This is a genomic window from Chryseotalea sanaruensis (assembly GCF_003990915.1).
Lineage (GTDB): Bacteria > Bacteroidota > Bacteroidia > Cytophagales > Cyclobacteriaceae > Chryseotalea > Chryseotalea sanaruensis.
Map to the genome: position 1 here is coordinate 1 of NZ_BHXQ01000001.1, position 115,343 is coordinate 115,343.

Sequence of the window (115,343 nt, forward strand, 5' to 3'; positions counted from 1 at the left end):
TGCGGGCAGTGGCACCGGAAACATTGCCTCTTTCACTGCGGTGAATAATGGCACGAGCGTACAGACCGCCACGATCACAGTCACGCCAATTTATAATGGATGCACAGGAGCAACACAAGATGTAGTGCTTACGGTTAACCCTACACCGGTACTGACTAGCACTTTAACACCAGCCGCGATTTGCAGTGGTGATACATTTAGTTATACACCCACGAGTGCGACAGTAGGAGCCACCTTCGCCTGGAGCAGAGCCTTAGTAGCAGGCATCAGTCAGGGAGTAAGTAGTGGATCAGGCAACATCAGTGAAGTATTGACCAATACAACAGCCACACCGATCAATGTTACCTATATCATCACCAGTACGATAGGTACTTGTAGCAATGCAGGTCAGAGTGTAGTGGTAAGGGTTAACCCTACGCCAGCGTTGAGCAGCAGTTTAACCCCGGCAGCGATTTGCAGTGGTGATACATTTAGTTATACACCTACAAGTGTCACAGTTGGAGCAACCTTCAGCTGGAGCAGAGCAGTAGTGGTTGGCATCACCGAGGCAGCTGGTACAGGCACGAATGATCCTAATGAAACACTGACTAATACAACAAGCTTACCGATTAATGTTACCTATGAGTATACGATATCGGCCAATGGTTGCAGTCAGGTGCAGAATGTAGTGGTGAGTGTTAACCCTACTCCTGTAGTTGCTAATCCTGCAGACGAGACTGTTTGTGCAGGCTCAGCAGTGACAGCCATTAACTTTACAGGTACAGCTACCAGCTACAGCTGGACCAATACGAATACGAGCATAGGCCTTGCGGGCAGTGGCACCGGAAACATTGCCTCTTTCACTGCGGTGAATAATGGCACGAGCGTACAGACCGCCACGATCACAGTCACGCCAATTTATAATGGATGCACAGGAGCAACACAAGATGTAGTGATCACGGTTAACCCTACACCGGTACTGACTAGCACTTTAACACCAGCCGCGATTTGCAGTGGTGATACATTTAGTTATACACCCACGAGTGCGACAGTAGGAGCCACCTTCGCCTGGAGCAGAGCCTTAGTGGCAGGTATTTCTCAAGCAGCTTCCTCTTCTACAGGGGCGATCTCAGAAGTGCTCACCAATACGACAGCCACACCAATCAATGTTACCTATATCATCACCAGCACGATAGGTACTTGTAGCAATGCAGGTCAGAGTGTAGTGGTAAGGGTTAACCCTACGCCAGCGTTGAGCAGCAGTTTAACCCCGGCAGCGATTTGCAGTGGTGATACATTTAGTTATACACCTGCAAGTGTCACAGTTGGAGCAACCTTCAGCTGGAGCAGAGCAGTAGTGGTTGGCATCACCGAGGCAGCTGGTACAGGCACGAATGATCCTAATGAAACACTGACTAATACAACAAGCTTACCGATTAATGTTACCTATGAGTATACGATATCGGCCAATGGTTGCAGTCAGGTGCAGAATGTAGTGGTGAGTGTTAACCCTACTCCTGTAGTTGCTAATCCTGCAGACGAGACTGTGTGTGCAGGCTCAGCAGTGACAGCCATTAACTTTACAGGTACAGCTACCAGCTACAGCTGGACCAATAGTAATACGAGCATAGGCCTTGCGGGCATTGGCACCGGAAACATTGCCTCTTTCACTGCGGTGAATAATGGCACGAGCGTACAGACCGCCACGATCACAGTCACGCCAATTTATAATGGATGCACAGGAGCAACACAAGATGTAGTGCTTACGGTTAACCCTACACCGGTATTGACTAGCACTTTAACACCAGCAGCGATTTGCAGTGGTGATACATTTAGTTATACACCCACGAGTGCGACAGTAGGAGCCACCTTCGCCTGGAGCAGAGCCTTAGTAGCAGGTATTTCTCAAGCAGCTTCCTCTTCTACAGGGGCGATCTCAGAAGTGCTCACCAATACAACAGCCACACCGATCAATGTTACCTATATCATCACCAGCACGATAGGTACTTGTAGCAATGCAGGTCAGAGTGTAGTGGTAAGGGTTAACCCTACGCCAGCGTTGAGCAGCAGTTTAACCCCGGCAGCGATTTGCAGTGGTGATACATTTAGTTATACACCTACAAGTGTCACAGTTGGAGCAACCTTCAGCTGGAGCAGAGCAGTAGTGGTTGGCATTACCGAGGCAGCTGGTACAGGCACGAATGATCCTAATGAAACACTGACTAATACAACAAGCTTACCGATTAATGTTACCTATGAGTATACGATAGCAGCCAATGGTTGCAGTCAGGTGCAGAATGTAGTGGTGAGTGTTAACCCTACTCCTGTAGTTGCTAATCCTGCAGACGAGACTGTTTGTGCAGGCTCAGCAGTGACAGCCATTAACTTTACAGGTACAGCTACCAGCTACAGCTGGACCAATACGAATACGAGCATAGGCCTTGCGGGCAGTGGCACCGGAAACATTGCCTCTTTCACTGCGGTGAATAATGGCACGAGCGTACAGACCGCCACGATCACAGTCACGCCAATTTATAATGGATGCACAGGAGCAACACAAGATGTAGTGATCACGGTTAACCCTACACCGGTACTGACTAGCACTTTAACACCAGCCGCGATTTGCAGTGGTGATACATTTAGTTATACACCCACGAGTGCGACAGTAGGCGCTACCTTCGCCTGGAGCAGAGCCTTAGTAGCAGGCATCAGTCAGGGAGTAAGTAGTGGATCAGGCAACATCAGTGAAGTATTGACCAATACAACAGCCACACCGATCAATGTTACCTATATCATCACCAGCACGATAGGTACTTGTAGCAATGCAGGTCAGAGTGTAGTGGTAAGGGTTAACCCTACGCCAGCGTTGAGCAGCAGTTTAACCCCGGCAGCGATTTGCAGTGGTGATACATTTAGTTATACACCTACAAGTGTCACAGTTGGAGCAACCTTCAGCTGGAGCAGAGCAGTAGTGGTTGGCATTACCGAGGCAGCTGGTACAGGCACGAATGATCCTAATGAAACACTGACTAATACAACAAGCTTACCGATTAATGTTACCTATGAGTATACGATATCGGCCAATGGTTGCAGTCAGGTGCAGAATGTAGTGGTGAGTGTTAACCCTACTCCTGTAGTTGCTAATCCTGCAGACGAGACTGTTTGTGCAGGCTCAGCAGTGACAGCCATTAACTTTACAGGTACAGCTACCAGCTACAGCTGGACCAATAGTAATACGAGCATAGGCCTTGCGGGCATTGGCACAGGAAACATTGCCTCTTTCACTGCGGTGAATAATGGCACGAGCGTACAGACCGCCACGATCACAGTCACGCCAATTTATAATGGATGCACAGGAGCAACACAAGATGTAGTGATCACGGTTAACCCTACACCGGTACTGACTAGCAGTTTAACACCAGCAGCGATTTGCAGTGGTGATACATTTAGTTATACACCTGCGAGTGCCACAGTAGGCGCCACCTTCGCCTGGAGCAGAGCCTTAGTAGCAGGCATCAGTCAGGGAGTAAGTAGTGGATCAGGCAACATCAGTGAAGTATTGACCAATACAACAGCCACACCGATCAATGTTACCTATATCATCACCAGCACGATAGGTACTTGTAGCAATGCAGGTCAGAGTGTAGTGGTGAGGGTTAACCCTACGCCAGCGTTGAGCAGCAGTTTAACCCCGGCAGCGATTTGCAGTGGTGATACATTTAGTTATACACCTGCGAGTGCCACAGTTGGAGCAACCTTCAGCTGGAGCAGAGCAGTAGTGGTTGGCATCACCGAGGCAGCTGGTACAGGCACGAATGATCCTAATGAAACACTGACTAATACAACAAGCTTACCGATTAATGTTACCTATGAGTATACGATATCGGCCAATGGTTGCAGTCAGGTGCAGAATGTAGTGGTGAGTGTTAACCCTACTCCTGTAGTTGCTAATCCTGCAGACGAGACTGTTTGTGCAGGCTCAGCAGTGACAGCCATTAACTTTACAGGTACAGCTACCAGCTACAGCTGGACCAATAGTAATACGAGCATAGGCCTTGCGGGCAGTGGCACAGGAAACATTGCCTCTTTCACTGCGGTGAATAATGGCACGAGCGTACAGACCGCCACGATCACAGTCACGCCAATTTATAATGGATGCACAGGAGCAACACAAGATGTAGTGCTTACGGTTAACCCTACACCGGTACTGACTAGCACTTTAACACCAGCAGCGATTTGCAGTGGTGATACATTTAGTTATACACCCACGAGTGCGACAGTAGGCGCTACCTTCGCCTGGAGCAGAGCCTTAGTGGCAGGTATTTCTCAAGCAGCTTCCTCTTCTACAGGGGCGATCTCAGAAGTGCTCACCAATACAACAGCCACACCGATCAATGTTACCTATATCATCACCAGCACGATAGGTACTTGTAGCAATGCAGGTCAGAGTGTAGTGGTAAGGGTTAACCCTACGCCAGCGTTGAGCAGCAGTTTAACCCCGGCAGCGATTTGCAGTGGTGATACATTTAGTTATACACCTACAAGTGTCACAGTTGGAGCAACCTTCAGCTGGAGCAGAGCAGTAGTGGTTGGCATTACCGAGGCAGCTGGTACAGGCACGAATGATCCTAATGAAACACTGACTAATACAACAAGCTTACCGATTAATGTTACCTATGAGTATACGATATCGGCCAATGGTTGCAGTCAGGTGCAGAATGTAGTGGTGAGTGTTAACCCTACTCCTGTAGTTGCTAATCCTGCAGACGAGACTGTTTGTGCAGGCTCAGCAGTGACAGCCATTAACTTTACAGGTACAGCTACCAGCTACAGCTGGACCAATACAAATACGAGCATAGGCCTTGCGGGCAGTGGCACAGGAAACATTGCCTCTTTCACTGCGGTGAATAATGGCACGAGCGTACAGACCGCCACGATCACAGTCACGCCAATTTATAATGGATGCACAGGAGCAACACAAGATGTAGTGCTTACGGTTAACCCTATTCCGAATGTGAGTGCGCCCAATGCAGTGATTTGTAGTGGCAGCACAACAAGTATAGCGCTAAGCAATCCAAATGCAGTTACAGGTACGCTTTATCGCTGGACAGTTGTACAGAGTGGTGTAAGTGGAGCAAGTAATCAAGCTACTTCAGTAGCTGGTCCGATTGCCCATACCCTGAGTACAACAAGTTCAAATCCGGGAACAGCTACCTACACGATTACCCCGATAGCGAATGGCTGTTTGGGCACATCAACTACAGTAGTTGTTACTGTTAATCCTATTCCAAATGCGCTGGCAACTCCATCTGCACAAACTATTTGTAGTGGTGAGACAACGAACATAGCCTTAACAAATCCTAATGTTGTTACCGGTACTACGTATAGCTGGACAGTTTCAGCAACAAACGTTACAGGGGCGAGTTCGGGTAGTGGTAATACAATTAGTCAGCTACTGAGCAGTACAACAGGTAATACGACTGGTACGGTTATCTACACCATTACACCAAGGGCAAATGGTTGCAACGGAGCTGCGATTACGGCTACGATAACAGTTAATCCAAATCCGACTCTAGCGATTAACAACACAACGTTTACAGTGTGTAACGGACAAACACCTACAATTATATTAACTAACCCCAATAATGTAGCTGGGGCAGGGTATGTATGGACGGTTTCCAGCACAAATATTAACGGATTAGTAAATCAGAATACACCTGTTGCGGCAAGTGCAATTAACACAGCATTAATTCTTACAACAGCCAATACTTCGGGTCAGGCAGTATATAATGTAAGGTCTGTATTAAACGGATGCTACAGTGCAGTTCAATCAATAACAGTTAATGTTAACCCTATACCTACGGTCTTGGCCAGCAATGCAAGTATTTGTAGCGGCTCTACAACAAACATAAATATCACTAATCCAAATGCGGTAACTGGAACAACCTATACCTGGACACGTGTAAGTACAAATGTTAGTGGTGCAAATGCTGGTTCAGGAAATGTAATTAGCCAGCTTTTGACGTCCACTGATGGTATAAATTCTGGTAATGTTGTGTATACGATAACACCAAGTGCAAATGGTTGTGCGGGAACACCTTCAAGCATAACGGTAACTGTAAATCCAAGCCCTACATTCAATGTCGTTAATTCAACAACTGAGATTTGTAGTGGAACCGCGACTAACCTTGTATTTACCAGCCCAACCAATGGACATAGGATAAATGTGATAAGTGTAAATTATGGTGCAGTCTCTGGAGGTACTGTTATTGCAGGGACAACGACATTTACAAATTCAAATGTGTTGATTGAAACCCTGACAAATAATACTAATGCTCCGATTAATGTTGTATACACATTTAATGTGACAACACCATTGACAGCACCAGTTTGTCCAATTAGTCCTGTAACACAAACCGTAATTGTTCGTGTGTTGCCACGACCAGTATTTAGTATAGTAAATAATAATACTCAGATATGCTCTGAAGAAAAAACAAACATTGCCTTAACAACATCTGTTACCGGTGCAAGAATTCGTCTCGTGTCTGTTAATTATAGTGCAGCAACAGGAACTTTGGTAGCTGGAGCAATTTTTGAAAACGCACAAGTTGTAGAAGACTTACTGATAAATCCAACAAACAGTTCAACGACAGTAAACTATACATTTGAAGCATTAGTTGGAAGTTGCCTCCCAAGTTCAAGTCAGGTAGTTAGTGTACTGGTCAGACCTCGCCCGGTAATTACCACAGCTTCAACACTTTTGACAAAAGAAATTTGTAGTGGGCAAGCTTTAAGCTTTACAGCAACAACAAGTCCTGCCTCCACTGTAAATTGGACTGCAGTATACACAAGTCAGATAAACGGAGCCTCTATCTCATCTTCAGGATCAGGGCCAATTACAAATACCCCGATTAACATTAGTAATGTAAATGGAACTGTAACGTATACGCTTACTCCTGTTGTAAATGGATGTGTGGGAGCTTCACGTGATTATGTGGTCACTGTTAAACCTCTTCCATCGGTTACTACTTCTAATGTAATTATCTGTAGTGAGTCTGTTGCTTTACTTAATCTCAGCTCGTCTCCTCAAAATATCTCAGGTACTACTTATTCATGGACTACCTCTAATTTGGGTGTAGTTTCTGGTCAATCCAATGGCGATGGCTCATCGATTAGTCAAACGTTAGTGTCTAACCATTTGGGTGGTGTCGTTTCTTATACAATAACTCCTGCTGCCAATGGATGCTTTGGACCTTCGGCTGTTTACACAGCAACAGTAAATCCAAAAGCAATAGTTAATGCTGGACCTGACTTCGCGGTTTGCGAACCTACTGATGTTGCCATAGCAGGTTCACTTGCGGGAAGCGCTACTGTAGGTACATGGTCTGTAGTAAGCGGACAAGGATCTGGTTCGGTTGCAGGTACAGGTTTGAATGACATTTATACAGTTGCGCCAACTGATATTGGCAATAGCGTTACATTGTTATTGACCTCTAATGATCCTGACGGAGCAGGGCCTTGCCCAATCGTAACAGATCAGTTAGTAATTGCTGTAAACAGACAAGCACGTGTTACGGCACCAGCGGACTATACCTTATGCGAGCCAACAGATTTTATGTTAACGAGTACTTTAAGCGGAAGTGCAACGAGTGGTTCATGGTCAGTTATTGATGGTGACGGAACTTTGACGGTAAGTAGTATTACGCTGAATAATGTTTCGGCTACTTATATTCCTGCCATAACAGACGTCTCAACCTCCCTTCAATTTAGAATTACTACTAATGATCCTGACGGAACTGGACCTTGTTTAGTTGCTAGTGATGATGTAGTAATTAATATTAATCAGGCTGCAAGAATTACAGCAGGTTCAGATTTTGAAGTTTGTGAAGATGAGCCTTTAGTATTAAATGGCACAAAGTCAGGCGCTACTTCTGTTGTTACATGGACTGGTGGAACAGGTACTTTTGCAAATGCGTCAGCAGAATCGACTGCCTATTCATTGAGTGCTGCAGAGTTTAATGCCCTTAGTCAAGTTCTTACATTCAGATTAACTACCGATGATCCTGATGGTGCCGGGCCATGTACTTCTGTATTCGATGAAGTAATGGTAACAGTAAATGATACAACCGAAATTATATTCTTCGGTTTGGATCCTGTTTATGCTGAAAACCAACCACCCGTAACTTTACTACCTAATCCAAGTGGCGGTGTGTTTACAGGGTCTGGTATAACAGCGGGTACTACTATATTTTCACCAGAATTTGCAAATGTTGGTAGCATAAATAAAATAACGTATACCTACATCAACCCGGTTACTTCTTGTAGTAGTATATTCTCTAGAAATACCATTGTTAACCCTATTACAACAGTAGCCTTCCGATTTGAAGACAATAAAGGTGCGGTGGAAGTGAACCAAAACCTGGTTACACTATGTGCAGAAACAGGTGACATCGAACTTATAGGGGATCCTCTTGTGAATACCCCACCAGTTGCGCCAGTTAATGCTTTCTTTTCATCCACTACCGCAGGAATAATCTCTCAGGTCGGTTTACGTTATTTCTTGCGAACAAATGGTCTTGCAGGTGGCTCATACTTTATTACTTATACTTATACTAATGAGTTTAATGCGACTAATTCTATAACAAGAGAAGTTTATGTTTACTCTGCACCTCAATCCAGAATCAGAGGACTAGCAGCAGGTGGAGATGTTAATAATGATGCGGATCTTTTATCATCAATAGACGGATGTATTAGTGATGATGTTCAGTTTGTTGGTAGAGCATCTGATATTATTAATAATCAGACAGGCGCTTCAATTGTCGAATACAATTGGAATTTTGATGATAACGGTAACACAAGTGTTTCAGAGAATCCAATTTATAGCTTTGGTCAATCAAGATTCTACAACATCTCACTTCGCGTAAGAACTAACCAACAGTGTTTTTCAGATACCACAATTGCTGTGCAAGTGGGTAAACCACCATTGGTTGACTTCAGTTGGTCTAAGGTATGTAGTGGCGATGTTACTGAGTTTGAAAATGATTCTAAAACTGGTATTAGTAAAGCCCTCGCTGTTAATTGGGACTTTGGAGATATGACGATCCTTAACAAAGAGCCATTAACATTTGGTGATACTGTAAACATTAATACACCGTGGAGTCCCCATCATATGTTCCCTGCCGGGCCTGCACAAGCTTACGACATAACACTTACTGTAAAGACTGAAGAAGGTTGTTCTGCATCGTTAACCAAAAATGCATTTATCCTTACTTCAGGTGATGCACAACAATTAGCAAGCACTGGATATCGTGAAGATTTCAGAAATGGACAAGGAACATGGTTTCCGACAAACAGTACTTTGGAAAACGTTACTGCCACCAGCTGGAATTTTGGTTTGCCAGATGGAACTACTATCGATAATGCGATTAACAACGCATGGTATATGCGTGAATATCAAAATATAGATAACTCTGTAGTTATAGGTCCATGCTTAAACCTTAGCGGCCTTACTAAACCAATGATCTCACTTGATTTTTGGTCAGATACTGACGAGCAACTTGATGGCACTGTACTTCAATACTCAATTGATGAAGGGGATACCTGGGTTGTATTAGGTGATAATAGTGGAAATGGAATTAACTGGTATAAGAGTTCAACGATTACAGGTGACCCAGGTAACCAGACAATCACAACATTTAATCGATTTGGTTGGAGTGGCGATTCTGGCGGTTGGCAAAATGCCCGCTATAGTCTTGACGAGATACCTTTAACAGAAAGGGATAAGGTGGTATTCCGTATCGCCTTTGGAAGCAACAACCCATCTGATCGTACTTATAATGGATTTGCATTTGATAATATTTATATAGGGGATAAGCAGAAGCTTGTATTACTTGAGCACTTTACAAATAATACTACAACACTGGTTAATTTCAATAATGAAATTGATGATGCCTATGCTGCTGATACTATAGGAAGAGATCGTCAGTCTAACTTTTTGAAATTGCAGTATCATATGGCTAACCCTAACGCAAGTGACGAGTTTAGTCTTAATAATCCGGCTGACCCTTCGGTAAGAAGCTTCTTCTATGGTGTGGAAACACCACCGTTTACAATTATGAATGGTGCACTTGGTAATTATACTGTTGGAGATTTTAATCCATTCACAACAAACTTTAACGGACTCTTTTCAAGAATTACACCTCAGGTTATTAATAGAGAAGCCTTATTAGCACCTAAGTTTAATCTTCAACTGGAATTGGATGTCAATAATAACGATGAGGATAAAATTGAATTCAAGACTAGTTTAACATACGTAGACTCCATATCAGTTAATTTTAATGAAGCTGTAAATGTTTATGTTGTATTGTATGAATCAGGAGTAAGAGCTGAGGAAAGCCCAGTTGAAAATGTAATGTTTAAAAATGTTATGCGTCAAATGCTATCGGGAAGCGGTGGCATTACAATCAATCAGCCTTGGGTATGGGGAGGTTTAGGTGTAAGTCCAACTATTAGAGAAGCAGTAGTTGATTTACGAACTCAATTCCAAGAAACAGATAGTCTGTGGGTCGTTGCATTTGTGCAAAACAGGAATACAAGAGAAATCTATCAGACTGTTATACAAAAAGTAGTTAAACCTAAAGTTCCATTGTTACCTGTTGGCCTTGAAGAGGAGATTGTGAAAACTGAGTTGGAGCAAATTGAAATGTATCCAAACCCGGCCTCTAATAAAGTAAACCTGTATGCTGAAGGTATTTTGTCTCAGCAATACGATTGGAAGATTATCAACCAACAAGGCGTTCAGGTAATGAGTGGTAAGCTGGAAAGAGAATTCTTTACACCTAAAGAGATCATGACAGAGCAGCTGGCAGATGGCGTTTACTTTATGGTATTTGGCACAAAGGGCGAACCACTACATTACAAGAAGCTCGTCATCGTAAACAGACAATAAGTTAAACGATCAGATAAGTTCGTTTGAAAGGCTATCGACTGCGCTCAGGCATTTGTCCCTGAACTGGTCGATAGCTTTTTTTAATGTACTGGTATTCGTCTTTGTCTTAGCTCGCTTCTCAATATCAATAACCTGTTCTTTCAAAATACCCGCTCCCATCAAAATAAATGAAGGTTTAATTTGATGCGCAAGATTCCCCACTTTCTCCCAATTCTCAATCATAGCATTTGCAGCCATGTCATCAAGAATAGGAGGAATGGAGCTGATGAAAGTCTCAATCATGTCGCGCATAAACTCTTGGTTGTTGCCCGACACACCTCGCAAATAATTAAGATCGTAATAAATAAGTCCCTGGTTTTTATCTTTGCTTTCTTTCCAGTAAGCTTCTTTATTTGGAATAATCTTCAGTTCAATAAACAACTTTCGGTAAAGATCATCTGGTGTAAAAGGCTTCGGTAAAAAATTATCCATACCGGCAGCAAGACACTTATCAGCATCGCTTTTGGTTGCGTTTGCAGTTAGTGCAATTATGGGCACAGCATTCTTAGGGGCAGTCATTTGCCTTATGGCCTTGGTAGTTTCATAACCATCCATAACCGGCATCTGTACATCCATTAATACAACATCAAACCAACCGCTTTTAAGTTTTTCAATAGCGACCAATCCATTCTCGGCTGTCTCTGTCTCACTTTGCCAGTTTTTCAAAATACTCTTGGCGTACAAACGATTTATGTCGTTGTCCTCCACCAACAATACGCGCATGCTTTTACCAGGGTGCTGCTCACTGGTTATTGTTTCGTTGCTGACTTGCTTTAGGTTTCTTGCTTTACCAACTGTATAGGGCATAATTACCCTGAAGGTGGAGCCTTGGTGTTCGATACTTTCGACAGTAATTTTGCCGTGCTGTAATTCTACCAATTGGCGCACGATGGTTAAACCTAGTCCTGTTCCACCATATCGCCTTGTTACGCTTGCATCTGCCTGACTAAAGCTTTCAAAGATGGTATCCAACTTTTCTTGGGCAATACCAACACCAGTATCAATCACTTCCAAACGTACCCAACATACATTGCGTTGAATAAGGTCGGCTGTGCACTTTACAGTTATACTTCCGTTATTGGTAAACTTTACAGCATTGCCTATCAGATTAATTAGAATTTGATTAAGGCGAACCGGATCACCTAAAAGTATAGTGTTTAGCTTGGGGTCTATTTCATGGTTAAGTGAAATTTTCTTTTCTTTTGCCTGGTATGAAAAGGTATTGATAAGTGGTGGTAGGAGGTCGTGTAGGTTAAATCCAATTTTTTCAAGCTTAAGTTTTCCGGATTCAATCGCAGATAAATCAAGAATGTCATTAATTATAACTTTCAGGTTTTCAGCAGAATGCTGTATCGCATTTAGGTAAGCACTTAAGTCATCCGACTGCAGGTTTTGATGCAGTAGGTTGGCCAGACCGGCAATACCATTAATAGGAGTTCTTATCTCGTGACTAATATTAGCCAAAAACTGCTCTTTGGCTTTTTGTAATCGTATCAGCTCAGCAGCATCCTCTTTTCGTTGGGTTATATCACGGCAGTCAAGAATGAGTCCATTCAGATTTTCCTGATTTTTTAAGTTGATGGCATTAAACTCAAGAAAACGATAACTGCGGTCTTTGCATAAAAACTGAAATTCAATTTTTTGCGAATAGGCCTTACGTTGAATCTGTTTAAAACTTTTTAAAAATTCATCACGACTATCTGGTAAAACATAGTCAAAGAAGTGTTTGCTCACCAGACTGTTGGCTCTGTAGCCAAGGGTTTTCCTCACAGCATTGTTGTGATAAAGGATTTTCCCGTCAAAGTCTACAATAAAAATGATATCTGAGCCATCGTCTACAACGCTTTTGTAGAAGCTACCCTTGCGAACATATTGCTCTAAGTTCTTCATACTTAGATTCCCGCAGCTTCCATCTCTTTCAGGTAACGATAGATGGAAGACTTACCAATGTCTAGTCTTCTGGCTACCTCTAGCACATCGTTGTCGTATCTATTCAGGTAATGGCGAATAATTCTGTACATATATTCCTCCATTTTCATTTCCTGATTAAGAAGTGAGTCAATTCCTTTGCTGCTGGTAAAGGTTATGTCCTGGGGTCGAACCTCCTGGCCCTCAGCCATTACTGCTGAAAGTTCAATCACCGACTTTAACTCCCTGACATTACCTGGAAAATGATATTGTAATAATTTTTCTTGTGCTTCCTGTGTGATCTTGAATTTAGAAAGTTGGTTCTCTTTCGAAAAATGATCCAGAAAATGCTTTGCAATAATAATCACATCATTACCACGCTCGCGAAGCGGGGGGAGATGGATTGGCAGGCCAAGCAAGCGGTAGTATAAATCTTCTCTGAATCTATTCTCCTTTACTTCAAGCGATAAATCCCTGTGCGTAGCTGCAATAATACGTACATCCAGCTTTACCACCTGATTACCACCTATTCTAACCACTTCTCGTTCCTGTAGTACCCTCAAGAGTTTGGCTTGAAGGTTTGGATCCATCTCACCAATTTCATCCAAAAAAATGGTTCCTCCATCAGCCTCTTCAAACTTACCAATCCTTCTTGTAATAGCTCCCGTAAAAGCACCTTTCTCATGTCCAAACAATTCGCTTTCAATCAGGTCTCGAGGAATTGCTGCAATATTAACAGCCACAAAGGCTTTATTTTTACGTTTACTGCTGTAGTGTATCGCTTTAGCAATCAGCTCTTTACCGGTTCCTGTTTCACCAGTAATTGAGATAGAGATGTTAGTCTTCACAGCCTTCTCCATCAAGTCAAAAATCTTCTTGATAGAAGTGCTGCTGCCGATTATACTCTTCTCAAAGTCGTACTTTTCAGAGATCTCTTTTCTTAGGTGTACAATCTCTTTCAATTGCGATACCTTCTCACGAGCATTCTTTATGGTGTATAAAAGCCTGTCTTTCGCGTCAGTATCCTTGGGTATATAATAGTAGGCGCCAGCCTTCATCAGGTCTACCGCGGTACTTATTTTTTCTTGTGCCGATACAATGATTACCTGAGCTTCTGGAAGAACCTGTATTATTTCATGCAATACCTTCTCGCCTGGCATATCAGGCAGGGAGTAGTCAAGTGTGATGATAGTTGGGTTCTTATGCAGGTTTTGTATGCACTCTTTGCCTGAGGTAAAGTACTCAACATCAAAGTCTGGGTTGAGTCCAAGCACATATTTGAGGAATTTACTGTAAGCCGGATCATCCTCTACCACAAAGATTTTAACAGGGTCTTTTTCGTACATCAGCGCTGGTTTATTTACTCCTTCAAGTAAAACAGTTTTTTTTACAGTTAAAAGTTTAAAAAGAGTCTTTTATTTTCCAACTTTAAACAGCTGATTGGTATGATACGAGACTTTGACAAATTGAGCGATACAGAGACTGAACTGATGCTTAAAGCACCTTTTCTGGTTTGCATACTCATTGCTGGTGCAGATGGTAATATCGATAAAAAGGAGATTAAGGGAGCTATTAGCTTTGCAGAGAAGAAGCACAAGAGGGCAGGTGTACTTAGTGCCTTTTTCAAAGAACTATCCCAAGATTTTGAAGATAAGTTGAAGATATTGATTCAAAGCTACCCTTATGAGTCTACACAACGAAGTCCGTTGATTGTTGCTGAACTTAGTGAGCTCAATAAACTGTGGTCAAAGATACCGGCTGGCTTTGCAAATGAGTACTACGCTTCGCTGAAAGACATCGCAGAAGGCATTGCATCTTCATCTGGAGGTGTGCTTGGCCTTAAATCAATTGACTCAGAAGAAGCTAAGTTTATAAAATTAGGTATGATTCAAAACCCCCAGGTTTCTTAATTCATGGCGCAGAATACGTTATTGGGTAGTGCTGCCATTCCCTTGCGTTTAGTGTTTGTTATGTGGTTGGTTTTCCTGATGGATGCCCTCTATCAGTTTAATCTGGCACTTTTAGGTATAGTTCCACGTACTTTAGGAGGCATATTTGGAATCCTGTTTGCCCCGATGTTACATGGCAATTTCCTTCACCTGCTCTCCAACACTTTTCCACTTCTGTTTTTGGGTACCATGCTTTTCTATTTTTATGGGCGCATTGGGCAGACTGTTTTCCTGCGTTCATATTTTTGGACAAATCTTTGCGTGTGGTTATTTGCCAGACCAGCAAATCATATCGGAGCAAGTGGCATAGTTTATGGTCTTGCCTTTTTTTTGATTTTCTTTGGCATTTTTAGAAGAGACTTTATGTCGCTGTTGATATCAATCATTACTGTGCTCATGTATGGCGGAGTGTTTTACGGCATTTTGCCTACAGATCCTTCCATTTCGTGGGAAGCGCACTTCGCAGGAGCATTAGTAGGGTTTTATACAGCGGTTGACTTTCGTAACAAAAGACGTGTTGGGTAATGGATGCACAGGTATCGAAAATACTAAGTGACTTAAAAGCAAGAAAGTATGCGCCTGTGTACTTTCTGCAAGGAGAGGAAAGCTATTTTATTGATCTGATTTCTGATTACATCGAGAAAAATGTACTCGCTGAATCTGAAAAAGGCTTCAATCAAGTTGTTGTGTACGGTAAAGATGTAAACATGGCTACCATCTTAACCCATGCCCGCAGGTTTCCGATGATGGCTGAAAGGCAGGTAGTCATAGTAAAGGAAGCACAGGATATACAAGATATCAATAACGAAACAGGGGGTAAACTCTTGCTTAATTATTTGCAAAACTCAGTACCTAGTACAGTATTGGTTTTTGCCCATAAGAATAAATCACTGGATAAACGAAAGGAACTAGGCAAGAATATAGAAAAGCTTGCCTTGGCGCTCACTACCAAAAAGCTTTACGACAACCAGCTTCCTGATTTTGTAAATGCTTATGCATCACAAAAAGGAGTGGCTATCGATGATAGGGCTGTTCAGGTTTTCTGCGAATACATTGGCAATGATCTGAACAGACTGGCCAACGAGTTTGATAAGCTGATTATTGGTGGTGTACCGGCAGGAGGCATAACAGCCGAGCATGTAATGATGCAGGTGGGCATCAGTAAAGAGTATAATATCTTTGAATTGCAGCGGGCGGTGGTCAGTCGGAATACCCTTCAAGCCAATCGTATCGTTAACTACTTTGAGAAAAACACAAAGAAAAACCCTGTGATACCCATTGTAGCCTTTTTATTCTCATTTTTCAGTAAACTGTTGGCCGCATCGCAGGCAGGCGATAAAAGTGATAAGGGTTTGGTAAGTGTCTTGAAGATAAGTCCTTATGCTGCCCGCGACTATAGTCAAGCCTTAAGAATATTTCCGCAGGATAAGATAATGAATAATATTTCGTTTTTAAAGGAAGCCGATCTGAAATTGAAAGGAGTAGATTCAGGTTCGGCAGACGAAGGTCAGATATTACGCGAACTAGTGTACAAATTATTGAGTTAAAGATGTCAGTTATAAACAAGCTGCTAGTGCAGTACAGACTCAAACAATCTTTTAGGATGAAACTATTTTTAGCCTGCGGGCTCTTTATTTTTACTTTGACGGGGTTGAATCAAGTAGTTGCACAAAATGCCTATTCGGAAAGTAACTCAGACCATATGTTTGTTAAAGCTAACGAACTGATGGAGCAAGGTAATTTTGGAGCAGCCAGAAATGCCTATCAGAATTTTTTAAAAAATAGTACACCGCTTGATTCGAGGAGAGGAGAGGCTGCCTATGGTGAAGCGAGTGCTGCCTTAAGGTTAGGTAATAAAGATGCTGAGGCAGTAACCCTAGCTTTTATTGATACTTACAGAACTCATCCAAGAGCTAATGTAGCAAAACTTCAATTGGCTCAGTATTTTTATCAAGCACAGAAATACAGTAAAGCCATCAGCTATTTTTCGGATGTTGATTTTGTAAAACTTACCACCGAGCAACAAATGCAGGGTAAGTTTCAATATGGTTATAGCTACTTTAGTGAGCGTAAGCTTACTGATGCACAACTTTATTTTAATCAGGTTAAATATAGTGAGCATGCCTACACAGCAGCTGCTAATTATTATGCTGGTTTTATTGCTTTCTCTGAAGAAAAATATGATGCAGCATTAACCGATTTAAAAAAGGCCGAAACGAATGAAGCCTATAAAACCATTGTTCCCTATTTGATAGCCAGTGTTTATTACAGACTTGGTCAGTATGATGAATTATTACGTTATGCTGAAAAGGTTGGTGAAGATGAATCTGTAAAAAACCGGAAGGAGCTTCACTTACTTGTTGCCGAAGCCCATTACGCTAAAGGCGAATACATAAAAGCAGCTGATCAGTACAATCAATCGCTAACAGATAAAAGCATTGGCGACCCTGCTATATGGTACCGTGCAGGTATTTGCAACGATAAGGCCGGCAATCAAAAAGAAGCTATAAGACTTTTAGAACTAGCTGCAATTACGACTGAACAAATTTCCTTTGCGGCTTCCTATCAATTGGGTATCGTTTACCTCAAAACCGGAGAAAAGGCTTATGCTGTTAATGCATTCGACCGCGCCAGAAAAGCGACAGACAAAACACTGGCAGAACAAGCTCAATTTAATTTTGCTAAAGTACTGTATGATCAAGAACAAGCTGATAGAGCCATTTTTGAATTTGAATATTATTTGAAAGCTTTTCCGCAAGGAGACTTCGAGAACGAGACCAAAGAATTATTGGCACAAGCATATGTTAATGGTAATAACTATAACAAAGCCATAGAATATATACAGGGTTTGCCAAATAAAAGTCCTGCCATAGAGCAAGCTTACCAGAAAGCCACCTTTTTAAAGGGGACAGAGTTTTTTAATAAAGATGAGTACAATGAAGCGATCACTCATTTTACAAAATCACTTGCTTATCCCCGCGATGAAAAGTATGTACAAAGAGCCGCTTTTTGGAATGGTGAATCGCTATCTATTCAAAAGAAATATTCTGAAGCCGAACCTTTCTATCAGCTTAGTATTAAAAATGGATCGGGCGATTTAATTATGTTACAGCAAGCCTATTATGGTTTGGGATATGTGCAATACAACCAAAAGGAACATACAAGGGCACTGAATAGCTTTAGGGAATTCATTAATAAATCAAGCAAGCAAACACCTAATTATGCCGATGGTCTGTTAAGGTTAGCTGATTGTCATTTCATTGCCAGAAGTTTTGATGAGGCTCTATCCTTTTACAACAGGTATAAGGATGCTAAAGGCAATGATATGGACTATGCCTATTTACAGGCAGGTTTGATTTATGGAATGCAACGCAACTATGAGGCCTCAAGTAATCAATTTAGTTTATTGATTAGTAATTATCCATCGTCATCATACCTGGCTGAAGCCTTGTATCAAAAGGCACAATTTGATATAGAACAAGGCGCATATCAAAAAGCCGTTGATGGGTTATCCAAACTGATTACTGCAGAGCCAACCTCCGCTTATGTACCTTACGCGTACGCACGCAGGGCAGCTTCTAACTTCAATTTGAAGAATTATAACAATACAGTTGACGATTATATCAAATTAATCAGTTTATACCCAACACATGTCATGGCACAAGAGGTGTTGTTACCTTTACAAGAGTCGCTTGACAGGATAGGACGTTCAGCAGAGTTTGATCAATACTTGGCAGCAGTTAAAAAAGCAAGTCCCGATAGCAAAGGTTTGGAGAAGCTGGAGTTTGAATCAGCTAAGAAACTTTACTTTAATGAGCAATATGATAAGGCTATTGTTGCTTTGAAGGATTTTAATAATACCTATTCGCAGAGTGTATTAAAAACTGAAGCAAGTTATTATGTAGCCGAATCTTATTATCGCCTTCGCGATTGGGATAAGGCCTATCCTGTTTATACAGAACTAAAGCGGTACACCACATTTCAATTTGCTGCAAGGGTAGCCGCCAGGTTGGCGGATGTTTCTTTTAAGTTGGCCAGGTATGAAGAGGCTGTACCACATTACCATTATTTCGAACGATTTGCTGTAAATAAGAAAGATCTCTACTCAGCACTTTCTGGAATAATGGAATCCTTTTACCTATTAGGTCAGTACGATTCTTCTGATCACTATGCCAGACAAATTATAGAACGCGCAGCTATCAACGCAGGAGCTGAGAATAAAGCTTCATTGTATCTTGGCAAATCGGCTATGGCAAAAGGCGATTATGATGCAGCGGAAGATGAGTTTTTAAACACGCTTAATGCCGCAAGAGATGAATATGGTGCTGAGGCTAAATACCTGCTGGGCACAATTTTCTTTTTACGTAAAGATTATAAGCAGAGTATAGAAACACTTATGAGCTTGAACAACGATTTTAAAGCTTATGACGAGTGGGTAGGAAAATCATTTTTATTGCTGGCAGATAACTTTTTAGCGAAAGAAGATCTTTTTCAAGCCAAGGCAACCTTGCAATCACTTGTGGATAATTTTCCGATCGCCACAATTAAAATGGAAGCAGCGAATAAATTAAAAGAGATTGAAAAGCAAGAAGCTGCTGGTGTAGCGCAGGACAGTGTTAAAACTGACAATTAAGAATGTATAACATGAAAAGTATCTTCATTAATATAGTTGTAAGTGTTTGCCTTGGTGTGAGCTTTCAGGCAATTGCCCAAACAACAGGGGAGTTGGAGAATGTTGAAATTGAAATTGTAAAAGAAAGAAAAATTGCATTGCCAGAAGCAGAGCGCAAATTCTCTAAAATAACACCACATGCTTCAGAACCAATATCGCCACCCATTACCTATAGTTTCAAACCACTTAATGTAGAGTTGCCACTTGCAAACCTTGTTGTAAAACCACTTAAGTTGAAGAAGGAGAGTGAACCAGAAGCGAAACGCGGTTACTTTAGCGCGGGTTATGGAAATTTTGCTTCACCCTATTTGGAGGCATACTACACATCAAAGCGCAGTGCTAAGCAACTGGTTGGCGCAAGTGCCATAGTAGATGTGTGGGCTAAAGGGCCGGTAGATGACAGAAACTCTGGTAATGGTATCTATGGCTTTTCATTATTTGGAGCATCTTTTGGAAATACTTTTAAGACAGATGTAAATCTTTCCTACAATAGATCATTTTGGCATTTCTATGGTTATCCACAAGATCCTGCAATAAATATTGAGGCAGGTAATATTCGACAACATTTCGATCGCTTTTCATTAAGCGCTACAATTGCCAATGGTTCGAAGAGTAAGTTTGTTTACGATTTAAAAGGAGGTTTCGGTTATATACAAGATGCTTATGCGGCACGAGAATCAGATGTCAATCTTTCTTTTTCATCTGCCTATTCCCTTAAACCCACCAGAAAAGTAATAACAAATGCCAGCTATCAGTTAATCAGTAGAAAGGATGTGTTAGTAGAGGCAAAGCCACGTAGTTTATTTCAGGCCGAGATGTTGTATACCATTAATCCGATTGACAGATTATTGATTGATGTTGGTTTTGGTGTTGCATATGAAAACGATACGTTGGATAAAGACTTCCATTTTTACCCAAAAGCGCATGCACGATATGAGTTAACTAAAGGAGTATTGGCAAAAGCCTCATTGTCAGGGCAAATGAGATCGGTATCGTTACACACACTTACTACTGAAAATCCCTGGTTGGCACCTAATGTGTTAATACAGCACACTAATGAAGCCTTTGTTTTAGAAGCCGGTTTAGAAGCTGCATTCGCTAAAAACTTCAAAGCCGAGGTTGGTGCTTCTGTAGCTTCATTACGTAACTTATACTTCTATACGAATGATGCCACAGATCAATCTCAGTTTTTATTAAGCTATGATGATAAGGCGACTGAGCGTATCAATTTCTATGGGATTATCGATCATGCCGTCTCAAAGCGTTCCGTTATTTCTCTTCGTGCAGATTGGTTCAATTATGTAACAGATACTTTATCTGCGGCATGGCATAGACCAACCTATAAAGTGGCACTCCAAAGCACCTATAATTTCTTTCAAAAGTTGAAACTATCAGGTGGGGTTACTTTTTTGGGTGGTATGAAAGCATACAATTTTGCTGAAGCGAAAGCCGTAACACTGGAACCAGCTATCGATTTTTCGCTTCGTGCAGAGTATTTTGTATCAGATAAATTGTTACTCTTTATACAGGGCGCCAATCTGCTTTCAAGTGATTACAATCTTTACCTAAACTACCCCGTAAGAGGGGCGCAGGTAAGGGCTGGCTTTAGCTGGAGCTTCTGATTTTTGCTCGATACGTATGAATTCTTATAAATTCCTTTATTTTTGTATGTTAAGGAATTGTAAAAAACCAACGCATGGCACGTAGAAAGAAAACTACCGAAGAAAAACCAACAGAAGAAGTTACGGGTTCATCCGATGACAACTTTGGTTTGCCTGACATAGACTATACACCTATTGACCGAACGGAAGAAACTCCTGTTATCCAGGAAACTTCTACTCCTGAACCTGAACCAGTTCAAACAAAAACAGAACATTACAGCTCTAGTAGCCAAAGCGCTGATACAGGAACCACCTCTCATAGCAGCTACGAGTCAACTTATACCTACACACCTCCTAAGGAAGAGAGCTCAATGGCACCTAAGATTATTGGTATTATTGTTGTTGTTTTATTAGCCCTGGCAGCAACTTATTACTTTGCTGTTTACAAACCGCAACAGCAAGCTGAGGAGAAAGCATTGTTAGATAAGAAGCGCAAAGACGCTGAAGCTAAAGAGCAGGAACGTCTGCAGGAACAACAAAGATTAGACGAAGAAAGAAGAAGGGCTCAAGCTGAGGCTGAAGCGAATGCAAAGCCAAAAGAAGGAAGTATTGAAACACTAAGTGAACGTACTAAGCGTTATTATGTGGTCATATCCAGCTCGATAGACGATGATCTTGTAATGGATTATGCTAAAGAGCTGAGTGCTAGTGGTGTTAACTGCAAAATCATTCCTCCTTATGGAAAAGTAAAGTTTTCGCGTCTTACTATTGCTGAAGGTGATACATATGCCAACGCACAAAGTATAGCCGATGGCTTAAAAGGTCAGTATGGAGATGGCCTTTGGGTAATAAAATATTAACAACGTTGAAATCCTGAAAAGGCAATCCAGCGTTTAACTGTTGGATTGCCTTTTTATTTATACTAACTCAATTTTTTGAACGATAGCATGATAGCACAAATCACAACAGAGGTTGCGGCCTCAGAATCTATTTCGGTATTAGACCTAGCACTAAAGGGAGGTTGGGTAATGTTACCACTGGCATTAATGTGGATAGCAGCCATCTATTTGTTTATTGAGCGCTTACTCACTATAAACAAGGCTAACATGGATCCTGAACCCTTTATGAATCGTGTCAAGGAGTTGGTTCAGCGCAACGATATTCAAGGTGCCAAATTATTGTGTGCCCAGAGTGGAACACCGGTAGCGCGAATGATTGAGAAGGGCGTTTCGCGTATTGGCAGTCCTCTCAAAAACATTGAAGCATCAATTGAGAACGTAGGTAAACTAGAGATCTTCAAGCTTGAAAAAAATCTATCTACGCTAGCCACTATTTCAGGAGCCGCACCTATGATTGGTTTCCTCGGAACAGTAATCGGTATGGTTCAGGCTTTTATTTCAATTTCGCAAGAGGAGGGATCTGTAAGCCCTAAATTGTTGTCAAATGGTATTTACGAGGCCATGATTACTACTGTTGGTGGTCTTATTGTAGGTATTATGGCATACCTGGCCTACAACTACCTGGTTACACGTGTAGCCAAGGTTATTCACAAAATGGAATATACATCCATTGACTTTATAGATCTTTTACAAGAACCTAGATAAATAGAAAATGAATTTAGGATCCAAGAAAAAGGTAGACGCAAGTTTTAACATGGCCTCCATGACAGATCTTATCTTTCTGTTGCTGGTCTTTTTCATGCTTACATCTTCCTTTATTACGCCATCGGGTTTACCCGTGAACTTACCAAGCAGTGCGGCCAGCACCATTGAGGTACAGAAGGTTTCTGTTACGGTAACCAAGGACCTTGAATACTTCGTAAACGAGAAGAAGATATCCAAAGCGATGTTGGAAGGAGAATTGAAAAGTCAGTTAGGAGGAGCCAATGGCTCTGTGGTGTTGCATATAGATAAAGACGTGCCGTGGGAACATGGCGTATACGTAGCCGGTATTGCTACATCACTAGAAGCAAAAGTTGTCGTAGCGACTAAACCAAAATAGTATGGTTTCTCAGGAAGAAAAGAAAAACAAACGTATTGCGGCCATTACAACGATTATAATTAATGGACTTGTGTTGGTTTTATTACTGTTTGTTGCAGCCTGGAGAGCGCCCAATCCCCCTTTACCTGAGTATGGTATTGAACTAAACTTTGGTATGGATACCCAGGGTGGAGGCGACATTCAACCTGAAGAACCCGTGGGTTCTCAAGAAACCGAAAGTCAGGAAGATGCTGCTGCCCCAACGCCTGAGCAAAATGAAGCACCTGCAGAAACTGTTCCTACTCCAGCTGAAGTTGTTAGTAAAACAGAAAGCCCTGTTACGGTAAAAGAAACAAAAGAGACACCCAAAGAGGTGGTAAAAGAAGTTAAGAAGGAAGAAAAGAAAACAGAGCCTGTTAAGACCGAGGAAAAGCCGAAAGAAGAACCTAAGGCCACTTACAAACCTAAAGAAGATGCCACCAATGCGACAGATAAGACTGGTAAACCGACAAGCCAAGGAGATGATGCCGGAAAAACCGGTGACAAAGGAGACCCTAAAGGTTCTATTGATGCTAATGCGCTTTATGGTAAGCAGGGTGGAGGCGATGGTGGTTCAAGTTTGGATTTAGCAGGTTGGAAATGGGATGCAGTGCCTAAGCCCGCCATTCCGGATAATGCGCAAGGAGGAAAAATTGTTTTCCAGATAAAAGTGAATGAAGACGGTGAAATAACTAAGATTGATGTAATTGAAAATGCCGTTGGCCCAGAGGCCGCCAGAATATGCAGAGCAGAAATTGAAAAACTGACATTCTCTAAAACTGGTTCGAATGTTCCTACTGAGTCAACAGGTAGAATAACTTTTGTAATTCGCTCTAAGTAATTTCACTAAATACATTATTAATTTCTTCATCTAGAACCAGAATACTTTCTGATTATGGATACTCAGTGGATTAAGAACTATCGAATCTTACAAGAAACTGATCAGTCCCATTTCAATAAAACAATGTCAAATGCATTAAAAAAAACAAACCCTGTGATCTTTCCGAGGCTTCGGATTAAACACAGGGTTTGTTATTATCAGTTCATTAAGGACCTCTTATTGATTAAGGTTGCAGCCAGGCCTTTCTTAAGGCTAACTGCTCATCAGTTGGCGATGGCATAAAGCGCAGTAAATGTTTGCGTGTACGCTCAGCCAATATACAAGGCGAAGACAATTCGACCACCTCATTCTTACGAACAACGGTATAGCTAATGGTTTTTCCTTCTCCTAACTTTTGTTGTTGTGCTTGAATAAAAGTGCCTACTTCAGGGCCTAAGTCAGGTACTTCTTCTCCGTTTATTTTAAGAATGATATCACCATTTTTAAAGCCCAGGGCTTTACCTTGTCCGTTTACAGCATCTTCATTGCCAATGGCTAATTTTGGTTTGCCTTCATATTGATTTATTGCAATAGCCGCTTGCTCTAATCCTAGTGAATATTCAGCTGTTACGCTTTCTTTTTCATATTCAACACCAACCATATTGAAGGTTTCTTTTAACGGTAACGATTCAGGTCCACCTACGTAAGTGTTTAGAAATTCACCAATCTCTGGATAAGTCATTGCGGTAATCTCAGCAAATAAGGATTCATCTTTAAAAGATTTACTCACCCCATATTTTTTACCCAAATCAGCCACCAGGTTTTGCATACCATATTTTCCGTCAGACAACTTGCGCAATTGTATATCAAGGCACAGCGATATTAAAGTGCCTTTTTGGTAAACGTTGTAATATTGGTCGGCATACTTATCAAGCGCACCTAAACTCAATTCTGTAAAAGGAAGGTTGTCTTTAAAGCCTTCTGCCGTAAACATTTTCTCTTGTAGGATCTGTAAATATTCTTCTGGTGAAATTAAGTTATACTTTACTTGAACATTACCGGCAAAGTATTCAGTCAGGCCTTCGTATAACCACAAATGGCGCGACATCTTAGGGTCGTTAAATCCGAAACTACCGATTTCTTCAGAGTGAATGGTGAGCGGTGTTACAATATGAAAAAATTCGTGTGCTGCAAAATCGCGAAGCTGTTGCTGCATTTGACCAATTGTAGCTTCGGGCATATAGTAAATTGAAGAATAAGAATGCTCCAATGCACCATAAGAAGTAACAGGTCTGTCTGTGAAGTAAAACACAAAAGCATATTTATCAACAGGTAATGTGCCACCTAAGTATTCCTTTTGTGACATAAGTACTTCACGCACATTTGCAGCAATTTCCTTTGCAGTAATTTTTTTGGTGGGCGAGTAGGAACCAATTAACACTTCTGTATTACCAACGTAAATAATAGCGGTGTCGGGCTCACTGTACATAATAGGAGAATCAACCAAACGATCATAATTTTCTGTTTGGAAAACATCCACACGTTTAGCTGCACTATTATCCTTTTCTTCTTTAGATACCTTTGTTAAAGGTTCGCCTGTCTTTGATGCGATGAGGCCAGTTGAACCGTAAAAATTCTCAGCACGGATTACATTAAGTGTAAAACCTTGATCCTTGTAGCCATCGAAATAACCAAAAACACCACTGCTATTGATCAGAAAGTTTTTACCTTCTTCAATGTTTGTGCCTGCAGGCCAAAATACATCAGGGCCTTTCAGTTTGGTATCGAAAGTATCTTCTATCCAATAAGTAATTTTAGCAGCTTTGTTAGCGTCTTTAATTTTCCAGGAATTATCATCCTGCTTACTCACACTAAGTTTCTTTCCCTTTTTATCGAACACCTCTAACTTAGATACAAAACGGCCATAATCGGCTATGGCATAAGTACCGGGGATCATTTCAGGAAAGTAGAAAATGACTTCCGATTCCTTAATGGCAGGGGGAGTCAACTCTACATACACCTTGTCATCTTCAACCTTGGTAAGATCTAATGTGTAGTTGTAATTATTTTTAGATTGCCCCCAAACAAGCGCAGGCAAGAAGAGTAAAATGACTAAAAAACGCATAGTTGTACTTTTTATATTTTGGTAAATGAACAAACTGAACTGTTAAGTCGCAAATTCGGTTGATAATTACAGATGAAAAAAACAATGATTATTGGTGCTACCACAAATAAAGGTAGGTACGCCTACTTAGCTGCTGAAATGTTGAACGACTACAATCACGAAATTGTTCCGGTTGGTATAAAGAAGGGTGAGGTGTTGGGACGAGAGATTCTTGACATAAAGCAAAAGCCTATTGTTGAAGGGATAGATACCATTACACTTTACATAGGGCCTGATCACCAACCTGAATGGTATGATTATTTGATTGGCTTAAAGCCTAAACGAATCATTTTTAATCCTGGAACTGAGAATCAGGAATTTGAGAAAAAAGCAAGTGAAAAAGGTATAGAAACACTACAAGCTTGCACGCTGGTAATGTTACGCAGCAACCAGTACTAAGTTTTTATTTTACTATGAGCTAGATTTACGTATTACACCAACATGGATAATTTTCCAGTTACCTTCTCCGTCCTTTTCCAGAATTCTGATTTCTGATTGTTCATCTCTTTCAATTCCATCGCCCAGAATTTTTTGACGAAAGTGAACAAAGGCGGCATTGCCATAAACCTTTACATGATCCCAACGATTTTCGATTTCTACTTTAGCTGGCTTAGACATTTTAAAGTAATCATTGAAGCCTTTTTCTATATTTTGCCAGCCTTCATAATAGTTAACATCAGTGCTGTCGGCAAAACTCCAATAGGCGTGAGGTACCTGAAGCCAACAAGATTTCCAACCATCTTTATCTGTTTCAAAAAAGGATTTTGTTTCCTTAACGATGACGGCCTTAATAGCCTCAACATCATTTTGTGACGAACTTGGCTTTTTCTTTTGTGCAACTGCAACTTGTATAGCCAGACTTAAAACAACGAAGGTGAGAACTGCTTTCATAACTTCGGATTTTAGTGTTGTTATGAAGATAGCGAAAAATTCTCATTCGAGGATGTATTTGGTACCTAATTTACGGAGGCATCCTTTAGGGCAGTATGAACCATAACACCCTTATTTTTTAATGAATTGCTCAAATTTTCAATAGCCTCTGTGTTTTCCCATGGATTTTGTCCAATAGAGAGTAGCTGTAAATTTTCAAAAGTACTTAGTTGTTCAGGCAGATTTCTTAACTGATTTTTCGATAAATCAAGGTTTTCTAAGTTACGAAGACTGAGAATAGTGGACGGAAATTCGACAAATGAATTATCATTTAACCTAAGTACACTAAGATTAGTTAATGACTGCACATTGCTGGGTAAATAACTTAGTTTATTATGATGTAAATACAGTTCTCTTAAGTGAGAAAGATTCCCTACACTTTCTGGTAGAGTGCTTAGCTCGTTAAATGATAAATAGAGCACCTCCAGCTTTGTTAAATCACCTAATTTTTCATCTAGTTTATTAATTTTATTGTAGTACAAATCGACAATGTTCAGGTTTTTTAATTGATAAAATTCTGTTGGTAATGTCGAGATTTTGTTCTGATAAAATGTGATTTGTTCAAGGTTTTGTAGCTTGCCTATAGAGGAGGGAAGTACTTCTATGTTATTATAATTACAAAGTAACTTTTTAAGTGAAGTAAGATCACCTATGTTTTGTGGTAATGCAGTAATTTTATTTTTCTGTAAGTTTAATTCTTCCAATTGTATTGGGAGGGAGAGATCTGCATTACCAAGCGTAAGATTGTTTTCAATTAAGACTAGTTTTTTCAACTTCTTGTTTTTCGAAAGCGTTGGTACCTTGGACAACTGACATTTTGATAGATCAAGTGTTTCAAGATTTTTAAAGGTCTTATAATTGTTAGGCAGGGTGTTTTCCTTATCGGTGCGGATATTAAGTTCCTTAACTGAATTATTTTTGGCTAATACTAATTTGCCTTTAGCGGGTACGTTATTCAGAATATTTACTTCCTTTAGTTTTGAGAACTTTTTAAGGTAATGGGGAAGTCTTTTAATTTTGGTATTTACCAGTTCTAACTCTTCAATGTTCCTACATGATGAAAGATGTTTTGGAAATTTCTTTCCGCTATAGTCGTGTAAAGATACCTTATTGGCTTTTGCAGCATTACTGACATTTATATCTTTATATGAAGTAAAGCCTTTGCTCATCTCGTAGCTGTAACGGAAAGCAATAATTTTACCCATTGCATCGCCAAATGCTTTTCCAAGACTATCCATGCGCTCAGCTTCTTCAGCAGTGGGTTTACTGCTTTTGTTTTGGCGGTACTGCATCATTTTTTCCTGAATGAGGAAGTAGTTGGCCGAGTCTTCTTTAGAAGCAAAAACTGGTTGCACTTTCTGAGCATGGAGCATTGAAAAAGTCAGCGAGAAGAGGAGAGAAATACCTAAAATCTTCATATCAACTAAAAGTTTAGGTGAAGATATTGAAAAAAATCAGAATATGATGAAAATGCCATTTTTTAGTCTTTATTCTTGCATAAAATGCCGTGTAAATAGCTTAATTTTGAAGGTTTAGACATCTACCATGAGCGAAGAAAAGGATAAGAAATCCAGCAATTATTCAGCAAACAATATTCAGGTTTTAGAGGGGTTAGAGGCAGTGCGTAAGCGCCCGGCCATGTACATAGGCGATGTTGGTATTAAGGGACTCCATCACCTGATATGGGAGGTTGTAGATAACTCTATTGATGAGGCTCTTGCAGGACATTGTGATACCATTAGGGTAACCATTAACGAAGACAATTCCGTCACAGTTGAAGATAACGGAAGGGGTATCCCGACCGACATGCACGAAAAGGAGAAGCGTTCTGCATTAGAGGTTGTACTTACAGTATTACATGCTGGTGGTAAGTTTGATAAGGACACTTATAAGGTTTCCGGAGGTTTGCATGGAGTAGGGGTTTCCTGTGTAAATGCACTTTCAGACATGCTACATGTTACTGTTTACCGTGAAGGACAAATATTTGAACAGGAATATCATCATGGTGCACCTAAATACTCTGTAAGGGTTATCGGTGAAACGGATAGAAGTGGTACTACCGTTCAATTCTTACCCGACAAATCGATTTTTTTAATTACCGAATACAATTACGAGACTGTGGCCACACGCTTGCGCGAGTTGTCATTTTTAAATCCAGGCATCAGTATACACCTTACCGATTTGCGCGATAAAGATGAAAATGGTTTAGCTAAAACTAACCATTTCTTGTCAGTAGGCGGTTTGCGTGAGTTTGTTGAGTACATAGACTCAACAAGAGAAAAACTTATTCCAGAGCCGATTTACATTGAGAATAACAAAAGCGAAATTCCGATTCAGGTTGCACTTAATTACAATACATCCTTTAGTGAAAACCTTGTGTCTTATGTTAACAACATTAACACACATGAAGGTGGTACGCACGTTGCGGGTTTCAGAAGGGCATTAACACGTACTTTAAAAGCTTATGCAGATAAATCAGGGCTGTTAGAAAAAGTAAAAATTGATATTACAGGCGATGACTTCCGCGAAGGATTAACTGCTGTAATTTCTGTTAAAGTACAAGAACCCCAGTTTGAAGGGCAAACTAAAACCAAGCTGGGTAACTCTGACGCTATGGGCGCGGTGGATCAGGCTGTAGGTGAAGTCCTTAATACCTATTTAGAAGAGCATCCTAAGGAGGCTAAGCTAATTGTTAGTAAAGTAATATTAGCAGCTCAGGCACGCCATGCTGCACGTAAAGCACGCGAAATGGTGCAACGTAAAAATGTATTGTCGGGCACCGGTTTGCCTGGTAAACTGGCCGACTGTTCTGATTCAGACCCAAGTGTTTGCGAATTGTACCTGGTGGAGGGTGACTCGGCAGGTGGTTCTGCCAAACAAGGTAGAGATCGTAATTTTCAGGCTATTTTACCTTTAAGAGGTAAAATTCTTAATGTCGAAAAAGCACAAGAACATAGAATTTACGACAACGAAGAAATCAAGAACATGATTACTGCGCTTGGCGTAAGCTTCGGTACAGCGGATGATGACAAAGCCTTGAACATGGTTAAGTTACGTTATCATAAAATTGTAATCATGACCGATGCCGATGTGGATGGTAGCCACATTCGTACATTAATCCTAACTTTTTTCTTTAGGTACATGCGTGATCTAATAGAGAGCGGTTATGTATATATCGCACAACCGCCTTTGTATTTAATTAAGAAGGGAAGAGAAGAACGCTACTGCTGGACAGAAGAGGAACGTGCAGCACACATACTGGAGTTAGCAGGTGGTAAAGAAGACTCAGTCAATATTCAACGCTATAAAGGTTTGGGTGAAATGAATCCTGAACAGTTGTGGTCTACAACAATGGATCCGACCAGAAGAACATTGAAGCAGGTAAGTATTGAATCTGCAGCAGAGGCTGACCATTTATTTTCTATGCTAATGGGTGACGAGGTTGCGCCACGCAGAGATTTTATTGAGAAGAATGCCAAATACGCCCGCATAGATATTTAACAGCTATCAAGAAAATCTGCAAGCTTTAACCATCAGTGCGTATGAGCGAATTTTGGACACAACACAATAAACTTACTCAGCAAATCGAGCAGAGTAACTATATTAGTCGTGATCTTAGTTGGTTGCAGTTTAATTACCGTGTGCTTGATCAGGCTAAGGATGTAAACAGAAGTATTTTCGATCGACTAAAATTTTTGTCGATAACAGCTTCCAATCTCGATGAATTTTGCACTATTCGTCTGGGCAGCTTATACAACTATATTGATTTTGGTAAAGAGCGTGTGGATTATAGTGGCTTGCGTGAGGAGACATACCGCAAGTATTTGCTTACAGAACTAAAACGCTACACGAAAGAACAGGGTGAATATTATGTTAACGTATTAAAACCATTATTTGAGAGTAATGGATTTAGTATTTGCACATATAAAAATCTTTCTATAGAAAATGCCAGGCAGGTGGATGAATACTTTCGTAGTATAATCTTCCCTATGCTTACACCAATGGTATTTGATAATTATCACACCTTTCCGGTGCTCATGAACAATCGTTTATTGTTTGGTGTGGTAACCAAAGCGCCAACAGAAATTCAAAATCCTTTAAGAATTTCTTTTATACAGGTTCCCAATAACCTGCCACGCTTTTATGAAATTACCACTGAGCGTGGTATACAGTTTGTTCCGGTTGAAGAAATTATAAGGTATAATGTTCATCACCTTTTTAGAAATATTGAAGTTCAAAGTGTAAATCTATTTCGCATTAACCGTAATGGTGATTTCACTTTAGACGAAACAGATGAAATTGAGTCTAATTTTCTGGATGAATTAAGAACCAAGTTACGCCAGCGTAGAACGGGTAGGGTCGTGCGTATGGAAATTCAGGAAAATCCAGACCCTTGGATGCTTCGTTTGTTGAAAATTCAGTGGGATATTGATGATTATAATATTTCACAAACACCACCAGAGAGTCTTATAGATTTTTCAGGGCTTATGCGAATTATCGGACATAAGGAATTTAAAGGCAAACGATTCCAAATTCCGGCTCCCGTTAAGCCACTTAATTTTCCAGAGCAGGGTACGGCCGATTTGTTCGATGTGTTAAAAGAAAGAGATATTCTTTTGCATCATCCTTATAATTCTATGGATCCGGTTATCGAATTAGTTGAGAAGGCGGCAGACGATCCACATACCTTATCCATTAAAATAACAATTTACCGCGTAGCCAAGGAGTCTCGCATTACTAATGCACTTTTAAAAGCAGCAGAAAATGGCAAACACGTTTCTGTGTTGTTTGAAGTAAAGGCAAGATTTGATGAGGAGAATAATTTGCGAGAAGCACAACGATTGCAAAAGGCAGGTTGCTTCGTTATTTATGGCGTTAATAGTCTGAAGACACACACAAAACTATTATTGATTGTGCGTAAAGACGAAGATGATAAAGTGTATCGTTACGTTCATTTATCTTCAGGTAATTACAACGAAACAACCTCAAGGCTATACGCTGATGTTGGGTTGCTAACAACTAAGGACGTTTACGCTAATGATGTATCTGAGTTCTTTAATGTAATTACGGGCCATTCACAACCTTCTGCTTATAGAAATTTGATAACTGCACCACGCGACATGCGTATTCAGTTGTGCAATCTGGTGCGTAAGGAGGCGGAGAATGCTAAAAATGGTTTGAAGTCAGGTATTGTTATTAAGTTCAACTCTTTACAGGATAAAGAGTTGATCGATGAGCTTTACGCGGCCTCTCAGGCTGGTGTTCCAATCAAGTTGATTGTGCGAGGAATGTGTTGTCTTCGTCCGGGACGTAAAGGGCTAAGTGAAAATATTCAAGTGATTTCGATAGTAGGCGAGTATCTGGAGCACTCCAGAATCTACTATTTCCACAATGAGGGAAATCCTAAAGTTTACATTGGTAGTGCCGATGCGATGGTTCGTAGTTTTGATAGACGCATTGAATCACTTTTCATGTTAGATGACGAGTTTTTACGCAAGCAGGCCATGAATAACCTGGCCTATAACCTTCGCGATAATGTGAATTCATACGTAATGAAAGAAGACGGAACCTATGTTGTAAAAGCACAAAATGGAGAGGCTCCTTTTAATATCCACAAGGAGTTCTTCCATGTAACGCGGGAAATAGTGATGAGTGCTAAACTCTTCTAACGATAATCGTAGAACTTAGGGCATTGTAAATTTTTGTGGACTACATTAATTCTTGCCCTGTAGTTGATCATGAACTCATGCGTGCCATTCGAAAAAATGGCTAAATCAGATTGTGTCCAGTCGTATGAATAAGCAAAGTGAAATTTCTCACTTAACTTTAGATCTATAAAGGTAATAATTGAATCACCACTTCTTAGAGATACACCAGTGCTCAACGCATCATAAAAAATAAAGGCATTGTTGATATCTAAACTAACTGCCATACCTTCTTGCGTTCTCAATAAAATAGATGGGTTAATTTTTACATTTTTACTGGCTCCAAGTGGAAATATAGCACCGCTTCGTAAAAAGTAATACCTTCTTTCTTTGATCTCATTTAATAGCCCTTCAAAAGTGGTGGCAACAGCGTTATTTAAAATAAATGGAACACTAAGTCCTACAAAGAAGTTTTTCCGATTGTAATAAACCCCGGCACCAAAATTTGGCTTCACCTCTCTAAGAAAAGCATTGAAGGAGGCATCATCAGGATTCTGAAGATCTAACTGACTGAAATCGGCACCCAACATATTAAATCCTGTTTGCAAGCCCATGGCAAAGGTGGATTTGGGAAACCTGATATTATAGGAGTACATCAGGTATACGTTATCATTCTTATAGCTACCTATCTCATCATGATTAACCAGCAAACCAACGCCTATGCGACCATTCCAAAATGATGAGTGACCACTGAATGAAACTGTTTTGGGTGCACCAGGAAAATTAACCCATTGGTTTCTATAGCTGGTGCTGGCACTGAACTGTACGTGGTTACCAGCATACGCAGGATTGATGACCAGTTCATTGAAATAATATTGGGTAAAAACAGGATACTGCTGAGCATAAGAAGATATGCTCAACAGTATGCCTATAAAAAATAATTTAAGTCCTTTTAACATGTCGTAAACTTAGTTAACGATTTCGAGATAACCGGCTACTGGTTTTGAACCATCGCCCTTATCAATAACGTAAAAATAAGTACCATCCGGTAAATTATTGCCCATCGGGCTTATTCCTTTATTGGATCTTCCATCAAAGTACACATCAATGTTGTCGTAACCCGGAGCTTCATACACTAAAGTACCAGCGCGGTTAAAAATTTTCACCAGGTTAGTCGGGAAGCTTTCTATACACGCAATAGCAAAGAGATCATTTTTACCATCTCCATTTCTAGACACGCCATTGAATGGCCTGATCTCAGTGCCTACACTAACTTCTTTCTCGTTAGGACAGCCCAATGAAGATCTTACGCGTAATGTATAGACACCCTCAGGAACGTTCATTAATACAGGTTCAGTGCTTAGTAAAGTCCCACCCTGGAACCACTCGACAGTAGATACACTTAAATCATTGGTCATGTTGAAGGCAATGAAACCATTTTCCTGATCGCAAGTTGAATTGATTACACTGAAATCAAAATCAGGTAAATCAAGATCTTCAATAATCTCCCCAATTGCCGGAGGAGATACACAACCTGTAATCCTGCTCGTTGCAATTACCGAGTACAAGCCTCGAGGTAGTCCTGCATAGATCTCACCTGTAAAGTCAGCGGGAACACTTATGCTATTACCATCAGACCAATCGAAAATGTAGTCACGTGTATTTCCATTAATATCAGCAGTTAAAGAACCATTACTAATTGGTGTAGGTAATGTGGCAGTAATATCGCACTGTGTAACATTGCTAAGTACCGTTACAGTTGGCTGAGGAATAGCCACAATGTTTTGGCCTATAGTAATGTTAGCATTACCACGACAACCAGTTACAACATGTGTTGCTTCAACAGTATAGGTTATCGCCTCCAGGCCACCAACCTGTATGCCAGTGTAGAATGATGTACCACTTACAGTATTACCAACATACCAATTAAAGTTATATTCGGCTAGATTACCTTCAACGGTAACGTTAGCCACACCGTCAGCCTTACTTAGATCGCATACTGTTAAAGGAGCTGCTTGAACTGCAGCGATAACTGGATTTTCTCTTCCATCTTCAATAGTTACAGTTATAGGTCCAACGGTACAGAAAGCATCAGTATTATCAACTGCCTCTACAGTGTAAGTACCAATAGCAAGGTTATTTACCTCTTTTCCGGTAAAGTCAGGAGTAGCTTTTGCAAGATTCCCAATTGACCAGTTATAAGTATAATTATCGCTTCCTGCTGTAGTCACAGTAGAGAACACTGCACCGTTATCAGTAACACAGCTAGTCATAGGTGAGGCAGCAGAGGCATTCAAGCCCAAAGTCGCTACTTCTAAGGGAATTAAATACGTTTCTGATACTGAACACTGGTTGGAGTTATTCAGAATTTGAATTGTTCTTTCAATGCTGGTTTGACCAGCAGGAATAACAATACCAGATAATGTTGCTGTATTACCCACCACGGCATTAGCAATGCTATTACCCTCATGCCATGTAATGGTATAGCCGGTTGTGCTGTTACCACCAGGGTTAGTTACAAGCTCACCAAGTTCATTTGCAGGTTGTAAGCACCGTGTTGGTGAAGTAAAATCAGTAAGGCTTACATTGACGGAACCAATGGTTTGGTCTTCTAAAACAACCTCGAATAAATTGTTAGAACAATTGTTTACATTATTACTTATGGTTACGAAGTAAGTTCCTGCAATTTGATTAACAATAGCATTTGTAGTACCAATGGAAGTCATTGATTGATTAAACCATTCAAAGTCATAATTGGTAAGTGGCACCACTGCACCATTTTCTCTTATCTGGTTTACTTGTGCTCCAGCATTTGTAACATCACAGCGGGTTAGTGCATCAATAGTTAAATCGGCATCACTCAATGAAATAATAGGAGGATTATTGATAAGTGTAAAAGTTGCATTAGACTGGCACTGGCTAGCAATATTAGTTACTTGCACTGTATATTGTCCTCCATCAAGATTAAGAGCTATATTATCATTAACACCTCCTGTTGTTACAACAGCTGGTGAAGTAATGGCAGGACCATCAAACCAGGCGAAGTTGTATAAAGCAGGATTAGCACCATCCGCAATTGCTTCAAGTTGACCATTGGGTTGCACCACACCAATACAATTTGTGTTAGGTGTAATGGCGGGGGCAGTTATAACTGGTCCGTTATCCAAAGGCAGAATTTCTGTAACTACGGGTACTGATTTACATCCGCTTAGCAGTGCATTATTTTCAATGGCAACAAGGGTATAATCACCAGGTGTAAGGTTAGTGAAGGTATAGTTTGCTGAGCCATCCCCATTTAAAGTACCGGAGGCACCCGTTACTTGTTGTAGCTGTGTTCCGGTATCATCAAGACCACTGTATAAATTAATAACATAATCATTAACATTAAAGCTAACAGGAGGGGGGCCTGGAATACTAGCTGTAGTTGGAGTTAGATTTACAACTAAACTTCCATCGTTGGCAGGAGTACAAGTAGTTACATCATTAACAGTAACCAATGTCAAAATGTGGGCATCTGCAAAAGGCAAAGCAAACACTTCTTCAGCAAAACAGCCATTATCCAAGTTTGTGGCTCTTACCCTGTAATTGGCACTTTGCAAATTAGAAGCAGTAGAAAACTGTGTTGTGTTTTCGGTGAAGAAAGCAACGGTGCTTGCATTCTTAAACCATTCTACCCTGAAACCTCCAGTATTTCCGTTCGCGCTTATCTCCACACCTAAAATTCCATTACTAGAATTACAATCGGTTGGTAATTGCTGTACAGATGATTCTTGTTGGATATCGATTGTAGGTGTATTGTCGGCAATAGTCGCAGAGATTGGCGCGGTGGTACAGAATTTGGTTTTGTGTGTAGCCTGTACTGTATATGTTCCAATAGGCAAACCTGATAATGTATTCGTTGTTGTTGCAAAATCGGGTGTGCCATCAACTACATTTCCAATGTACCAAGCGAAATCATAATCCGCTGGGGTGTCCATGGTAACGCCAACGGTAATAGAACCATCAGGTGATGTACAACTGGTAAGATCACCTACTGCGGCAAGTAAAAGGCTTGGAATTGTAACATCAACAACAATAGTTACTTTCTCAGTATCAAAACATCCGGATACAGCATCTGTAGCCTTAACTGTGTAAGTTCCAGGCGCAAGGTTTGCAACAGAAGGTGTGCTGGCAATTAGGTTTGCAGTAGCGGTATTCTGACCTCTAAACCATTGAAAATTATAGCCAGCAGTTACACCACCAACATTAGCTGATGCAGCTCCAATAGGCTTACTACTATCGCAAGACTGCTGATCAGAAAGCTTAGTAATACTAACCGTTGGTGCAGTTGTTTGAATAATATTAACTGTTACCGGAACTGAACTACATTGACTTGTATTATTAGTTACCACTAATGTGTAATTACCTGCTGGGCGGTTAGTATAATTACTTCCAGTAAAATCAGCAGCAGGTTTTACTGCGCTACCATTATACCATTTAAAAGTAAACCCGTTTGTTACTCCACCTACAGTAGCAGAAGCACTACCCGAATTGGCACCAGAGCAAATAATATCTTGTTTTGCAATGATGGGAACGGGTGTGTTGGTTTCATCAGGAACAGTTAGCGATTCTACAGCCTGACAACCTGAGTTTTTATCAGTAACAAGCACTGTATAAATACCTGGCAAAAGGCCAGTAACTACTTCATTAACACCAATCTTATTGGCAACTATTGATGGATCATTGCCCACAAACCATTCAAAGTTAAAATTAGCAATAAGCTCACCTGTTACAGCGGCTTCTAACTCACCATTTGGAAGGAGACAGTTTGTATATGCATTATTTAATTGAATAGTGATTGGAATTGACCTGTCAATACGGATAACATCTACACTTGCAGTATCAGAAGAACAGTTGGCTGTTTTATGTACAGCAAAAACAGAAAAGGTTCCATTATCTAAGCCAGAGTAAATTGGTCCTGTAAAAGCAGGAGGAGCCGTAGCACTTGCGCCATTGCTCCAGAAGAAATTATAGTCAGTTGTATTCTCAACACCTCCTACAGGGACAAAAGCGCGCACCGATCCATTATCAGGAGATACACTACCCACGCATTTAATGTTATTATCAATTAGTAATGCATTAATAACTGCTGGAAGAGGGTCAACATCAGCGGATACTATGTTGTCATAATTACATTCTAAAATAGACGTGTTGGGGAAAGAAATAGGTGAGGGCACAGTAGTTCCACTATCGTTAATAGCAATGAATAATGTGAAGGCAGAACCATCACCTGTTACAGTTGCATTATTTACAGTAAACTGGTTTCCAGGTGTTAGGCTTCCAAGATTTGCTGTGATTGTATTTAGCCTGATGGCTCCGGGTAGTAGCGGATCTCCTTTGTAAAAAGTAACTGGTACATTTCCGTTTACAGGTACATCCCCTAAGTTCTCAATAGCAAACGAAACCGTAAAATCAGTTTCAGGACAGGTAGGTGCATTAATTACCAAGGAGTTGTCTACATAACTTAAGTCGGGAGATGCATATTTAGGACAGCCCAGCGAATTAAGGAATGGAGATTGATTCAAGAATGTATTCAGTGGTCTGGTTGGTTGTGGATTAGCGGGATCGCAGCCGGTGAGAGAGAATATAGTTTGTGTGCTTTGCTGTCTTCTGGGAATGGTTAAGTCATCGTTTACATTGACATTGAAGTATGCATTTTGATTCCATAATCTTCTTGCAGGCACCCACGGTTCAAGGTCAGTTTTGTAAACACGTACATGCGAGTTTTCTGAATATGAGATATCGCAGAAATTGTCTAATGATAATTGATCATTAAAACCACAAGTAACACATAATTCTGATTGACCGTCAGCATCTACGTCTGCCACAATAGGATAGTCTCTAGCTGTTCTTGATATACAAGGTTGTGAAGTATAGGTTGTACCATCAACTCCGTTAATAATGTATAGATTTCGTTCATCTCGGTAAACAACTTCAGAGCTTCCATCACCATTAAAGTCGAACATAGTACAACCTGTGTAACCAGAGGTTTCTTCTGAAACTGTTTTTTTCCAAAGTAGTTCCAGGTTTTCGTCTAAAGCGTATAAGAATTTACCAGATACATAGGCAGCGTTTAACTGTCCATCTCCATCAGCATCGGCAATATTAATCCGACCAGTGCCACGATGCCATCCATTTTTGTAATACTCACCAGTAGAAAAGCCTGTACCACCGCCACAATTTTGAATGGTGAAATTACCGGCAATAGGATCACTGAAGGTCTTAAGCGTGTTATTAGCTACATCCCAAAAAAAGACAGTTGTATTGCTGTTGTTGGAACCAGTGGAGCCAGAAGCAAGAATATCAAGGTTGCCATCAAGGTTGTAATCTGCCACGCTAGTGTGGCTACCATCGGGACTTGTTTTGAGGAAATATTCATCACGTTTTGAATGTTCAGTAATAGTGCCTGCACCAATATTTACAGTAAAAATTCTAAGGCCGGTTACCAGTTCCAGATTTTCGTCACCTACAATGTCTACAGCAATGGGGCTACCAGTTACGTCAGTAAGCCCTAAAGAGGAGTTAGCAATTAGTTCTCCAGTGTGTGCATTTAAAATAATGTCACGGAAATACATCTCCACCTGACCATCACCATTAAAGTCGGCCAAGGCAAAAAGCCCAGGATCTGCAGAAAGTCCTGGAGAGCGCCATATTTGAGTGCTTAAATCGCAAGAATAAGCCCAAATGTATCGGGTACCACTTTGTGTACCAGTCAGAAAAATCTCCGCGCAGTTGTCGTTATCCAAGTTCCCAATAACCACTTCTCTGTCAACTGAAAATGGGAGAGAGGTATTGGAATGTTTAATGGTACCGTTGCTACCGTTTAGGATATAGACACCTTTGCTGTTTCCTTCAATATTCGTTACGACTACTTCTGGAATGCCATCCCGATCTAGATCACCAATAGACATCCGGTTGAGGTGGTTAGTTACTTTATTTGGCGAGGCCCAGTCCAGCGTCATTTTAAATGCCGGGAACTGAGATGGCTTGGCTTCACAAAGTGCATCGTTGCCAATATACGATCCGCTACAGGCGTTGTCGTTAGCGCATTGATTATCAAAGCAATCGATGAAACCATCATTATCATCATCAACGCCATTATTGCAAATTTCCTGAGCATAAAGGCTTGTTGCCGCTGAACCTAGTAGAAGGGCAAACAGGAAAACAATACGTTTCATAGGTTTAAGAATTTAGTAAACAAATATCTGTATCTAACTTCACTTTATAATGTGTTATACTTCAGGGTAACCACACATTGTAGGTTTTAGCGACAGTTTACACAAGCAGACTTTGAGCGGTCAAAAATAGCGAAAGAATGTACGCTTTAACCTTTATTCCAGTTAATAATTGGAGTTGTGCGTGTTCATTAGACTTCATTTATTTTTAAATGCAGAAGTAAGGTATTACTCAAAAAATCATCATTAGGCAGGTAAACAAAAGTAGCAGTGATGTAATAAGTCAGGTCCACAAAAGAAGCACATACATTATCTGAAATTGTTTAAGTGATTGCATCATAAATAAGGTATACATATTATCACCTAAAGGTCTTCCAAACTTAAAGGTCTTCCAAAGTTTATTTCTTGCTTTCTGTTTCTACAACCAACACCCTGGCATCTTTAATTTTTGTAAAATTTTTCAAATTTCGAACCTCTTCATAGGCCTCTGAAGACTTTAGCGAGCTATAAACGTAGATATGGTATTTTTTATCTTTCGGGTAGTAGAAAATTTCTGCATTATACTTCTCACCAATTAACTTATTCTTGTAAATGTCTGCGGGTGCAAAGTCTGCAAATGATCTGACAACAACGTAGAAAGTTCGCTTGCTTTCTGGTGTTTCAGCATTGAGCAATTTTTCCGGATCATCCGCCTGATTTTGAAAGCGTGCGTGGTGCTGTGTGGTTTTGGTGGTTAGCAAAGTGGAACGCAAAACAGGCGCAGGTCTTTTGTACTTCTTAGTTTCGCCTAAACGAAGCGCGGCAAATACCTCGTGCGATCCTTGAGAAAAACCCGCCTCTGGTTGCGAACCAAGCTCATAGAAATATCCTAATGACAATTTTTTGATTTGAAACCCTGTGCTACCTGTTAAACCATAGTTTTGCCTGTAGCTTGCACCAAGCCAAAAGTTTTGTGTTAGGTTAAGTTTAGTAGCTACTTCAAACTGATTCTCCTGAAAGGCGGCATAACGGTAAAGCAAGTAAAACTCTAATGGTGCGTACATCTCTTTACCTTTTACCCTTGTTTTCATTCCCCTTACTTTCTTTGACATCAGCTTTCCCTCTAGTTTTTTGCGGTATCCAAAAGAGGCTATGACCTGATCGAAAGGTTGGGGAGTAACCACTGAGAAGCTAGGGTTTAAAAAGGCTGGTGCAAAGAGCTGTGGAAGTGCTACACCTAAACTTATACCGCTGGTGCTTTTGTAGAGCATGCCAAAACTACCAGAAGCCTGTAAATTATTGTCTTGATAATTTGCAAAAGCAGGATCTGAAGGGTCTGAAGCCTTACTAATGTCAAGGGTATTTGTAATTGCACCTGCCGACATGCCAAAGTAAAACTGACTGGTTTTATTTAAGGGTATGCCATAGGCATAGGCGAAGGAGACATCACTGGAGGTGAGCAAACCCCGTTGAAATGAACTTGCCTTTACACCCAGACCATAGCGTTTATTATCAATGAGTGAGTTAATTGAGAAAGCTGAAATAACAGGTGCCCCATCTATGCCCAGCCATTGCTGACGGTGATGAACAAACATTGTTGTTTCTTCGTTGGCAGCCGCTGCAGGATTATATAAGAATGGATTTGCATATACGGAATTATAAATAGGGTAATTCTGCCCCCCGCAAATAGAGACAATACTCAAGAGTAAACAACTCGTAAAAATGTTAACAAGTCTCATTAAACAATCTTAAATATCCATGACCCGGGGAAGTCATTACAAAAAATACCTTGCCAATTAACAAGGAGTTAAAAAAATTGGACTGCAATAATGTATTAAATACCGTAAAAGCACGAAGTTAATCGTTTTTTGGAAGATATAGAAGCCGAATTGTAACTACCTTTGTCTGTAAGAACGCCTTAACTTAAATAGAACTTGAAAGCCGCACGCTTAGTAGTCACAATTACATTAATGGCATTGGTTAGTTTTAATATAAACTGCCAGGTACTAATTGGACCAGTTGCCGGGCCACAAATTTCGTGGACTGAATTTAACGACAAAGATTTAAGATCTGATTTTAATACAAGCCCGGTTTTTCGTTACCACGCAGGGGCTAGTGTTTCCCTTCGCGTTCATAAAAGATTCTTTCTAACCACCTCTCTGCTTTATTCGAAGAAAGGTAAAGTGATTAAAAGTGATGTTGACAGCAAATTAGAGAATAAGGTTGTATACAACCATATTGATATGCCTATCCTTTACACTGCCCAATTTAAGGGAAATCTTAGCGGAAATAAAGGCTTTAAGTATTACTTAGGTGGAGGTCCAAATGTTAGTTATTGGCTTGGGGGTAAAGGAACTATCGCCTCAACAGATATTGCAGAGAGTGGTGTATCGAACATTCCATATACTGTTACTTTTAGAAAGCCTTTTGATGAGGTTAGTCAAAATGAAATGAATATTGCCGAACCTAATCGTATTCAAATTGGTATAAATATCGTTGCAGGTATTGTGCTTCAGCCTTTAGGTTTTAATGAAGTCAACATTATGTTCCGATATGAAAGAGGGCATAGTTTTTTAGGGAATAGCAATGGTATTTTTCCAGCAGCTACAGATTATACAGATGTACTGGCATCACGCAATAGTGGCATTAGACTTTCCGTAGCATACATGATTGATTTGAAAACCGATCAGCGTAAAAAAGGTAAGAGCACCATTAACAAAAAGAAACTGTAGACTTGGTTAGGGGGCAAGCCTGTTGATCTTCCACTCGTTATCAACCTTAACATATTCTAATCTATCATGCAAACGGCTTGGTCTGCCTTGCCAGAATTCGACTAGTATAGGTTCTACCCCATACCCTCCCCACTGCTGAGGTTTAGGTAATTTCTCAACCCCATCAAATTTTTTCTCCATTTCCGCGAACCGATCTTCCAGCAGCTGTCTGTCTTTAATAGGTGAGCTTTGTGGCGAAACCCAGGCACCCAATTGCGAGCTACGCGGACGGCTTTGAAAATACTCAGTAGACTTTTCTACTGAGATGCGATTTACAATACCTTCAATTCTGATTTGGCGCTCCAGATCAGGCCAGAAAAAGTTGAGGGCACAAATCGGATTAGCATCTAACTGTGTGCCTTTTCTGCTTTGGTAATTAGTATAGAATACAAACTTCTTATCTTCTACCCCCTTAAGTAGAACAATGCGTTGCGAAGGTCTGCCATCTTCGCCAACGGAAGCCAGGCACATAGCGTTGGCTTCTTTAACACCTGCATTTATGGCTTCAGTAAGCCACTTTTCAAATTGCAGAAATGGATCAGTATTAACAGACGATATGTCTAGACTGGCTTTTGCATATTCCGTTCTAAGTGCGTGGAGTTCATTCATGCGTATAAAGCGATAATTAGCTTTCTGGGGTGAAATTAAGGCTTAATTCCCTTAATTTATCCCACTATTGACGTGATAATGTAGCAATTTTGAATGATCGTCCCTTTTTTGCTGTCATGCCTAGTCACAATTTTATAATTTGCACAGACTGATGAATTTCGATTTTTTCAAGTACCGCAACCAGCTAAGACCTGAAAAGGGGAGACTTCTCATTTCAGAGCCTTTTTTGAACGATCCTAACTTTGAACGTACTGTTGTGTTATTATGCGAGCACAACCAAGATGGTTCTTTCGGTTTTGTGTTAAACAAACAATCCATTGTTAAAATAAACGATGTATTGGCTGACCTTTCGGTTGATAGTGAGGCTTTTATAGGCGGTCCGGTTCAACAGGATACGATACATTATCTGCATCGTATAGTGGAATTGCCCGAGGCAATTCCAATTGCTGACTCCATCTATTGGGGAGGCGATTTTGAGGCCCTGCAGAGTGGTTTGGATATTGGTACAATTCAGGAGGAAGATGTGCGTTTTTTTCTAGGATATAGTGGCTGGGGCGCAGGGCAATTAGAAGAAGAAATAAAAGAGGATAGCTGGATTGTTTGCGATTACATAAGCAGTGAATTACTTTTTGATATTACACCAGATCAAATGTGGCGAAAAGCATTAAGTAATATGGGGGGACGCTTCTCCATTTATTCTAATTATCCAATTGACCCTAATTTAAATTGAACCGCGAGCCATTTTTTATATTTTTACACGCTTTTTAACATACAATGGAATTGAACGAGAATGAAAACGGTACATCGGCACTTGAAAAGGCGACCGGTGTTTTGCACAGCGAGGCTGATTTAGAGGAAAAAGATGAAGCCCTTCACTCGATAGAGGAGGAGAAGCCTGACTATTCTACTTTTTCGAAGAAACAACTTGCGGAGCTAACCAAAGAACTTGCTAAGGAGAATAATGCTATAAAAGCAGAGCTCACCCTACGCGAGATAAAACCTTTGTATGATGAAATAGCAGAAAAAGAAAAGACTGAGGCTAAAAAACGCTTTTTAGCTGAAGGCGGACTGGCTGATGACTTCGAATATCGTGGCGATGAGTTTGATATGGCATTTGATGCCAACGCGAGACTGATACGTGATAAGAAACACCAATATATGCGCCAGCAGGAAGAGCAGCGCAACGAAAACCTACGTAAAAAAGAAGAGCTATTAGAGAAAATGCGTGAGTTACTGGATGGTGCAGGTGCATCCAATCAGTATGAAGCATTTCAGGAGTTGCAAAAGCAATGGAAAGCTGTAGGACAGGTAGCGCCTGGCCCTGCTAAAACACTGTGGGCAAATTACCATGCATTGGTAGACCGTTTTTATGATAACCAGAGCATTTATTTCGAGTTAAAAGAGCTCGATAGAAAGAAAAACCTAGAATTAAAAAATGAGTTAATAGTTAAGGCTGAAAAACTCCTTAGTAACGATTCGCTTCGTGATGCGATCAAAGAGTTAAATGAGCTTCACCATGAATTTAAGCATTTAGGCCCTGTGCCTAAAGAAGAAAAAGAGGCTGTGTGGCAGCGTTTTAAAGTAGCTTCTGATGCTATTTACGCTAAGCGCGATGAGTTTGTAAAACACCTGCAGGCAGAATTACATGTGAACCTGGAGAAGAAGTTGAAGATTGCTGAGGAAGTTCTAAGCTTTGCAACCTTCAATACTGATCGCATAAAAGAGTGGAACCAGAAGACACAGGAAATATTGGCTTTACAAAAACAGTGGGAGCTAATTGGTGGTATTCCTCGTGCAAAAGCTAAGGATGTAAATAAGAAATTCTGGAATGCATTTAAGGCTTTTTTCCATGCTAAAAATGTCTTCTTTAAAAAGCTTGATGAAGAGCGAGATGCTAACCTAAAGATTAAACAAGATCTTTTAGCCAAGGCAATTCAGTTAAAAGAAAGCAGTGATTGGGATAAAGCCGCTAACGAATTGAAAGGGCTTCAGCAACGTTGGAAAGATGTAGGGCCAGTTCCTGAAAAAGTTCGCGAGAAAATTTTTAAAGAGTTTAAAGAAGCTTGCGATTTCTTCTTCGAGCAGAAAAGAGGTCAGCAGCAAAAGGCAGACACTGAACAGACTGATAACCTTAAGCAAAAAGAAGCTATTTGCCAGGCATTAGAAGATGCTGCAACCAATGGCACTGCCACCCAAGCGCTGTTAGTGGACTTGCAGGCTAAGTTTGCAGCTGCAGGCTTTGTGCCACGTAATGCTATGAACAGCATACGCGACCGTCACAGTGAGGCTGTTGAGAAGTTTGTAGGTGCTATTCCCGGACTTAGTGAGCAGGAGAAGGCGCAGCTTTCGTTACAGACACAGTTGAGTGAACTGAAGAACGATCCATTTGCTGATAAAAAGCTCCAGCAGAAAGAGCAGAATATTCGCAAGAAAATCGGTAAAGTTGAGAATGATGTTGCCTTGTGGAAAAATAACCTGGAGTTCTTTGCCCGCTCTAAAAATGCTGATAGTCTGCGTGATGAGGTGAATCAGAAGATTAAGTCGGCAGAGGAGGAGCTTTCTGAGCTTAAAAAACAGTTAAAATTAATTCGATCAATGTAGAATAAGATTTGCAAATTAGAAATCTGTATCTATTTTTGCACTCCGTTTTCGCCTCCTTAGCTCAGCTGGTAGAGCAACTGACTTGTAATCAGTAGGTCGCTGGTTCGATTCCGGCAGGGGGCTCTTGAAAATCAGCCAGTTACATGAAAGTGTGACTGGCTTTTTTGTTTTCGGCGTGTTTCCGGCGTGTTTTTTTGAATGTCCATTTTAACAAAAGGTTGAACCTAAAATCTTAGACCACACTAACACTGCTAATCAATTGTTTGCGATAGGTGGTGAGTGGCAAAGTAACAAAACGTAAGGGCTTATTATTTTCAGTGTTAAGTTTACCTAATCCAATATTTATTAGATAAGAGGGAATTGATGGTTTAAACGGATCAAAGAACTTCATTTGAGAAACTTAGTATACTATGCTGTGGCTATAAAACCTTCTTAAGTTACCTTTTTGACTGGCTGCCAATGTCAAGCAAAATAGTCTAACTAAAACCTTAACAGATATTAGTTCAAATAAATTGGAAGAAATTGGAGATTTATTTTATCTTTAGTAGCTGTGAAATCTCGCGTGCAGTGAAAGATATCCACGCTATTTAAGAAGTCTTGATTTGTATGCACATTGTCTTTAGTATGCGTAGAGGATAAATTATGAGTGTAGGCTAAACAGAGGTAATACTTAAATTGATGTCAGAAAATAAGTTCAAATTCAAAATTCCAACATCGAATAATGAAACTATTATTGTTCCTCTTAATGAAGGGAATGCATTATTTGTATTAGGTGCTAATGGCGTGGGAAAATCGACATTAATGCACAATCTTTTTATTCAAAATCGAAATCACGCTAAGCGCATTCTTGCCCATAGGCAAACGTGGTTTACAGATAATGCAATGAACATGACTGCTTCTCAAAAAAAAGAGACAGAGAACCGAATAAAAGCGACTGACTCTCAAGCAGACTCAAGATGGAAAGACGGGTATTCACAGGCAAGAACTTCACTTTCAATTTTTGATCTTATTAATTCTGAAAACATCAGAGCGAGAAATATTGCCTCAGCAGTCGATAGGAATAATATTGAACTAGCTAAGAGGCACTCAGAAAGTCAAGCACCTATTAAGGCGATTAATGAATTACTAGCTTTATCAAATATACCAATTACAATTACTCTTGGCAGAGATGAGCAATTGTTTGCGTCAAAAAATGGAAGTGCTCAATATAGTATTGCGGAGCTATCTGACGGTGAAAGGAACGCATTGCTTATCAGCGCAGATGTTTTGACCGCAGAGCCTAATTCGCTAATAATTTTAGATGAGCCAGAGCGTCATTTGCACAGATCAATTATCTCACCTTTGCTCACAACGCTATTTAAAAAAAGAGACGATTGTGTTTTTGTTATTTCAACTCATGATGTCAATTTGTCAATTGATCATCCAGAATCAAGTGTTCTAATGATTAGGAGTTGCCAGTGGAGCGGTAGCAACATCAAAGATTGGGATGTTGATTTGATTTCCTCAAATGATCAAATCCCTGAGACTATAAAAAGAGATATCTTAGGCTCAAAGCGCGAGATTCTTTTTGTAGAGGGAGAGTCACTAAGTTTAGATAGACAAATTTACCAATTGATCTTCCCAAGCGTGACAGTTATTCCTCAAGGAAATTGCAGTCAGGTTGAGAGAGCTGTTGAGGGAATTAAAGCAACTGAAAAGATTCATTGGATTAGTCCTTATGGACTAGTAGACTCTGACGATAGAACAGAAGAACAAATTCAAAATCTCAGATCAAAAGGGATAGCTGCACTACCATTTTACTCAGTTGAGTCGCTCTATTATCATTTGGATGTTATAAAACGAGTTGCTTCACGGTTATCTTCTGTTACTGGTGTAAATAGTTCTAGTCTATTTGATGATGCTACCAAAAATATTGTTAGAGATATATCATTGCATAGAGAGCGGCTTTGCTCACGACTTTGTGAAAAGCGAATAAGAGACACTATTATGTCTTCTCTACCAAAGCATCAAGATATTCAAAGCAAAAATAATTTCAATTTAGTAATTGACGTTTCTTCAGTTCTTGAAAAAGAATTGACTCATTTTGATAAACTTATAACGGATCAAAACCTACTTGGATTAATATCTCGATATCCAGTTAGAGAGACCCCTGTTCTAACTAATATTTTAAAAGGCCTTAGGCTTACAAAAGACGATTATGAAGGGACGGTCAGAAAGCTTATTGTTGATGATCCTGAAACTATGGGATTATTTAAAGTAATACTAAAACCATTAACAGACTTGATTGAAAGATAATATTATTAGTATAATTTTTTTAGTTTAATAGAACCATTTGACTTTGTTTTTTTAGCAAACATTTGACATGGTGGATATTACAACTTTTTATGAGGATACAAGAAGCAAATGAAAATCTTTAAAGTACAAATTAAAAACTACAGGTTGCTTAAAGATTTTTCAATGGACTTGGGAAAAGAGCTTTCCTTAGTAGTTGGAAAAAATAATACTGGTAAAACCTCGGTTCTGTCGGTTCTCGATAAGTTTTTGGGACACTCAGAAAAAAATAAATTCACATTTGATGATCTAAATATTGATTTCAAGAAAACTCTTAAGGAGATAATTGAAGCAGAAGAAGCTATATCCGAAGATGACTATAAAGGATTAGGAATAAAGCTTAGATTATTTATAGATTACACAGAGACGGACAATCTGTCTAATATAAGCAGGGTGATGATGGATTTAGACCCTGATAACAATGTGGTGGTACTGGGCTTTGATTATACTTTAAACTATACTGAGTACACTAAACTTAGAAATGATTATCTGGCATTTAGCACGAAAGAAAAAAAGAAAGAACAAGATAAACCTGGCTACATCCCACGGAACGTAATTGATTTCCTAAAGTCAAACCATTCAACCTATTTTAAAATAGGTAAACATTCACTGGCTTATGATCCTAACACTAAGCAAGCTAATGAGGAAACATCCATTGATCTTGATAAGGAAAAAATAAGTATTTCAGACATTATCAATTTTAAATACATCAGTGCAAAAAGAGATGTTGCCAATAAGGATGCAGATAAAACTCTTTCAGGACAAACCTCCGAAATATATCGTAGCACTGTTAAAGGGGACGAAGAAAATCAAGCTGTTGAAGAGTTTAAGGATAAACTAAGTGAAACGGATAGTGATTTAAGCGGCATATACCGAACGCTTTTTTCTGATATTATTCAGAAAGTGAAAGATTTTGGTGGTATAAAGATCAACGAATCTGAGATTGAGATTATTTCAACACTTCAACACAGGGAACTCCTCGAAGGAAACACAACAGTAGTCTACAAACATGATGCGGAAAATCAGCTTCCTGAGCATTACAACGGATTAGGCTATATGAATCTCATCAGCATGATCTTTGAAATTGAGATTCTTGTTAATGAATTTAAGCGTGAGAAGGACAAAAAACCAGCAGATATTAATCTGCTGTTTATTGAAGAACCGGAAGCCCATACCCATCCCCAAATGCAATATGTTTTTATCAAGAATATAAAGAAAATACTTAGTGAAGGAATTAAACTGGAAGATGATGAGAACAGGGGATTGCAATACGTTATCAGCACACACTCGGCCTGCATTGTAGCGGATAGTGATTTTGATGACATTAAGTACCTGAAAAAGGACAAGCATAAGGGAATAATTGCAAGGAATCTGAAAGACCTTAAGGATGAATATGACTCAGAAACAGAACAGTACCAGTTCCTGAAACAATATCTTACCATTAACAGGGCGGAAATATTTTTTGCGGACAAGGCAATTTTGATTGAGGGAGATACCGAACGAATTCTTGTTCCAACTATTATGCGGAAGGTAGATATTGAAGAGGAAAGAAGATTAGCCGCAGTTGGGGAAAAGGATGAATACTTACCTTTGCTTTCTCAGAACATTTCTGTAATTGAAGTCGGAGCTTATTCTCAGATATTTGAGAGATTCATTGATTTTTTGGGAATTAAGGCGCTCATTATTACTGACCTTGATGCTGTTAATGGTGACGGTAAAAAATGTGATGTCACAACAGGTGTGGCTTACAGTAATGAAGCAATTAAATTTTTCTTCAATAACCCTTCGCTAGCTGACCTTAAAGGCTTTACGATTGCCAATAAGCTATTCAATAAGGTTGCAGGTGCTTGGACAAACCAAGTTCATGGTCAGCTTAGCGTTGTTTATCAAACGGAGGAGAACGGTTACAATGCAAGAAGTTTTGAGGACGCATTTATTCATATAAACAAGACGTACTTAAACGACAACAAGGCCAGCTTTAAAGGTCTTCAAAATAGAGAGCTTTTTGAAAACGGAACTGGTGCATACGACTTGGCAGAAAGGTGCATAAAGAAAAAAACTCACTTCGCTTTGGATATCTTGTACCATAGCAATACTGATTTCAGTAATTGGCAAATTCCGGCTTATATCAAAGAAGGTTTACTATGGTTGAAGAAAGACTGACATTAGAGCCGGAAGTGCAGGAAATATTCCATTGCATTGATAGCAAGCGCAACTTCTTGCTAAGCGGAGGCGCTGGAAGTGGTAAGACCTATTCTTTGGTTCAGGTTATACGTCAAGTTATTGCTGAAAATCCTACGACTAAGGTTGCATGCATGACCTATACAAATGCAGCCGTTAAAGAAATTGAAGAACGAGTTAATCACAATAATCTAAATGTTTCCACAATCCACGACTTTTTGTGGGACAATATCAAACATTTTCAAAAGGAACTAAAGGCTGCCATCATTGCTTTATCGAATGATGAAAATGCTAAACTATCCATTGATGGAGATAGCTTTATACAGGAAAATTATTTTGAAGACCTTGAAGAGCCTATTCAGTATAAGGAATATTTAAAACTTAAAGAGGGCATTATTTCCCATGACGAATTGTTGCTTGTAGCAAACCATCTTTTTGATAAGCATCCTAAACTCAGTACTATTGTTAAAGACAAATACCGTTTTATTTTTATTGACGAGTATCAGGATACAAATACAGCAGTAGTAGATATTTTCCTCAATCATTTCAGAAAAAGTGAAAAGAAAAACCTTGTGGGTTTCTTTGGAGATGCAATGCAATCTATTTATGATGATGGTATTGGTAATCTAGATCAATATAAAGGGGATACAGCAGATACAGTAAAAGAAATCAAGAAAAACCAAAATAGAAGAAGCCCCAAAAAAATAATTGATCTGGCAAATAGACTAAGAACTGACGGTATAACACAGGAACCATCAATTGATGTAAAAGCACCTAATATGGTGGCTGGTCATGTGAAGGAGGGAAATATTCTGTTCATTCATTCAGCAAATGAAGATGTTTCTGTTGTGAAGCAATACTTAGCTGAAAATTGCGGATGGAATTTTGATAATACAGAGGAAACAAAGGAACTGAACCTAACACATAATCTTATTGCTGATAAAGCAGGTTTCCGTACACTGATGAATATTTATGACAGCGATCCGATAATTGGGTTAAAGAACGATGTTTTACGCAAGATAAAAGACGATAAGAAAAACAACAGTCCTGAAATTGAAATATCTGAAAACGACAGCTTTGATAACGTTGTAGATAAATTTCAGTTGAAGAATAGACAACGAAAACTCAAGAAAGACATATTACTTCAAGATCCGATAAGTGCGGAACTATATAACCAATTAAAGGACAAACCCTTTTCAGAAGTAAGAAAAATTTATTTATCCAAGGATGCTTTAATTGATGATAAAAAACAAAATATTGATGATGAAAATAAAAAGGGCTCAAAACGTGATAATTTAATTAAGCATCTTTTTAAAATTCAAAATAATATCATGCTATACCGAAATGGCAGATACAACGAATTTTTGCGTGCAACTGACTACAAAGACAAAATTGTTAGTATTGCAGCTAAAAGAAGCTTGAAGGAAAATATTGAGAGTCTAATCAATGTAGGAGATAAAACGATTGAGGAAGTGATCGCTGATGCTCATCAAAAAGGAATTTGTGAAATAGATGATTATTTGAAAGATTTTAAAACTAATAAAGAGTATTTGTACAATCGGGTAAAGGACGTGAAATTTAGTGAGTTTCAAAAGTTATACGCTTATCTGGAAGGGAAAACACCATTTTCAACTCAGCATAAGACAAAAGGAACCGAGTTCAACAACGTTCTCGTCATTTTGGATAATGGTGGCTGGAATAACTACAATTTTGAAAACCTGTTTTTAAATACGGGCTCAACAAGTGTTCTTGCGAGAACACAAAAGATTTTTTATGTATGTTGTACTCGGGCTAAAGAAAACTTGGCTGTCTTTTATCATAATCCAAGCCAACAAGTTGTAGATAGAGCAAATGAATGGTTCGGGATAGATAACGTTCTTTCCATCTCCTGAAACAACTGAAAAAAACACTGGATAGCAATAGTTGATTTTAATAGGCGTTATTCATTGATGAATTTAGAACAAAAGCATTCTGCGTAAGTTATAACTTAGATTCAATGGAGGATTGAAAAATGATTCTATCAGATGCTTTTGTTCGATTGCCAGAATTACTTGAACTTATCCCAATCGGAAAGACCACGTGGTGGCAAGGAGTAAAGAATAAGCGTTATCCGCAGCCTATTAAACTTGGCCCAAGAATAACGGTCTGGCGTAAGTCAGACATCCAAAGATTCTTGGATAACCCTGAGCATTGGCAGCAGTAATTATATTAAACACCCCCGTCCTGGGGGTGTTTTTTTTATTGGACTTGTTGCGATTAAAGTAATATGATGTGTTGGTGCGTTAGTTCAACTAAGGCCAATTGAATTCAGTGAATTTGGGGGCATGGATCGGGACATGAAGCAAACTTGCCGAATCGAATGACTAACCTTTGCAAGTGTTTCTTCAGTAAGTTCGAATCTCTTCGTCTCCGCCATTATGACATTCGATTTTGTTCGTTGACGTTCATTATCGAATGCAGATTTCCCTGATTTTCATTGTGTTTTTGTTGTAAAAGCGCGCCCGTTTCGCACGGTGTGCCGTCCTTTTTAGACCCCGAAAATAGGGGCACATTTGGGGGCACACTTTTGTAAGCGAAGTGGCCATGCCCCCAAATTGCAATTAAGTCATTGAGGAGATTGCTAAATGAAGCTTACAAATCTTGCCTGTAAAAATGCAAAGCCTAGCAATAAGCCTTTCAAAATATCGGACGGTGCAGGTCTGTACCTAGAGGTGTTTCCGAATGGTCGAAAACACTGGCGGTTCAAATACCGATTCAACAACAAAGAGAATCGAGTTGCCTTTGGATTGTATCCAGAGGTTACGCTTGAAAATGCGCGTGAGATTGCCATGAACGAACGCAAGCGGATGAAATCCGGCATTGATCCCTCTCTGCACCGCAAGGAGATTAAACGCAATTCAGCTTTGCAATCCGCTCAGACGTTTGAGTTAGTGGCCAGAGAGTGGCATGCTCAACGTTGCCATAGATGGAGTACCAGCCATGCTAAAACAACACTGTATCGACTTCAGCATGATGTATTCCCTGCCATCGGGTACGTACCTATTAAACAATTAAAAGCACCTGATGTCCTTTCGTGTGTTCGTAAGATTGAAGAAAGAGGGGCGCATGAGGTTGCAAAACGATCACTTCAAATCTGTGGTCAGATTTTGCGCTATGCAGTGCAGACCGGACGCATCGAGCATAATTTTTCCTATGACCTACGGGGGGCTTTAATCGGCCACCGGACTGTTTCCTTTGCCTCAATTAAAGTCGATGAGTTACCAGAATTGATTAAGACAATAGAACAGAATAAGTCGCGATTGTTTCGACAAACTGTTTTGGCCATTAAACTCATGATGTTAACATTCGTTAGAACAAGTGAATTGATTAACGCGAAATGGGACGAAGTAAATATTGATAACAGAGTGTGGATTATTCCTGAAAGCCGCATGAAAATGCGGAGAGACCATATTGTACCGTTATCTAAGCAATCAATAACCATTCTTGAAGAATTGAAGTTTTTCAACAGTCCGAATGGCTACATCTTTCCGAGTATTCACAGGCCACGAAAGTCAATAAGCAATAATACGATCTTGAAAGCTCTTGATAGGCTTGGCTACAAGGGCAAAATGACGGGACATGGTTTCCGTTCGCTTGCCATGACCGCAATTAAGGAAAGGCTTGGCTATCGGCATGAGGTTATAGATCGTCAGCTTGCGCATGCACCAACAAACAAAGTTGATCGTGCATATGACAGAGCTGAGTTTCTTGAAGACAGAAAGCGGATGATGCAAGAGTGGGCTGATTACCTGGATAAAATCCATTAAAACCACGTATCTTAAAGTATAAATTTTAAGGAGTGTTTTAAATGAAAAATAGCATGAATCAAGAGTACAGGTCTCATCATGTATTCGAACAATTATCATTATACTCGGAATTCTATAAAGACCTCTCATACCAAATTATGAGTTGGCAATCGCAGGGCACTCTAGCAATTTTAAATTTGGATACATATGTGTATTCATCTATGCATGGTACTATTGAATCAATTAAAAATATACTCAGTACGGGCAGGATAAATGATGCTTATGCTCTTTTAAGAAAGTACTATGATTCTACGATTATCAACGTTTATACCAATTTGTATTTAGAAGATAATTTTAGCATTCAAAATTTTGTTGTTACTAAGATAGATAACTGGCTTAAGGGTAAAGAGAAAATTCCTGAATATCGAGTTATGTCTCAGTATATCCAAAATTCGCAAAAACTAAGTGCAATTAGATCGTTACTACATGTAGATGATCAGTATAAAAATATTCGTGAGCGGTGTAATGAGCATACACATTATAATTATTACCGAACAATTCTTTTGAATGACAATGAAGTCTACATGTCGCAAGAACGTATCGAGGCGCTCAAAACTTTTAGTGCTGATATTGAGGATATTTTCATCCAACATCTATCATATATATTTTATCTGAAGGAAAATTATATGATGGCAAGTGATTACATTGACTCGCTTGATGTTGGTCTAAAGCCAGATGATGCTTCATTATATTACGTTGCGCCATTTATTCAGGAAATATTTGATGTAGTTATAAAGAAAAAGAGAATGGATATTTTTGAAGAGATTAAACGTAAAACGGGCATGATGCTTGAGTAATTAATTATCAATCTTGCGTCCCCCTGCGGGCCGGGCTTTACGTTCCAAGTCCGGCCAACGCACAATGCCAACGCGCTTCGGGCTTTCCACTTCAATCCCTGGCCGTTGCGGGTCATATCAGCATGTTCAGTTTCTGAGTGATGGAATGGTTTAGCCAGTGTTATTACCTGTTACGCTCATTTAACCAATCAACAATTTTCGCCTTGCCTTGCAATTCCCCGCTAAGAACAAAATTCTTGGTGGCGCATTCGCTTGTCTAACAGGTTTGCGATCACTGTCACCATCACAAACAGAAAGGACGTGACATGATTTTAATGACCTCTGAACAACGGCAACAAATGTTGGAAAACGGAAAGCCTGAAAACTTTGGCAAAGATCACATACCTGTTATAAAACTATTCTTGCCAGGCACGGCTTGTACGTGGTTATTGACGGAACTCAATCCAGAAGAACCAACGATTGCTTTTGGTCTCTGCGATCTAGGCATGGGGTTTCCCGAACTTGGTTATGTTGATCTCGATGAACTCAACAGCATTCGCGTTCGTAACCTGTTTCGCGTTGAACGTGATTTGCAGTTCAAATCAAAACATCCAATCAGTGTCTATGCCAAAGCCGCACGAAGAGAGAGTGCGATTACGGAAGATAGCGCGATACTAAATCGTTGTCTGACTCCAGATTGATCTTACGACAAAGCCCCGCCAATTGTGCGGGGCTTTTCACTTCGATTCGGATAATGAATTCTTACTAAGGTGAATCCCATCGTATGTATTGCAGACATAGCCGGATACGGAGACACATACAATTGTAATGACACTGCATGCCATCGCATTCTTTGACATTAACAAAATTTCATTTTGGTTGACACTTTATTGCTCATGCACGTATCAACACGCCCCATGTTTATGAGAAATGACCAACACGGTTTTTCTCAGGGCATATCATTCATCACAACATGGAGTGTTACATGAACGTCAAAAAGGAACGGCCGGAATTACTCGACCGTAGAGAAGCAGCCGCCTATCTCAGGGTATCGCCCGGGACGTTGGCTGTATGGGATTGTACGAAGCGTTACGATCTCAAGCCCATCAAAGTAGGCCGTGCCGTGCGTTATGCGCGTCACCACCTCGATGAGTTTTTAGAGGCCGGATTACGTCCCTAAAAAAAGAGGAGAAAGTTGTTCAAGAACTTTCCCCTCTCGAATTATCAATCCAACCATCCATTAAAAATCTGCGCTAACAGGAGCTTTCAATGAACATTGAACAGGCTAAGACCGTACCATTAACTGAAATTCTAAACAAGCTTGGCGTTAAACACCAACGCAAGACAGATACTGAATCCTGGTATCTATCTCCCTTGCGGGATGAGACAACAGCAAGCTTTAAGGTTACGCATACCAAGAATATCTGGTATGATTTCGGTGAAGGCATAGGCGGAGATATTATCCGTTTTGCAACGACTTATCTGGAGAGGCAAGGGGAGTCCTGTACGGTTTCTGATGCTTTGCGCTGGATCGGAAATCTAAGCGGAGATATTCCACGCATTGTTCCGGTAGAAACACACGATGATGTGCAGCAAGAACCGAAGCTCAAGTTTCTGAGCAAGAAAGATATCGAGCATCCGGCCTTAGAGAAATACCTCGAAAGCCGTGGCATACGGGTGGATGTTGCCAAACATTATCTGCAACAAGTGCGTGTGAAAAACAAAGAAACAGGAAAGACCTTCTTTGCCCTTGGCCTATTGAATGAAGAGAATGGTTACGAGCTGCGCAATAATTTTTTCAAAGGTTGTGCGGGTAAGAAGGCCATCAGTGTTGTTCGAGGACGTAACCCCAACCAACAAGGGATTCACATATTTGAGGGCTTCATGGATTTCCTATCAGTCGTGACCGAGCTGCCAGACGGCAAGCTTGATCATGATGCCATTGTTCTCAACTCGCTTTCCTGTCTGGGTCAGGCTTCGGCTTATATTCACAGGTTTGGCTATGCAAACTTGTGGACATGGATGGATAATGACGTAGCAGGGGAGAAAGCAAAGGCCAACATTGAAGCTTTTGTGGCGAATGAGCCAGGACTTGTCCATCGCCCTATGAACGACACCTACAAAGGCTTTAAGGATGTGAATGACTGGCATGTTCACAACCTCAAGCCGCGCCTGGAGTAATCTTCATGGAGCAGAGCATTGAACAGCTATTTAACATAGCAGAGGTTGATCTCGTCTATCGCAGCAAAGTCAAAGCAGCCGATAGACCCCGTGTGACCACATCACGGGAATGCTATGCCATCCTGAAACAGGCATGGGATTGGAACAAGATCGACTTGTTGGAGCAGTTCAAAATCGTGCTACTCGATAGACGCAATTCCTGTATAGGTATTGCCGATATTGGAACAGGGGGTGTGACGGGTTGTGTTGCTGATCCAAAGATCATGTTCGCAATCGCCCTTAAGGCACGTGCTACAAGCCTTATATTGGCGCACAACCATCCATCAGGTGCGTTAGTACCAAGTCAGGCAGACATCGACTTAACGCGTAAAATGGCGCAAGGAGGGAAGTATCTTGATATCGGGGTTGTTGATCATGTGATCATGACCTCAGAAAGCTATTACTCATTTGCCGATGAAGGTCTGATACCCTAGGAAAGCCAAGGCCACTGCTATACAAACGCAGTGGCCTTTTTCCCCGGCTAATAGGTTTATCTAAGATCAGTATAACACTTTAAATACAGTATAATTAATCTTTGCTTTCATACGGGTCAAAGTAGGGTAAATATATGCTTACGGGCGCTCTTTGAAGGCCAGAGGCGTTGGGATTGCTGTCAATCAATTCTGTAAGGCCGCCAAGAATTGCTTCTTTAAACTTGGAACGATCAAGGAATGGTGCACTCAAGGAAGGTGACAGGCCTCCGTGTGGCGTGTAGTTAACAAATACTGTTCCTCCAGCATCAATACGTATTTCTTTTGGAGCATCCAGTTTTTCCAAGCTGCCATAAGCTCCTTTTTTCTGATTGTAGTGTAACATTTTTGCACCCTCATAAAAGGTAATAATCACAGATAATGGCTTTACTGGTCCAGCTTCTAGAATTTCGGCATGGGTTGTTCCATCAGAAGATTTCCATTTTTCTATAACAGTGTCATCCAAAAAAATGTCAGTATCAGATAAGTATGTTATTTCAGCATTGGGTGTCATAAATGTTCCCGTTGTAGGGCTAACTTCAACAAGTACCCGTTCTCCTTCTGAATCAATAAATTCAAAGCTAATGTCCTCTAGGGAGTTAGAAGGACTTGTGTGTATGGATATATGTTCAAGAACTCCCGACATTTCAGATGGGAATTTAGGAAGTGGTTCATCATTATTGCAACTTGATATTGCAAGCACTCCCAACAGGACGGAAAATGTAGATGATAGTTTCATAGGATTTTTTATTTGATTTCGAATAGCGTACAACCATTGGCATCACATGGGACTTTGAATGTTCCCTCCCAAGTTTTTGCACCACTGGCACTATTGCAATAGGCCTCATAGCGAAATGTCCTGCCAATAGCTAGTCCATACTTCGCATAGCTTTGATCACCACCTTCACAATTATTTGGTTCAAAGAATGTGCGTATCACTTTATTACTTGCTGATTGATCGCGCTTATTGCCATTCTCGTCATAAATATCAACTGTGATAACGGAGGTACAGCCTGACGTTTCACGAATCCAAAAAGTGTAGTAGTGATTTGGGATTACGCCACCAAGATTTTCACAACCTGTTTCCTCTTCTTCGCAGGAAAAGATTATACCAAAGCAGATGATTAAAAGCAGAGAAGTAATTTTAGAATTCATATAGAGTAGGGTTAACGAATAAACATTGATGACGGAATCATTTTATCGTATTCGGGTGTAGCTCCACCCGAAAAGCCAAATCGTGCACTACCCAAGACCCAACCCCTCTTAGCTTTAATTAAGTGGCCAATTTTCAGTGCCCCAGTATTCTCTTTGTAGGTAAAGAAAATACGATTGCTGCTTTGATTTAATTCATCAACATATTCACCTGATGCTCTGCTAAAGGTGACATCTTTCCATTCGGCTATACCGTCAGCCAATCCTTTATTGTAAGCATTGACCAAACGCTTTTGAATGCGAGAACGGTCTAGGTATTCAATTGCGCTTTGAACGTCTTTTTCCAATTCCTCAGGGGTTGTTTTATCATCTGGTTTCAAAGCATTTTCAGCTTCGTAATGAGATCGAAAATCATCGGGCGTTGCCACCATACTCATAAAGGTTGCTGTATCATTCGCCTGAAAAGCCCGAAACATTGATTCCAGAGTACTTTGCGCAGTTGTGAGGTCAACCTCTGATTTTCCAAAGCCGCCATTACCAGAGCCGGAGCATGATGCAATAAAAATTGAAAGAACAAGGGTCGAAGCCATGACCCAAAAGCGGCCATGATTCAAGCGCGGCCACGCGAAGAAGTGGGAGTTTTGTAATACTGACATGTTTAAAAGTTTGAGTTGTAAATAGTTTAGAACCCTACGAGCGCCAGGGAATACAAATATAAAAATTTATCTTATATGATGTACTCTTTTAAGAAGTAACATTTAGGTAAAAGGATACCCAACTTGGGTGCTGTGAAAGAAGAAGAAATACTGTCTATTCTGCTTGAAAAAGTAGGTAAAAAGCTTGAGGATTTGCGAAAAAAGCAAGGTTATACAAGTCATGAGACTTTTGCCTACGACAATGAATTACCAAGAGTGCAGTATTGGCGGATAGAAAAAGGGAAGACCAACGTTACCCTTAAAAGCCTAGTGAAGATACTTGCAATCCATAAGCTGACCGTTGAGGAGTTTTTCGCTGATCTACTAAAAGAGAAGAAGGCAACAAAAAAGTAAAGACCTACGCTTGGTTTTCTCATGAAAAGCTACTTTTTTTGATAAGACAGTTAAGCAAGAAGCCCAATTGCTTGACCCAATTTAATCTAAATCATGAGGTCAATTCTCGTACTCATTGCATTTTTATGGGCTATTAATATTGCTTACGGACAGTCACCATCCGCCTCTATTCCTAATCCGTCACTTCCAACTTTTTCAGCTCCTGCAATTCAGAATCCTCAATACAACAGACTACTTTCAACACAGGAAATTCAGAAGCGAAATATGCACATGATCGAACAAGACATGCGCAATCATGAGTTGGATGAAAAACAAAAGCAAGATGCCTTAAACCAAGCCTATAAGGAGTTAGGTATTGATGAAGAAACAGATAGTAAGCTGGCTTCTAAGATTAGTCATTCATATGCAGTCAATAAAGCATTCGGTTTTAGACATTTTGAAAAAGCCTTCGAAGAAATAAGTGGTATGATAGAGGGTAAAATACCCTATAACCTGAAACGTGCCGTATTTCTCACTGAACATGCTTATGACACAACGCTTAACTACGAACGGTTTGAAAGGCAGATAGCCAAACTGGTGTCAATCATTCAGCTTGAGATGATGCAACAAAATATTTCTCCTAATGACAATCTGGGGAAAATAATGGCAGCATTTCGGTTTATGGCAGACACCTTAAGGGTAAAGAATCCAGTACTTGAAAAAACAATAACAACTTACCCTAAGACTTACGACTTTGAGGATTTTTATGGGATGCAGGACTACCATAAAATGTTTGTCAGTAAGCTAATCAAGACAGGGAAGGGGCAGTGTCATTCTCTTCCCTTGCTATTTCTCATACTATGTCAGGAAATCAATGCAAAGGCCTACCTCTCGTTTTCTCCCGAACATTGCTATATTAAGTTTAAAGATGATAAAGGGAATTTGAATAATATAGAATTGACGAACCAGATGTTCACAACGGATCAGTTTGTTCTTCAGTCAGGATATATAACATCAGCTGCAATAAAGAGCAGGATATATATGGATACCCTTGGATTAGATAGAATAATAAATTTCACTCTAAATGACCTCACAAATAGCTATGTGAAGAAATACGGGTACGATGATTTTGTGCTTAAATGCTCTAAACGCGTACTGGCTTATGACTCTAAAAGTATTCATGCCTATATGCACATCGCAAATTATTACAATGTATTAGGACATAAAGTTGAGACACAATACAACCGATTAAACATACCACGAGTGTATTATTTTTCTGAGGATCAAAAATTCAGGGAGATCATAAAAAACGCAATTGATTACGGCAAAACGATTGATAATTTAGGATTTGCTCAAATGCCTCCTGAGATGTATCAAAAATGGTTAGGCTCTTTGAAGAGCGAAAGTATGAAGCAACAGCATTTAGAAAGAAGAAAGATTTTATCATCAATGACTGAGTTTTAGTTTATGAGATGTATTGCATTATTTACTTTAGTCATGTTGAATTTTACGTTCGCATATTCTCAGTCAAATGATAATCGTAAGGAATTGTTTGAAGAGGCTTACAATGAGTTGGAGGGAATGCTTAAAGGAACTGAAAAGCTAAGTTTTAAGCGAGCAGTTTTTGTAACGGAAAATGCCTACTTAGGTGGTAGACTTGATTATGAAACTTTCAATTTCCGAATTGCAGAATATGCAGATTTATGCACAAAGATTTCACAGCAACACCAACTTCTTTATAAAGAGAGTGATCTTAAAACGGTTGAGAAATACGCATCGGTTTTTAGATTCATGACTGATACTGTTTATTATTTGGTGGATGATTCTGCTTATTTTAAAACGACACCTTTTCAATACGACTTTGATGATTTTTGGGGTGATAAGAATTGGACAAAAATGTTCGTTACGAAGTTACTTGATACTAATTTAGGGAACTGTCATTCACTTCCATTTCTGTATAAGATACTTTGCGAGGAGTTAGGAGCTAATGCCTATTTGGCAATGGCTCCTAACCACACATACATTAAACTGTATTCTAAAAAGACTGGGTGGTTTAACACAGAGCTTACGAGTGCCTATTTTCCGATTGATGCTTGGATTATGGCGTCTGGTTATATTCATTTGAGTGCCATACAAAATGGAATTTACATGGATACGCTTAGTCAAAAACAGTCCATTTCCGTTACCGTTATTGATCTAGCAAAGGGGTATGAAAGAAAGTTTCCAAACGATATTGATTTTATCGAAAAATGTGCAGACCTAGCTTTGGAGTATTATCCGTTTTACACGAATGCACTTCTTCTTAAAGCTGAGATTTTTAAAAAGCGATTTGAAGCCATCATGAAGAAAGAAAACTTGAGTTATCCTTCTCAAGCATTAAGTATTCCAGAGGCAAGAACGCTTTTCAATGAAATGGAAAAGCGATACTATCATATCCATACAATAGGGTATAGGATGATGCCAAAAGAAATGTACATATCATGGTTAGGTGAGTTGAAAATGCAGAGAGATAGGTATGCCAATAAGGAATTGATGATGAATTTAAAATCAACAAATTAGTAAATGAAGACCATAGCATTTTTAATCTGTCTATTCTTCCAAATTTCTACCATCTGTGCTCAACAGCCATTCGAGAAATATGGGTATAAAGTAAAAGTTGCAACTCTGAGTAATGGAAAATTTGTGGAGACTTTTGATCAGGATACATTAGCCCAAATTGGTAGTGTTGTAATAAATAGGCGAACTGGTAAAATTGTTTCTTTTGTAACTTATGATACGACTTATTCAGAGGCAACGCTTCAGCCAGAGCTTATCAGTAGATGGATGTCACCTGATCCATTGGCTGATTTTCGATGGTCGGTTACACCATATAATTTTGTTCAGAATAATCCAGTTAGCAGAATAGATCCCGATGGATTGCTGGATGATTATGCTATGGATACTGAGACAGGAAATATCCAACTAATTAAAAAGACTGATGATAAGCATGATAAGCTAGTAGATGCTAAGGATAATACTACTGTAATCGCAGATAAAGTGGATAAAGGATTACTGAAAGATGGACAAAACATAAAGGAGAATGGTCTTGAAACGAGTAATGTAAAGGGTGGATTAAAATTAGTAGTGAATATTTCAATGTATACTAACGAAGAAGTTTCTGGCGCAGTATATAAAAACGGTGATGATAAGTTTTTAAGTGTACAGCCTTATAAAGGGCAAACACTCCAAAAGGATAAGGCCGGAAATGTTGTTGGAATGAATTCGGGATCATCGATATTTGATTCAAAAAAAACTTTTACTTCTGCGGACGGATCTTTTACTGGTGAGATTTCTTCTTACTTTCATACTCATCCTGGTCATCCACAAGGACCAACCTTAGGTTTCCCTAAACCCTCAGATACTGATGAAATTAATGCAATTGATAATAAGGTTTTAAAGAAGATTGATATTACTTATTTTATTTACGCAAAGTATAGAACGACATATGGAGGAGCTACATCAAACACTGGTATGTACAAAGTCAAATCCGACAATTCAAAAATAATTTGGAGGCTATCAGATAAATCATGGGACGATGAAGAATAAAATGATTTTAGGTATGAAAAAAAATGAATGGTTTATTGCTTTAGTTGTTTTTTTAGTTTGTGGTATTATAGCATGTTCAAGTAGTACTGAATCACAAGCATTGACGAAATCTAAAAAGTTTCGTGTAACAGAATTAGAGGTAGAGCAATTATTGAAGCTATTTGATGTTCAATTAAATTCTGAATCCAACTTTCATATTTTCTATTCTGAGTATCTAAATGATAGCTCTGCAATACTTCGAGTTTATTTCAGTAATCACCTTGCTAATGAAAAGCTTGGTGTATGTGATGCATTTAGATTTGAGCAGAGTCATATTTTTCTTTATGACTCTATCAACTGCAAAGTTGACATGCCAGATAGCTTGACAACTTCAAACACTAATGCGCCATTTATGAACGATGCGCTATTTTGGCAAGTGCTCGCTAAGCGAAGAGGTGGGGATATGCAATATTTCAGAATTAGCTCTTTTGAAAGTTATGATGATGAAGAGGATTTAGATTTTGAGGATGATCTGATTCACTAAATATATCATTTGCTCGCTATTATTGTTAACATGGCATGAGTTTTCCTTTGGCCAGGAATCTCCATATAAAATTGAGAAATTAGAAAAAGTCAAAAGCTACTACGTTATTTATGCTAGTAAGAATGATACCACTTTCAAGATTATTTCCAAACGAGAACCAGTCAGTAATTGCAATAAAATTAAAAGAAGCAATAGCTACAATCTTAAATTTAGTGAAGTGATACTTCAAGGTGGTTCTCAAGTAAAGTGTTTTAACTTTCCCGATACGACGGTTATCTGCAAGGATGACGATTTCGGTTTATATGTGGCGACTAACTTAAGGGGCTTGTGTCTTGTGGAATAGCTACCAAACTTAGAAGTCTGTATATAGGATGCATATGCTCAATTTTGAATTTTGCTTTATGATCATGTAAAAAGAAACCTTGCTTAATAGCTATGAAAAGAAAGAGAATAGTTGAATCAGAAGTTATTTCAAAAGTTATAAATAATTTCGTGATACCAGTTATCGTTGTTAGTTATGCTTCTTACTTAGTTAGCAGGATTAACAACCTATTAATTTATGATTATATAATAGCTGTATTGGTTATTATTTTATCAGTTCTGATTATAGCTTATCAAAAAGCCTTAGATCGCTGGTATGAAAGATTGATTCTGAATAGCCGAAATATAAACTCAGGTGTCGTTTTAGACTTTATAAAAATTACTGTTGAATATTTAGATGATAAGGGGAAACGGGTATCTATTCGGAGACATGATTTTGTTTCGAACTTCATATCGACAGAAGCAGACATTCGACCTGTTGAGTTAAAATCCGATGGGAAAATATCAAATGTGTCTACGATTCATTGTAACTATAGATTTTCCAATAACAGTTTTTTGAAGTTTTTTTATGATAAGAGACAGAGAAAAAATGGAAATGATTTGCATGTGTATTGTTCTTGTATAATAGAAGACGGCTTTATAAATGACACAAAAGAGTACTGGATTATTAAAGGGATTAATTATTGCAAATTTTATAGATTAGAAATAGTAATTCCTGATAGAGAAGTTAAAGGAGTAGATATGTTTTGGAGAGAGAAGGACGATGAACTGGAGGCTCATGAAAATGATCGCTCAGAAGTTCTAGAAAGAGAGAATAAAAGACCATGGCAACGGGTCGTAGATAGCAGGATCTTACTTACCCAAGCTTGCGGTAGATCAATAATATACACTTACGTACCTTCTCTTTTGCCAACAGAAGAATTCAAGCTTGAATGGGAGCTAGGCAAAAGTATAGCATGATCGTTAGACCTGCTGAGATAGTAAGTTATATCTATAGGGTATTTATGAAGTAGTGCCGCCGCCGAGTTTCATTTTATTCACCATGGTTTGGTCGTCGTTGATAGACATAGAAATACACTTAGCATTTTGAGAAGTCAAGTCTAAAAAGTAATGTATCATTTCACGCCAATATAAGCTCATAAGTTCAATTTTCATAATCTTTTACTATTTAATATTAATACAATTGTGAAGCCAAAAGTCACCGATTTTCTGCCAAAATCTCTGAAATTCTAGCTTTTTCGCCATTTATAGCTGTATATCGTGGATCTTGCTTTCGAAGGGTTTTGGCTGTTTGACCTGTCAGACTGACAAATAGTTCCTGAAGTCCATGTCCTTTTATAGTTATCTGGTGGGTTGTGAACGTTAAAAAAAGAGTAGTGGTTTCCCCCGCTTCAGTTATTTCCCCAGACACCAGATAAGCGTAGTTTAGGAAAAGTTCCCGTCCGTCAGGCCATGCGAATGTGACCATACGCGCGTTTCCTGGCATATCGTAAAATGCGTGTTCAGTTTCATTGGTTACGGTCTCTTTCTGCCCAATGTCATTATTCCGCAGCTCTTCATACTTATCTTTATATTTCTGGCTCATAGGTATCTCTCTTTAGGGTTGGTATGTTTTCTATTGATTTTTGTTTCGGTGTACTGGGGGTATTGTGGTTCATTGCTTCGCGGCTAAGGCGTTCGGCTATATCGCGCGTTAGGTCTTTTCGGCTGGTGAGTTCAATGGCCGATTGTCGGTCGCCAATTTCATTTGCGTATTCCATCAAGGCTTGTTTGTCGTCCGTGTAGATATGGGCTTTGTCACGACCACGTGAAACGGATACATAAAACTGTTTTAGGTCGGTTGCAGGAAACGTGCCGGAGGGTTGCGAAATAAAAACCTCATCTACTGTTTTTCCTTGTGAAGCATGTGACGTGATACAATGCGCATGCGCGATATGTCCGTAATCAGGTGGCAGTATGTAATCAATTTTACTAATCGGGTTGCGGACTTTTATATTTCCTTTTTTAGTGACAGATAGAACCTCTACGATTTGGCCGTTATTCAACCGTCTTTCGTTCGTATCAAAACCGTTTCGTGTTACGCGAATTTTATCACCCTTCGATAAGTTTATTGTCGATTTCTGATAGACTTCGAAATTCTTGTGATCATTGATGGAGAGGGATGATATTTCAGCTTGGTCATTTAGTATTTCCAGATAGTGTCCTTTTACTTGCTTAACCGCCCAGGCAGTGCCGCGCTTGATGCCTTTCATGTTTTGCGTCATGTAAAGGATGTGATCTTGTTTGTAATTGCGCGGATCTTCCTTCTCCGCCTTGGTCATGTTTAGATTGATATAGCGCGGTAGTGTCACTTCTTTCTTGCCGATCATTTTTTCAGTGCGGAGCTTGGTACGGATAGCATCCGTCACCGCATCACCTTGTTTATGCGTGGGCGAGATAATCAGTGCCGACTTGCCTTTCTTGATTGTTGCAAAATAATCCTCCACCAATGTATCATTCGGTTTTAGTGGATCGATTGTCTTGATCGCGTTGATGGCTTCGAGTTTTTCAAAGGCTTGTTTGATCTTGCCATCGGACAGGGCTTGCACCGCTTCGCGATACTCAACATTCTTTTGCCGATAGATGCGGCTCACTTCAGCCGACTTAATGCCGGCCACGGTGTTGAGTATGCGCAACGCATCACCCCGAATAACACTTGCATGTTGACGCGTGTCACCGCTTAAAATCAGACGCGCATTTTTCTGAGTTGCAAGGTCGAGCAGGGCGGTCATATCTTTTGTGCCGAGCAAGCCAGCTTCATCAACCCATAGCACTTGACCAGTGAGATTTTTTTGAAGTTCCTTGTCATGCAAGAGATGGGCAACGGTAGTTGCGTCCTTAAACCCTTCTTCGCGTAACACACCACGCGAAGCCTGAGAGGTGGGGGCGACAAGCGTGACATGCTTGTTAACCTTTTCCATAAGTGACACGGCCTCTTTCATTAACGTGGTCTTGCCTGTTCCCGCACGACCTCGGATGATCGACACACGATTGGGGGTCATGAGCACATGACGCACCGCCTCAAACTGTTCCCCCTTTAGACCAATAGAGGGTTCGTTGAGGTACAAAGGCCGTAGCTTGCCCTTGCCTTGGTTGGCTAGGTCAACCATGCGCTTTTCTTCTGCCAGCACTGCACGGGTCGTAGAAACGGTTCTGGAGCCCTCCTGTATATGGATTAGCCGTTGGTCGGCCTCGAAGGCCTTGGTGATGTCGTCAAGGGCTACAGGCGAGCCTAGGGCGTGGCGATAGCCTGTCTCTAGGATACGTCTATCCTGCATGACAGAGGCACGTTCAAACCGATGGTCGAGTGCATGATTAACACATTGCTCCGGTGTTAACGAATCTGGTTCACGTGCTTTGTTAAAGCGGACGATATGATCAGGGCTATTAAGACCCGCTTGTTTGATCTGGTCTTTCCAATGGTCTTTGAGTTCGGACATGGTAAAGCCCTTCACCTTCTTCGCGCGTGTGCGCGCTCCGAGCGCATCAAGCTCTTTGGCATCGGTGATGCCTTTCTCTTTTGCCACGCGTCCGATTTCATCGGTGCGCTTGGAAAACATATCGATCACGTTTTGCGGTACACCATCGATTTCAAAAAACTTATCGGTCTTGCGCACGTGGTAACCAAGTTCCACTAATCGATCCGCAAGGCGTTTGTGAAACCGCGCTTCGTAATACGGCATGTCACGCTTGATATCACCAAACTGACCTGCCTTGAATTGTTGTTCCTTTTGATCCCATGTCGCATTGAACACAAAACAATGCGCGTGAAGATGCGGGTCGGGAACAGCAGCATCAACGGGACGTGCCGTTTGATGGACGAACTCCGCCCACACGAGTTCGCCTGTTTCGCGGTCGGCATATTGCCCACCTTTGCGAATGCGTGTTTTGCTATCGCGTTCAATGTCGTGCATTGTTTCCTGTACTGCCGTTTGAAACGCGCTCAGGATATGATCGTCTTTGGACAATGCATGCAGAACAGAAACAGATTTGGGACAGTGAAAATTAATATCATAACCAACGCGTCTTTGATCAATCGTGCGTGGTGTAAGAGGTTCGTTCGTTAACGGGTTGATATTTTCACACAAGGCATAGAAGGTCTCTTTGTCCGCTTCAGGCGTTAATCCCAGACGCGCAGCAACGCGCCCCTGAAACCGACCGGGCAGTTCCTGATCATTCAGGTAATAGTCCGATTTCAGGAGAGCGTCATTAAAGTAGGCCTTTGCATGGCCTGCGGATGTGCTTTGTATCATGCGTATCATGGCGCATGGGGTTATAGGTCAGAATCACAAAACTGCGGGTCAAAAAGTGCATGCATTAGAAAGTATGCATCATGGATAAAACGCTTACCCTAAGCACTGCTTTTGGTCATACCTAAGCACTGCTTTTTCGTTAAAGAAAACCCATCAGACATCTCCCCTAAGCACTGCTCTTAGGTGCTTCAGCTTGCTTCGAAAACATCATCGTTCTTGGCTATACCGGTATCGTCTACTCTTTCTCTAACCGCACCATCCGGAGTCGCCTTAACCTTATCGACATAAGTCTCAAACTTTTGATTATTGAACAGTCGCTCCTCAATTGTGTCGAGCGTTCTATGATGTCCTATTTTATATTGCAATCTGGAATTCCAGGAATAAAGGATGCTGCATAAAACAAGTAGCATTCCTAACGATTGTCCGAAGATTATTAATGCAATACCGATAACGAAAAAGAAAGCTGGTTCGGAAAGTGTTTCAATAGTCTTGATATTAGGCTCACCGAACGTTTTATTCTTTAAAAATCGAGGGTGAATATCACCGGCATATAAACTATCTGTTTCAAAGTCGTACTCGTTTGATCGGCGCCTAGTTTCTTCATGACGTTTGTAGGCGACTATGAGGAATGCAATAGTAAAAACATACCACGTAGCATATGACCAAAAGAAATCAGGCCATTGAATCGGTTGTAATCGGAACTTTGGGATAAAGAAAATTCTTGGGAAGTAAAGAATAAACAATGGTAAAACCGCTAGAACTAATGTTGCCTTAATCGCTGACCAGAAGGTAAAATAGCGTTCCCCAAAATTTTTTCTTATAAACACCTCCAAAATCAATTTGGGCATGGCAGTCGAATCAATGTATTTGGCAAGCTGGTTACGATCTATTTCAGATCGCTGGATTGGAGCCGAGTTGTATATAGTTTTTTTCATTGTTATGGTTTGTTAAAGTTTAAGATCGCTCTGATTGAATTTCGTCTTTAAGTGATTATCACCCGTTGAAAAAGGTGCTCCTGGCCGGTGGATATACGCCTCGATCACACCGTCATTATTTGATCCACCAGTCTTGAGTTTTACGAATACTTCGGGGCGCACAATTTTTTCGGTATGGGTTGAAGACGTCTGGCTTCCAGAGATATTATTTACGCCTGCTGTAGCTCCGATTGACTTACGTTCGTATTCCGCTTCGCCAATCAATGTCGAGGAATATGTATTTGTCTCAATATCAGCATTGGCATGAAATATTTTTGTATTAAGTGTTCCAAGAAAGCTTTTGACTCGATACTCTGATTTTTCACCCCCCATATTTGCGTAGTAGTTTGGAAGATTCTGAGAGATATAAACCGTGCATATGCGCGAGCTCCGAGCTGTGGCTTGATAATCTGCATCGTGTTCATGCAGGAAGTTTTGTGATTCATCCGCCCATAAGAAAACAGGGCGTTGACCATATTTCGGATCACGTCTTTCCATGGCACGTTGCCAGATATATTTAAACATGATTTGGGCATCACGTCCAACCTTGCCATAGGACTTGACCGGAAGGTTGAGAACGATGATTGCCCCACGTAAGCAATCTTCTGGTTCGATGTTCGAAATCTTGTTGCTGAAAAGAGAATACACAGGCTCATGCATAAAGCGTGAGAGGAAACCAACAAACGAGAAGTCGATAATAGATCGGGTCTTCTCACTCATGGGTATATAGATATGAAAGAAATCTTCTATTTGTGAGAGCAAGTGTAATTCTGGAATGTCTTCCATAGCACGGCCTGATGAAGTTCCCTCTTTTTCCATTTTGCTTAGTTCCTGAAGGTCAAATTTCCGCTCCCACTCATCAAGCTTTTCTTTGACCTTTTTATTCGCGATTCGAATAGCTTTTTGATAAGGGCGATCTGCGAGCTTAGGATCAAGCAATTCGTTTTCTGTTTTCGGAAGAGATTGGGCTATCTCGTAAAGATCTTTTATTCTGAGTGCGCCATAGGCGAGTTTGCACAAATCAACAAGGTTGTGCATCAATAAATCGGTGGAGTTTTCCCAAAACATATCATCCGACTTACCGCCTTGTTTTTCTTCGCTTGCCTTTAATACAGTTTTGAGAACATGGACAATGTTCCCAGTGATTGACATTCCTGGACTACTATTCTTACTTTCATATTCAAGGAAATTGAAATTATTTTTTCCACCAGGTTCAATTACGACCATATCCCCAAGTCGTCCGGTTAAGCGGCAATAGTCTTCCCAGAGTTTTTTTTCATCTGGTTTCGCAGTAAGAACAAGACCACCAAAACCAGCCTTTAGATATTTGAGAGCAAAGAGGCGGCCAGAGCCGGAGGTTTTACCCGAACCTATTCCTCCAAATATTTGGACGCCTTCGACTGCATTTCGAATCGTCCAGTTATCCGAGGTGGTTTTACCGTTAAAATTTATAAGGATTGTATCAAGATCGAATCCTTGCATACGCATTTCTTGTGAAGCCTATCTAGTTTGAAGAAAATAAATTACTCATATAGTTGCGCAAGCGAACGCATTAAATTTATGTTATCAATAAAGGGATGATGCTTTTCAGCTCATTTCAAAGAGAAATTGATAAAATTCATATACCGATTTTAAGGTATAAGAATAAGTATTTTTACCTATTGTTGATTTAAGCAATTCCAGGGCCAAGCAGAGGTAGATTATCTGCTACATCAACGCCATGCTTTATATGTGTTTCGCGATATTGAATTCCGGTGATGGCGCGATAATCCACTTGGTTAATCTCAAAGCGACTTTCCGGCTTTAGTTCATTGGTGAATTCGCGCATGTAAAGTTCGATCTTGAGCGAGTATTCTAGGTCGGGCATATAACCTAGCAAACATTGAATTTTCGAACGGACAATATCTTTATGCTCGACTAAATGATTCTCATACTTTAACAGATCGGAATAAGAAATGGTGCTGTCTCTTAGGCAGATGGCTTCTTTCATATCGGCATTACGTATGTGACGCACATGGATATCCATTTCGTTTACGCAATGTTCGTAACGAAGAATTTCATCAAGATGGAAACGACACAACGCCCATCGAACATAGAATTCATGTCTCTTCGCATGTTTTGGATCGGGAAGGTAGCCCAAGCGTTGTTCTATATAGAACATGGCAGGCAACTCATATTCGGGCAGATAGGTTTTAGAGATATGCTCTACATCAGTAGGTAGCGTTGTTTTATGAAGCATAAAATAACGCTTGCAACGTTCTTCTGAAATCGGGTCGAGATTAAGAAATGCGCCAGCCAAAACAGCCTCCCACACAACTGATTTACAATATGTATATTAGCAGAGGGCTTCTAAATGTCAAGGACAAATGGATGAAAAGGAAAGGAAAGAACTCGAGGATTTTTTCAAAAAAAATCCAAAGGTTCAGAAACTTGCAAATGAAACAAGGCAGACTTTGCACGATTTAGATAGAGCTATCGAGGATGCACCTCCGGACAGACCAGCACCGCGACTAACACCTAATGGGGCGCTTTCCCACAGTAGTCCAGGAACACAAACTAGAACCAAGGGAATACTCATTGGTATGAAGAAGGAGGCACTGGATACCTACCACAAAAAATTAGATGAATTTACCATCAACTATGACGAAGCCACCAAAGGTCGCATTCAAGAATTGTCCACCAAATCAATATTGGAAACAGACTACAAGAAAAAAGAATATCAGACCAATAAAGAAAACCTTAAGTACGAGTTCTCAGAATCAAAATCCGACATTCAAAGGGGCGATGTTTCAAAACGAATTATGGACTCACTTTGGTCAAGTAGGGTTGGGAAAGGGATTGATCCTGAGCAAAGCAAAGACAAATTAGAAAGGAATAAACTGGACAAAGACAGAGACCTAGAGCCTATAAAAGATTAGCGGTCTCTATCGTGACCCTTATCTTTCGTCTTGTCAGGTGAGGGCTTTGTGAAAGTTCGTTCCCGTTGTTCGCGTATACGCTCTAGGATATATTCCTTGTGTCCATCCCGAAATCCTTGAAGCCGTTCTCCGTTACCTTTTGCTGATGCAAGCTTTTCAGCAAGGTCACGTGAATCTTTGGTTAATACATAACCCTCATTAAATCCCTTCACGTAGTCGGGGGAAGGTGTAGTTGTTTCTTCCATAGCTAATAAGTTTCGCGTGCGTTTTGTTCAAGAAAGAGATCAAGTGATTCACGGTCGTAGAGAATTATTTTCTTCTGCGGTTGCGTGAATCTGATCTTTCCTTCGTCACGTAATTTCTGCATTGTGGTTTTGGATTTGATGTTCAGCAAGCGCATAGCTTCCTCATCCGAAACCCACTTATCAAAGCTGTTACCTTTCTTATCCTTTAGTCGGGTAACAACTTGTTCGACAAGTGCATAAAACGCATCTTCTTCAAGGCAAATGACTTGCATGAAAATATATTAGAATTTGAATCCAACAACAAAATTCATGGTCGCTCTATCCCAGCGATCAGTTTCTTTGTTCAAATTGTTATTCCAGTCTTTGTAGAAGATTTGCAAACCAAGCACAATAAGATCAGGATTATTTTTCTGGTTTAAGTAAATTCCTGCACCAGGAGAGAATAGGTCTACAGATTCCTTATTCGGATAAATATCTTGTCTAAGATGTATCATCGGTGTTAGGCGAGCATTGGGAATGAAGTATCCAACATCTACCATTGGTCTTATAAATTGCATATTTTGCTTTAATTGACTCTTTAGGTAAACCTCAGAAACTTCAGTTGTCACATATCCGCTCGATCCAGTAGATGTAAGGCCAGATAAGTTCAATTCACGATATTCATATTTGTCAATAGACTTTACGTTATCCATTGAGCCAATTTCAATAGCTATGCCTAATAAAATTCGTCTAAGGTGTTTACGATCAATCAACTCTAATGTATTGTATCCTAGTTGAATTGAATAATTTGTTGGTGCAACAGATTCTTTTTTAATTAATGTGCCTTCAATAGAAGCTATTTCAATACGGCTAACATTAATTTTTGGAGATATGTAGAAGAAATCTTTTGCATTTTTTCCAACATATGTTGATGTAAGACCGAACTGAACTTGAAAATTTGTCTCCCCCTTTTTTATGATAGGAATTTTACCATCTTTTCCACTAAACTTAAGTTCTGCACCCCAGTACAGGTTTTGAGTTGATAGAATATCTTGATCTATGAAGGATAATGATAAAGATTTTTCTGCTGCATTAAGTATTAGTTGTAAAGAATCAGAGGTTGCTAAAGAAAATGCTGACTTACCATCTGCATCTTGGAGTAAGCTTGTCTGCGAAAAAGCAGAGCCCGAAATTGTCATTGCTGTGATTAAGCAAATACTTATTTTTCTCATACGATTTTTGATAAAGCTTTTATTGTTAGTGGAATCTCAACTGTATCAACTACAGTATCTTTATTTGAGTTGTTAAGTTCTCGTGTTCCTTTCGTCAACTCTACCCATTTTCCTTTGTCTTTAATCTGTATTGTATAAGTGTATTTTGTTGTGGCTCTTGCGCCTACAATAAGTTTGAAATCAAATGCCCCCTGAACATCGATATTAAATTCATCAGAGATATATTTTTTGAATGCATCTTGTCGATGCCAACTTATTTGTAAGTCCTCATCACCTTCAGGGTGAAATTTGACCATAAAAATTCTTGCTGTACCTTTTACAGTAACTTTAAATCCATACGCTGCCATAGAGTGTTTTTTTTGTTATTAGTAATAAGCCCAAGACTAATTTCTATAAAACAGATCACAACAACAAGTGAATGCTAACTAAAGATTATGAATTTTGAAAAAATACCTTATTTGAGGTATGTAATTTTTTCATTCACTTCATCGAGAATTTTTTCAATTATAATCTTACCGTAATGTTTATCGGTAACGCTTACGTTTGAGTGCCCTAAGGCAGAGGATATTTGTCGAATATCAATGCCCATGTCTAAGCCAATGTTTGTCCAGGTGTCTCTCGCTGAATATGACGTAATGGTTTTGGCTATACCAGTTTGCTGAGCGATAAGGTTCATGCGCTTATTGAACCATTTTATCTTGTCATTCTTAACGCGGTGCATCCTGTGGGGTGGTGTGTCTATTGGTAGAATAGGGAAGAGGTAATCTTCCGGTTTCTTTTTGTCTTTATTGTAGGTGTTAATAATAGCAAGTGATTCCGAACTTTGCTTGATTGAGAAGAAGTCACCCTCATACATGGTTTTCTTCCTGAAGTACTTTATTCGTTCACCGTCAAACTGCATGACCTTGATAAGTGCCATATCGTAAAAGTTCATTCCCATATTATTGAACATGAAAAGAAAGAAGTTGCGGGCATGGAAGTCAGGGCTATCCGGCTTTAGGTCAAGTTTCCGAATGATATTGATCTCATCAGGTGTTAACGGGTTAGGGGCGTTCTCATAGCTTGCCTTTTTAACTCCGGCCAAGGGTGTATGGTCTTTCAATTCAGGGAAGGATTGCCCTGCATCATTCAATATAGCGTTTAAGCTTCTGAGGTATATACCAACAGTATTACGGGACTTGTACCGCCTAGTCATATAGGCTTTGAAGTCTTTCATAAACTCCGCATCAATCGCCTTTATGGCCATATCATATTTTTTGTATTCAGGCAGAATCTCGAAACCTTCGCCCTGATTGTCTTTTTTGTTATAGAGTGTTTTGATAGTTTCATCATCAGGTTTTCCACCCAGCCTCATGCGATATTTGATAAATGCCTTTAAAGCATCTTCATAAGAACTTGCCGTTGAGTACCGACCTTCGGTCGCAAGACGGTAAAGGTACCGGCCACCAAACCCGAGCATGGATAGGGCTGACTGTTTATTGAAGAATTGGCGTTCTATCTCAAGCTTTAGCTTTTCGATAGGCCATAGCTTGATCATTTCGGCATTCTCATCAATCCAGAGATCGACTTCGCTCAAAAGCTTTTGGGTTCGCTTGGTTTGTCTTACTGAATTGGGTATTCCAGTGACTTTACCCGTAATCGGATCGAACTGATTTTCCTTTAGATGAACATCAAAGGGTATGTCTCGTGTCTTGGTTTGGTGACTAATCCTTAGAACGAGTGCATATCGACCGTCAGCAATTTGGTGGTCTTTCCGTCTGTCCAGTACATTCTTTACTGTAGCCATAACGAGTGGGTTTTTTCCGGCGTGTTTCCGGCGTGTTTTTTTTGATTCGAACCGTTTTAATGTGAATCTAAAATAGCGAATTCAGGTCAAAAAAGCATATTTCACACCAGATAAATTCATATGAAACCATTTAGGACTGACTTGTAATCAGTAGGTCGCTGGTTCGATTCCGGCAGGGGGCTCTTCAAAATCAGCCAGTTACACAAAAGTGTGACTGGCTTTTTTATTTTATACGCACTTAACAATTACTTATAAAAACTACTTTATTAACAATCCATCCTTAAACGAAAGCTTTCCATCAGTACCTATGCCCGTTGCATAATTAACCGTAAAGCTTGATGGATCTGCCCCGGCAAGCACATGTGTTTTATAAAACACATGTTGCCTGTCTTTAGCATAAAATTCGGTTATCGCGCTGAAAGTTGAAGGGTCTGCTTCACTTATTTTATCGGTGTCGTAATATACTGCATTTTCATCTTTTAAATAATCACGATCAACGATTACCAGGGTAGCAACATCTACTGCCGGCAGTAGTTTTCCATCGCTTATCAAGGTGTTATTAATCACAACATTTCTTTCATCAATAACATTTATAGCACCAATCTTGTCAAAGTTGAGTAATGAAAAAGGATTTTTCCAATTAGAGAGTATAATAGTATTACCAATTCGTGTGTAGTAGTCATTAAGGGCTTCTGCTTCGCCTGCTGGTCTTTCATTTTTCCTGACCACGCTTGTATTGTCTTCAGCTGTACCTGAAGTTGCTGTATAATCATCTACAATAGCATAGAGATAGGTGTTATCCATAGCCAGTGATTGATTGAGTCGTACAAAGGTCTTTCCGTCAGCATCTATTTTTTTGCCATAAAGAAAGACAGCCTTTTCATCTTTGCCCCAACGTTGGCCGTAGGTTTCCTTTTCTAATGTTAACGGCTTATAGGTTTTGGGGTTAGCATCCTCAATAATACTCAAACGACTACCGTAATCGTGCTGATAATACACGCGAATATCGTCTTTGGCAATATTATATTCGTCAACAATGAAGCTTTTATGATCAACATCTTGTTTTTGACCGTTCCAAAAAACAAACTGTTTGTCTTTGCCAAAATTTCTGGAGAGTAATTTAAAAGTAGACGGGTCTGCTTGTGTTTCTGTATAGCCCAGTTCGAACCAATTACCCATAGGGGAGTAGATGATCTTTTCTTTCCAGGCGTGGTAGTAATAGGAGTCAGAGATGGAACTGTTCACTGGCTTACCTATACGGTAAAAGAAACGGGTCACTAATACGATAATTACCAATAAACCTGCCCCTATAACGATCAATACTACTTTCACTTAATAGAAATTTCCCTCAATTTATCGGGCAAAAGGCTGCAATTGCAATTTTATGAAGTAAATATTTTTGGCCAGGTTTCTTTATGTTGTAATCAGCATTGACTTAGGATTTGATTACCTAAGTTTTACCAGGCAAGTTCATGGAACTTTTGGTATTGGCGTAATAGAAAATCAATTGTAATGTGAATTACCTCAGTTGGCATAAAAAAAAGGAGGTACTTTCGTAGCCTCCCCTTATCATCTCAATTGAATCAACCGGATCATTTAAGACAATTCCTTTTCAAGCTCATCAATTTTTGACTGTGCTTCTATTTTACCAAGCGAAAGTGACAATCGATATAGTTCAAGTGCCTCTCTTCTGGCTTCTCTCTTCTTTCGTGGCGCAAATTGAGTTCTGTTTGCTGCGCTCTCCAAAGCCGCTGCTTGTGCATAGTATAAATCAGCTACTACAGTTTTATTCTGAGCATCGGTGTCATTTACAAGTCGTTCTAATGATGCAACATCACCTTCTCTTAATTTAATGATTTGGTCTTTAATCGATAGAAGAGAATCTTTCTGATTTACTTTTACCCAAAGTTTAAGATTCTCATCGCGTACATTGGCTAATTGCAATTGAATATCCACGAGTTCGTCAGACGTTTTCTTTAAGTCTGCTTTTAATCTTCTTAACGCTGACGCTGATGACTTTGAAGAGTTTTTAGCTGCTTTCTCAAGAGCATCTAGTTTTGCCTCTGTACGCTTAACGTAAGCATTAATTTCTTTTAAGCGACTAATATGGTCAGCATAAGAGCTGCCTTCAATCATTCTAACTCTAAGCATATCTCTGCTTACATCAATAGAATCAATTAAGGCTCCTACGTCATTCATACCTTCCTCCAGCTCTTTACTTGCAATTAATGCAGTGTTTACTGAATCAAGATCGCGCTGCAGTGACTCCACTTTTTTGGTATCACAACTAAAGAGCGTGACCAAAATGGCTATTACAAGGATTATTTTTTTCATATTATTCTGTTGTTATGGTTTAGGTTGTGAACAGATTAAGGTCATTGACAAGATGAGCCTTCAAACAATAAATGCACTGACGTTTTTAGAAAGTCAGGTTATTTTCAATAAATGTATCTACTATACAAAGGTGGACTAGTTTTGACTATAATGTGTTACACACTTTACATATCGAGGTTTATTATTATCATCGGTGATTTATGGTAGTTCTTTGTTCATGAATCGGATGCAGGTCGCATCTGCCTGGCTATTTTAAACTGGGTGGGTGAAAGGCCAGTCACTTTTTTGAATTGATTAGATAAATGTGCAACACTGCTATAATTCAATTCGAAAGAGATGTCTGTAAGATTATGTTCGCCTTTAACGATTAGTTTCTTTACTCTTTCAATTTTGTGGTAGATGATAAATTGTTGGATTGTTGTACCTTTTATGCTGCTAAACAAATTCGATAAATAGGTATAATTATAGTTAAGGGTTTTACTTAATAGTTTTGAATAGCTTGTTTTGGTCAAGGTATCGTCATTGATAAGTTGTATTATTTTATTACAGAGCGTATCAACTAAGCGATTATTGCTAGTAAACAATATTGAATTTTGACTCATTAATAGGGTGTCTGAGTTATGATGATCACTACAATATGTTAGTTCATTTTGATCAATATCAATAGTGTTTTGTTTTTTACTGTAATGCGAAGCTTCTTGTTGCCTGACTGTTATAGAATAACCAGCTTGTTGAATTGTCTTCATGATTTTTGATTTTAGTCTATTTTTGTTTCCTCTTTAATCGTGCTTGTTTTTTGAAGTATCCCCTAAATAAAAAGTTGTGTTGCAGGGCATTCATATTCATATCCAGTTTTTCAGTAGCATCCTTTGTGTTCTCCATCACTGATTTTAGTTGGGCAGCAAACAGTGTATCAGTAGATACTACCGCTAAAGCATTTTTTTCGTTATTTAATTTTTCAGTTGTTTCTAGTAATTCGTTTGAGGCTTTCTTAGCATTTAACCCCACGACCACAAGGTTTGCAGCTGTTTGATCAAGAATTCTTGCATAGCTTGTATCACTTAAAAGTTTAGTGATTATGCCATCGCCTGTATTGATGGTATTTAGAATTTTGTTCAAGGACTCAGTTGCTTGATTACTATTTTTACTTGCTTCTTTTATAGAGGACAGACTTGAGCGTAAGTCCTTACTGATTGGACCTTCATTCATCAACTCTCCTAATACTCCCTTGCCGCTTTTAATGTTAAAGCTGATCAGCTTTAGATCATCTGTAATTGATTTTGTATTGGAGCCAATTTCTTTTGCAATGTTAAATAGTTCCTGAGTATCAGTAGGCGAGAGGGCGTTAATGGTATCCATATCCTGGATGACTTCATTTTTATTGCCGGGTCTGATTACTACTATTTTGTTGCCGACAAAACCATCTGAACCAACATACGCAGTTGCATTAGTTTTGATAAATTCATTTTGGTTGTCTTTTAAGGAAAGGCCGACAATTACTTTTCCATCGGCAACAATTTCCACCTTTTTAACAGTGCCAATTTTTACACCTGATAGCCAGACATTGTCTCCTTCTTTCAGCCCTTCAACATTTTTAAAAATAGCAGAAATGGTAAAGGTTTTATTAAAAATATTACCATCTTTTCCCATATAAATGAGTGCAGTCATGAAAATTACAATGCCACCAATTACAAAGGCGCCTACTTTTATTCCACGATTTATATCTTGTACTTCCATTTTTTTTAGTAATTAAAAAATTGTTTTAATTCCGAATTCTCTGATTTTTTCAATTCATCAAAAGTTCCTTGTAATGTACTTTCTCCATTCACCAATGCCACTACCTTATCGGACACTTCACGTGCACAACTTATGTCATGTGTGATAATGACTGAAGTTGTATTGTATTTCTCCCTCACCTTAAGAATCAGTTCATTTATTTCACCTGATGTTATTGGGTCAAGACCTGATGTCGGCTCATCGTATAACATAATTTTAGGATTGAGTATTAGTGTTCGAGCTATACCTATGCGCTTTTTCATACCACCCGATAGTTCAGCTGGGTATAAATTGAGCGTATGCTCGAGACCAACATCTTGTAGTGCAGCAATAACGAGTTCATGAAGTTTTTGCCTTTCATAAATAGCAAGATTTCTTTTGAGCGGAAATTCCAGATTTTCTTTAACCGACATGGAGTCGTATAGCGCACTTCCCTGAAAGGAGAAACCCACTTGAAGTCTTAGTTCATTTAGCTCTTCCTTGTTTATTGCTGTTAAGTTGTAATCCAGTATTTTAATACTACCACTGTCAGGTGTGAGCAAGCCGACCATACATTTTATTAGCACTGATTTGCCTGTTCCTGATCTGCCCAACACTACCAAATTCTCTTTATCATAAACTGTCAGGTTGATGTTTTTTAAAATTTGACGTTCATCAAAACTTTTACATACATCAATAATTTCAATCATCTTTTTAGGATGTATTGAAATTGTGTTATCATTTTCTACCGCTGTATTTGGCATTAGCGAACAAGGTTTAAGAATTGTAAAATGATAATATCGATTATGAAAATCGAAAACATAGAAACAACCACTGCTGTATTAGCCGCTTTACCAACACCTGTAGTGCCCTTCTCGGAGTGATAGCCAGCGAAACAACCGATGAGACCAATTGATAAACCAAAGAGAGCCGACTTAATTAGTGAAGAACCTATATCCAAATATGTGATTGAAACAGAAACTTCGTTTAGAAATAGTAACAAACCCGTATCGTTGAAGGAGTTAACCATAATAAATGAGCCAAATAAAGCAACTGCATCGGAGTAGATTACCAAAATGGGTAGCATGAATGTTGAGGCAATTACCCTGCTTACAACCAGATAGGAAAACGGGCGTGTACCTGATACTTCCATAGCATCTATTTGTTCTGTTACACGCATACTGCCTAACTCAGCGCCCATGTTCGAACCAAATTTGCCAGCGCAAATTAAGCCTGTAATGAGAGGCCCCAGCGACCTTACTACTGCTTGCGAAACAAGTGAGGGAAGCCATGATTCAGCCCCGAATGAAGACAATGAAGGTTGGGATTGTTTAGTAAACACAACACCTGCCAAAAGAGAAGTAAAACTGATGAGCAGGAAAGACTTATTGCCTATTGAAAAGCATTGTTTTATTATTTCTTTAGCTTCAAAAGGTGGGGTGAATGCTTTTACAAAGAATTCTTTACAAAAGTCATATACCTCTGCTGTGGTAATTAATATTTCTTTAACTGTACCGATTTTCGCCATGCATCGCTGGTCATATATAAATGATGCCAGAAAAACGTATTGATTTTTGAAAGGGATCCTCTGCTAATTGCTTTAATTGCTCAATCCCCATGAAGTAACTGTAGAGAATAGTACACACTTACTGCGTAAAAGGTGAATCTGTTATTAGTTTATGGTATTAAAAAGTAGCACGACTTTCGCCTTAACGCCCGCAATGAAAGCATGCGCGCGCATTATTTTTTTCTGCCTTTTAGTTCAATTATCGACAAGCCTTGAGGCCCAAGTATTATTAAAAACGCGTATAAGAATACTTGGTGGTAGTCAGGTAGTTTTACGTGATACTAGTTTTATAACGAAAAGGGACACCATAATTTCTTTAAATGAGGAAGAGATTTATCAGGTAAAAATAAGATTGGATCCATATCGTAAGTCAACTAACTTTTATGATTCACTGGAGGTTAGATCAGTGAAGAGCAAGGTTTCTACTGGTATTTTTGATTTGGTGATACGGAAAAAGAAGAGAAAAGTGAGGGCAGTAACTGTGCTGGTTAAAGCTGAGTTACCCTTTATGCCTTATAGAGGATATCGTATTGCCACGCTTAACTTTCATGCAGTTCCAATATTGGAAGGTTCGGTACTGGATACTTTGCAAGAAGCAACCACACACCTGGGCAAATTGGTAAATAAGCTACACAAAGACACTCGAAAACGCATTATCAGAAACAATTTACTTTTTGAGGTAGGGGATATGGTTGATCCTTACTTAATGGCTGATAATGAAAGACTTTTACGGCAGTTTCCCACGTTGAAAGATGCCCGGATATATTTGAAACGAAGTAAGAAAAATCCTGAAGAAGTAGATGTAGTAATTGTTACACAAGACGTTAATTCACTAGGTGCATCTGGGCGCATATCGTCCATTTCTAATTATAGGGCGGATGTTTTTGACAAAAATATGCTCGGTTATGCTCGGCAATTAAAACTTTCTTATTTTAGAAATACAAATGGTGCGCCTAAGAATGGAATTGAAACGATTCTTTATGATCCCAATCTGTTTGCAAGTTTTTTGCAAGGTGAACTTCAGTATACTAACAATTACTTACGTAAACGATCGCGGCTTACTGTAGGCAGAGACTTCTTTGCTTCAAATATTAAGTATGCGGGTGGTTTAGAAATATACAAGACCAAGGAAAATTTTTATTTCGAAGATTACGATACACTGGCCCTAGCCTATACTGAGAATGCGTTTGACGTTTGGGTTGGAAGGAGCTTTGAATTTGAGAAGCGGAAAAATATAATCTTAGCTATGAGGATTAATCCCCATCATTTTCCGGAAAGTACTGCAATACTTCAAGATTCTAATTCATTTTTTCGTGACCGCACACTACTGTTAAGTTCTGTGACTTACGTAAATAGAAATTTTTTAAAGACTTTGCGAATCAGGGGTTTTGGCCGGACAGAGGATGTCCCTACTGGGGGATCATTGACCCTGTTGGTAGGTAAAGAGTGGAATACTTTTGCAGATCGTAAGTATCTTGAGATTAACTCAAGCTACGGAAACTATTTTTCTAACTTCGGTTATATTAACGTAAGTTTTGTTGGAGGCACCTATCTTGTTAATGGTGAGGCAGAAGACGGTCTTATTTCATTGGCTACTCAGTATTTTAGTGATCTTAAGAGATGGCGAAAAACCCAAATAAGACAATTTGTTAATGCATCTTATGTTAGAGGGTTCAATCGGATTTTAGATAGAAGCGTGGGTATAAATGGTAAATGGGAAAGTCCTTATGGGCTTAAACCCACAGGCAATGGCCGCTTGAATCTTAGTTTTGAGACAGTATACTTTATGTCATGGTATGTTTACGGATTCCAATTTGCCTTGTATCATCGTTTTGATTGGTCTAGTTTAAATAGTATTCCCATTGTTAGCGCAGAAAATAATAATTTCACTTCATTTAGTTTGGGTGTGCGCACCTTGAATGAGAATTTGGTTTTTCCAACGTTCTCTTTTGAGTTTTCTTATTTTTCTAAAAGTGGATTGTATCCATCACTTTTTCAATTTACCTTATCTACTTCAATTTCGAACACATTTAGAAATAGTTTATCGGGTAAACCAATAGTAGCTTTATTTAACTAATCTTAGTTTTTTTGAAATCTACTCTATGCATTCAAGCACTCTATGCTGCAGATCTCCACAGATAATTTTAATCATGATATTATAGGGATGTATAGATAATCTAATAAGTTGTTAGACTAATAAGCAAAAAAAAAGGCCACTATTAGTGGCCTTTTAGAAAAAAGCGAAGCTTCCCCCTAATCAACTTCCTCTTCTTCCATGTTTGCTGCTAACTGATTTATCTTTTCAGCTAAATTAGTTAGTATTATATCATTCCTTAATTCGTCATCTTTGGATTCACGTAATAAAATAGCACACTCAACTTCATTAAGAACAGTAGCAGTAGTTTTTAGTGTTCCGTATGCAGAAATTTGATAGTGCGTGATTTTCTGAATAATATTTATGAGCGAGGCATCTCTTACGTGGCCCAGATCAAATTTTTGAACATTATCGTTTGCCTCTTTTAGTAGACATTCTATTGCTGGTGATTCCTTACCTGTTGCTTTTAACTTTTTAATTTCGAAGCATCGCTCTATTCTATGGTTTTGCTGATAGACAGCATCAATATGTTGCTCAACAGCTTCTAATAATAATTCGTTATAAATGGATTTAGCAATCTCAGGTAGTGTACGCAGCAAGTACTTTTCAGTCCAATAGATGTCCTTTAGCATATCAATAAATATGTATTCAAGCCTTTCTTTGGTAGTCTTTGTTTCCAAAATTAATTTTTGAGGAATAAGATCTATTGGCTCTTTAACCATTTTATCAAGGATTGTCTTCCTAAGTTGAACTTGCATTTTATTTTATAACTTAATTAGTTAATGTATATTGAGAAGAATAAAAGGAGTTAAGTAAGATTATCTCCACTTATTCTATTCTTTACAACTAAAGAGTCGCTATTTCTTTTCTTATCTGATCTTTAGTTCTGCCAAGACGTTTTTGTAAACGACCAAGCATTTCTTCCTCTTTTCCTTCCATGTAGGTCAAGTCGTCATCGGTAAGCTTAGCATATTTCTGTTTCAGCTTACCTTTTATCTCTAGCCAGGTTCCTTTTAATTGCAGCTTACTCATATATTATCAATTAAACTTTAATTTTTTCGTTTGCGTTGTAAAGGGAGTCTTTTCCTTTTCTCACCACTTCATCCATTCCTGAATTAAATTTCTCCTTAAGTGAATCGATCGATCCATCGACTGAATCCTTGATCGAATCAGTTAGTTTTCTTGATCCATCAGAAATTTTCTTTCTTGTATTAGTGCCACTATCAGGTGCTAGCAACATTCCAATGGCTACACCAACGGCAGCTCCTGCCAACAAACCTCCTATCAAATTTTTTGCATCCATATTATTGAGTTTTAATTGTCCGCACAATTGGGCGAAGTAACTATACCTTAGAGATAAGCGTACCAATATTGAAAAGACTGTTTATTAGCTTAAATGCAACACTGGAGCTGTGTAGTGCTGTGGAATTAGCGTCTTAATTGTGAATAAAATGTAACACCTAAAAAAGCTTATGCCACTAGTTGTTCTAATAAAAATTTGCGCTTAGGAACTAGTTTGGAACGATTCAGCAAGCTTAAAGTGGATGGAGAAGGTTGTTCCTTTACCAACAGTACTAATTACTTCAATGGTAGCGCTATGACTATTTAGTATATTCTTGGTTGAAGTAAGACCAAGTCCCATTCCTTTTTTCTTACTAGTAAAAAATGGATCAAAAAGTTTGTTCAGATTATCATCGTTTATTCCCTTTCCGTTATCTGTTATGGCGATCGTGAGTATTTGTTCGTTTACGGTAGTGTTTATTTTAACTTTTCCTTTACAGGGTTCAGTTGCCTCAATAGCATTAATAATAATATTTAATATGGCAATTTGTATTTTTTCCTTATCGATGAATATTCTTGGCAGATCTTTTTGGATAATCACTTCAATGGAAATGTCATTTAATTGAATTCGATCATTGGCTTGTTTCAACACATCGTTTATTAATTCTGTAACTTCTGTTAGCCTTAGGTTGAGTTGTTTGGGTCTTGAGGAGTTAAGCATTTCGCCAACGAGCTGTTCAATTCTGTTAGCATTTCGTTCTATGATGGAGCTATATAGTTTTGCAGCCTCATTTTCTGGGGGAAATTCTCCTTTTAATTGATCTAATGCAAGACTAAGATTGGTAAGGGGGTTTCGAACTTCATGGGCTATGGTTCGCACAATTTTTCCTGTTAATGAAAGCCGCTCAGCTAGTATCATATCCACCTCAGCTTGCTTTCGCAGAGAAAGATCTTTGATGATACCCTGGTAACAACAGAAATTGTTTGATTGATTTGGTATATACACACAGTTCAGCATGCAAATTTTAGCTGAGCCATTTTTGGAAATGAGTAATACTTCGAAGTCTCTAATTTGTTCCTTGGTTTTTAAGGTGTTGATAAAATGCTTGTAATCTTTCGGTCTTAAAAAGAGGCTTTTAATAGTAGTTTTTTCGAAACTTGATGTATCATTTCCAAATAGCTTGTTAAATGAGCTGTTGCTATCAATAATATCTAACTTTTTAGTAGCAAGAAAAATTGGGTCAATGGACCTTTCAAATAATGATCTGTATTTTTTCTCCTTTTCATCAAGCTCGGCTATTATTTTGGATTGCTCAGTATTTAGTTTCTCTAGCTTTATTTCTATTTCTTTTTGCTCTGTAATATCCACAACAGAACCAAATATATCTCCTATTGAAGAGGAGTGCGGTTTAATAGTTAGGGTTAGATAGCGAATTTTATTCTCATTTAGTATTCTGTAGTTGACTGTTGATCCATTTCTATTTGTTTTAACCTGAAGTAAACAATTCTCTATTAGTAAAATATCCTCAGGGATAACATTTTCTAAAAATGTATTCCATGATATTATTTCTTGAGTGCTTTTGTTAAAAATGCTGTGGAGGCCATCTGACCAGATTAATTCATCATTACCAGCTGTCCATTTCCAACTGCCCATATGGGCTACTGATTCAGCCTCATTTAATAAGGTTTTTCTTTCTTTATTCAACGTTGTGCCCGAATTGGGATTCATAACCTTTTTTTTTAGATATGCTGCAACTTTAGTAATTGTTATTTGCGCAAGTAAAAATGAATATGAGGTGTTAACACCACAAGTGTGTATTTGCTTACTATTTAGCTTAACACAACTTTTCCTTATTCACCTGCATAGGCTTTTAATCGGTGTTATTGTTGTTGGCTCACTATTAGTATTGCAATAATTGAACTAAAATTCTTTAAATATGAATTACACAAAAATCACTTGGCTAGTAAGCCTTGCAGTATTGATTACTTGTACTTTTAATCAATCATATGCTCAAACTTCTAAACGCGCGGGTATTAAAGGAGGTCTTAATGTAAGCAATCTTTACATTGACCAAGTAAATGATGAGAATGCACGTATTGGCGCACATTTTGGTTTTTTTGCTCAAGTACTTTCTACTGAGGTTATAGCAATTCAAACAGAGCTACTATTTTCTACGCGAGGATCTCTGGCAACTTATACGGGTTTTGTCGATCAAGAGATTAAATATAACTTAAGTTATATTGATTTACCTGTATTGGCAGTAATTAAAGTTGGAGAAAATGTAGAATTTCATGCCGGAGGCTATGGGAGTTATTTGATTGATGCCAATATTTCTTATGAAGGAGATGTTGCTAATGGTGTAGATCAGGTTGATCGCGATCAGCTTAAGTCGTACGACTTTGGATTAGCAGCTGGTGTTGGTATCACTGTAGGTGCTGTTCAATTGGGTATGCGATACAATTATGGATTAGTAGAAATTGCTGACAGTGATAATTCAAGAGCAGTTTTAGGTGATGCAAAAAATTCGTGTGCGCAGTTATTTGTCGCATTCAGTTTTGGCGGCCAATAGCATTTTTTATAACATAACTTTTTTAAGGGGTTATGTTATAAAGTTTTAGCTTATTATATAAAGTTTTTCTATCGATGTTCAGCAGTTCCGCAGCTTTTGATTTATTATAGCTCACTTTCTCTAATACATCTAATATAGCCTGCCGTTCTGCTGTCCATGCGATGGATTTAAGAAGTCCAACATTTTCATGAACCACTTCTGTAACATTGTCTTGATTTTTTTCGGTAATTTCAATGGGTAAACTTTCCATTTGGACAGTATCACCCTTAGTGAGTAACACGGCTCTTCTGATTACATTATTCAACTCTCTCAAGTTACCATGCCAATAATAGTGACGTAAATATTTCTGAACATCAGCAGAGAGTAGTTTTACATCTTTGTCTTGCGAAGTACTTGCTTTTTCAAGGAAATATTTGGCAAAAAATATGATGTCATCTTTTCGATCACGCAATGGCGTAAGTTGTATCTTAAATTCATTTAATCGATGGTATAAATCTTCTCGTAAGCGCCCCTCTTTTACTACAATAGAAAGATTTTCATTTGTTGCTGCAATAATGCGAACGTCAATAGAAATATCTTTTGTTGCACCAATACGCTTTATTTTTCGTTCCTGAATTACACGAAGTAGTTTGATTTGATTTTCATAGGAAAGGTTTCCAATTTCGTCTAAAAACAGTGTGCCACCATCTGCAATTTCAAAACTTCCTTGTTTATCCGAAATGGCACCTGTAAATGATCCTTTCATATGGCCAAAGAGTTCACTGCCTGCTAATTCTTTGGGCAATGCACCACAGTCTATGGCCATAAAAGGTTTTCCTACACGTTTACTGAATTTGTGAATGGATTGTGCAACAAATTCTTTGCCTGTACCAGTTTCCCCACTTATAATTACGGACATATCAGAAGGAGCAACGAGCTCAATATGCTGTTGTATTTTTTTAGACTGTTCGCTAATACCCACAACGAAATTAGCAGTTGAGGAAGTATCTTGAATACGAACTTTTCTGCTTACACCTCCATGTTCTTTATCCTCGATATACGTAAATTGTTTTAATTGATTTTTTGTAATTGTTTCATGAATAGTAACGAGCAATTCATCCGGATAAAGTGGTTTGGTAACATAATCGTTTGCTCCATACCTGAATGTTTCTACTGCAGTTTTTACATCTGAGTACCCGGTAATAATTATGATAGCAACCGTAGAGTTGAGAATCTTTATACGCTGAAGTAGTTCAATGCCATTAACATCAGGTAGTTTATAGTCGCATAGTATCAAATCATACTCGTTGCTGCGCAATTGCTGCAATCCCTCTGCCCCAGTATAAGCAGTGTGAACCAGGTAATTGCTTTTGCTTAAAAACTTTGTAAGCATGAGGCAAATATCACGATCATCATCAATTACAAGAATACTAGGCATAGGGACGAATTAGGTCGGTATAGAATTAATATTGATAAATTTTAGTGCTTCGTTAACAATTTTTGTACTAAAAGGCTTTGCAATAAACATATCGGCACCCTTGTCGCGAGCCCGATTACCTTCACTATCGTGAGCACTGATTACAATTATCTTTGTTTTTAAATTTTGCTTTTTTACCAAGTTGAGAATATCATAGCCCGAGCCTTCGAGGAGATTCAAATCAATAAACATAAGGTCATAAACATGTTTATCCATTTGAAGACTGGCATCGTGTACTGTGCGGGCATATTCACTGTCGAAGTTTAAACTCTGCAAATGACGCGTAAGCATCAGACAAATATCCAATTCATCATCAATTACCAAGATTTTAGCCATTCCAGTGCGTTTTGTCAATAAGATTATCTTTTATGTTAATCATGTTCTTCGCTTGAAATGGGGAAATAACAAGATAGTTATAAAAGCACCAATACGGACGATTAACTGATAAGCAATAATCGGCACTATGTAGTGTGAGGTAAATCTTTCACTATCTTATGGAGGGGTAGTGTAAAATCATGCCATCTATTTAAGGCCTAATTGTGCCTATTATCCATCAATGTGTAGAATATTCTACTCATTAGCTGGGGAATTTTTAAAATAATCCCTGACATCACTTCAATTTTAACGCTAAATGACCTTCTACAGTCTGGCACTGATTTTTCTCTGCCAGGCTAAAAAATATATAATATATATGAGTAATCTACTTTATTTGGTTGCAGTTGTACTGGTAATTTTATGGCTCTTGGGCTTTTATGTCTACAGTGTCGGTTCAATTATCCATGTTTTATTGGTAATAGCCATTATTGCAGTACTCTTCAGAATTATCAGGGGTGGCAGAATTAATCTCTAACTATTTAGATTCAATTTTCATACGATTCGAATGATACTGAAGTACCGTAAAGTCTTTATTAAGCTTTCGATCGCCTTGACCCTGTTGTTAGCAGTTATAATTTTATTATTTCTCGCTGACTATTTTATTGAGAAGAAAATGAAAGATGCAATTCAAAATTTGCAAGGATCATTTTCTTCTTTAAATATTAATTTATTTTCGAGAAGTGTTAAGATTGAGGAATTAACGTGGATATCTAAAGAATCAACTGAGGATTCGGCATCGCATACCCTTTATGTGGATTTAATTAAGCTAAAGGGTATTCATTTGCTGCCACTTATTTTTGATAAACGAGTAATTGTTAATCACTTGGAAATAGATAGTGCCAATCTAAGTTTCATAAAAAACATAAGGTTTAGTAATGACTCGTCCTCCCAAAAATCCTTAAAAGGTTTTCTTATAAAGCAAATTTCGCTAAAGCGTATTGCCTTACGTGTAAAAGAAGATACAACAGATGTTCTATCTGGAATACTAAATGCAGATATAAGGCAGTTAAGATTTGAAAGAGATAGTACGCAAAAATTTGTCCCTTCTTTTAGTCAGATAACTTGTACCGTAAAGTCAATTGCCCTAAATCACAAGGGTGGTCTATATAAAACAAATATCTATAAGGTTTATCTTAATTCTGAGCAACAGCTAATCAGTTTTGACTCAATTCAATTATTGCCTAAGCATGCAAAATATGACTTTGCATGGAAAGCAGGAAAACAGGTGGCTCGCCTCACATTAAGCATTCCTAAAGTTGATGTAATCAATTTGGATTATGATCACTTATTACAAAAGCAATTTATTGCCTCTGCTATTCGTATTCAATCCTTTAATTTGGATGTTTTTAAAGATAAACGTGTCCCTTTTTCGCAAACTGCTCATATTCATTTGCCAATGCATTATTTTAATGCACTAAAATGGAAAGTTAAAATTGATTCACTTGCTTTCGGGTTATCTCAAATAAGAACAGAAACCTTTCCTGAAAGTGGTATTGCGCCAGCCATTATTACATTTGATGATGTAAGTGGTTTGTTACTAAACCTTGATAATATTCAAGAGAAAGAAGCCATTGATTATGCAACGCTTCAAGCATCGGGTTTTTTTATGGGTAAGGGTAGGATAGAAGCAACTTTTCAATTACCACAGGATAGTTCTCCGGTTTACCATACTAAAGGTTTTATAAAAGATATGGATATGACTATTTTAAATGGAGCCTTGCAAAATATAGCAAATATCAATTTAAAGTCCGGTTATCTTGATTTAATGAATTTTAATTTTACCTATACTGACTTCGGCTCTCGCGGATCGCTTGACATGGCGTACCAGTCACTTAGCATTTCAAGTCTTAATAAGAATAAGTCATCCACTAATGAAATTAAAACTGCCTTACTCTATTTATTAGTGCAACGTAATAAGGAGATTGAGCCAAATTTATCAGGGAGAGTAGGTACTATTGATGTGAAACGAGATCGTAAAAAGCATATTTTTAACATATGGTTAATCTCCATTCTGGATGGTATGCGTTCCAGTTTTCTAGGTGGAGATAAAGTCGACAATCAATCCAAGAAATAACTACTCTGCTTTGAGAATAATTTAATTTACATAACAAACACTATATAAAAATAATGTTATTTTATGACTTACGTGTTTAGCTGTGGGTTTATAAAACTTATCACATCTTGTTGCACAATACATAGTTGAAACAAACAGGTTGCAATTGCTTACAAGGTATTTTAATTCAATAAGGTGTTGTTTGGTTTCTTTCATGTTTCACTAGGTCCTAGAATAATTTCTACTTCATGCACCATCTTATCATCTACTAACATTATGAAACCTGCTTGTTGTAAAACGCCATCCATCTTAATGCTTGTTTTCATTGTACCTGCTTGTTGATTGACTTGAATACGATAAGTGGTTTGATGGAATTGATAATTGATTTTGAATGATTGCCATGACGAAGGAATACATGGGTTAATGGTGAGGGTGTCTTTTACACGGTGTATCCCCAGGTATGATCCAATGATTAATTGATACATCCAACCTGCAGAACCTGTATACCATGTCCATCCACCTCTGCCAATGTGCGGTGCTACTCCATGTACATCAGCAGCCATTACATAGGGTTCAGTTTTATAGGTTTTCGTTGCTTCTGCGGTATCACCATGCCTTATAGGATTAATCAAATTGATTAGTTCTTCTGTTCTTTCTTTGTCTTTCATTTTGGCAAAGGCCATAACAGTCCATATAGCAGCATGGGTGTATTGTCCCCCGTTTTCTCTGACTCCAGGTACATAACCTTTAATGTAACCAGGGTCTAATGGTGACTTGTCAAATGGAGGATCTAGTAATTGAATGATTTTATTTTCGCGTTTAACGAGATAACGATTTACAGCATCCATTGCAGTTTTAGCCCTTTCTGTCGAAGCCACATTTGATAATACAGACCAACTTTGCGAGATAGCATCTATTTTACACTCTAAATTTTCTTTTGATCCAAGTGGCGTGCCATCATCAAAGTAGGCGCGTAAGTACCAATCGCCATCCCATGCATGTTTATTAATGTTTTCTTTGAGCACCAACGCTTGTCTGATACATTCTTCAGCGAATACTGTATCCTGCTGATCATTAGCTATGGATTGAAAGCTCATTAATATATCGAAAAGGAAAAAGCCTAACCACACACTTTCGCCTTTGCCCTCAAGCCCTACACGGTTCATACCATCGTTCCAATCTCCAGATCCTTTTAGAGGAAGTCCATGTTCTCCAAAGCGCAACCCATATATTATAGCTTTTTTGCAGTGTTCATAAAGCGATGCTTTCTCATCTGAAGTTGAAGGTCTATCATAATATGATTCTTCTCCCTGGTTTAGGAGACGTCCTTCTACAAATGGAATCTGTTCTTGTAGTACTGCCTTATCACCACTACTTTTTAGATAATGGTTGACCACAAAGGGTAACCACAAATAGTCGTCAGAGCAAAGTGTTCGTACACCTTGACCTTTCGGAGGGTGCCACCAGTGCTGTACATCGCCTTCAATAAATTGCCGAGAGGCGCTTAGTAATAAATGGTCTCGGGTTAATTGTGGCTGTGTATGCACTAAAGCCATCACATCCTGTAACTGATCACGAAAACCAAAGGCTCCTCCCGATTGATAAAAACCTGTACGGCCCCATAAACGCGATGAGATTACTTGATAGAGTAGCCAACCGTTGGTTAGTATGTTGAGCGCCACATCCGGACTTTCTATTGAAACACTTTGCAAGGTTTTTTTCCAATACTTTTTTACTTCGACAATAGATTCATTCGAAGCAAAAGGTCCTGCAAATTGTTTTATAGTGTTAATGGCTTCCTGTTTGTTTCGGCCTGCACCAAGTTTGAAAGTAATGGTTCGTTCCTGATCTGGCTCTAGTTCAACAGGTACTTGTATTGCAGCGCAGCTTTCATTTCCAGCGCCTAATTTACCTGAGAGTTGTGTGCGTCTGAGTGCTTCAGGTTTGTCCAAGGAGCTATTTCGTCCAATAAACTCTTTTCGATCTGTTGTAAAGCTGAATTTGTTTTCATCGGTTACAAAGAAAGATATATAGTCCTGGAAATCAGTATTGAACTGATTCCTTGCAAGAATAGCTCCCTCAGGCATTTGTAGTTCGGTGCTAACATGCATCATCGATTTTGAACGACCTTCTGCCAAAACCCATTCCACATAACCAGTGGCACTAATTTTTTTAGTTTTACCTGATCGATTGGTTATCTTAATGCTAATGAATTTGATTGGTTCTTTAGGGTCAACATGAAAACGGACACTTGTCAAAATACCATTTTCAATATGTTCGATTGTAGTTGATCCAAACCCATGTGTGGTTAGGTATGGCGATTTACTTTCATTATTAGCTCGAACAGTTGACCAGTATTCACCACTTTCTTCATCGCGTAAATAGAAGGCCTCTCCGCTACTGTCTAAAATGGGGTCGTTGCTCCATGGTGTTAAACGATATTCGTGTGCATTTTGAAACCAGGTGTAAGCTGAGCCTCTTTCTGAAATGATGGTGCCAAAAACGGAATTGGTAAGCACATTGATCCATGGAAGCGGTGTGATATTTTCCTTTTCAGAAAGGATAACATATTCTTTTCCATCTGCTGAGAATCCGCCAATACCATTAAAGAATTGTAAACCCTGAGGTGTTTTTATTTTTTGATCAAGAGCGGTAGATTGCTTGTTGCCGAGTAGTTTGGGAATAGTTTGTTTGTCAATACTTCTTTTTTTGACCTGCACCTCTAAAGTTCCTCTTGTATCACTCAGGATTACCCGGGCAATCGCTTCCAGTAAAATCCTGTCTTCTGTTACAACCTGATCGATAGGTCTTATATAGATGTTCCCTTTTTTAACAGCATTACTTAAACCGCTCCCTGCATAAGTAAGCCCCTGAATTTGTTCTTGCAGTGCATGTCGGTAAATGCTACTGTCTTCATTAAGAATAACAACATCCACAGCTAATCCTTTACTATGCCAATACGCCTGAGCCTTGATAATTTGTTTTATAAGCTTTAGGTCTTCAGCATTTGAAATTTTGAGCAAAACAATTGGTAAATCACCGGATATGGAATAGCTCCACAGGGCCGCCTGACCTTTTTTATTTTTAGCAAGAAGGCTTGTGTGCGCCCGTAAAGCGGGATTGATAAATAGTATTGAGCTTGCTAATTCTCCAAATAGCTGAGCCTCTTGTTGAGTAGCACCAATTTGTCTTAAAACTACCTGGCTATGCGTAAACGAAAGTTCAAAAGCCCTGTTCCGTAAATGTTTATCCTGGTATTTATTGATTAGATATTGATTATCTTCTTTGGTTCGGGCTATACCATTTACAATATCAATACTAATTGATTCGCCTGCTGCAAGACTGATAATATGCTGAATGGAAACAATTGGATCTAAAACTGAACCTTGGGTTCCTGATAATGCCAATCCGTCCAACATCGCCTTAGGGCTAGATAAATTTTTGCCACGACCAATAAATTGATTTCGATCTGTCTCATACGAAACAATAGTATTTTTTTCACTATTTACTTTTACTAAATGAAACATCCATGGTGTTTGCTCTTCCTTCGATCTTGGTCTTCGACTGCAAACAATGGCTTGCTGGTTTTCAAGGATGCTAGTTTGCATAAAGAGATTACTAAATGCCGGATGGGCATTATCTGCAGCAGCCGCGTTCAGAACAACTTCAGTATAACTGGTCAGGGATAGTTTGCGCTTAGACGATGAGTGATTTGTTAAGACAAAACGCCTTACTTCAACATCATCTTCAGGTGATACAATAATGGTTGTGTGACACTCAATGTTATTATCTCTTCGTTTAAATTCAGCCCGACCTAAAGAGAAAATGCATTCGTAATTCTCAGGTTCTTTTACAGTAGGCTGGTAGGTACTTGACCAGAATTCTTTGGTGCCAAGATCTTGTATATAGCAGAACATGCCCCAGTTATCGCAGATACTATCTTCACGCCAGCGGGTAATTGCAAGATCGTTCCAATGGCTATAACCACTACCGGCATTACTAACCATTATGGCATATTTGCCATTAGACAGTAGTTTTACTTCTGGTATGGCGGTATGTGGTGTTTTGATTACAGTAATTTCACTGGCAGGAATCGCAGTTGAAATCAGTTCATCATCTGAACCTTGATAAAAGCCATGGGCTTTTGGCACCTTTTCTTCCAACAGAATCAACGCAGTTTGGAATTCTGCGTCTGCTTCAAACCTTTGTTGCATAGGCTGATCTAGCAGTAAATGCGCAAGGCCTAAAATGCTCATTCCTTGGTGATGCGCCATAAAAGCTCTGATAAGTGCGAACTCTTGTCCACTCATCAATCGAGATTCGGTATAATCGATTGCTTCATAAAAACCATAATTCCCCTCGAAGCCATTGCTTTTTAATCTTTGCAGGTTTTCGTAAGAAGCTTTTGGATCGACCAGTAGACCCAGTACAGAGGCGTAAGGTGCAATGACAAGTTCCTGGTTTAGTCCTCGTTTAAATCCAAGTCCAGGAACACCAAAAGCTTTGTATTGATAGGTGAGGTGGCTATCAACTAAATTGTAACACGATTCTGAAACTCCCCAGGGTATATTGTGTAAATCGCCATACTCAATTTGCTTCTTCATAAGGCCAATCCCCATTTTATCCAGCAAGGTATTGTTATAAGTAGGCATAACCAGGTTTGGCATAATGTATTCAAACATAGAGCCGCTCCAGGAAAGTAATACTGGTGTTCTACCGGCAATGGTTAGTCGTCTTCCTAAAACAAACCAACTTTCTTGTGGTAGTTTTCCTTGTGCTATAGCGACAAAGAGACCAAGTCTTGCTTCGGAGGCCAGCAAATCGTAGAAGCCTTTATCACATTGCAAGTCTTCTGTGTTAAAGCCAATAGATAAGAGGTGTTGAGATTTATCATACAGAAAATCATACTGCATATCGCTGAAGTCCTGGCACTGATCGATTAGTTTTTGCAAGCTGTTTACCGATTCATTAGATTTTTTACTGATGTAAATAATACTTTCCTTGATCTGATTTAACCACACGGTTTCTTCAAGTGCATTGGTTGGTTGGTATAAATTTTCAATTTCGGCACTATACTTTTCACGAAGCATTGATAAATCCTCAAGGCTCGATTGTGCATTGATCGGATTCCATAACTTAAATTTTTCAGGCTTTGTTTTACTATCAATAAGTGGAAGCAACATGGTGAATTCAGTAATCATTGATTCGAGGTAAACCTCAATGATGATGATTACGGTTGGCTCAATGATGAGCTCTCCATTTTTTATAATACTTTTGAACTGCTCAAGTAGCTTTATAAAATGTTTAAATGTGGCTTCAAAGTCTTGTTCGTGCCTATGGATTTTAGCAAGCAATTCGTGTAGTGGGTGAGTTAGACTTTTTCTATTATCAGTGATTGATTCAATCAGCCAACGCAAAGTGTCCTCCATACCCATTAGGTACTTAATATCCCAAAAGGAAACGTGTTGTAATTGAATTAAGCCTTGTCGAAGCGTTAACAAATGACCGGCTAGGTTCCCACTATCTACTGTTGAGATATATCTGGGATGTAACACACTTAGGTCTTCTGTATTGTACCAATTATAAAAATGGCCCTGATAGCGATCCATTTGATCAAGGCTACCAAATGTTTGCTGTGTTCTTGCAATTAAAGTAGCAGCACTGTTATAACCAAAGTCATTTGCTGCCATGTTGCTTAATAAGTACAAACCAATATTGGTTGGTGAAGTTCGGTGTGCGACAACAGGTGTTGGATATTCCTGAAAGTTATCAGGGGGTAACCAGTTATCTTCTTTTATTACGAAGCGCTCAAAATAGAACCAAGTTTTTCTGGTCAGCAGACGCAGGTATGTTTTTTGATCAGCAGTTACTTTAGATTTTTTTACTATTGATATTTCGCTCATGGCCAGTACGATGGCTGGTGCGGCTATCCAACCAAGAAGAAAGGGTAGGGCTAAAATGAGTGCATCATTTTTCTGAAAGATCATTATTGTTATTATTCCTAACGGTAGCAGAGTGGTGATCCACATCTTTGGATATAATGAAAGGAAGTGTTTTTTCTCAGCACTTTGTTTACTCTTAGCGCCCCATTCCAGAAGATTTTTACCTGTGATGTGCACACGCCAAAAAGTAAGTGCAATCGCATGCACATTTACTGCTGCCTCATAAGGCAGGCAAATAAGCTTAAACAAGTATTGTAAAAGGCTTTTAATAGTTTGATCGATATTATTATAAATATGCTGTGAAAAATCAGTCTCATTGGAAACCTTAAAGTATGACAGCGCAAGATTTAATAGCGGTGAAAGAAAAAGTGTAGAAAGTATAATTGAAGTCCATAGCAATGGCTTAGGGATAACAACCCAGCCCACTATGAGTAGTCCAAGCAATGCAATGGGGTAAAAGCTCCGCCTGAGGTTATCAAAAATTTTCCAGCGTGAAACTAATGACAAAGGATTTTTAGTTAACCCTTTTGACAATGTTGGAACTAAGGGTAAGAACCACATGGCAATTTGCCAATCACCCCTAATCCATCTTTTTTTCCTTCTGTTATCTTCCGCATAACTGGAAGGGTGTTCCTCATATAGTTGAACATCGCTGGCAAATCCGCAACGGGCATACGATCCTTCCAATAAATCATGACTGAGTATTCTGTTATTGGGAAGTCTTTTGGCTAATACTTTTTCAAAAGCATCTATTTCATAGATCCCTTTACCAATAAACGAACCTTCTTTAAATATATCCTGGTAGATATCAGACGTTATTTTTGTGTAGGGATCAAGTCCAACATCATTTTCATGCAGTTTACTATAGGCAGAGCGGCTGGTGCCATGTAAACTCATTCCTATTCTGGGTTGAATGATGGTATATCCATCAGTAATTCTTAGTCTTCGTGCATCATACACAGGCTTGTTGAGCGGATGTGCCATTAAACCTACAAGTTTTCTGGCGGCATCTCTTGGTAGTTGTGTATCAGCATCCAGTGTTATTACATATTTTGCTGTAGTGTAGATAGCCTCATCACCAACAATCATACTAAACGATTGATTTCCCTTGCCACGAAGCAAATGATTCAAATCATTAAGCTTTCCTCTTTTGCGCTCCAAACCCATCCATATCTGGTCGTTAGTATTTAATACTCTTGGTCTATGGAAAAGGTAAAAGGGTTCATTGCTACTATCGCCATACTTTCTATTAAGCTCCTCAATGCCAGAGACTGCTAAGGAGAGTAAATGCTTATCAGCGGGTACACTTTCATGTTCCGCATCTATAAAGTCTGTTAGTAATGCAAAAAGGAGATTGGGATCTTTGTTCCCTAGAAATCGTATTTCCAAATCATCTAACAAAGAATTAACCCCTGCACTATTATTTAGAATTGAAGGTATCACCACTATTGTCTTGTAGTTTTCAGGTATGCCTTTTGAGTAATCAATCTTAGGTAACGGTTTAGGTTTTATTAACAAACTGGCCCACCAATTAATAAGATCCAGGGCAAGCTGACTCATAATTACCACGCTAAGCAAGGCTATGCTAACGAGCCATATTGTATTATTTGAAAATTCATTTGCCTGCCATGTCATTATAGCTGTTCCAACAAATGCCATTAGGCAGGCAGACGCAAAGTAGATGGCGGGAGATTTACACAACAAATACCTTTTTAGTTTTTCCGTTGCAGTATATTGGATGTTTAAGGCTTTTTCAGTTTGTTTAATTCCTTTGCCTATTAAATAATAGCCAACATGTGCAGCTCTTTCATCTTTGCTATTGTAGTCGAAACTTTTTTGTGCAAGATCTATTGCTAATTGAGCCACATGTGACTCAGCCTTCTGGCTTGCCTTTGCAATACGTTCAATACTATGCCTGTAATAATCTCTGGTTGCGAAATCCATAGAAGCATAAACCATGTTGTAGTCACCTCGTAAGATGGTTTCTACTATGCTATGATCTTCAACAAATTCACGCCAATCCATTTTTGCTAAAAAGCGTAAACTGTTTATGGAGTTACTTATCGATACTTGATTAGCTGCCTGACGTTGGTTTTGCATGAGCACCATGTCATTAATACTGCCTTGTCCTACATCAGTTAGGTTTTGTTCTATCCAATGTAACGGCAGGCTAAGTTCTGCACCTCGCCATTGAAGTTTACGTGAAAACTCAGCTACGAATGCACTATTAATAGGGGGACTTGATTTAGCCATTTCAGCAATAACCAGAACCAGATTTTTTGGTTCATGCTCTGCACATTGGATAATTTCATTAGCCCACTTATTTGCTAAAGCTGAATCTTTTAGATCAACGGCCGTCATAGCAGCGAGACGACTGAGGTTCTCAATCAATGCTAGCCGCAACATAATGGGAATAGCCCAAAGCTCACCAATTGTTAATTCACTTTCTCTTTGATAAGCTTTGATGAAACGTGATAGCGTCAGGATATCAATATGACCATCGCTATGCGAGATAATTTCAATAGCAAGATCATAAACTCTTGGAATACCGCTTTGTAATTTGGGCAAGCCTTTACTGTAACCTTTAGGTAAATAGCGTTTGCCCAACAAGATTTGTTCTTCAATGATGAAGAAATTATCAAGTAACCATTCACCTGCCGGACTTACAGATTTCTTTAAGGCTATATTTCTCTTAAGTAGTTCATTAACTTCAAATAGAATATGCTCATTTGCAGATAAGTCATGAAGCAGTAATTCTTTAGAGATTTTCGTAGTGAGTTGATGCGTAAGTGAAAGTTTTACAGCGTGCAACTCCATTTGTTCATGACTAAACAGATCAGACCTTAATGGTGGATTTTTTTCGATCTCATTATGTGTGAGGCTATCCTTTTTAAGTGGGGATATAATAGGAGAGAGGAGATCGTCAATACTTGGGATAGTTCGTTTCAGAGGGCTCATAAGTTTGTAATGAACCATCTGAAGAAAATGATGTACAATGATTTAATTATCCTTGTACATCAGAGCTCCATTTGTATCACTATTTTGGTGTGTATGAATAATTGATTGATTACCGAGAGCCAGTGTTAGCTCCCATAAAACTGCCCCAATAGGCTTGAGATGAATGCCACTCATGGGAATTGGTTTTAGGCCAATGATCTTTGTCAAAGCCTGGTGCATTTTCAAGCACTTCTCTTTTTTGATGTAGTATAAATGCCTCTCTTTCCGTATCGAGTGTTAATGAATCAAGCGGAATAGCAAAAAACTTTTCACCCATCCCCAGAAATCCACCAAATTCTATAATCACATATTCAATCTTTCCTGTAGAAATATTAATCATAAGATCTTTCACCCCACCCATATTTTCATCTTCGTTGTTGAAAACTTTATTTTTTATGATGGATGACGCAGTTAAATACAATAAAGGTGTATTTGCGTGCTTTCCTGTATCATTTATACCAGTTAGGTTATCGTTCTCTAATTTTTCCATAGTATGTTTGGTTATAGTTCACCCCTTTTTGCAGCTCTTTTCATTTTATTATTTGCATAAATGGCTACTTCAACCCGTCTGTTGGTTTGGTCATTTTCAGAAATGGATTGTGTTTCGCCATAGCCTTTAGTGGTAATACGTCCGGCAGATACTTGCTGGCTTGCTAAGTATGCTTCAACAGCTCTCGCTCTTTGTTCCGACAAGTTCATATTGTATTCATCAGAACCTTTTTTATCTGTATGACCTTCAATCAGTACATCCGTGTCATCGTATTTGGTAAGTGTTTTAGCTAGATCATTCAAATTTTCTTTTGTTCCACTTGTTAGATTGTAAGAATCAAAATCAAACATGAGACCTGAATCGAATGTGATTTTAATTCCTTCTCCTATACGTTCAACGGTAGCTCCATCTAAATCACTTTTTAATTCAGCAGCTTGTTTATCCATGCGCTGGCCAATCAGAGCGCCAGTGGCACCACCAACACCTGCACCTATAATGGCACCAACAGCAGTATTTCCAGATTGTCTTCCGATGAGTCCGCCAATAACAGCACCGGTACCAGCGCCTATCCCAGCTCCTTTAGTTGATTTTGAGGCTTTACATCCTGTCAGCGCTACCAAGGCAATAAGTATTATACTTCCACTTTTTATCATTATCTGTTTCATCTGTTATGTAATTTTTACTTTTCTTTTGAAGAACTCATCCCAATATAATTTTGAGCCGATCAGAATTGATTGATTTAAGTTAGAATTCGAGCAACTCTAAATATTATTGGTTATTGTAGCTTATAAATAATGCTTAGGTGCTTACTTTTTTATTGTTTAAAAGCAATACCAGAATGCCGGCAACTGCTAATACTCCACCAGTTATTGGTGACCAATAAATTGGGTTTTTTTCTTTTTTGGAGATCTCAATCTCCCCCAGATCAACCACCTTTTTTTCAGTAACTAAATTGATGCTGGTAAAAACTGTCATGACTAAGCCGATGACGAGTAATGCTATTCCAAGAGTTTTCATTGGTTGGGATTTAATTCTATAAATACTTTGCAAATAGCCAGCCACATCATTCTATGTGGGATCCTAAGATTTTATGTAGATTAGTGTAGATAATAGTACACAGTTTGACCAATTGTGTGGCCATTTTCATCAATAGAAAAAGATTCCGGATATCAGAGTCTTTTTTTGGTCAGTTAGACCGGATGGTTTAAATCAATTCATAACATCTTTCGAAGCACTTGCTCTCACCAGCACGGCTGGGTTAGGGTTGTGGTAACTGTTAAAGTTCTTGTTGTGGCTTATCTATTTTAAATACTCAACTTTAAACTCTACACGTCTGTTACGCATACGCCCTGCAGTTGTTTCGTTTGTATCAACTGGCGTTGACTCACCAAAACCAAAAGAAGATAGTCGCAAAGGATCAATTTCTTTTGTTATCAGATAATTGGAAACTGCATCAGCACGCATTTTAGATAGGGTCATGTTACTTTCTTCTGAACCAACATTATCTGTATGGCCACCAATCACTAGTTTGTAGCTAGGATTGTCTACCATAACTTTGCTAATGGCATCCATAATTGGATAAGAGATTTTTTTGATCACAGCTCTTCCGCTTTCAAACTGTATGCCTTGCAATGCTTTTTGAAATAATTGTTGCACCTCCGGTTTTAGTTCAGGACAACCTTTGTTAGCTTTTGTACCTGCAATTTTTGGACAATCATCTTCTACATCGTTAATACCATCACCATCTGTATCGATTATACAACCTGTAGCATCTACCGGAGCTCCGGCTGGTGTGTCTGCACATTTATCAATACTGTCTTCAACACCATCTCCATCCGTGTCAGGACAACCTTTAAAAATATCCAATCCCTTTAAGTTAGGGCATAAATCTTCGGCATCTTCAATACCATCGCCATCTGAATCAGGGCAACCAGAGAAACGACTCAATCCTGAAACATCAGGGCATCTGTCATTCTTATCTTCAACACCATCTCCATCAGTATCAGGGCAACCACTGTGAACTGGTAAGCCAATTTGGTTAGGACAGGCGTCAAGGTAATCGGGAATACCATCTTGATCAATATCTATGGGACAACCTGCTGAATCAACGGAAGCATTAGATGGTGTATCAGGACATTTGTCTTTTTTATCAGCTACACCATCATTGTCCTGATCGCTGGGTTTTTGTAGTTTAAATATTAAGCCAGCACTGTATTGTAAATACAAATCATCCTTTCCTGCATCTACACCATCCCAGTTGTCATACATAGGAGAGTTAACGGTGTTTGCTACTTCTAGTCCCACACGATCGTTAAATCTAAAAAAGATACCGGCCCCAGCTGCAATATTGGCTGCGTAAACATTATCAGTTATAACAGCATTACTGGTTTGCGTATCCTGTTTCGAGTTGAGCAACGTAACACCTATACCACCGGTTATAAACGGGGCAATGGTAGCATCTTCTTTAAAAATATACCCATTATTGAATTTGTAACGAAGTTTTAAGTTTAAAGCAAACATGTAGGCATCAATACCCAATGTTCTATCGCTGTTCTTATATCCTAAAGTATTGTAAGAAAGTTTTTCAACTAAATTGAATGATGGATTAAGATATTGCTGTAAGGATAATGCACCGCCAAGTTTTGGATTTTCAAATTTGTAATATTGATGAACATTACCGTTTAAGTCACCATCATACTCAGCTATAGTTGCATGAAATCCTATAGAACCACCTTGTGCCATAGCTGCACCACCTTGGAACAGGTAGATTACAAGAACCACCAAGAGTGTGCAATAATTATTTTTCATAATAGCGTTTGTTTATAGACAACCTGATTTTTGCAATATCTATACCATTGAAATGAGCTGGAGTATTTTTTGAATAAATCATCTTATGCAATACAATAAGGCATCTGAGTAAGAATTGACTTAAATTTATTCGTGATTATTTCGGTAGTGCATGTACTGTTGTTCCCTCACTTATGTAGATATATTTACTCAAACTTGTAGAAAGGAAACTGCGGAATCATATTTTGAGCTGGTATAATGCTGGCATGATAATGATGATGATGTTTATTTATACTAAGCTATGTTAACAGATTTACAAAACCCTTTTCATAAGAAATTAAGTTCAGTTCTATTTTCAATAGCCATATTATGTGTTGCACTCATTTATGGGAAAAACTTAATCTTACCAATTCTTTTCTCGATTTTACTATCCAATCTTCTATTGCCTGTTACCCAATACCTGAGCAGGAAAAAAGTTTATAAAGTGTTGGCTATTCTTTTGCCACTAATCGTTACAATACTTGTGGGTGCAGCTGTACTTTATTTACTATCAAGTCAGATATTTAAGTTTGTTGACGACATGCCCACACTAAAGGGACGATTCGATCAAATCGTGCATGATTTTCAAGTTTGGTTTAAGAAAGGCACCTCAATCACAATTACAAAACAAAACCAATATTTTAAAGAACAAGTAGATGACTTGAAAGAGGTAGCACCTGATTTTATGGGATCGACAGTGTCATCTATAACACAGATTTTTTCGTATGTTTTTCTGATACCGATTTATACTTTCCTTATCCTATTTTATAGGAGTAAGATTAGAAGTTTTTTAATTAGTGTATTTAAAACAGATACCGAAGACAAGGTTGAAGACATTCTAATAGAATCGACAAGCATAGCTCAAAAATATATGACTGGCTTACTAATAGAGACTACGCTCGTGTTCACTTTAAACGTTATTGGCTTCCTTATTTTAGGTATTAAATACGCAGTATTTCTCGCTCTTTTAGCAGCTTTGCTAAACCTGATTCCTTATGTTGGCATGCTGGTGGCAAATATACTTTGCATGCTAATCACGGTTGTTAGTTCAGCAGATATTAATAATGCCATAGGTGTGGGGATAGTCTTGGCCTTGGTACAATTTTTAGATAATAATTTTGGTATGCCCTTAATAGTGGGAAACAAAGTCCGTATCAATGCTTTGGTAACCATAATTGGCGTTTTGGTAGGCGGTGCTTTGTGTGGGATCCCGGGTATGTTTTTAGCAATACCAGGTTTGGCCGTTATGAAAGTAATCTTCGATAGAGTAAATGAGTTACAGCCTTGGGGAATGCTCTTAGGTGATAATCCTGTGAAGTCAAAGAAAGGAAACTAATGACATTGCTACAGTGTTACTACTTATTAGGGTTTATATAAATACAATATGGAACAGAAAGAAAGCGTAACAGACAAATGGATGCAAAGCGCAACAGAACTCGCAGAAGCATATAAGGACTTGTTAGCTATAAGGTTGGTGGAGCATACATCTCAGGTTGTTTCTTTTAGCATTATAGGATTGTTATCTGCAATACTTGGATTCTTCGTTTTACTTTTTGCAGGATTGGGATGCGCCTGGTGGTTAGGAGAATATATGCAGAATACAAAAGCCGGGTTTTTCATAGTGGGAGGTACTTTTACAGTGATCTTAACAGTAGTACTTGTGGTTTCTAAAAGTGTTTTAATACCTCAAATGAGAAACCTGATTATCAAAAAAGTTTATGAGCAGGATTAATAATTATGAAGAGTTGCTTGCTACACGTAAGCTACTCGAAGCAAAAATTGAAAGTGAGAAAGCCATTTTAAAAGGAGGCTTGATTGAAGTGCGTGAGAAGCTTGAACCTTTCATGCATTTGCTTCCTGTACTAAATATTTTTAAAAAGAATGAAAAGAGAAACTCACTTTTGAAAGGAGCTGCCTCGCTGGGGATAGATGTCGTTTTTGGACAGGCTTTGTTAAAAACAAGCTGGATAACCAGACTATTATTACCAATGTTATTGAAGGGTGTTTCATCTAAATTGATAGGCGGGAAGCGAAAAGTTAAATTCTCTGAGAATGGTCATTAGAACCAATACTATGCCAATTCGGATTCTACAAAATAAAAGAGCGTTGTGTTACACAACGCTCTTTTAAAATGATCAAATCAGGTTAACTAAATAATTACAAGTTTCAATACTGGTGCATTGTAGTATAGAAATTCAGGAGCACCTGTTTCCATATTTCTACACCGGATCTTTTCCTCATCAAGTTCAAGCTCATCAAAACTATATCTTGTTTTGCTGTTTATTCTTCTGAATATATCTCCCGGCTTTAAGGCGCTTGCTAACTGAGCAATGCTGTTCACAACCTTATGATCGATAATTTCTGTTCGTGGTTTCATATATGATTAGTTAAATGTATACCTTACACCGAGGCCACCCCAAATGCCAATAAATCCTCTGTTATCCCCAAACTCAAAAGAGGGTTGCCAGTCTATTGATAGATTAATGGGAGCACCATTAAATTTGTAGTCAAGGCCAAGAACACCATCTAAGCCAACATAAGAGCCAGACGACCAGTTATTATAGTATTGCTTATCGTTAAAGCGATTATTATAAAAACCAACATGGGCCCCAGGACCGATATACCACTTCAAACCTTCTGCATTGGCAATATCAAAGTGGATTTCGTACAAACCTGTAATACGTGTACCCCCACGCCAGAAGTAACCGATACCTTCTAATGCATGATTTGGAGAAACAAAGTGCTTCAACGAAATCCCTGCACCATCTCCCCACATTTTTATACCAAGACCAGTGGTATAGCTGCTGCTCATATTTTGAGCTTGAATACTGAGCGTGCCGGCTAAAATCAGGAATAAACAACTTAGGAAAAGATTCTTCATGCGATTACTTATTTATGATATGATACAACTGCTTTTTAAAGCAGGATAATTAGTAAAACAACAATAAGGATAATAGCACCTACTGATAGGTAAACACCACCACTGCTGTTTAATTGCTTTTCTATTGATTTTACTTCTTTCCTTAATTCTCTTTTATCTTTTCTGGAAAGTGTACTGGCATCCATTGCCTTAATTTCAGCCAGGCGATTAACGAGTTGTTCGCTAAGGGCAGCATCAATTTTTACAGTGGCTGGGTTTGCAATGCGGGGTGAAGCTGCAACAGAAAAAATTGGAGTTGTAAGAGCCAATAACGTTACTAGTGCAGTTGATTTTACATAATTTTTCATATCTACAATTAGATTAGTTGTGCTGTTGGCAGTGAAATATGCATGCCATAAAATAGTTGGCCAAAAACAGTATAATTCAGAGAAATTAGTGTCTTTTATCGTCAAAGCCGACTCGGTTGAGACTTTTTCTCTACAATAGTGTGGTATCAGTTATATGGTGAGAAAACTTTAGGGTTTTAGAAAAATTGAAGGAGAATGGGTAGTGTTTACCAAAAAAGATGAACGAATAATGAATGATTTTATCTCTCCTTGATGTAATTCTAGCTGCATTCTATTTTCTTTGAGTTTTTTATGGAATCTTCGATTAACGCCACCACCATTATCATAGGAATTACCGTATTTATCAGTTGGGTAGCTTTCAGCCGACCCCTTTTGGTTCGCAGATTCATACTTAATCCATACTTGGTTTCTACCCAACATCAGTACTATCGTTTTTTAAGCTCAGGTTTTTTGCATGGCGATTTTTCCCATTTGTTGTGGAATATGCTTTCGTTGTACTTCTTTGGATCGGTAGTAGAAGTATATTTCGCTTATATTTTTGGTGAGTATAGTACCTGGTATTTCGTTGTCTTTTACCTGATGGCCGTAGTTGTATCAGATATACCAACCTTTCTTAAGCATAGACATCATCCTGGTTACAATTCACTAGGGGCGTCTGGTGGTGTCGCGGCTATTATTTTTGCTTCGATCATCTTTCAACCGCTGCAAAATATTTGTATTTATTTTGTTCTATGCTTGCCGGGTTTTATTCTGGGTATTGCTTATTTAATTTGGTCGTACTACAAAGGCAGGGCAGCCAATGACAATATTAATCATGAGGCGCACCTTTACGGAGCACTTTTCGGATTCATCTTTTGTATGGTGATGTATCCTGCTTCACTAATGCACTTTATTGAGCAGCTTAAAAGTTGGCAATTATTTTAACAGCTGTTCCGTTTAGATACCACTAAGTGAGATACAAAAAGAATTTAACCAGTAGAACTATCCGTCAGACCGCTCTATTTCGAAGAAAGCAGTGGTCAGACTGATTTTAGGTAAAGAGACTGGCTAACGTTTTATTTTAAAACTATTTTATAAGCTAAAAGGAGACCGATTACGTCTTTGGATTAGCAGCTAAATCGAATTATGGCAAAAAAGAATAAGGTATCGCTTAAACAAGTTTTTAAAACCATTATCTGGCCAAGAAGAAAGTTACTTTTCATAGGTCTTTTACTCATCATTATCAGCCGCGCTGCAGGCCTTGTACCGCCTTGGGCCACCAAACCTTTTATTGACGATATTTTAGTGCAGAAAAACCTATCTACTTTGCCGACACTACTTTTATGGGTTACTGGTGCAATTTTAATACAAGCTGTTACCTCTTTTTTACTTACCAAACTCCTAAGTGTTGAGGCACAACACCTGATTTCCGTTTTACGCTCGCAGGTGCAAAAACATTTGTTACGGTTGCCCACCAGTTTCTTTGATAATCAAAAGTCTGGCGCCTTGGTATCAAGGGTAATGAATGATGTAGAAGGCGTGCGCAACTTGGTGGGTACTGGTTTGGTACAATTAATTGGTGGTGTGCTTACGGCTATTATCTCTGTTGGTTTCTTGATCAGTATTAATCCGTGGATGACACTTTTTATTATTTTACCAATGTCTGTTTTTGGCGTAATAACACTAAAAGCATTTTCTTACATAAGACCTATTTTCCGTGAGCGTGGTGTAATAACCGCAGAAGTAACTGGTCGCTTAACAGAAACCCTCAATGGAGTAAGGGTAATAAAAGGGTTTAATGCCGAGGCACAGGAAACAAAAATATTTCAACAGGGTGTAGATAAGCTTTTTCAAAATGTAAAGAAGAGCCTTACTTCAACCAGTTTTGTAACCAGCTCAGGTACTTTTTTAGTAGGCTTGGCCAGTGTAGGCATTATGGGTTTAAGTGGTTACTTCGACCTTTCTCCAGGTGATTTTCTTCAGTTTACTATGTTCATGGTATTCATGATTGCTCCCATTGTACAGATGAGCAATATAGGTAGTCAGCTTACTGAGGCCTTCGCAGGTCTAGACCGCACAGAAGAGTTAATGAATATAACCCCTGAAGATGATGGTAGTCGTTCGCTTCGCATTGAAGGGATGAAGGGTAATATAGAATTTAAAAACGTTTCTTTCGCTTATGAAGAAGGAAAAGAGGTGGTGCGCAATATTAACTTCACTGCGCCATCAGGTTCGGTAACTGCTTTGGTAGGTACAAGTGGCTCAGGTAAAACCACCATTGCCGGCTTAGCCGCTTCTTTTTTAATTCCACAAGGCGGTAAAGTATTGGTAGACGGCACTGACTTAAGCAAGGTTGTTTTAGAGAGTTATAGAAGTCAGTTAGGTGTAGTGTTGCAAGATGATTTTCTATTTGAAGGAACGATAAGAGAGAACATACTTTTTCCACGTCCGGATGCTACAGAAGTTCAGTTGCTGGCAGCGGTACAAGCTGCGCACGTAAATGAGTTTACCGATCGTTTTGAACACGGATTGAAAACTGTAATAGGAGAGCGAGGGGTGAAGTTATCTGGTGGGCAACGGCAGCGCATTGCCATTGCACGTGCTATACTTGCTGATCCGCGCATCCTTATTTTGGATGAAGCAACTTCAAACCTGGATACAGAAAGTGAAGCGTTAATTCAAGAAAGCTTACGCAGTCTGATGAAAGGCAGAACCACTTTTGTGATTGCACACAGGTTAAGTACTATTCGCCAGGCCGACCAGATTTTAGTAATTGAAAATGGTGAGATAGCTGAGCAGGGCAGACATGAAGAATTGATCGAACGTAAGGGACGGTACTTCCAGTTGTATACGTATCAGGCGAGGATTTAATTCGTTGATTAGTTGATTTGCCGATACGTTAATTGATTTGATGATTTGAAAATAAAAGAGACAGTCATTGTGATGAACTCCTTCCAATCATCGTCTCCGCAGGGACGATGATTTATTTAGTTTCTCCTCCCTAGTTGAAAAAACCATCATCTCGATTAATGTTGCCTTGGTGGTGCGCAGGAGTGAGGAAGCAATCTTTATTGATTAGCTGATTCGTTGATGTGCTAATTCGGAGATTGATTTGAGATGATTAGATAAATCGAGAATTTGAAATTACCAATTGTCAACTTAACCCACCACAACTTCTTTTGGCTCAAGTGTTTTAGTATGCGCAATAGAAGCATACACAGTAGCGCTGGGGCGTGCTATCCTCTCTTTAGTTTCAAGATCGCAGCTATAAAGTCCAAATTGATAAGTAGGGCCAAGTGCCCACTCAAAATTATCCCAGGTGCTCCAATAGTAGTATCCTTTAATATCGACACCCTCTTGTAATAGGTCGTGAACAATTTTTAAGTAATCGTGGATAGCCCTTACCCTTAGGGTATCATCTTTAGTGCAAATGCCATTCTCAGTAATAATGATTGGCTTTTTATACTGCTTCCAATACCTCAAAATGGTTTCCCGCAAACCCTCCGGATAATACTCCCACATGTCGTCATGGTCCTTGCCACTATTGATGAGTTTGTCGGGTGTTGTTACCATCGTTACGGGCAGTGGATCGTGATTGATTCTTGCGTAATAGCTCATCCCAAAAAAATCAACCCTTTCAAAATGCTTAGGTACAAATTGCATAAACCAATGGTCTAGCAACTTGGCAGGCAACCAACCCATAAGGTTATCAGCTGCGAATACAGCACAATTATGTGATATGCCCACAGGTTTGTCGGGAGTGTGTTCCTTAAGCAGGGTATAGGCTTGGTCATGTGCCTTTCCCATATTGCGTACCACCTTTATGGCTGTGATCAGGTTCTTTTTGAAAGGCGGGAATTGTCCTATTCCCCAGCCGAAACTGGCGTACACATTTGGCTCGTTAAAAGTATTCCAGTAAGAAACATACTGACCAAATTCTGCCACAAGTTGTTCTACGAAATCCAGCCACAAGTCAATGTTATCCTCCTTTTCCCAGCCACCCAACGTACTAAACCAGGTAGGGTTAGTAAAGTGGTGAAGCACCATCATGATGTTTACATTTCTTCTCTTGAGGGCTTTTAAAAGCGTATGGTATTCTTCAACTGTTTCGGGATGAAAGCTTGCCTTTGGAGCGCGTTGCAGTTTGCTCCACATCAAACTCATGCGGTAGGCAGGAGCGAGGTCGGCAATGAGTTGGGCATCGTCTTCAAACCTGCGCTCATGGTCTGTAGTGCTCTCGAACACATGGCCATCCATAGATTTTACGCCTTGCCAATCATGGTCAAAAGCAGTTTCAATCTGGTAGGACGAGGTACTCGTGCCAAACAAAAAAGTATCAGGGAAGTGTAGTGCCATTGTTAGCTATATATAAAAGCAAAAAGCGATAGACTTTTTGCCTATCGCTTTTTACATGGGAACAGACTTTTTACATGCCTGAACCTGATGAAGAACCTTCGCTGTCACCACCAAACAAGGATACTTGAGGTGCTGGTGCAGGAGCTGGTACTGGTGCAGGAGCAGGTGCTGCAACCGCCTTTTTCCTAGGAGCAGATTTCCTTTTAGGAGCTGCTTTCTTAGAAGCTGCCTTCTTAGGAGCAGCTTTTTTAGCGGCTGCCTTTTTCTTAGGAGCGGCCTTTTTAGCAGACTTTTTAGCTGCTTTTTTCACAACTTTCTTAACAGCTTTTTTAGCCGACTTCTTCTTAGAAGCTGCTTTCTTAGCTGCCTTCTTTACTGATTTTTTAGCAGCTTTTTTCACCACTTTTTTGGCTGATTTTTTCGCTGCCTTCTTTGCTTTTTTTGCCATAGCTTTTAAGGTGTAGTTTAATTCAAAATGAATTGTGTCCAAAATTTAAAAAAATAATTTGCCAATAGTAAGCACAATGCAATAAATTTTAAAATCTATTTACCAATACAGAACTTACTGAAGATGTTATCCAGCAAATCATCAGTAGTAATTGCACCTGTTAGTTCACCTAAATAGTGCAAAGCTTGTCGGATATCCATCGCAATAAGGTCACCACTAATCTCAGTCATGAGTCCCTCCAACACACGTTCAAGTGCCTCGTGTGTCTGTGTTAATTGCTGATAATGACGCAAACTGGTAACAATAGCATCACCTTGTTTTACCTCTTGTCTGTTTACTTTCTCCAGTATTTTATCTTTTAATGGGCCAAGACTTTGTTGTTGCGCTGCTGATATTAATACAAATTCTTTCGCATTAACATAATTCAGAAGCTCAGCTTTGGCCTTATCAACTTTATTACCAACACGAATAATAATGGCACCCGATAAGCCTGTTAGGAGGGCCTCCTGCGCTTCAATCTCTTCAATGCTGGTGTTGGCAAGGTCATAGAGATAAAGGATAAGGGAGGCTTTATTCATACGCTCCAGCGTACGCTCAATCCCAATGGATTCTACAATGTCAGTTGTCTCTCGCAGTCCTGCAGTATCTACAAAGCGAAAGGCAATGCCGCCCAATACAATTTCATCTTCAATAAAGTCGCGTGTAGTGCCCGGGATATCAGAGACTATAGCACGTTCTTCATTAAGCAAGGCATTCAATAATGTTGATTTACCTGAGTTAGGTTTACCAGCAATTACGGTTGGAATTCCATTTTTAATAACATTACCCTGATCGAAAGAAGCGATAAGTGGTGTAATGTAATGTTGTATTTTAATCACAAGATTTCTTAAATCATCTCGCTTGGCGAACTCAACATCCTCTTCTCCAAAGTCCAGTTCAAGCTCAACCAATGAGGCAAAATGAATGAGCTCTTCACGTAATACAGCGAGGTCTTTTGAAAAGCCACCTCTCATTTGTTGTAGGGCAACCTGGCGTGCCGTATCAGTCTCGGCATGAATTAGATCGCCCACTGCCTCTGCCTGTGCCAGATCCATCTTCCCGTTCAAAAATGCACGCTTGGTAAATTCGCCAGGTTCTGCGAGTCTTGCTCCGTTTTTTAACAATACTTTAATAATCTCCTTAACAATAACAGGGGAGCCATGACAAGATATTTCTATGGCATTTTCAGTGGTGAAGGAGTGAGGCGCCTTAAAGACAGCCACCAGTACCTCGTCAATGATTTTAACACCATCTCGTATGGTTCCAAAATGAAGCGTATGTGAAGCTTGTTCGAGCAGGTCTTTTCCCTTGAAAACTTTGTTGGTTATGGCTATGGCATCATGGCCCGACAAGCGGATGAGTGCTATAGCGGCTAATCCCTGACCGGATGCCAGTGCTACGATGGTATCATGTGTTTGCATGTAGCGCAAAGATAAGGATTAACGACTGCTTTGGTTTTACCTGGTTGCAGAAGCGTATCATACCGGATTGAGATAAAACAAAAATCCCCGGTTCAAAAGAACCAGGGATTCAGGGTCGGTTTGGTTTGAAATTTTAACGGTGAGAGATGACTACCTTTTTCATAAACATACCTGCTGAAGACTCAACCTTGATCAGGTAAACACCAGCTGACAGTGTTTCAGTGTCGATCTGTTTGCTTTGCTCTCCTTTCTCAAAAGTAATCTCACGTACTATTTTACCCATTTGATCAAACATAACCAGCGGTGTTTGTTTAGTGGCAATTGCTGGCAAGGTTATCACCAATTCCCGATCTGCCGGGTTAGGATAAACTTCAAAGCTGTTAGAAGAAGGGTCTTCGATGGCAGTTACCACCTTAGGATTACCCAGATCACGCACTATAAATGATTGGTAAATGGTTTTTGTAAGCTCATCTTGTAAGAACACTACTACAGAGATATCATCCTCAGGGGCAAAAGCAGAGCCCTCAGCCCACGCTAAAGCCACACGTTTTTCTCCGTCTTTCACCAATGAAGTGAATTTAGTTCCGGCAGCATTCGGTAACATGCTTCTAAGCACATAATTAAACTGCGTTTCACCCGATGGAACTGTTCCAATGGAGGTATTAAGACTGGTTAATATTTCCTGCTCAACCACCATTACATGAAGCACCGTAGCTCTTGTACTAAGGTCAATCAGTGGCGTGAATTCAACGATTATACTATCCGCTTCTAATCCAGACTCGTTCAAGGTTACGTTAATGTTTGCATCTGCCAGATCAAGAATGCGCTTATCGAATTCGCGTTGACCCCAATCACTAAACATTAAATTTTGTCCTACAGGTATTGAACCATCAAGCCTTGCATTAGGCACATCAGCGATACCATAATACAACGCACGAGCACCAGGATCATCCGGATTCATCGCATTAAATGGATCTGCTCCCGGGAAGGCCGTATGATAGTTTACTTTAATAATCTCAACACCTTCTGAAGCAGAGACGAAATCATTGATCGCCTGATTCTCGGCAGCAATACGCGCGTCTGATGAACCGCTATTGGTGAAGCCTTCCACAAGTACAGTTCTTGTACCGTTACCAATGCGAACATTATCAATGGCAAAACCATCTTTCGTCTTCAGGGTAGCCGTAGAAGCAATGGCAAATCGGAATACGATTTGAGTGTTATTGTTCAGTGGAAGACTCTGGCCATTTACATCTAGAAAATTTAACTTATGCTTGGCAGTTCTCCAACCCGTAGCGGTTTCTGTCCATCCATAATCACCATCAGTTTGATCGCCAGGACGGGCAGCAATACCCACTTTGTTATACCATTCAACACCAGTGCTTTCCTGATCTGCGAAGCTTCCCAAGCGGCTCCATACTTTGGCGGGGTCAGCAATGTTTAAATTGTCTGTAGAGTATTCCAAAACCACACCGTCAATATCATCAAGATCAGTGAATAGGTCGAAGGTAATAATGGGTCTGTCTAATCCTGTAAGATCAAAATTAGGGCTATACAGTGCTGACGCTTCGTTGGCATTATAAGCGCCACTTAAGTTAGTGATCCAAACGTTATCGCCATTTTCACTTCCATTTAGGATGGTTGTTTTAGCGGCTTCACCACGCTCCCAAGAGACATTTGTACCAAAAGGTATCCAGTCATTTTCATTGGCATCAGATTCAAAAGTATCTTCAAATGCACTGGATGCATCCGGAGCTGCCTGAGGTACCGTTACAACTGTTTTGGTAATTTCATCGACACAGCCTCCTGCAGAGGTAACCGTAAGCGTAATGTCGAAGACGCCTGAAGGTGTGGTATAGTCACTAAACACACTGGATGTAGTAGTGAGCGTATTAGGGAATACACCAGGTATTGACTGCAGATCTTTATTTCCGATATCTGAAAGATTGGTGACATCAATAGACGAGACTCCTTCAAATGAGAAATCAGCAACAGGGATGCTGCCTACTGTTACAGCTATGTTTGAAGTATTGCTACATCCAAATGTAGAAGTTGTAACCAATGATACATTATACTTCAAAGATTGTGTAAAGGTATGTACCGTATCGATGCCAGTAGCTTCATTCGGATTGTTACCTGTGGCATTGACATCTCCAAAAGCCCAATGATATTCACTAATACTACCATTGGCAATATTACTATTAGAGGCATTGAATTTTAAAGGAATTCCTTCACAGTAAGCGTCAACCGTTGGTGTGTTTATTGTTTCTTCGCTTTCGTAAGTAAACTGGCTTACTGGATTTGGCACAATTCGTATTGTCAATTCACCTATTGAAGAACATGGGGAATTATTCTCTTGATAAGTATAACGCACTATCAGGTTCTTATAACCATTGGTAATTCCAACATTTGTTGTTCCTAAAAT

General features: G+C 39.2%; 89 protein-coding genes and 1 tRNA gene (1 of these 90 running past the window's edge). 43 read left to right on the top strand and 47 right to left on the bottom strand.

The window, feature by feature from the left end; all coding sequences use genetic code 11:
* Window positions 1–40: 40 nt before the first annotated feature.
* Window positions 41–10,927, top strand: coding sequence for a PKD-like domain-containing protein (locus tag SanaruYs_RS20030; protein WP_218022335.1), 10,887 nt, complete (start codon window positions 41–43; stop codon window positions 10,925–10,927).
* A gap of 9 nt (window positions 10,928–10,936) precedes the next feature.
* Here SanaruYs_RS20030 and SanaruYs_RS00005 read toward each other — a convergent pair whose 3' ends face one another.
* Together SanaruYs_RS00005 and SanaruYs_RS00010 are read right to left on the bottom strand one after the other, a co-directional pair.
* On the bottom strand, window positions 10,937–12,856 hold the full coding sequence (locus SanaruYs_RS00005) for a PAS domain-containing hybrid sensor histidine kinase/response regulator (protein WP_127120461.1): 1,920 nt from the start codon (window positions 12,854–12,856) through the stop codon (window positions 10,937–10,939).
* 2 nt (window positions 12,857–12,858) lie between these two features.
* Window positions 12,859–14,220, bottom strand: coding sequence for a sigma-54-dependent transcriptional regulator (locus tag SanaruYs_RS00010; RefSeq protein WP_127120462.1), 1,362 nt, complete (start codon window positions 14,218–14,220; stop codon window positions 12,859–12,861).
* Between the two features lie 99 nt (window positions 14,221–14,319).
* On the opposite strand from SanaruYs_RS00010, the gene SanaruYs_RS00015 reads away from it, so the two are divergent.
* From SanaruYs_RS00015 to SanaruYs_RS00055, 9 genes are all read left to right on the top strand, one after another.
* Window positions 14,320–14,784, top strand: a complete 465-nt coding sequence (locus tag SanaruYs_RS00015) for a hypothetical protein (protein ID WP_127120463.1) — start codon at window positions 14,320–14,322, stop codon at window positions 14,782–14,784.
* Window positions 14,785–14,787: 3 nt separating this feature from the next.
* Window positions 14,788–15,348, top strand: coding sequence for a rhomboid family intramembrane serine protease (locus SanaruYs_RS00020; protein WP_246011797.1), 561 nt, complete (start codon window positions 14,788–14,790; stop codon window positions 15,346–15,348).
* Window positions 15,348–16,370, top strand: a complete 1,023-nt coding sequence (holA, locus tag SanaruYs_RS00025) for a DNA polymerase III subunit delta (protein ID WP_127120464.1) — start codon at window positions 15,348–15,350, stop codon at window positions 16,368–16,370. Before SanaruYs_RS00020 ends, holA begins: the two co-directional genes overlap by 1 nt.
* Before the next feature lie 56 nt (window positions 16,371–16,426).
* On the top strand, window positions 16,427–19,456 hold the full coding sequence (locus SanaruYs_RS00030) for a tetratricopeptide repeat protein (RefSeq protein WP_160118548.1): 3,030 nt from the start codon (window positions 16,427–16,429) through the stop codon (window positions 19,454–19,456).
* A gap of 11 nt (window positions 19,457–19,467) precedes the next feature.
* Complete coding sequence (locus tag SanaruYs_RS00035) at window positions 19,468–21,117, top strand: porin family protein (RefSeq protein ID WP_127120466.1); 1,650 nt, start codon at window positions 19,468–19,470, stop codon at window positions 21,115–21,117.
* A 74-nt stretch (window positions 21,118–21,191) separates the two neighbouring features.
* On the top strand, window positions 21,192–21,956 hold the full coding sequence (locus SanaruYs_RS00040; protein ID WP_127120467.1) for a hypothetical protein: 765 nt from the start codon (window positions 21,192–21,194) through the stop codon (window positions 21,954–21,956).
* A gap of 87 nt (window positions 21,957–22,043) precedes the next feature.
* Window positions 22,044–22,700, top strand: a complete 657-nt coding sequence (locus SanaruYs_RS00045; protein ID WP_127120468.1) for a MotA/TolQ/ExbB proton channel family protein — start codon at window positions 22,044–22,046, stop codon at window positions 22,698–22,700.
* 7 nt (window positions 22,701–22,707) lie between these two features.
* The gene (locus tag SanaruYs_RS00050) at window positions 22,708–23,097 is read left to right on the top strand and encodes an ExbD/TolR family protein (RefSeq protein ID WP_127120469.1); all 390 of its coding nucleotides are present in this window, start codon (window positions 22,708–22,710) and stop codon (window positions 23,095–23,097) included.
* A 1-nt stretch (window position 23,098) separates the two neighbouring features.
* Window positions 23,099–23,956, top strand: a complete 858-nt coding sequence (locus SanaruYs_RS00055) for a hypothetical protein (protein WP_127120470.1) — start codon at window positions 23,099–23,101, stop codon at window positions 23,954–23,956.
* A 223-nt stretch (window positions 23,957–24,179) separates the two neighbouring features.
* Here SanaruYs_RS00055 and SanaruYs_RS00060 read toward each other — a convergent pair whose 3' ends face one another.
* Complete coding sequence (locus SanaruYs_RS00060; RefSeq protein WP_160118549.1) at window positions 24,180–26,060, bottom strand: M61 family metallopeptidase; 1,881 nt, start codon at window positions 26,058–26,060, stop codon at window positions 24,180–24,182.
* 72 nt (window positions 26,061–26,132) lie between these two features.
* Between SanaruYs_RS00060 and SanaruYs_RS00065 the strand changes: the two genes are divergently transcribed.
* Window positions 26,133–26,498 (top strand): CoA-binding protein, encoded by a 366-nt coding sequence (locus SanaruYs_RS00065; protein ID WP_127120471.1) that lies wholly within the window; start codon window positions 26,133–26,135, stop codon window positions 26,496–26,498.
* A gap of 12 nt (window positions 26,499–26,510) precedes the next feature.
* Here SanaruYs_RS00065 and SanaruYs_RS00070 read toward each other — a convergent pair whose 3' ends face one another.
* Both SanaruYs_RS00070 and SanaruYs_RS00075 read right to left on the bottom strand, forming a co-directional pair.
* A complete protein-coding gene (locus tag SanaruYs_RS00070) occupies window positions 26,511–26,990 on the bottom strand; it encodes a YybH family protein (protein WP_127120472.1) in 480 nt (159 codons plus the stop codon).
* Between the two features lie 65 nt (window positions 26,991–27,055).
* Window positions 27,056–28,447, bottom strand: coding sequence for a leucine-rich repeat domain-containing protein (locus SanaruYs_RS00075; protein WP_127120473.1), 1,392 nt, complete (start codon window positions 28,445–28,447; stop codon window positions 27,056–27,058).
* Between the two features lie 127 nt (window positions 28,448–28,574).
* Between SanaruYs_RS00075 and gyrB the strand changes: the two genes are divergently transcribed.
* Together gyrB and ppk1 are read left to right on the top strand one after the other, a co-directional pair.
* Window positions 28,575–30,530 (top strand): DNA topoisomerase (ATP-hydrolyzing) subunit B, encoded by a 1,956-nt coding sequence (gene gyrB, locus SanaruYs_RS00080; RefSeq protein WP_127120474.1) that lies wholly within the window; start codon window positions 28,575–28,577, stop codon window positions 30,528–30,530.
* Window positions 30,531–30,571: 41 nt separating this feature from the next.
* Window positions 30,572–32,698 carry a polyphosphate kinase 1 gene (gene ppk1, locus SanaruYs_RS00085; protein WP_127120475.1) on the top strand — a complete coding sequence of 709 codons (2,127 nt, stop codon included), beginning with the start codon at window positions 30,572–30,574 and terminating at the stop codon, window positions 32,696–32,698.
* Here the strand turns inward: ppk1 and SanaruYs_RS00090 are convergent.
* The 3 genes from SanaruYs_RS00090 to SanaruYs_RS00100 all read right to left on the bottom strand — a co-directional run bounded on the left by SanaruYs_RS00090 (window position 32,695) and on the right by SanaruYs_RS00100 (window position 41,606).
* Window positions 32,695–33,633, bottom strand: a complete 939-nt coding sequence (locus SanaruYs_RS00090) for a PorP/SprF family type IX secretion system membrane protein (protein ID WP_127120476.1) — start codon at window positions 33,631–33,633, stop codon at window positions 32,695–32,697. The two genes, ppk1 and SanaruYs_RS00090, sit on opposite strands and share 4 nt — an antisense overlap.
* A 9-nt stretch (window positions 33,634–33,642) precedes the next feature.
* Window positions 33,643–39,891 carry a T9SS type B sorting domain-containing protein gene (locus tag SanaruYs_RS00095; protein ID WP_127120477.1) on the bottom strand — a complete coding sequence of 2,083 codons (6,249 nt, stop codon included), beginning with the start codon at window positions 39,889–39,891 and terminating at the stop codon, window positions 33,643–33,645.
* Between the two features lie 395 nt (window positions 39,892–40,286).
* Window positions 40,287–41,606, bottom strand: a complete 1,320-nt coding sequence (locus tag SanaruYs_RS00100) for a PorP/SprF family type IX secretion system membrane protein (RefSeq protein ID WP_127120478.1) — start codon at window positions 41,604–41,606, stop codon at window positions 40,287–40,289.
* Between the two features lie 195 nt (window positions 41,607–41,801).
* Here SanaruYs_RS00100 and SanaruYs_RS00105 point away from each other — a divergent pair, with 195 nt between their 5' ends.
* Window positions 41,802–42,599, top strand: a complete 798-nt coding sequence (locus SanaruYs_RS00105; protein WP_127120479.1) for an outer membrane beta-barrel protein — start codon at window positions 41,802–41,804, stop codon at window positions 42,597–42,599.
* Between the two features lie 6 nt (window positions 42,600–42,605).
* Here SanaruYs_RS00105 and pdxH read toward each other — a convergent pair whose 3' ends face one another.
* Window positions 42,606–43,247, bottom strand: a complete 642-nt coding sequence (pdxH, locus tag SanaruYs_RS00110) for a pyridoxamine 5'-phosphate oxidase (RefSeq protein WP_127120480.1) — start codon at window positions 43,245–43,247, stop codon at window positions 42,606–42,608.
* 151 nt (window positions 43,248–43,398) lie between these two features.
* Here pdxH and SanaruYs_RS00115 point away from each other — a divergent pair, with 151 nt between their 5' ends.
* The 3 genes from SanaruYs_RS00115 (at window position 43,399) to SanaruYs_RS00125 (ending at window position 45,971) form a co-directional block, all read left to right on the top strand.
* Window positions 43,399–43,977: a YqgE/AlgH family protein gene (locus tag SanaruYs_RS00115; protein ID WP_127120481.1), complete on the top strand. Its 579-nt coding sequence runs from the start codon at window positions 43,399–43,401 to the stop codon at window positions 43,975–43,977.
* A gap of 44 nt (window positions 43,978–44,021) precedes the next feature.
* Window positions 44,022–45,848 carry a DUF349 domain-containing protein gene (locus SanaruYs_RS00120; protein WP_127120482.1) on the top strand — a complete coding sequence of 609 codons (1,827 nt, stop codon included), beginning with the start codon at window positions 44,022–44,024 and terminating at the stop codon, window positions 45,846–45,848.
* A gap of 50 nt (window positions 45,849–45,898) precedes the next feature.
* Window positions 45,899–45,971 (top strand) — tRNA-Thr (locus SanaruYs_RS00125).
* 109 nt (window positions 45,972–46,080) lie between these two features.
* Here the strand turns inward: SanaruYs_RS00125 and SanaruYs_RS20035 are convergent.
* On the bottom strand, window positions 46,081–46,239 hold the full coding sequence (locus SanaruYs_RS20035; RefSeq protein WP_160118550.1) for a hypothetical protein: 159 nt from the start codon (window positions 46,237–46,239) through the stop codon (window positions 46,081–46,083).
* Between the two features lie 287 nt (window positions 46,240–46,526).
* On the opposite strand from SanaruYs_RS20035, the gene SanaruYs_RS00130 reads away from it, so the two are divergent.
* From SanaruYs_RS00130 to SanaruYs_RS00175, 10 genes are all read left to right on the top strand, one after another.
* On the top strand, window positions 46,527–48,143 hold the full coding sequence (locus SanaruYs_RS00130; protein WP_127120483.1) for a DUF4435 domain-containing protein: 1,617 nt from the start codon (window positions 46,527–46,529) through the stop codon (window positions 48,141–48,143).
* A gap of 108 nt (window positions 48,144–48,251) precedes the next feature.
* Window positions 48,252–50,342 carry an ATP-dependent nuclease gene (locus SanaruYs_RS00135; RefSeq protein ID WP_127120484.1) on the top strand — a complete coding sequence of 697 codons (2,091 nt, stop codon included), beginning with the start codon at window positions 48,252–48,254 and terminating at the stop codon, window positions 50,340–50,342.
* Entirely contained in the window at window positions 50,324–52,252 is a 1,929-nt protein-coding gene (locus tag SanaruYs_RS00140; protein WP_127120485.1) for an ATP-dependent helicase, read from the top strand. Before SanaruYs_RS00135 ends, SanaruYs_RS00140 begins: the two co-directional genes overlap by 19 nt.
* A gap of 119 nt (window positions 52,253–52,371) precedes the next feature.
* Entirely contained in the window at window positions 52,372–52,563 is a 192-nt protein-coding gene (locus SanaruYs_RS00145; RefSeq protein WP_127120486.1) for a helix-turn-helix transcriptional regulator, read from the top strand.
* Window positions 52,564–52,984: 421 nt separating this feature from the next.
* Window positions 52,985–54,166 (top strand): tyrosine-type recombinase/integrase, encoded by a 1,182-nt coding sequence (locus tag SanaruYs_RS00150; protein WP_127120487.1) that lies wholly within the window; start codon window positions 52,985–52,987, stop codon window positions 54,164–54,166.
* A gap of 137 nt (window positions 54,167–54,303) precedes the next feature.
* Entirely contained in the window at window positions 54,304–55,002 is a 699-nt protein-coding gene (locus SanaruYs_RS00155; protein ID WP_218022336.1) for a hypothetical protein, read from the top strand.
* 305 nt (window positions 55,003–55,307) lie between these two features.
* Entirely contained in the window at window positions 55,308–55,682 is a 375-nt protein-coding gene (locus tag SanaruYs_RS00160) for a DUF2958 domain-containing protein (protein ID WP_127120489.1), read from the top strand.
* 284 nt (window positions 55,683–55,966) lie between these two features.
* Window positions 55,967–56,161 carry a helix-turn-helix domain-containing protein gene (locus SanaruYs_RS00165; RefSeq protein WP_174842755.1) on the top strand — a complete coding sequence of 65 codons (195 nt, stop codon included), beginning with the start codon at window positions 55,967–55,969 and terminating at the stop codon, window positions 56,159–56,161.
* An 89-nt stretch (window positions 56,162–56,250) separates the two neighbouring features.
* On the top strand, window positions 56,251–57,162 hold the full coding sequence (locus SanaruYs_RS00170) for a DUF8464 domain-containing protein (RefSeq protein WP_127120491.1): 912 nt from the start codon (window positions 56,251–56,253) through the stop codon (window positions 57,160–57,162).
* Window positions 57,163–57,167: 5 nt separating this feature from the next.
* The gene (locus SanaruYs_RS00175; protein ID WP_127120492.1) at window positions 57,168–57,635 is read left to right on the top strand and encodes a JAB domain-containing protein; all 468 of its coding nucleotides are present in this window, start codon (window positions 57,168–57,170) and stop codon (window positions 57,633–57,635) included.
* Between the two features lie 94 nt (window positions 57,636–57,729).
* Here the strand turns inward: SanaruYs_RS00175 and SanaruYs_RS00180 are convergent, their stop codons facing one another.
* From SanaruYs_RS00180 to SanaruYs_RS00190, 3 genes are read right to left on the bottom strand one after another with little or no spacing between them, the layout of a single operon-like run.
* Window positions 57,730–58,410 carry a hypothetical protein gene (locus SanaruYs_RS00180; protein WP_127120493.1) on the bottom strand — a complete coding sequence of 227 codons (681 nt, stop codon included), beginning with the start codon at window positions 58,408–58,410 and terminating at the stop codon, window positions 57,730–57,732.
* A gap of 8 nt (window positions 58,411–58,418) precedes the next feature.
* On the bottom strand, window positions 58,419–58,826 hold the full coding sequence (locus tag SanaruYs_RS00185; protein WP_127120494.1) for a hypothetical protein: 408 nt from the start codon (window positions 58,824–58,826) through the stop codon (window positions 58,419–58,421).
* A gap of 11 nt (window positions 58,827–58,837) precedes the next feature.
* A complete protein-coding gene (locus SanaruYs_RS00190) occupies window positions 58,838–59,479 on the bottom strand; it encodes a hypothetical protein (RefSeq protein WP_127120495.1) in 642 nt (213 codons plus the stop codon).
* 132 nt (window positions 59,480–59,611) lie between these two features.
* On the opposite strand from SanaruYs_RS00190, the gene SanaruYs_RS00195 reads away from it, so the two are divergent.
* From SanaruYs_RS00195 to SanaruYs_RS00220, 6 genes are all read left to right on the top strand, one after another.
* Window positions 59,612–59,872, top strand: coding sequence for a helix-turn-helix domain-containing protein (locus SanaruYs_RS00195; protein WP_127120496.1), 261 nt, complete (start codon window positions 59,612–59,614; stop codon window positions 59,870–59,872).
* 93 nt (window positions 59,873–59,965) lie between these two features.
* Window positions 59,966–61,315, top strand: a complete 1,350-nt coding sequence (locus tag SanaruYs_RS00200) for a hypothetical protein (RefSeq protein ID WP_127120497.1) — start codon at window positions 59,966–59,968, stop codon at window positions 61,313–61,315.
* 33 nt (window positions 61,316–61,348) lie between these two features.
* Window positions 61,349–62,410: a hypothetical protein gene (locus tag SanaruYs_RS00205; protein ID WP_127120498.1), complete on the top strand. Its 1,062-nt coding sequence runs from the start codon at window positions 61,349–61,351 to the stop codon at window positions 62,408–62,410.
* Window positions 62,411–62,413: 3 nt separating this feature from the next.
* Window positions 62,414–63,436 (top strand): RHS repeat-associated core domain-containing protein, encoded by a 1,023-nt coding sequence (locus SanaruYs_RS00210; RefSeq protein ID WP_127120499.1) that lies wholly within the window; start codon window positions 62,414–62,416, stop codon window positions 63,434–63,436.
* Window positions 63,426–63,959 (top strand): hypothetical protein, encoded by a 534-nt coding sequence (locus SanaruYs_RS00215; protein WP_127120500.1) that lies wholly within the window; start codon window positions 63,426–63,428, stop codon window positions 63,957–63,959. Before SanaruYs_RS00210 ends, SanaruYs_RS00215 begins: the two co-directional genes overlap by 11 nt.
* Window positions 63,960–64,394: 435 nt before the next feature.
* Window positions 64,395–65,240 (top strand): hypothetical protein, encoded by an 846-nt coding sequence (locus SanaruYs_RS00220; RefSeq protein WP_127120501.1) that lies wholly within the window; start codon window positions 64,395–64,397, stop codon window positions 65,238–65,240.
* Between the two features lie 238 nt (window positions 65,241–65,478).
* Here SanaruYs_RS00220 and SanaruYs_RS00225 read toward each other — a convergent pair whose 3' ends face one another.
* From SanaruYs_RS00225 to SanaruYs_RS00245, 5 genes are all read right to left on the bottom strand, one after another.
* A complete protein-coding gene (locus tag SanaruYs_RS00225) occupies window positions 65,479–65,865 on the bottom strand; it encodes a hypothetical protein (RefSeq protein WP_127120502.1) in 387 nt (128 codons plus the stop codon).
* Window positions 65,849–68,581, bottom strand: coding sequence for a MobF family relaxase (gene mobF / locus SanaruYs_RS00230; protein WP_246011798.1), 2,733 nt, complete (start codon window positions 68,579–68,581; stop codon window positions 65,849–65,851). The genes SanaruYs_RS00225 and mobF overlap by 17 nt, the downstream gene beginning before the upstream one ends.
* A 179-nt stretch (window positions 68,582–68,760) precedes the next feature.
* Window positions 68,761–69,507 (bottom strand): hypothetical protein, encoded by a 747-nt coding sequence (locus SanaruYs_RS00235; protein ID WP_127120503.1) that lies wholly within the window; start codon window positions 69,505–69,507, stop codon window positions 68,761–68,763.
* Between the two features lie 12 nt (window positions 69,508–69,519).
* Entirely contained in the window at window positions 69,520–71,028 is a 1,509-nt protein-coding gene (locus tag SanaruYs_RS00240; RefSeq protein WP_160118551.1) for a type IV secretory system conjugative DNA transfer family protein, read from the bottom strand.
* 187 nt (window positions 71,029–71,215) lie between these two features.
* Window positions 71,216–71,860, bottom strand: coding sequence for a hypothetical protein (locus SanaruYs_RS00245; RefSeq protein WP_127120505.1), 645 nt, complete (start codon window positions 71,858–71,860; stop codon window positions 71,216–71,218).
* Between the two features lie 52 nt (window positions 71,861–71,912).
* Between SanaruYs_RS00245 and SanaruYs_RS00250 the strand changes: the two genes are divergently transcribed.
* A complete protein-coding gene (locus SanaruYs_RS00250) occupies window positions 71,913–72,464 on the top strand; it encodes a hypothetical protein (protein ID WP_127120506.1) in 552 nt (183 codons plus the stop codon).
* On the opposite strand, the gene SanaruYs_RS00255 is transcribed toward SanaruYs_RS00250, so the two are convergent.
* The 11 genes from SanaruYs_RS00255 to SanaruYs_RS00305 all read right to left on the bottom strand — a co-directional run bounded on the left by SanaruYs_RS00255 (window position 72,461) and on the right by SanaruYs_RS00305 (window position 81,323).
* Window positions 72,461–72,709, bottom strand: coding sequence for a hypothetical protein (locus SanaruYs_RS00255; RefSeq protein WP_127120507.1), 249 nt, complete (start codon window positions 72,707–72,709; stop codon window positions 72,461–72,463). The two genes, SanaruYs_RS00250 and SanaruYs_RS00255, sit on opposite strands and share 4 nt — an antisense overlap.
* A 2-nt stretch (window positions 72,710–72,711) precedes the next feature.
* A complete protein-coding gene (locus tag SanaruYs_RS00260; RefSeq protein WP_127120508.1) occupies window positions 72,712–72,981 on the bottom strand; it encodes a helix-turn-helix domain-containing protein in 270 nt (89 codons plus the stop codon).
* A gap of 9 nt (window positions 72,982–72,990) precedes the next feature.
* Window positions 72,991–73,920, bottom strand: a complete 930-nt coding sequence (locus tag SanaruYs_RS00265; protein WP_127120509.1) for a hypothetical protein — start codon at window positions 73,918–73,920, stop codon at window positions 72,991–72,993.
* Entirely contained in the window at window positions 73,917–74,267 is a 351-nt protein-coding gene (locus SanaruYs_RS00270) for a hypothetical protein (RefSeq protein WP_127120510.1), read from the bottom strand. Before SanaruYs_RS00270 ends, SanaruYs_RS00265 begins: the two co-directional genes overlap by 4 nt.
* A gap of 107 nt (window positions 74,268–74,374) precedes the next feature.
* Window positions 74,375–75,706: a tyrosine-type recombinase/integrase gene (locus SanaruYs_RS00275; RefSeq protein WP_127120511.1), complete on the bottom strand. Its 1,332-nt coding sequence runs from the start codon at window positions 75,704–75,706 to the stop codon at window positions 74,375–74,377.
* Between the two features lie 258 nt (window positions 75,707–75,964).
* Complete coding sequence (locus SanaruYs_RS00280; RefSeq protein ID WP_127120512.1) at window positions 75,965–77,038, bottom strand: DKNYY domain-containing protein; 1,074 nt, start codon at window positions 77,036–77,038, stop codon at window positions 75,965–75,967.
* A gap of 264 nt (window positions 77,039–77,302) precedes the next feature.
* Window positions 77,303–78,040 carry a hypothetical protein gene (locus SanaruYs_RS00285; protein WP_127120513.1) on the bottom strand — a complete coding sequence of 246 codons (738 nt, stop codon included), beginning with the start codon at window positions 78,038–78,040 and terminating at the stop codon, window positions 77,303–77,305.
* Window positions 78,041–78,255: 215 nt separating this feature from the next.
* Complete coding sequence (locus tag SanaruYs_RS00290; RefSeq protein WP_127120514.1) at window positions 78,256–78,786, bottom strand: helix-turn-helix domain-containing protein; 531 nt, start codon at window positions 78,784–78,786, stop codon at window positions 78,256–78,258.
* A gap of 16 nt (window positions 78,787–78,802) precedes the next feature.
* Window positions 78,803–79,777: an MlaD family protein gene (locus SanaruYs_RS00295; protein WP_127120515.1), complete on the bottom strand. Its 975-nt coding sequence runs from the start codon at window positions 79,775–79,777 to the stop codon at window positions 78,803–78,805.
* Between the two features lie 5 nt (window positions 79,778–79,782).
* Complete coding sequence (locus tag SanaruYs_RS00300) at window positions 79,783–80,559, bottom strand: ABC transporter ATP-binding protein (RefSeq protein ID WP_127120516.1); 777 nt, start codon at window positions 80,557–80,559, stop codon at window positions 79,783–79,785.
* The gene (locus tag SanaruYs_RS00305) at window positions 80,559–81,323 is read right to left on the bottom strand and encodes an MlaE family ABC transporter permease (protein WP_127120517.1); all 765 of its coding nucleotides are present in this window, start codon (window positions 81,321–81,323) and stop codon (window positions 80,559–80,561) included. Before SanaruYs_RS00305 ends, SanaruYs_RS00300 begins: the two co-directional genes overlap by 1 nt.
* A gap of 151 nt (window positions 81,324–81,474) precedes the next feature.
* Between SanaruYs_RS00305 and SanaruYs_RS00310 the strand changes: the two genes are divergently transcribed.
* Window positions 81,475–83,439 carry a hypothetical protein gene (locus SanaruYs_RS00310; RefSeq protein WP_127120518.1) on the top strand — a complete coding sequence of 655 codons (1,965 nt, stop codon included), beginning with the start codon at window positions 81,475–81,477 and terminating at the stop codon, window positions 83,437–83,439.
* Window positions 83,440–83,615: 176 nt separating this feature from the next.
* Here the strand turns inward: SanaruYs_RS00310 and SanaruYs_RS00315 are convergent, their stop codons facing one another.
* From SanaruYs_RS00315 to SanaruYs_RS00330, 4 genes are all read right to left on the bottom strand, one after another.
* Window positions 83,616–84,215 (bottom strand): YciE/YciF ferroxidase family protein, encoded by a 600-nt coding sequence (locus SanaruYs_RS00315; protein WP_127120519.1) that lies wholly within the window; start codon window positions 84,213–84,215, stop codon window positions 83,616–83,618.
* Window positions 84,216–84,303: 88 nt separating this feature from the next.
* A complete protein-coding gene (locus SanaruYs_RS00320) occupies window positions 84,304–84,489 on the bottom strand; it encodes a CsbD family protein (protein ID WP_127120520.1) in 186 nt (61 codons plus the stop codon).
* Window positions 84,490–84,499: 10 nt separating this feature from the next.
* Window positions 84,500–84,760, bottom strand: a complete 261-nt coding sequence (locus SanaruYs_RS00325) for a YtxH domain-containing protein (RefSeq protein WP_127120521.1) — start codon at window positions 84,758–84,760, stop codon at window positions 84,500–84,502.
* Between the two features lie 201 nt (window positions 84,761–84,961).
* Window positions 84,962–86,467, bottom strand: a complete 1,506-nt coding sequence (locus tag SanaruYs_RS00330; RefSeq protein ID WP_127120522.1) for a PAS domain-containing sensor histidine kinase — start codon at window positions 86,465–86,467, stop codon at window positions 84,962–84,964.
* 208 nt (window positions 86,468–86,675) lie between these two features.
* Here SanaruYs_RS00330 and SanaruYs_RS00335 point away from each other — a divergent pair, with 208 nt between their 5' ends.
* Window positions 86,676–87,308, top strand: coding sequence for a porin family protein (locus SanaruYs_RS00335; RefSeq protein ID WP_127120523.1), 633 nt, complete (start codon window positions 86,676–86,678; stop codon window positions 87,306–87,308).
* A gap of 22 nt (window positions 87,309–87,330) precedes the next feature.
* Here SanaruYs_RS00335 and SanaruYs_RS00340 read toward each other — a convergent pair whose 3' ends face one another.
* Together SanaruYs_RS00340 and SanaruYs_RS00345 are read right to left on the bottom strand one after the other, a co-directional pair.
* On the bottom strand, window positions 87,331–88,725 hold the full coding sequence (locus tag SanaruYs_RS00340; RefSeq protein WP_127120524.1) for a sigma-54-dependent transcriptional regulator: 1,395 nt from the start codon (window positions 88,723–88,725) through the stop codon (window positions 87,331–87,333).
* Between the two features lie 9 nt (window positions 88,726–88,734).
* Window positions 88,735–89,100: a response regulator transcription factor gene (locus SanaruYs_RS00345; RefSeq protein ID WP_127120525.1), complete on the bottom strand. Its 366-nt coding sequence runs from the start codon at window positions 89,098–89,100 to the stop codon at window positions 88,735–88,737.
* 355 nt (window positions 89,101–89,455) lie between these two features.
* On the opposite strand from SanaruYs_RS00345, the gene SanaruYs_RS00350 reads away from it, so the two are divergent.
* Together SanaruYs_RS00350 and SanaruYs_RS00355 are read left to right on the top strand one after the other, a co-directional pair.
* A complete protein-coding gene (locus SanaruYs_RS00350; protein WP_127120526.1) occupies window positions 89,456–89,614 on the top strand; it encodes a lmo0937 family membrane protein in 159 nt (52 codons plus the stop codon).
* 138 nt (window positions 89,615–89,752) lie between these two features.
* Window positions 89,753–91,213: a hypothetical protein gene (locus SanaruYs_RS00355; RefSeq protein ID WP_127120527.1), complete on the top strand. Its 1,461-nt coding sequence runs from the start codon at window positions 89,753–89,755 to the stop codon at window positions 91,211–91,213.
* Window positions 91,214–91,404: 191 nt separating this feature from the next.
* Here the strand turns inward: SanaruYs_RS00355 and SanaruYs_RS00360 are convergent, their stop codons facing one another.
* The 5 genes from SanaruYs_RS00360 to SanaruYs_RS20440 all read right to left on the bottom strand — a co-directional run bounded on the left by SanaruYs_RS00360 (window position 91,405) and on the right by SanaruYs_RS20440 (window position 103,429).
* On the bottom strand, window positions 91,405–100,092 hold the full coding sequence (locus tag SanaruYs_RS00360; protein ID WP_127120528.1) for a GH36-type glycosyl hydrolase domain-containing protein: 8,688 nt from the start codon (window positions 100,090–100,092) through the stop codon (window positions 91,405–91,407).
* 109 nt (window positions 100,093–100,201) lie between these two features.
* A complete protein-coding gene (locus tag SanaruYs_RS00365) occupies window positions 100,202–100,621 on the bottom strand; it encodes a PRC-barrel domain-containing protein (protein ID WP_127120529.1) in 420 nt (139 codons plus the stop codon).
* Window positions 100,622–100,632: 11 nt separating this feature from the next.
* Window positions 100,633–101,286 (bottom strand): YiaD family glycine zipper/OmpA-like lipoprotein, encoded by a 654-nt coding sequence (locus tag SanaruYs_RS00370; RefSeq protein WP_127120530.1) that lies wholly within the window; start codon window positions 101,284–101,286, stop codon window positions 100,633–100,635.
* A 133-nt stretch (window positions 101,287–101,419) separates the two neighbouring features.
* Window positions 101,420–101,638, bottom strand: coding sequence for a hypothetical protein (locus SanaruYs_RS00375; RefSeq protein ID WP_127120531.1), 219 nt, complete (start codon window positions 101,636–101,638; stop codon window positions 101,420–101,422).
* A gap of 282 nt (window positions 101,639–101,920) precedes the next feature.
* The gene (locus SanaruYs_RS20440; protein WP_127120532.1) at window positions 101,921–103,429 is read right to left on the bottom strand and encodes an OmpA family protein; all 1,509 of its coding nucleotides are present in this window, start codon (window positions 103,427–103,429) and stop codon (window positions 101,921–101,923) included.
* Between the two features lie 280 nt (window positions 103,430–103,709).
* Between SanaruYs_RS20440 and SanaruYs_RS00385 the strand changes: the two genes are divergently transcribed.
* From SanaruYs_RS00385 to SanaruYs_RS00395, 3 genes are read left to right on the top strand one after another with little or no spacing between them, the layout of a single operon-like run.
* Window positions 103,710–104,783, top strand: a complete 1,074-nt coding sequence (locus tag SanaruYs_RS00385) for an AI-2E family transporter (RefSeq protein WP_127120533.1) — start codon at window positions 103,710–103,712, stop codon at window positions 104,781–104,783.
* Window positions 104,784–104,831: 48 nt separating this feature from the next.
* A complete protein-coding gene (locus SanaruYs_RS00390) occupies window positions 104,832–105,179 on the top strand; it encodes a hypothetical protein (protein ID WP_127120534.1) in 348 nt (115 codons plus the stop codon).
* Window positions 105,166–105,510: a hypothetical protein gene (locus SanaruYs_RS00395; RefSeq protein ID WP_127120535.1), complete on the top strand. Its 345-nt coding sequence runs from the start codon at window positions 105,166–105,168 to the stop codon at window positions 105,508–105,510. Before SanaruYs_RS00390 ends, SanaruYs_RS00395 begins: the two co-directional genes overlap by 14 nt.
* Window positions 105,511–105,596: 86 nt before the next feature.
* Here SanaruYs_RS00395 and SanaruYs_RS00400 read toward each other — a convergent pair whose 3' ends face one another.
* From SanaruYs_RS00400 to SanaruYs_RS00410, 3 genes are read right to left on the bottom strand one after another with little or no spacing between them, the layout of a single operon-like run.
* Window positions 105,597–105,824 carry a hypothetical protein gene (locus SanaruYs_RS00400; RefSeq protein ID WP_127120536.1) on the bottom strand — a complete coding sequence of 76 codons (228 nt, stop codon included), beginning with the start codon at window positions 105,822–105,824 and terminating at the stop codon, window positions 105,597–105,599.
* A gap of 6 nt (window positions 105,825–105,830) precedes the next feature.
* Window positions 105,831–106,328 carry a hypothetical protein gene (locus SanaruYs_RS00405; protein ID WP_127120537.1) on the bottom strand — a complete coding sequence of 166 codons (498 nt, stop codon included), beginning with the start codon at window positions 106,326–106,328 and terminating at the stop codon, window positions 105,831–105,833.
* Between the two features lie 35 nt (window positions 106,329–106,363).
* On the bottom strand, window positions 106,364–106,675 hold the full coding sequence (locus tag SanaruYs_RS00410) for a hypothetical protein (protein WP_127120538.1): 312 nt from the start codon (window positions 106,673–106,675) through the stop codon (window positions 106,364–106,366).
* Between the two features lie 291 nt (window positions 106,676–106,966).
* Here SanaruYs_RS00410 and SanaruYs_RS00415 point away from each other — a divergent pair, with 291 nt between their 5' ends.
* Complete coding sequence (locus tag SanaruYs_RS00415; protein ID WP_246011799.1) at window positions 106,967–107,599, top strand: rhomboid family intramembrane serine protease; 633 nt, start codon at window positions 106,967–106,969, stop codon at window positions 107,597–107,599.
* Window positions 107,600–107,800: 201 nt separating this feature from the next.
* Entirely contained in the window at window positions 107,801–109,525 is a 1,725-nt protein-coding gene (locus SanaruYs_RS00420; protein ID WP_127120539.1) for an ABC transporter ATP-binding protein, read from the top strand.
* 288 nt (window positions 109,526–109,813) lie between these two features.
* On the opposite strand, the gene SanaruYs_RS00425 is transcribed toward SanaruYs_RS00420, so the two are convergent.
* The 4 genes from SanaruYs_RS00425 to SanaruYs_RS00440 form a co-directional block, all read right to left on the bottom strand.
* Complete coding sequence (locus SanaruYs_RS00425) at window positions 109,814–111,010, bottom strand: glycoside hydrolase family 1 protein (RefSeq protein WP_127120540.1); 1,197 nt, start codon at window positions 111,008–111,010, stop codon at window positions 109,814–109,816.
* Window positions 111,011–111,080: 70 nt separating this feature from the next.
* Window positions 111,081–111,458, bottom strand: a complete 378-nt coding sequence (locus SanaruYs_RS00430; RefSeq protein ID WP_127120541.1) for a histone — start codon at window positions 111,456–111,458, stop codon at window positions 111,081–111,083.
* A 95-nt stretch (window positions 111,459–111,553) separates the two neighbouring features.
* Window positions 111,554–112,918 carry a tRNA uridine-5-carboxymethylaminomethyl(34) synthesis GTPase MnmE gene (mnmE, locus tag SanaruYs_RS00435; RefSeq protein ID WP_127120542.1) on the bottom strand — a complete coding sequence of 455 codons (1,365 nt, stop codon included), beginning with the start codon at window positions 112,916–112,918 and terminating at the stop codon, window positions 111,554–111,556.
* Between the two features lie 133 nt (window positions 112,919–113,051).
* Window positions 113,052–115,343: the final stretch of a T9SS type A sorting domain-containing protein gene (locus SanaruYs_RS00440; RefSeq protein WP_127120543.1), read on the bottom strand. Its footprint extends 13,059 nt past the window's final position; only the last 2,292 of its 15,351 coding nucleotides appear in the window; the start codon falls outside the window, past its right edge — the gene reads right to left on this strand; the stop codon is at window positions 113,052–113,054.

Bases quoted from the DNA above. Each gene is read 5' to 3' on its own strand.
- SanaruYs_RS00430 (WP_127120541.1), bottom strand. From the start codon at position 111,458: ATGGCAAAAAAAGCAAAGAAGGCAGCGAAAAAATCAGCCAAAAAAGTG.
- SanaruYs_RS00400 (WP_127120536.1), bottom strand. From the start codon at position 105,824: ATGAAACCACGAACAGAAATTATCGATCATAAGGTTGTGAACAGCATT.
- SanaruYs_RS00260 (WP_127120508.1), bottom strand. From the start codon at position 72,981: ATGCAAGTCATTTGCCTTGAAGAAGATGCGTTTTATGCACTTGTCGAA.
- SanaruYs_RS00390 (WP_127120534.1), top strand. From the start codon at position 104,832: ATGGAACAGAAAGAAAGCGTAACAGACAAATGGATGCAAAGCGCAACA.
- SanaruYs_RS00305 (WP_127120517.1), bottom strand. From the start codon at position 81,323: ATGGCGAAAATCGGTACAGTTAAAGAAATATTAATTACCACAGCAGAG.
- SanaruYs_RS00410 (WP_127120538.1), bottom strand. From the start codon at position 106,675: ATGAAAAATTATGTAAAATCAACTGCACTAGTAACGTTATTGGCTCTT.
- SanaruYs_RS00160 (WP_127120489.1), top strand. From the start codon at position 55,308: ATGATTTTAATGACCTCTGAACAACGGCAACAAATGTTGGAAAACGGA.
- SanaruYs_RS00075 (WP_127120473.1), bottom strand. From the start codon at position 28,447: ATGAAGATTTTAGGTATTTCTCTCCTCTTCTCGCTGACTTTTTCAATG.
- SanaruYs_RS00240 (WP_160118551.1), bottom strand. From the start codon at position 71,028: ATGCAAGGATTCGATCTTGATACAATCCTTATAAATTTTAACGGTAAA.
- SanaruYs_RS20035 (WP_160118550.1), bottom strand. From the start codon at position 46,239: ATGAAGTTCTTTGATCCGTTTAAACCATCAATTCCCTCTTATCTAATA.
- SanaruYs_RS00250 (WP_127120506.1), top strand. From the start codon at position 71,913: ATGGATGAAAAGGAAAGGAAAGAACTCGAGGATTTTTTCAAAAAAAAT.
- SanaruYs_RS00145 (WP_127120486.1), top strand. From the start codon at position 52,372: ATGATTCTATCAGATGCTTTTGTTCGATTGCCAGAATTACTTGAACTT.
- SanaruYs_RS00425 (WP_127120540.1), bottom strand. From the start codon at position 111,010: ATGGCACTACACTTCCCTGATACTTTTTTGTTTGGCACGAGTACCTCG.
- SanaruYs_RS00355 (WP_127120527.1), top strand. From the start codon at position 89,753: ATGAAAGATGCAATTCAAAATTTGCAAGGATCATTTTCTTCTTTAAAT.
- mnmE (WP_127120542.1), bottom strand. From the start codon at position 112,918: ATGCAAACACATGATACCATCGTAGCACTGGCATCCGGTCAGGGATTA.
- SanaruYs_RS00310 (WP_127120518.1), top strand. From the start codon at position 81,475: ATGGTATTAAAAAGTAGCACGACTTTCGCCTTAACGCCCGCAATGAAA.
- SanaruYs_RS00200 (WP_127120497.1), top strand. From the start codon at position 59,966: ATGAGGTCAATTCTCGTACTCATTGCATTTTTATGGGCTATTAATATT.
- SanaruYs_RS00070 (WP_127120472.1), bottom strand. From the start codon at position 26,990: ATGAAAGCAGTTCTCACCTTCGTTGTTTTAAGTCTGGCTATACAAGTT.
- SanaruYs_RS00185 (WP_127120494.1), bottom strand. From the start codon at position 58,826: ATGAATTCTAAAATTACTTCTCTGCTTTTAATCATCTGCTTTGGTATA.
- SanaruYs_RS00335 (WP_127120523.1), top strand. From the start codon at position 86,676: ATGAATTACACAAAAATCACTTGGCTAGTAAGCCTTGCAGTATTGATT.
- SanaruYs_RS00330 (WP_127120522.1), bottom strand. From the start codon at position 86,467: ATGAATCCCAATTCGGGCACAACGTTGAATAAAGAAAGAAAAACCTTA.
- SanaruYs_RS00405 (WP_127120537.1), bottom strand. From the start codon at position 106,328: ATGAAGAATCTTTTCCTAAGTTGTTTATTCCTGATTTTAGCCGGCACG.
- SanaruYs_RS00385 (WP_127120533.1), top strand. From the start codon at position 103,710: ATGTTAACAGATTTACAAAACCCTTTTCATAAGAAATTAAGTTCAGTT.
- SanaruYs_RS00115 (WP_127120481.1), top strand. From the start codon at position 43,399: ATGAATTTCGATTTTTTCAAGTACCGCAACCAGCTAAGACCTGAAAAG.
- SanaruYs_RS00155 (WP_218022336.1), top strand. From the start codon at position 54,304: ATGAGTTGGCAATCGCAGGGCACTCTAGCAATTTTAAATTTGGATACA.
- holA (WP_127120464.1), top strand. From the start codon at position 15,348: ATGGATGCACAGGTATCGAAAATACTAAGTGACTTAAAAGCAAGAAAG.
- SanaruYs_RS00165 (WP_174842755.1), top strand. From the start codon at position 55,967: ATGAACGTCAAAAAGGAACGGCCGGAATTACTCGACCGTAGAGAAGCA.
- SanaruYs_RS00055 (WP_127120470.1), top strand. From the start codon at position 23,099: ATGGTTTCTCAGGAAGAAAAGAAAAACAAACGTATTGCGGCCATTACA.
- SanaruYs_RS00295 (WP_127120515.1), bottom strand. From the start codon at position 79,777: ATGGAAGTACAAGATATAAATCGTGGAATAAAAGTAGGCGCCTTTGTA.
- SanaruYs_RS00065 (WP_127120471.1), top strand. From the start codon at position 26,133: ATGAAAAAAACAATGATTATTGGTGCTACCACAAATAAAGGTAGGTAC.
- SanaruYs_RS00365 (WP_127120529.1), bottom strand. From the start codon at position 100,621: ATGGAAAAATTAGAGAACGATAACCTAACTGGTATAAATGATACAGGA.
- SanaruYs_RS00325 (WP_127120521.1), bottom strand. From the start codon at position 84,760: ATGGATGCAAAAAATTTGATAGGAGGTTTGTTGGCAGGAGCTGCCGTT.
- SanaruYs_RS00130 (WP_127120483.1), top strand. From the start codon at position 46,527: ATGTCAGAAAATAAGTTCAAATTCAAAATTCCAACATCGAATAATGAA.
- SanaruYs_RS20440 (WP_127120532.1), bottom strand. From the start codon at position 103,429: ATGAAAAATAATTATTGCACACTCTTGGTGGTTCTTGTAATCTACCTG.
- SanaruYs_RS00345 (WP_127120525.1), bottom strand. From the start codon at position 89,100: ATGGCTAAAATCTTGGTAATTGATGATGAATTGGATATTTGTCTGATG.
- SanaruYs_RS00235 (WP_127120503.1), bottom strand. From the start codon at position 69,507: ATGAAAAAAACTATATACAACTCGGCTCCAATCCAGCGATCTGAAATA.
- SanaruYs_RS00100 (WP_127120478.1), bottom strand. From the start codon at position 41,606: ATGAGACTTGTTAACATTTTTACGAGTTGTTTACTCTTGAGTATTGTC.
- SanaruYs_RS00275 (WP_127120511.1), bottom strand. From the start codon at position 75,706: ATGGCTACAGTAAAGAATGTACTGGACAGACGGAAAGACCACCAAATT.
- SanaruYs_RS00315 (WP_127120519.1), bottom strand. From the start codon at position 84,215: ATGCAAGTTCAACTTAGGAAGACAATCCTTGATAAAATGGTTAAAGAG.
- SanaruYs_RS00050 (WP_127120469.1), top strand. From the start codon at position 22,708: ATGAATTTAGGATCCAAGAAAAAGGTAGACGCAAGTTTTAACATGGCC.
- SanaruYs_RS00170 (WP_127120491.1), top strand. From the start codon at position 56,251: ATGAACATTGAACAGGCTAAGACCGTACCATTAACTGAAATTCTAAAC.
- SanaruYs_RS00270 (WP_127120510.1), bottom strand. From the start codon at position 74,267: ATGGCAGCGTATGGATTTAAAGTTACTGTAAAAGGTACAGCAAGAATT.
- pdxH (WP_127120480.1), bottom strand. From the start codon at position 43,247: ATGAATGAACTCCACGCACTTAGAACGGAATATGCAAAAGCCAGTCTA.
- SanaruYs_RS00340 (WP_127120524.1), bottom strand. From the start codon at position 88,725: ATGCCTAGTATTCTTGTAATTGATGATGATCGTGATATTTGCCTCATG.
- SanaruYs_RS00225 (WP_127120502.1), bottom strand. From the start codon at position 65,865: ATGAGCCAGAAATATAAAGATAAGTATGAAGAGCTGCGGAATAATGAC.
- SanaruYs_RS00150 (WP_127120487.1), top strand. From the start codon at position 52,985: ATGAAGCTTACAAATCTTGCCTGTAAAAATGCAAAGCCTAGCAATAAG.
- SanaruYs_RS00035 (WP_127120466.1), top strand. From the start codon at position 19,468: ATGAAAAGTATCTTCATTAATATAGTTGTAAGTGTTTGCCTTGGTGTG.
- SanaruYs_RS00020 (WP_246011797.1), top strand. From the start codon at position 14,788: ATGGCGCAGAATACGTTATTGGGTAGTGCTGCCATTCCCTTGCGTTTA.
- SanaruYs_RS00415 (WP_246011799.1), top strand. From the start codon at position 106,967: ATGGAATCTTCGATTAACGCCACCACCATTATCATAGGAATTACCGTA.
- SanaruYs_RS00285 (WP_127120513.1), bottom strand. From the start codon at position 78,040: ATGAAAAAAATAATCCTTGTAATAGCCATTTTGGTCACGCTCTTTAGT.
- SanaruYs_RS00045 (WP_127120468.1), top strand. From the start codon at position 22,044: ATGATAGCACAAATCACAACAGAGGTTGCGGCCTCAGAATCTATTTCG.
- mobF (WP_246011798.1), bottom strand. From the start codon at position 68,581: ATGATACGCATGATACAAAGCACATCCGCAGGCCATGCAAAGGCCTAC.
- SanaruYs_RS00320 (WP_127120520.1), bottom strand. From the start codon at position 84,489: ATGAGTAAGCTGCAATTAAAAGGAACCTGGCTAGAGATAAAAGGTAAG.
- SanaruYs_RS00190 (WP_127120495.1), bottom strand. From the start codon at position 59,479: ATGTCAGTATTACAAAACTCCCACTTCTTCGCGTGGCCGCGCTTGAAT.
- ppk1 (WP_127120475.1), top strand. From the start codon at position 30,572: ATGAGCGAATTTTGGACACAACACAATAAACTTACTCAGCAAATCGAG.
- SanaruYs_RS00090 (WP_127120476.1), bottom strand. From the start codon at position 33,633: ATGTTAAAAGGACTTAAATTATTTTTTATAGGCATACTGTTGAGCATA.
- SanaruYs_RS00395 (WP_127120535.1), top strand. From the start codon at position 105,166: ATGAGCAGGATTAATAATTATGAAGAGTTGCTTGCTACACGTAAGCTA.
- SanaruYs_RS00370 (WP_127120530.1), bottom strand. From the start codon at position 101,286: ATGAAACAGATAATGATAAAAAGTGGAAGTATAATACTTATTGCCTTG.
- SanaruYs_RS00175 (WP_127120492.1), top strand. From the start codon at position 57,168: ATGGAGCAGAGCATTGAACAGCTATTTAACATAGCAGAGGTTGATCTC.
- SanaruYs_RS00135 (WP_127120484.1), top strand. From the start codon at position 48,252: ATGAAAATCTTTAAAGTACAAATTAAAAACTACAGGTTGCTTAAAGAT.
- SanaruYs_RS00420 (WP_127120539.1), top strand. From the start codon at position 107,801: ATGGCAAAAAAGAATAAGGTATCGCTTAAACAAGTTTTTAAAACCATT.
- SanaruYs_RS00360 (WP_127120528.1), bottom strand. From the start codon at position 100,092: ATGAGCCCTCTGAAACGAACTATCCCAAGTATTGACGATCTCCTCTCT.
- SanaruYs_RS00005 (WP_127120461.1), bottom strand. From the start codon at position 12,856: ATGAAGAACTTAGAGCAATATGTTCGCAAGGGTAGCTTCTACAAAAGC.
- SanaruYs_RS00215 (WP_127120500.1), top strand. From the start codon at position 63,426: ATGAAGAATAAAATGATTTTAGGTATGAAAAAAAATGAATGGTTTATT.
- SanaruYs_RS00060 (WP_160118549.1), bottom strand. From the start codon at position 26,060: ATGCGTTTTTTAGTCATTTTACTCTTCTTGCCTGCGCTTGTTTGGGGG.
- SanaruYs_RS00120 (WP_127120482.1), top strand. From the start codon at position 44,022: ATGGAATTGAACGAGAATGAAAACGGTACATCGGCACTTGAAAAGGCG.
- SanaruYs_RS00300 (WP_127120516.1), bottom strand. From the start codon at position 80,559: ATGCCAAATACAGCGGTAGAAAATGATAACACAATTTCAATACATCCT.
- SanaruYs_RS00040 (WP_127120467.1), top strand. From the start codon at position 21,192: ATGGCACGTAGAAAGAAAACTACCGAAGAAAAACCAACAGAAGAAGTT.
- SanaruYs_RS00375 (WP_127120531.1), bottom strand. From the start codon at position 101,638: ATGAAAACTCTTGGAATAGCATTACTCGTCATCGGCTTAGTCATGACA.
- SanaruYs_RS00220 (WP_127120501.1), top strand. From the start codon at position 64,395: ATGAAAAGAAAGAGAATAGTTGAATCAGAAGTTATTTCAAAAGTTATA.
- SanaruYs_RS00255 (WP_127120507.1), bottom strand. From the start codon at position 72,709: ATGGAAGAAACAACTACACCTTCCCCCGACTACGTGAAGGGATTTAAT.
- SanaruYs_RS00095 (WP_127120477.1), bottom strand. From the start codon at position 39,891: ATGAAACGTATTGTTTTCCTGTTTGCCCTTCTACTAGGTTCAGCGGCA.
- SanaruYs_RS00290 (WP_127120514.1), bottom strand. From the start codon at position 78,786: ATGAAGACAATTCAACAAGCTGGTTATTCTATAACAGTCAGGCAACAA.
- SanaruYs_RS00205 (WP_127120498.1), top strand. From the start codon at position 61,349: ATGTTGAATTTTACGTTCGCATATTCTCAGTCAAATGATAATCGTAAG.
- SanaruYs_RS00140 (WP_127120485.1), top strand. From the start codon at position 50,324: ATGGTTGAAGAAAGACTGACATTAGAGCCGGAAGTGCAGGAAATATTC.
- SanaruYs_RS00030 (WP_160118548.1), top strand. From the start codon at position 16,427: ATGAAACTATTTTTAGCCTGCGGGCTCTTTATTTTTACTTTGACGGGG.
- SanaruYs_RS00210 (WP_127120499.1), top strand. From the start codon at position 62,414: ATGAAGACCATAGCATTTTTAATCTGTCTATTCTTCCAAATTTCTACC.
- SanaruYs_RS00010 (WP_127120462.1), bottom strand. From the start codon at position 14,220: ATGTACGAAAAAGACCCTGTTAAAATCTTTGTGGTAGAGGATGATCCG.
- SanaruYs_RS00350 (WP_127120526.1), top strand. From the start codon at position 89,456: ATGAGTAATCTACTTTATTTGGTTGCAGTTGTACTGGTAATTTTATGG.
- gyrB (WP_127120474.1), top strand. From the start codon at position 28,575: ATGAGCGAAGAAAAGGATAAGAAATCCAGCAATTATTCAGCAAACAAT.
- SanaruYs_RS00015 (WP_127120463.1), top strand. From the start codon at position 14,320: ATGATACGAGACTTTGACAAATTGAGCGATACAGAGACTGAACTGATG.
- SanaruYs_RS00180 (WP_127120493.1), bottom strand. From the start codon at position 58,410: ATGAAACTATCATCTACATTTTCCGTCCTGTTGGGAGTGCTTGCAATA.
- SanaruYs_RS00265 (WP_127120509.1), bottom strand. From the start codon at position 73,920: ATGAGAAAAATAAGTATTTGCTTAATCACAGCAATGACAATTTCGGGC.